Origin of the sequence: Streptomyces sp. NPDC001852 (assembly GCF_042891825.1) — a bacterium.
Classification (GTDB): Bacteria; Actinomycetota; Actinomycetes; order Streptomycetales; family Streptomycetaceae; genus Streptomyces.
This window is the reverse complement of record NZ_JBIATN010000004.1, coordinates 1-112924: the sequence shown is the minus strand read 5'-3', so window position 1 is coordinate 112924 and position 112924 is coordinate 1. Positions and strand designations below refer to the sequence as shown.

99 protein-coding genes, 1 rRNA gene and 3 pseudogenes are annotated in these 112924 nt (G+C 72.2%); 38 read left to right on the top strand and 65 right to left on the bottom strand.

The features are described from left to right. Positions 1-128: 128 nt before the first annotated feature. The 7 genes from ACFYZB_RS08445 to ACFYZB_RS08415 form a co-directional block, all read right to left on the bottom strand. Entirely contained in the window at positions 129-806 is a 678-nt protein-coding gene (locus ACFYZB_RS08445) for a class F sortase (RefSeq protein WP_388755879.1), read from the bottom strand. Beyond that, complete coding sequence (locus ACFYZB_RS08440; RefSeq protein ID WP_388755877.1) at positions 793-1485, bottom strand: hypothetical protein; 693 nt, start codon at positions 1483-1485, stop codon at positions 793-795. Before ACFYZB_RS08440 ends, ACFYZB_RS08445 begins: the two co-directional genes overlap by 14 nt. A gap of 101 nt (positions 1486-1586) precedes the next feature. After that, positions 1587-2822, bottom strand: coding sequence for an MFS transporter (locus ACFYZB_RS08435; RefSeq protein WP_388755874.1), 1236 nt, complete (start codon positions 2820-2822; stop codon positions 1587-1589). A gap of 23 nt (positions 2823-2845) precedes the next feature. Continuing rightward, positions 2846-4246, bottom strand: coding sequence for a CitMHS family transporter (locus ACFYZB_RS08430; protein WP_388755870.1), 1401 nt, complete (start codon positions 4244-4246; stop codon positions 2846-2848). A gap of 126 nt (positions 4247-4372) precedes the next feature. Beyond that, positions 4373-6604, bottom strand: a complete 2232-nt coding sequence (locus ACFYZB_RS08425) for a molybdopterin oxidoreductase family protein (protein WP_388755868.1) — start codon at positions 6602-6604, stop codon at positions 4373-4375. Between the two features lie 640 nt (positions 6605-7244). Continuing rightward, the gene (locus ACFYZB_RS08420; protein WP_388755866.1) at positions 7245-7862 is read right to left on the bottom strand and encodes a TetR family transcriptional regulator; all 618 of its coding nucleotides are present in this window, start codon (positions 7860-7862) and stop codon (positions 7245-7247) included. 85 nt (positions 7863-7947) lie between these two features. Continuing rightward, positions 7948-8481, bottom strand: coding sequence for a hypothetical protein (locus tag ACFYZB_RS08415; protein WP_388755863.1), 534 nt, complete (start codon positions 8479-8481; stop codon positions 7948-7950). A gap of 212 nt (positions 8482-8693) precedes the next feature. Between ACFYZB_RS08415 and hmgA the strand changes: the two genes are divergently transcribed. The 3 genes from hmgA to ACFYZB_RS08400 are packed head-to-tail and all read left to right on the top strand — an operon-like array spanning position 8694 to position 11979. Beyond that, on the top strand, positions 8694-10004 hold the full coding sequence (gene hmgA / locus ACFYZB_RS08410) for a homogentisate 1,2-dioxygenase (protein ID WP_388755860.1): 1311 nt from the start codon (positions 8694-8696) through the stop codon (positions 10002-10004). Between the two features lie 45 nt (positions 10005-10049). Further along, the gene (locus tag ACFYZB_RS08405; protein ID WP_388755857.1) at positions 10050-10799 is read left to right on the top strand and encodes a GntR family transcriptional regulator; all 750 of its coding nucleotides are present in this window, start codon (positions 10050-10052) and stop codon (positions 10797-10799) included. Between the two features lie 25 nt (positions 10800-10824). Continuing rightward, positions 10825-11979 (top strand): type ISP restriction/modification enzyme, encoded by a 1155-nt coding sequence (locus ACFYZB_RS08400; protein WP_351206772.1) that lies wholly within the window; start codon positions 10825-10827, stop codon positions 11977-11979. Positions 11980-12082: 103 nt separating this feature from the next. Here ACFYZB_RS08400 and ACFYZB_RS08395 read toward each other — a convergent pair whose 3' ends face one another. Next, on the bottom strand, positions 12083-12610 hold the full coding sequence (locus ACFYZB_RS08395) for a nucleotidyltransferase domain-containing protein (protein WP_388755853.1): 528 nt from the start codon (positions 12608-12610) through the stop codon (positions 12083-12085). Beyond that, the gene (locus ACFYZB_RS08390) at positions 12607-13329 is read right to left on the bottom strand and encodes a TetR/AcrR family transcriptional regulator C-terminal domain-containing protein (protein ID WP_388755850.1); all 723 of its coding nucleotides are present in this window, start codon (positions 13327-13329) and stop codon (positions 12607-12609) included. The genes ACFYZB_RS08395 and ACFYZB_RS08390 overlap by 4 nt, the downstream gene beginning before the upstream one ends. A gap of 63 nt (positions 13330-13392) precedes the next feature. Here ACFYZB_RS08390 and ACFYZB_RS08385 point away from each other — a divergent pair, with 63 nt between their 5' ends. The 4 genes from ACFYZB_RS08385 to ACFYZB_RS08370 all read left to right on the top strand — a co-directional run bounded on the left by ACFYZB_RS08385 (position 13393) and on the right by ACFYZB_RS08370 (position 16728). Beyond that, complete coding sequence (locus ACFYZB_RS08385; RefSeq protein WP_388755848.1) at positions 13393-14361, top strand: ATP-binding cassette domain-containing protein; 969 nt, start codon at positions 13393-13395, stop codon at positions 14359-14361. Further along, a complete protein-coding gene (locus ACFYZB_RS08380; protein WP_388755846.1) occupies positions 14358-15140 on the top strand; it encodes an ABC transporter permease in 783 nt (260 codons plus the stop codon). The genes ACFYZB_RS08385 and ACFYZB_RS08380 overlap by 4 nt, the downstream gene beginning before the upstream one ends. A 43-nt stretch (positions 15141-15183) precedes the next feature. Next, on the top strand, positions 15184-16392 hold the full coding sequence (locus ACFYZB_RS08375) for a CaiB/BaiF CoA transferase family protein (RefSeq protein WP_388755844.1): 1209 nt from the start codon (positions 15184-15186) through the stop codon (positions 16390-16392). Positions 16393-16593: 201 nt separating this feature from the next. After that, the gene (locus ACFYZB_RS08370; RefSeq protein ID WP_351206784.1) at positions 16594-16728 is read left to right on the top strand and encodes a hypothetical protein; all 135 of its coding nucleotides are present in this window, start codon (positions 16594-16596) and stop codon (positions 16726-16728) included. Between the two features lie 169 nt (positions 16729-16897). Here ACFYZB_RS08370 and ACFYZB_RS08365 read toward each other — a convergent pair whose 3' ends face one another. After that, positions 16898-17716: an anti-sigma factor domain-containing protein gene (locus tag ACFYZB_RS08365; RefSeq protein WP_388755840.1), complete on the bottom strand. Its 819-nt coding sequence runs from the start codon at positions 17714-17716 to the stop codon at positions 16898-16900. Next, entirely contained in the window at positions 17713-18255 is a 543-nt protein-coding gene (locus ACFYZB_RS08360; RefSeq protein WP_351206788.1) for a sigma-70 family RNA polymerase sigma factor, read from the bottom strand. The genes ACFYZB_RS08365 and ACFYZB_RS08360 overlap by 4 nt, the downstream gene beginning before the upstream one ends. Before the next feature lie 219 nt (positions 18256-18474). On the opposite strand from ACFYZB_RS08360, the gene ACFYZB_RS08355 reads away from it, so the two are divergent. The 4 genes from ACFYZB_RS08355 to ACFYZB_RS08340 all read left to right on the top strand — a co-directional run bounded on the left by ACFYZB_RS08355 (position 18475) and on the right by ACFYZB_RS08340 (position 24866). Further along, positions 18475-20034 carry a DUF4331 domain-containing protein gene (locus ACFYZB_RS08355; protein WP_388755838.1) on the top strand — a complete coding sequence of 520 codons (1560 nt, stop codon included), beginning with the start codon at positions 18475-18477 and terminating at the stop codon, positions 20032-20034. Positions 20035-20127: 93 nt separating this feature from the next. Beyond that, a complete protein-coding gene (locus tag ACFYZB_RS08350; RefSeq protein WP_388755835.1) occupies positions 20128-21651 on the top strand; it encodes a tetratricopeptide repeat protein in 1524 nt (507 codons plus the stop codon). Then, the gene (locus tag ACFYZB_RS08345) at positions 21648-23183 is read left to right on the top strand and encodes a nickel transporter (protein WP_388755833.1); all 1536 of its coding nucleotides are present in this window, start codon (positions 21648-21650) and stop codon (positions 23181-23183) included. The genes ACFYZB_RS08350 and ACFYZB_RS08345 overlap by 4 nt, the downstream gene beginning before the upstream one ends. Before the next feature lie 60 nt (positions 23184-23243). Further along, entirely contained in the window at positions 23244-24866 is a 1623-nt protein-coding gene (locus ACFYZB_RS08340) for a serine/threonine-protein kinase (RefSeq protein WP_388755831.1), read from the top strand. 18 nt (positions 24867-24884) lie between these two features. On the opposite strand, the gene ACFYZB_RS08335 is transcribed toward ACFYZB_RS08340, so the two are convergent. Beyond that, positions 24885-25679: an SGNH/GDSL hydrolase family protein gene (locus ACFYZB_RS08335; protein WP_351206796.1), complete on the bottom strand. Its 795-nt coding sequence runs from the start codon at positions 25677-25679 to the stop codon at positions 24885-24887. Positions 25680-25918: 239 nt separating this feature from the next. On the opposite strand from ACFYZB_RS08335, the gene ACFYZB_RS08330 reads away from it, so the two are divergent. The 5 genes and pseudogenes from ACFYZB_RS08330 to ACFYZB_RS08310 all read left to right on the top strand — a co-directional run bounded on the left by ACFYZB_RS08330 (position 25919) and on the right by ACFYZB_RS08310 (position 33304). Continuing rightward, positions 25919-26317 (top strand): hypothetical protein, encoded by a 399-nt coding sequence (locus ACFYZB_RS08330; protein ID WP_351206798.1) that lies wholly within the window; start codon positions 25919-25921, stop codon positions 26315-26317. 368 nt (positions 26318-26685) lie between these two features. Next, entirely contained in the window at positions 26686-27507 is an 822-nt protein-coding gene (locus tag ACFYZB_RS08325; RefSeq protein ID WP_351206799.1) for a glycosyltransferase family 2 protein, read from the top strand. Continuing rightward, positions 27504-28475, top strand: a pseudogene (locus tag ACFYZB_RS08320) (glycosyltransferase); the annotation flags it as partial. The gene ACFYZB_RS08325 and the pseudogene ACFYZB_RS08320, both read left to right, overlap by 4 nt. Before the next feature lie 193 nt (positions 28476-28668). Continuing rightward, the gene (locus ACFYZB_RS08315) at positions 28669-29469 is read left to right on the top strand and encodes a polysaccharide deacetylase family protein (protein ID WP_388755826.1); all 801 of its coding nucleotides are present in this window, start codon (positions 28669-28671) and stop codon (positions 29467-29469) included. Further along, positions 29462-33304 carry a polysaccharide biosynthesis C-terminal domain-containing protein gene (locus ACFYZB_RS08310; protein ID WP_388755824.1) on the top strand — a complete coding sequence of 1281 codons (3843 nt, stop codon included), beginning with the start codon at positions 29462-29464 and terminating at the stop codon, positions 33302-33304. The genes ACFYZB_RS08315 and ACFYZB_RS08310 overlap by 8 nt, the downstream gene beginning before the upstream one ends. A 16-nt stretch (positions 33305-33320) precedes the next feature. On the opposite strand, the gene ACFYZB_RS08305 is transcribed toward ACFYZB_RS08310, so the two are convergent. Beyond that, positions 33321-34739 carry a xylan 1,4-beta-xylosidase gene (locus tag ACFYZB_RS08305; protein ID WP_388755822.1) on the bottom strand — a complete coding sequence of 473 codons (1419 nt, stop codon included), beginning with the start codon at positions 34737-34739 and terminating at the stop codon, positions 33321-33323. 130 nt (positions 34740-34869) lie between these two features. On the opposite strand from ACFYZB_RS08305, the gene ACFYZB_RS08300 reads away from it, so the two are divergent. Together ACFYZB_RS08300 and ACFYZB_RS08295 are read left to right on the top strand one after the other, a co-directional pair. Then, positions 34870-35979 (top strand): DUF5925 domain-containing protein, encoded by a 1110-nt coding sequence (locus ACFYZB_RS08300; protein ID WP_388755820.1) that lies wholly within the window; start codon positions 34870-34872, stop codon positions 35977-35979. 15 nt (positions 35980-35994) lie between these two features. Beyond that, the gene (locus ACFYZB_RS08295) at positions 35995-36765 is read left to right on the top strand and encodes a DUF72 domain-containing protein (protein ID WP_388755817.1); all 771 of its coding nucleotides are present in this window, start codon (positions 35995-35997) and stop codon (positions 36763-36765) included. 21 nt (positions 36766-36786) lie between these two features. Here ACFYZB_RS08295 and ACFYZB_RS08290 read toward each other — a convergent pair whose 3' ends face one another. Then, positions 36787-37155: a GntR family transcriptional regulator gene (locus tag ACFYZB_RS08290; protein ID WP_388755814.1), complete on the bottom strand. Its 369-nt coding sequence runs from the start codon at positions 37153-37155 to the stop codon at positions 36787-36789. A gap of 71 nt (positions 37156-37226) precedes the next feature. Between ACFYZB_RS08290 and ACFYZB_RS08285 the strand changes: the two genes are divergently transcribed. Both ACFYZB_RS08285 and ACFYZB_RS08280 read left to right on the top strand, forming a co-directional pair. After that, positions 37227-38159, top strand: coding sequence for a GNAT family N-acetyltransferase (locus ACFYZB_RS08285; protein WP_388755811.1), 933 nt, complete (start codon positions 37227-37229; stop codon positions 38157-38159). Beyond that, positions 38140-38640, top strand: a complete 501-nt coding sequence (locus ACFYZB_RS08280) for a DUF402 domain-containing protein (protein ID WP_388755808.1) — start codon at positions 38140-38142, stop codon at positions 38638-38640. Before ACFYZB_RS08285 ends, ACFYZB_RS08280 begins: the two co-directional genes overlap by 20 nt. An 11-nt stretch (positions 38641-38651) precedes the next feature. On the opposite strand, the gene ACFYZB_RS08275 is transcribed toward ACFYZB_RS08280, so the two are convergent. Next, positions 38652-39266 (bottom strand): class I SAM-dependent methyltransferase, encoded by a 615-nt coding sequence (locus ACFYZB_RS08275; protein WP_388756511.1) that lies wholly within the window; start codon positions 39264-39266, stop codon positions 38652-38654. 121 nt (positions 39267-39387) lie between these two features. On the opposite strand from ACFYZB_RS08275, the gene ACFYZB_RS08270 reads away from it, so the two are divergent. Then, positions 39388-39522: a hypothetical protein gene (locus tag ACFYZB_RS08270; protein WP_351206817.1), complete on the top strand. Its 135-nt coding sequence runs from the start codon at positions 39388-39390 to the stop codon at positions 39520-39522. Between the two features lie 13 nt (positions 39523-39535). Here the strand turns inward: ACFYZB_RS08270 and ACFYZB_RS08265 are convergent, their stop codons facing one another. Next, positions 39536-39994, bottom strand: coding sequence for a GNAT family N-acetyltransferase (locus ACFYZB_RS08265; protein WP_351206819.1), 459 nt, complete (start codon positions 39992-39994; stop codon positions 39536-39538). After that, positions 39991-40452, bottom strand: a complete 462-nt coding sequence (locus ACFYZB_RS08260; RefSeq protein ID WP_388755805.1) for an SRPBCC family protein — start codon at positions 40450-40452, stop codon at positions 39991-39993. Before ACFYZB_RS08260 ends, ACFYZB_RS08265 begins: the two co-directional genes overlap by 4 nt. 46 nt (positions 40453-40498) lie before the next feature. Between ACFYZB_RS08260 and ACFYZB_RS08255 the strand changes: the two genes are divergently transcribed. Both ACFYZB_RS08255 and ACFYZB_RS08250 read left to right on the top strand, forming a co-directional pair. Continuing rightward, positions 40499-41107, top strand: a complete 609-nt coding sequence (locus ACFYZB_RS08255; RefSeq protein ID WP_388755803.1) for a TetR family transcriptional regulator — start codon at positions 40499-40501, stop codon at positions 41105-41107. Between the two features lie 215 nt (positions 41108-41322). Continuing rightward, positions 41323-42264, top strand: coding sequence for a lytic polysaccharide monooxygenase (locus tag ACFYZB_RS08250; protein WP_388755800.1), 942 nt, complete (start codon positions 41323-41325; stop codon positions 42262-42264). Between the two features lie 50 nt (positions 42265-42314). Here the strand turns inward: ACFYZB_RS08250 and ACFYZB_RS08245 are convergent, their stop codons facing one another. Both ACFYZB_RS08245 and ACFYZB_RS08240 read right to left on the bottom strand, forming a co-directional pair. Further along, positions 42315-43175 (bottom strand): esterase/lipase family protein, encoded by an 861-nt coding sequence (locus ACFYZB_RS08245; RefSeq protein WP_388755797.1) that lies wholly within the window; start codon positions 43173-43175, stop codon positions 42315-42317. A gap of 168 nt (positions 43176-43343) precedes the next feature. Next, complete coding sequence (locus tag ACFYZB_RS08240; protein ID WP_388755794.1) at positions 43344-43790, bottom strand: MarR family winged helix-turn-helix transcriptional regulator; 447 nt, start codon at positions 43788-43790, stop codon at positions 43344-43346. Between the two features lie 103 nt (positions 43791-43893). On the opposite strand from ACFYZB_RS08240, the gene ACFYZB_RS08235 reads away from it, so the two are divergent. After that, complete coding sequence (locus ACFYZB_RS08235) at positions 43894-44268, top strand: cupin domain-containing protein (protein ID WP_388755791.1); 375 nt, start codon at positions 43894-43896, stop codon at positions 44266-44268. Here ACFYZB_RS08235 and ACFYZB_RS08230 read toward each other — a convergent pair. The 10 genes from ACFYZB_RS08230 to ACFYZB_RS08185 all read right to left on the bottom strand — a co-directional run bounded on the left by ACFYZB_RS08230 (position 44246) and on the right by ACFYZB_RS08185 (position 58005). Next, positions 44246-45253 carry a hypothetical protein gene (locus ACFYZB_RS08230; protein WP_388755788.1) on the bottom strand — a complete coding sequence of 336 codons (1008 nt, stop codon included), beginning with the start codon at positions 45251-45253 and terminating at the stop codon, positions 44246-44248. The two genes, ACFYZB_RS08235 and ACFYZB_RS08230, sit on opposite strands and share 23 nt — an antisense overlap. Continuing rightward, positions 45250-48675 carry a DNA polymerase III subunit alpha gene (locus ACFYZB_RS08225; protein ID WP_388755785.1) on the bottom strand — a complete coding sequence of 1142 codons (3426 nt, stop codon included), beginning with the start codon at positions 48673-48675 and terminating at the stop codon, positions 45250-45252. The genes ACFYZB_RS08230 and ACFYZB_RS08225 overlap by 4 nt, the downstream gene beginning before the upstream one ends. Before the next feature lie 195 nt (positions 48676-48870). Further along, a complete protein-coding gene (locus ACFYZB_RS08220; protein WP_388755782.1) occupies positions 48871-49953 on the bottom strand; it encodes a S1 family peptidase in 1083 nt (360 codons plus the stop codon). Between the two features lie 326 nt (positions 49954-50279). Next, entirely contained in the window at positions 50280-51179 is a 900-nt protein-coding gene (locus ACFYZB_RS08215) for a S1 family peptidase (protein WP_388755779.1), read from the bottom strand. A gap of 223 nt (positions 51180-51402) precedes the next feature. Further along, the gene (locus tag ACFYZB_RS08210; protein WP_388755776.1) at positions 51403-52185 is read right to left on the bottom strand and encodes a DUF1684 domain-containing protein; all 783 of its coding nucleotides are present in this window, start codon (positions 52183-52185) and stop codon (positions 51403-51405) included. Beyond that, a complete protein-coding gene (locus ACFYZB_RS08205) occupies positions 52182-53507 on the bottom strand; it encodes an NtaA/DmoA family FMN-dependent monooxygenase (protein ID WP_388755773.1) in 1326 nt (441 codons plus the stop codon). Before ACFYZB_RS08205 ends, ACFYZB_RS08210 begins: the two co-directional genes overlap by 4 nt. Then, positions 53504-54619 carry an LLM class flavin-dependent oxidoreductase gene (locus ACFYZB_RS08200; protein WP_388755770.1) on the bottom strand — a complete coding sequence of 372 codons (1116 nt, stop codon included), beginning with the start codon at positions 54617-54619 and terminating at the stop codon, positions 53504-53506. Before ACFYZB_RS08200 ends, ACFYZB_RS08205 begins: the two co-directional genes overlap by 4 nt. Positions 54620-54632: 13 nt before the next feature. Next, positions 54633-55394 carry an amino acid ABC transporter ATP-binding protein gene (locus ACFYZB_RS08195; RefSeq protein WP_351206847.1) on the bottom strand — a complete coding sequence of 254 codons (762 nt, stop codon included), beginning with the start codon at positions 55392-55394 and terminating at the stop codon, positions 54633-54635. Next, complete coding sequence (locus ACFYZB_RS08190; protein ID WP_388755767.1) at positions 55391-57151, bottom strand: FAD/NAD(P)-binding protein; 1761 nt, start codon at positions 57149-57151, stop codon at positions 55391-55393. Before ACFYZB_RS08190 ends, ACFYZB_RS08195 begins: the two co-directional genes overlap by 4 nt. Further along, on the bottom strand, positions 57148-58005 hold the full coding sequence (locus tag ACFYZB_RS08185) for an amino acid ABC transporter permease (RefSeq protein WP_351206851.1): 858 nt from the start codon (positions 58003-58005) through the stop codon (positions 57148-57150). Before ACFYZB_RS08185 ends, ACFYZB_RS08190 begins: the two co-directional genes overlap by 4 nt. Before the next feature lie 379 nt (positions 58006-58384). Between ACFYZB_RS08185 and ACFYZB_RS08180 the strand changes: the two genes are divergently transcribed. Further along, positions 58385-59308, top strand: coding sequence for a transporter substrate-binding domain-containing protein (locus ACFYZB_RS08180; RefSeq protein ID WP_388755764.1), 924 nt, complete (start codon positions 58385-58387; stop codon positions 59306-59308). Between the two features lie 44 nt (positions 59309-59352). Here ACFYZB_RS08180 and ACFYZB_RS08175 read toward each other — a convergent pair whose 3' ends face one another. Beyond that, positions 59353-60552, bottom strand: coding sequence for a DUF5685 family protein (locus ACFYZB_RS08175; RefSeq protein WP_388755761.1), 1200 nt, complete (start codon positions 60550-60552; stop codon positions 59353-59355). Between the two features lie 268 nt (positions 60553-60820). On the opposite strand from ACFYZB_RS08175, the gene ACFYZB_RS08170 reads away from it, so the two are divergent. Beyond that, the gene (locus ACFYZB_RS08170) at positions 60821-61258 is read left to right on the top strand and encodes a cell division protein SepF (RefSeq protein WP_055710258.1); all 438 of its coding nucleotides are present in this window, start codon (positions 60821-60823) and stop codon (positions 61256-61258) included. Positions 61259-61295: 37 nt separating this feature from the next. Here the strand turns inward: ACFYZB_RS08170 and ACFYZB_RS08165 are convergent, their stop codons facing one another. Then, positions 61296-62486: an acyl-CoA dehydrogenase family protein gene (locus ACFYZB_RS08165; RefSeq protein WP_388755757.1), complete on the bottom strand. Its 1191-nt coding sequence runs from the start codon at positions 62484-62486 to the stop codon at positions 61296-61298. A 98-nt stretch (positions 62487-62584) separates the two neighbouring features. Next, positions 62585-64201, bottom strand: coding sequence for an MFS transporter (locus ACFYZB_RS08160; protein ID WP_388755755.1), 1617 nt, complete (start codon positions 64199-64201; stop codon positions 62585-62587). A 259-nt stretch (positions 64202-64460) separates the two neighbouring features. Here ACFYZB_RS08160 and ACFYZB_RS08155 point away from each other — a divergent pair, with 259 nt between their 5' ends. Together ACFYZB_RS08155 and ACFYZB_RS08150 are read left to right on the top strand one after the other, a co-directional pair. Then, positions 64461-65777, top strand: coding sequence for a glycosyltransferase family 39 protein (locus tag ACFYZB_RS08155; protein ID WP_388755753.1), 1317 nt, complete (start codon positions 64461-64463; stop codon positions 65775-65777). A gap of 237 nt (positions 65778-66014) precedes the next feature. Next, complete coding sequence (locus ACFYZB_RS08150) at positions 66015-67043, top strand: phosphatase PAP2 family protein (protein ID WP_388755750.1); 1029 nt, start codon at positions 66015-66017, stop codon at positions 67041-67043. 108 nt (positions 67044-67151) lie between these two features. Here ACFYZB_RS08150 and ACFYZB_RS08145 read toward each other — a convergent pair whose 3' ends face one another. Next, positions 67152-67367 carry an I78 family peptidase inhibitor gene (locus tag ACFYZB_RS08145; protein ID WP_388755748.1) on the bottom strand — a complete coding sequence of 72 codons (216 nt, stop codon included), beginning with the start codon at positions 67365-67367 and terminating at the stop codon, positions 67152-67154. Between the two features lie 430 nt (positions 67368-67797). On the opposite strand from ACFYZB_RS08145, the pseudogene ctaD reads away from it, so the two are divergent. After that, positions 67798-69468 (top strand): annotated as a pseudogene (gene ctaD / locus ACFYZB_RS08140) (cytochrome c oxidase subunit I); the annotation flags it as partial. Here the strand turns inward: ctaD and ACFYZB_RS08135 are convergent. Further along, complete coding sequence (locus tag ACFYZB_RS08135; protein ID WP_388755745.1) at positions 69371-70420, bottom strand: helix-turn-helix transcriptional regulator; 1050 nt, start codon at positions 70418-70420, stop codon at positions 69371-69373. The pseudogene ctaD and the gene ACFYZB_RS08135 sit on opposite strands and share 98 nt — an antisense overlap. Positions 70421-70497: 77 nt before the next feature. Then, a complete protein-coding gene (locus ACFYZB_RS08130; RefSeq protein ID WP_388755742.1) occupies positions 70498-71169 on the bottom strand; it encodes a transglycosylase family protein in 672 nt (223 codons plus the stop codon). Positions 71170-71708: 539 nt separating this feature from the next. Here ACFYZB_RS08130 and ACFYZB_RS08125 point away from each other — a divergent pair. Together ACFYZB_RS08125 and ACFYZB_RS08120 are read left to right on the top strand one after the other, a co-directional pair. Beyond that, positions 71709-72494, top strand: coding sequence for a hypothetical protein (locus tag ACFYZB_RS08125; RefSeq protein WP_388755739.1), 786 nt, complete (start codon positions 71709-71711; stop codon positions 72492-72494). 72 nt (positions 72495-72566) lie between these two features. Continuing rightward, positions 72567-72965, top strand: coding sequence for a hypothetical protein (locus tag ACFYZB_RS08120; protein WP_351206873.1), 399 nt, complete (start codon positions 72567-72569; stop codon positions 72963-72965). Between the two features lie 62 nt (positions 72966-73027). On the opposite strand, the gene der is transcribed toward ACFYZB_RS08120, so the two are convergent. The 5 genes from der to aroH form a co-directional block, all read right to left on the bottom strand. Continuing rightward, a complete protein-coding gene (gene der, locus ACFYZB_RS08115; RefSeq protein WP_356314180.1) occupies positions 73028-74512 on the bottom strand; it encodes a ribosome biogenesis GTPase Der in 1485 nt (494 codons plus the stop codon). Positions 74513-74604: 92 nt separating this feature from the next. Continuing rightward, positions 74605-75192 (bottom strand): lysophospholipid acyltransferase family protein, encoded by a 588-nt coding sequence (locus ACFYZB_RS08110; protein ID WP_388756509.1) that lies wholly within the window; start codon positions 75190-75192, stop codon positions 74605-74607. 53 nt (positions 75193-75245) lie between these two features. Further along, entirely contained in the window at positions 75246-75941 is a 696-nt protein-coding gene (gene cmk / locus ACFYZB_RS08105; protein ID WP_351206877.1) for a (d)CMP kinase, read from the bottom strand. A gap of 105 nt (positions 75942-76046) precedes the next feature. Beyond that, the gene (locus ACFYZB_RS08100; protein ID WP_351206879.1) at positions 76047-77132 is read right to left on the bottom strand and encodes a prephenate dehydrogenase; all 1086 of its coding nucleotides are present in this window, start codon (positions 77130-77132) and stop codon (positions 76047-76049) included. Next, a complete protein-coding gene (aroH, locus tag ACFYZB_RS08095) occupies positions 77129-77491 on the bottom strand; it encodes a chorismate mutase (protein ID WP_351206881.1) in 363 nt (120 codons plus the stop codon). Before aroH ends, ACFYZB_RS08100 begins: the two co-directional genes overlap by 4 nt. Positions 77492-77638: 147 nt before the next feature. On the opposite strand from aroH, the gene ACFYZB_RS08090 reads away from it, so the two are divergent. Continuing rightward, the gene (locus ACFYZB_RS08090; protein ID WP_388755734.1) at positions 77639-78025 is read left to right on the top strand and encodes a Rieske (2Fe-2S) protein; all 387 of its coding nucleotides are present in this window, start codon (positions 77639-77641) and stop codon (positions 78023-78025) included. A 22-nt stretch (positions 78026-78047) separates the two neighbouring features. Next, entirely contained in the window at positions 78048-78761 is a 714-nt protein-coding gene (locus tag ACFYZB_RS08085; protein WP_388755731.1) for a DNA polymerase beta superfamily protein, read from the top strand. 91 nt (positions 78762-78852) lie between these two features. Here ACFYZB_RS08085 and ACFYZB_RS08080 read toward each other — a convergent pair whose 3' ends face one another. The 11 genes from ACFYZB_RS08080 to ACFYZB_RS08030 all read right to left on the bottom strand — a co-directional run bounded on the left by ACFYZB_RS08080 (position 78853) and on the right by ACFYZB_RS08030 (position 91437). Next, on the bottom strand, positions 78853-79602 hold the full coding sequence (locus tag ACFYZB_RS08080) for a DNA polymerase beta superfamily protein (protein ID WP_388755728.1): 750 nt from the start codon (positions 79600-79602) through the stop codon (positions 78853-78855). A gap of 4 nt (positions 79603-79606) precedes the next feature. Beyond that, positions 79607-80614, bottom strand: a complete 1008-nt coding sequence (locus ACFYZB_RS08075) for an ADP-ribosylglycohydrolase family protein (RefSeq protein ID WP_388755725.1) — start codon at positions 80612-80614, stop codon at positions 79607-79609. A gap of 78 nt (positions 80615-80692) precedes the next feature. Next, positions 80693-81754 (bottom strand): pseudouridine synthase, encoded by a 1062-nt coding sequence (locus ACFYZB_RS08070; protein WP_351206891.1) that lies wholly within the window; start codon positions 81752-81754, stop codon positions 80693-80695. 12 nt (positions 81755-81766) lie between these two features. After that, positions 81767-82414: an SMC-Scp complex subunit ScpB gene (scpB, locus tag ACFYZB_RS08065; RefSeq protein WP_388755722.1), complete on the bottom strand. Its 648-nt coding sequence runs from the start codon at positions 82412-82414 to the stop codon at positions 81767-81769. Next, positions 82411-83472: a segregation and condensation protein A gene (locus ACFYZB_RS08060; protein ID WP_388755719.1), complete on the bottom strand. Its 1062-nt coding sequence runs from the start codon at positions 83470-83472 to the stop codon at positions 82411-82413. Before ACFYZB_RS08060 ends, scpB begins: the two co-directional genes overlap by 4 nt. 18 nt (positions 83473-83490) lie before the next feature. Beyond that, on the bottom strand, positions 83491-84051 hold the full coding sequence (locus ACFYZB_RS08055; RefSeq protein WP_351206897.1) for a hypothetical protein: 561 nt from the start codon (positions 84049-84051) through the stop codon (positions 83491-83493). Then, on the bottom strand, positions 84036-85169 hold the full coding sequence (locus ACFYZB_RS08050) for a ParA family protein (RefSeq protein WP_388755715.1): 1134 nt from the start codon (positions 85167-85169) through the stop codon (positions 84036-84038). The genes ACFYZB_RS08055 and ACFYZB_RS08050 overlap by 16 nt, the downstream gene beginning before the upstream one ends. Positions 85170-85548: 379 nt before the next feature. After that, entirely contained in the window at positions 85549-86664 is a 1116-nt protein-coding gene (gene ald, locus ACFYZB_RS08045; protein ID WP_388756506.1) for an alanine dehydrogenase, read from the bottom strand. 148 nt (positions 86665-86812) lie between these two features. Further along, a complete protein-coding gene (locus ACFYZB_RS08040; protein WP_388755712.1) occupies positions 86813-88879 on the bottom strand; it encodes a tetratricopeptide repeat protein in 2067 nt (688 codons plus the stop codon). A gap of 180 nt (positions 88880-89059) precedes the next feature. After that, the gene (locus tag ACFYZB_RS08035; protein WP_388755709.1) at positions 89060-89686 is read right to left on the bottom strand and encodes an NUDIX domain-containing protein; all 627 of its coding nucleotides are present in this window, start codon (positions 89684-89686) and stop codon (positions 89060-89062) included. 83 nt (positions 89687-89769) lie between these two features. Then, positions 89770-91437 carry a CTP synthase gene (locus ACFYZB_RS08030; protein WP_388756503.1) on the bottom strand — a complete coding sequence of 556 codons (1668 nt, stop codon included), beginning with the start codon at positions 91435-91437 and terminating at the stop codon, positions 89770-89772. Positions 91438-92018: 581 nt separating this feature from the next. On the opposite strand from ACFYZB_RS08030, the gene ACFYZB_RS08025 reads away from it, so the two are divergent. The 3 genes from ACFYZB_RS08025 to ACFYZB_RS08015 are packed head-to-tail and all read left to right on the top strand — an operon-like array spanning position 92019 to position 96893. After that, positions 92019-93821, top strand: coding sequence for a glycoside hydrolase family 15 protein (locus tag ACFYZB_RS08025; RefSeq protein WP_351206955.1), 1803 nt, complete (start codon positions 92019-92021; stop codon positions 93819-93821). Between the two features lie 48 nt (positions 93822-93869). Beyond that, positions 93870-95201 carry an FAD-binding oxidoreductase gene (locus ACFYZB_RS08020; RefSeq protein ID WP_388755707.1) on the top strand — a complete coding sequence of 444 codons (1332 nt, stop codon included), beginning with the start codon at positions 93870-93872 and terminating at the stop codon, positions 95199-95201. Positions 95202-95246: 45 nt separating this feature from the next. Then, positions 95247-96893: a PucR family transcriptional regulator gene (locus ACFYZB_RS08015; RefSeq protein ID WP_351206911.1), complete on the top strand. Its 1647-nt coding sequence runs from the start codon at positions 95247-95249 to the stop codon at positions 96891-96893. A gap of 219 nt (positions 96894-97112) precedes the next feature. Here the strand turns inward: ACFYZB_RS08015 and ACFYZB_RS08010 are convergent, their stop codons facing one another. The 7 genes from ACFYZB_RS08010 to ACFYZB_RS07980 all read right to left on the bottom strand — a co-directional run bounded on the left by ACFYZB_RS08010 (position 97113) and on the right by ACFYZB_RS07980 (position 104861). After that, positions 97113-98249: a glycosyltransferase family 4 protein gene (locus tag ACFYZB_RS08010; RefSeq protein WP_388755704.1), complete on the bottom strand. Its 1137-nt coding sequence runs from the start codon at positions 98247-98249 to the stop codon at positions 97113-97115. 261 nt (positions 98250-98510) lie between these two features. Then, the gene (locus ACFYZB_RS08005; protein WP_388755701.1) at positions 98511-99263 is read right to left on the bottom strand and encodes a hypothetical protein; all 753 of its coding nucleotides are present in this window, start codon (positions 99261-99263) and stop codon (positions 98511-98513) included. Positions 99264-99288: 25 nt separating this feature from the next. Further along, complete coding sequence (recN, locus tag ACFYZB_RS08000) at positions 99289-101007, bottom strand: DNA repair protein RecN (RefSeq protein WP_351206957.1); 1719 nt, start codon at positions 101005-101007, stop codon at positions 99289-99291. 131 nt (positions 101008-101138) lie between these two features. Next, entirely contained in the window at positions 101139-102695 is a 1557-nt protein-coding gene (locus ACFYZB_RS07995) for a S8 family serine peptidase (protein WP_388755698.1), read from the bottom strand. A gap of 138 nt (positions 102696-102833) precedes the next feature. After that, entirely contained in the window at positions 102834-103739 is a 906-nt protein-coding gene (locus tag ACFYZB_RS07990) for an NAD kinase (protein WP_388755696.1), read from the bottom strand. Continuing rightward, a complete protein-coding gene (locus ACFYZB_RS07985; RefSeq protein WP_388755693.1) occupies positions 103736-104551 on the bottom strand; it encodes a TlyA family RNA methyltransferase in 816 nt (271 codons plus the stop codon). Before ACFYZB_RS07985 ends, ACFYZB_RS07990 begins: the two co-directional genes overlap by 4 nt. A 7-nt stretch (positions 104552-104558) precedes the next feature. Next, positions 104559-104861, bottom strand: a complete 303-nt coding sequence (locus tag ACFYZB_RS07980; protein ID WP_388755690.1) for a hypothetical protein — start codon at positions 104859-104861, stop codon at positions 104559-104561. A gap of 42 nt (positions 104862-104903) precedes the next feature. On the opposite strand from ACFYZB_RS07980, the gene ACFYZB_RS07975 reads away from it, so the two are divergent. Continuing rightward, positions 104904-105251 (top strand): sterol-binding protein, encoded by a 348-nt coding sequence (locus tag ACFYZB_RS07975; protein ID WP_351206925.1) that lies wholly within the window; start codon positions 104904-104906, stop codon positions 105249-105251. Here the strand turns inward: ACFYZB_RS07975 and ACFYZB_RS07970 are convergent. From ACFYZB_RS07970 to ACFYZB_RS07955, 4 genes are all read right to left on the bottom strand, one after another. After that, positions 105235-106086, bottom strand: a complete 852-nt coding sequence (locus tag ACFYZB_RS07970; RefSeq protein WP_388755688.1) for an ABC transporter ATP-binding protein — start codon at positions 106084-106086, stop codon at positions 105235-105237. The genes ACFYZB_RS07975 and ACFYZB_RS07970 overlap by 17 nt on opposite strands. Further along, entirely contained in the window at positions 106083-107114 is a 1032-nt protein-coding gene (locus ACFYZB_RS07965) for a FecCD family ABC transporter permease (RefSeq protein ID WP_388755686.1), read from the bottom strand. The genes ACFYZB_RS07970 and ACFYZB_RS07965 overlap by 4 nt, the downstream gene beginning before the upstream one ends. An 11-nt stretch (positions 107115-107125) precedes the next feature. Then, the gene (locus ACFYZB_RS07960) at positions 107126-108169 is read right to left on the bottom strand and encodes a FecCD family ABC transporter permease (protein WP_388755684.1); all 1044 of its coding nucleotides are present in this window, start codon (positions 108167-108169) and stop codon (positions 107126-107128) included. Positions 108170-108247: 78 nt separating this feature from the next. Beyond that, positions 108248-109276, bottom strand: a complete 1029-nt coding sequence (locus ACFYZB_RS07955; RefSeq protein ID WP_388755682.1) for an HAD-IIA family hydrolase — start codon at positions 109274-109276, stop codon at positions 108248-108250. Positions 109277-109369: 93 nt separating this feature from the next. Here ACFYZB_RS07955 and ACFYZB_RS07950 point away from each other — a divergent pair, with 93 nt between their 5' ends. Continuing rightward, positions 109370-110653: a DUF1015 domain-containing protein gene (locus ACFYZB_RS07950; protein ID WP_388755679.1), complete on the top strand. Its 1284-nt coding sequence runs from the start codon at positions 109370-109372 to the stop codon at positions 110651-110653. Between the two features lie 64 nt (positions 110654-110717). Here ACFYZB_RS07950 and ACFYZB_RS07945 read toward each other — a convergent pair whose 3' ends face one another. The 3 genes and pseudogenes from ACFYZB_RS07945 to rrf all read right to left on the bottom strand — a co-directional run bounded on the left by ACFYZB_RS07945 (position 110718) and on the right by rrf (position 112746). Continuing rightward, positions 110718-111449 (bottom strand): hypothetical protein, encoded by a 732-nt coding sequence (locus ACFYZB_RS07945; RefSeq protein WP_388756500.1) that lies wholly within the window; start codon positions 111447-111449, stop codon positions 110718-110720. 165 nt (positions 111450-111614) lie between these two features. Further along, a pseudogene (locus ACFYZB_RS07940) lies at positions 111615-112535 on the bottom strand (tetratricopeptide repeat protein); the annotation flags it as partial. 94 nt (positions 112536-112629) lie between these two features. Further along, positions 112630-112746 (bottom strand): 5S ribosomal RNA (gene rrf / locus ACFYZB_RS07935). Between the last annotated feature and the right edge of the window lie 178 nt (positions 112747-112924).

Below are 112924 nucleotides of genomic sequence, written 5' to 3'. Positions count from 1 at the left end.
CTGCTCCGTGGTCCGAAGGCCCCGCGGGTCGAACGGGGCCTGTGCGTCACGGAAGTTAACGGAATGTGGCGGGCCGGGGGAAGGCTGCGCGCGGCCCGTCCCACTACGTGGTCGCGGTCGGGTGCGCGCTACTTGGTCGCGGTCAGGTGCGCGAAGACCACGACGTTGCTGGTGTAGCCCGTCCGGCGGTTGTAGAAGCCGCCGCAGGTCAGCACGCGCAGTTCCGGTCGCCCGGCCGGGGCGTAGACCTCCTTGTCCGGGAAGCCCGCCTTGTCGAAGACCTTCATCCGGTCCACGGTGTAGACGGCGGTACGGCCGTCGGCGCGTTTGACCTCGATGAGCTTGCACGGTTTGACCTGGGCGAGCGCGGCGAAGACGGCCGGTCCGGTCATGGTGTCCCGGTGGCCGACGGCGATCGCGGTGCCGTACTCGCCCGGCGTGGGGCCGCCCTCGTACCAGCCGACCAGCTTGGGCTTGTCCACGGGCGGAGTCTCCAGCTGCCGGTCCTTGTCGAGCCGGATGGCCGTGATCGGTGCGTCGATGCCCAGGAAGGGGATGCGGAACGACGTCGGCCGGGAACGGGGCAGCGGGTCCGGCGGGGGCTCGGCAGGGGGCGGACAGGACTCCTCCCCGCTCGCGCCCGCTCCGCCGGCGGCCAGCGCGTCCGGGTCACCCGCCCGGCCGGGCCCGGGGTGCCCGCCCCCGCACCGGCTCCCGACCGTCACCAGGACGGTCACCAGCAGGGCCGTCCTGGCGAGGCGGTAGGCGCGGGTCCGGTACCAGGGCCTGCGCCTACGCGGCGCCATCGAGCCGCCGGCGGTTCCGCCGGAAGTACACGGCACCGCCGACCGCCGTCAGACCCACGGCACCCGCCGCTGCCACCGGCGAGTACGCCGCGGCGGTGTCGACGAGGCCGCCGCCGCCCGCGTGCACACCACCGCGCGGCGGATCGTCGTCCTTCCCACCCCAGCCCGGGCCGTCATGGTCTCTGTGGTCGTGGTCGTGGTCGTGGTCGTGGTCGCCGCGGTGGTCCTCGATCTGCCCGTTCGGACCGTGTTCGTCGTGCCGGTCGTGGCAGTTGACGCGGAAGAGCTTCTCCTTGACGGCACCCGCCGCAACCCAGGTGAGCTTGTACTGCCCGTCGGTCAGGCCGATCACATCGGTGTGCCCGGCACCGCCGGCGAGCGTGATGACGCCGGTGACGGTGGCCGCGCTGGGCAGCGGGGGCTGCGCCTGGATGATGTAGGGGATGTTGGGCAGGATGTCGAAGTTGACGGCGTCCAGGTAGAACTTGCAGACCACTGGCTCATCCTTCGTGACACCGTAGGGCACGCCCACGCTGTGCACTCTGATGTCGCCGTTCTCTCCTTGGGCAACCGCGTTCGGTGCCGCCACCCACGACGAACCCACCGCGGCGAGGGCGGCGAGGACGACAGTGGCGCCCGCACGGGAACCGAAGGCACGTGGTGAGGTCTGAGTGGGCATGCACATTCCTCCGAGTCAGACGATTTTCATACAAATCGCTCTTTCGCCTGGACTCTGCGCGATGGACGCCTCGACACGCGGCACCGACGCACGACGCGCCGTCAGAGATCGCTCGTGCGGCGCAATCCCGAGCGCCCCGCCCGCTCCCCCGCCACCCGTCCGGCCCCCTCGGGCCGCCCCGGCGAGCGCATTCCCACCGCCGACGACAGCAGCAGCAACGCCCCCAGCATCACGAACGGCGCAGCGACCCCCGCCAGGCCGGCGACCAGGCCCGCCGCGGCCGGCGCGGCGACCTGGCCCAGCCGGTTGCCGGTCAGGCGCAGTGCGAGCGCCGTGGAGCGGGCCTCCTCCGGCGCCGCCTGCACCACCGTCGTCATCGACAGCGGCTGGCCCACGCCCAGGCAGAAACCCAGCACCGTGAGCATGAGACCGAGCGCCCACACCGGCACCGGCAGCGCGACTCCCGCGCACAGCAGCGCCGCCAGGAAGCAGGTCAGCGCGAGCAGCGCGGGACGACCGAGCAGCCGGAGCAGCGGGGTGAGGACCAGGCGGCAGGCGATCGTGGCGCCCGCGCGGAGGCTCAGCAGGACGCCGATGACCGAGGGGGCGATGGCCCGGTGTTCGCCGACCACCGGGAGGTAGGCGGTGAGGACGTCGGTGGCGGACAGGACGGACAGGCTGATGAGCATGCCCGCGGGCACCCCACGGGCGCCGAGGATGCGGCCCACCGGCACCCGGTCGCCCTGCGAGGCAGGGGAGTTGACGGCCGTACGGTCCTCGATGCGCCACAGCGAGGTGAAGGCGGCCGCCGCGCCGGCGCCCGCCACCACGAGGGCGAGCGCGCTGCTGCGGGCCATGTCGGGGCCGCCGATCAGGGCGCCCGCGGCGACGGGGCCGACGAGCTGGCCGAGCGAGGCGCCGATGGTGAAGTGCCCGAAGTTGCGGTCCTGTTCGTGCGGCGCGGACTGGCGGGCGACGAGTGACTGGGCGCCGATGACGAAGCAGAGGTGACCGAGGCCCATCACCCCGCTCCACAGGGCCATCGTCCAGAGGGAGCCGGCCAGTCCGCTCAGCGCACAGCCGCCGGAGATCAGGACCACGCCCGCCGGGAGCAGGGGCGCGCAGCGGCCGTGGTCGGTGCGCCGGCCGAGCGGCACCGCGGCGAAGAGCGGGAGCAGGGCGTAGACGCCGGCGATGACGCCGACGGCGCGTTCGTCGGCACCCAGCGCGAGCGCCCGGTAGGAGACGGCGGGCCGGGCCATCGACACAGCCCCCTGCGCGAAGCCGAAGGCGAGGACGAGGCGGAGCAGCCAGCCGCGGTTCCCGCCGGGCGCCATGGATCGATCCCTCCCTGGAGATGTCAGATGATGCCGAAGAGGATCCCTGCCCCGAGCACCACCAGGGATGTCAGGGCGGCCCACTTGACCACGAACCGGGTGTGGTCGCCGAACTCCACCCTGGCCGTGCCGACCAGGACGTAGACGGCGGGGACGAGCGGGCTGGACATGTGCAGGGGCTGGCCGACGATCGAGGCGCGGGCGATCTCGAGGGAGGAGACGCCGTGCGCGTGACCCGCCTCGGCGAGCACCGGCAGGATGCCGAAGTAGAAGCCGTCGTTGGACATGAAGTACGTCAGCGGGATGCTCAGCACGCCGGTGACCAGGGCCATGTGCGGGCCCATGCCGTCGGGGACGTTGTGCACCAGCCACTTCGCCATCTGGTCCACCATGCCGGTGCCCTGCAGGACGCCGGTGAAGACGGCGGCGGCGAAGACCATGCCGGAGACGTTCAGGACGTTCTCGGCGTGGGCGGCGATCCGGGCCCTCTGGTCCGGCATGTGCGGGAAGTTGACGGTCAGCACGAGCGCCGCGCCGAGCAGGAACAGCACCGGGATCGGCAGCCACTCCATGACCATGGCGGTGAGCAGGGCGATGGTGAGCAGCGCGTTGAACCAGTACAGCCCGGGGCGCAGGGTGGGACGGCTCGGGTCGAGGCCCTGGAAGCCCTCGTCCCCGGGGCGGTCCGCGTCGGTGTCCGGGCCCGAACCTCCCCCGTGCGCCGGGGACTTGCCGGCGCAACCGGCGCCCACGAGCACGGTCTCCCTGGCCGTGGCGCCCTCCTCCACCAGCACCTCGTCCAGCGTGAGCACGCCGAGCCGCCTGCGTTCGCGTCGGCCGAGGACGTGGGCGAGGGAGAACACGAACAGCAGGCCGACGGCCAGCGCCGGGATCATCGGCACGAAGATGTCGCTCGCGTCGACCTTCAGCGCGGTGGCGGCACGGGCGGTCGGACCGCCCCACGGCAGCGTGTTCATCACGCCGTTGGCCATGGCGGCCACGCCGGTCATCACGACCAGGGACATCTTCAGGCGCTTGTACAGCGGGTACATGGCCGAGACGGTGATCATGAAGGTGGTGGAGCCGTCGCCGTCGAGGGAGACGATCGCCGCGAGGACCGCCGTGCCGAGGACGATGCGCAGCGGGTCGGCCTTGCAGAACCTGAGGATGCCCCGCACGACCGGGTCGAAGAGGCCGACGTCGATCATCACACCGAAGTAGACGATCGCGAACATGAGCATCGCCGCGGTGGGCGCGAGGCCGGTGACGCCGTCGATGACATAGTCGCCGAGCTCGGCGCCCTTGCCCACGAACACGCAGAACAGCGCGGGTATGAGCACGAGCGCCGCGATCGGCGACATCTTCTTCAGCATGATCAGGACCAGGAAGGTCGCGATCATGGCGAAGCCGAGGATGATCAGCATATGAGTGGATACCTAACGTTCGCCCTTGAACATCCCACCTGGGGGTCGGCGGTGCGATGACGTTAGGTCCCGTCGACTGGCGTTAACAAGATGTTGACGCGTGAGCAATAAGCGCGAAAGTCCAGGTCACAGGCTTGCGGTGAGCTGAACGGGGACTCCGTTCAGGACAGCGTTGCCGGAGAGCGGGTCGAGGAGGCTGCCGTCGAGGAGCTGGTTGACATTGACACCGGGGCTCTTCACGGCGTGGCCCATCCGGATTCCGGCGCGGTGGTGGCCCCAGCCGTGCGGCAGGCTCACGACGCCGGGGCGTACGGCGTCGGTGACCTCGGCCGGGGCCACCACCTCTCCCCCGGCGCCCTTCACCCGTACGTCCGTCCCGTCCCGGACGCCGAGCCGGGCCGCGTCCTCGGGGTGGATGTGCAGGGTGCAGCGGTTGGAGCCGCCGGTGAGGGCGGGCACGTTGTGCATCCAGCTGTTGTTGGAGCGAAGGTGGCGGCGGCCGACGAGGACGAGCCCCTCGGGCCGCTCGCGCAGCGCCTGACGCAGCCGGGGCAGGTCGGCGGCGATCGGCTCGGGCAGCAGCTCGACCTTGCCGCTCACGGTCTTCAGCGGCTGCGGCAGGCGCGGGCGCAGCGGGCCGAGGTCGATGCCGTGCGGGTGGGCCAGCAGCTTGGCGAGGGTCAGCCCGTCGGGCCGTACGCCGAAGCCGTCGCCGTACGGGCCGAGGCGGAGCATCATGTCCAGGCGCCGCTCGGGGCCGCTCTCGCCGGTGAGCTGCGCGGCGAGTTCCTTGGGATCACGGCCGTACACGGGCGAGTGCTCCTCCTGTACGGCCTTGCCGAGGGTCTGGTCGACGACCAGCGCGTCGACGGCGGCCGGGTCGGCGCCGTGCATGCCGGTGGCCGCGAGGATCAGCCGGGCGAGGATCTCGCTCTCGGCCATGCGGCCGGGCTCCAGCGGGACGGCGGGGCGGCTGTATCGGACCTGGTTGCGCACGGCGAGGGTGTTGAAGGCGAAGTCGTGGTGCGGGCTCTGGGAGGGCGGCGGCGGGGGCAGTACGACGTCGGCGTGGCGGGAGGTCTCGTTCAGGTACGGGTCGACGCTGACCATGAAGTCCAGGGAGTCCAGGGCCTTGTCGAGGCGGTCGCCGTCGGGGGCGGAGAGCACCGGGTTGGCGGCGACGACGATCAGCGCGCGGACCGGCTCGCCCTCGTCCGTCGCGGTGTCGATCTCCTCGGCGAGCGCGGAGAGCGGCAACTCGCCCTTGGCCTCGGGAAGTTGCCGCACCCGGGAGTGCCAGCGGCCGAGCGCGAAGCCGCGGCCGGGGCCCGCCGGGCGGGGCGTCCGGTCGGTGGCGGCCTGCGGGAAGAGGGCGCCGCCGGGCCGGTCCAGGTTGCCGGTGAGGACGTTGAGGACGTCCACCAGCCAGCTGGCCAGGGTGCCGTGCGGGACGGTGCAACTGCCGATGCGGGCGTAGACGGCGGCGGTGGGGGCGGCGGCGAGTTCGCGGGCGAGGGTGCGGATGGTCTGCGCGTCGATGTCACAGGCCTCCGCTACGGCGTCCGGGGTGAAGTCGCCTATCGCTTCCCGGAGTTCGTTGAGTCCCTGGACGTGGGGAGCGAGGTGGGCGAGGTCGACCAGGTCCTCCGCGAAGAGGGTGTGTGCCATCGCGGCGAGCAGCAGGGCGTCGGCGCCGGGGCGGATCGCCAGATGCCGGTCGGCGAGCTTCGCGGTGCGGGTGCGGCGCGGGTCCACCACGGTCAGGTGTCCGCCGCGGGCCCTGAGCGCCTTGAGCTTGCCGGGGAAGTCGGGGGCGGTGCACAGACTGCCGTTGGACTCCAGCGGGTTGGCCCCGATGAGCAGCAGGTGGTCGGTGTGGTCCAGATCCGGTACGGGGATGGCGTTCGCGTCGCCGAAGAGCAGCCCGCTGGAGACGTGCTTGGGCATCTGGTCGACCGTGGAGGCGGTGAACAGGCTGCGGGTGCGCAGGCCGGCGAGGAGGACCGGCGGGTAGAGGGCGCCGGCCACGGTGTGCACGTTGGGGTTGCCGAGGACCACACCGACGGAGTCCGGCCCGTACCCCTCCACGACCGGGCGCAGTCCGGCCGCGACCGCGTCGAAGGCCTCTTCCCAGGTGGCCTCGCGCAACTCGCCGTCGCGGCGGACGAGCGGGGTGCGCAGCCGGTCGGGGTCGGAGTCGACGGCCCCGAAGGAGGCGCCCTTGGGGCAGATGAACCCCTTGCTGAAGACGTCCTCGCGGTCACCGCGGGCGCCGGTGACACGGGTGCCCTCGATGGTGAGGGTCAGCCCGCAGGTGGCCTCGCACAGGGGGCAGATTCGCAGGGCGGTGCGGGACACGGGTCCTCCCGGTGGGTCGGCGACGGTGCCGGACGAGCACGGACGGCCACGCCAGGCTCGACGAGAGCATACCGACCGGTATGCACGGAGGGGAGCCCTGCTGGGTGTCCATTCGGCATCGCGCGATCGAGCTGCTCGCCCGCGCGCGGCGGGGGGCGGAGGGTACGGCCGGGGCTGAGGGCGCGGAAGGTACGGCGGGGGCGGGACCGAGGGCGCGTCTCGGGCGGCGCACGGCGCCACTCGGGCGGCGCACGGCGCGACTCGGGCGTGGGACAGGCGCAGGAGGGGGCGCGTCTCGGGCGTAGACGCAGGGCGCGTCTCGGGCGTAGACGCACCGCACGGCGTGGGCGTGGGCGTAGACGCACCGCACGGCGTGGGCGTAGGCGGAGGGTGCGGCGCGAAGGTGTCACGCGGGGCCACGCGCGCCGGGGTCCCGGAGCCTCGGCGGAGGGCTCAGCGCAGATGCGCCGCGCAGGCACACGCCCTGCAGAGGCGTCAGGCAGGCGCCCGCGACCATGCCGGGCCGGCGCGAACCACACCACGCGGTCGGGCCCCACGCACACCACCCCGAACCCGTCGCAGGTCAGACCGGCGCCCGCCATCCCATCCGGGGCCATGTAGGCACGCGGGGCCCGGTGGGTCAGTCGAGTACGCGGCCCAGGTATGCGCGCAGCAGCTCCCGGGTTTCGGTGATGATCGCCTCGTCGCCGGCCGGGTCGGTGCGGAACGCCAGTTGGACGAGGGTGTCCGCGCTCTCCACGGCGACCAGGAAGACCCGGCGCAGTTCGTCGTCGGGGGTGCGGCCGAGGTAGCCGGAGAGGAGGTCGGTGAGGCGGTCGGCGACGCGGGTATTGGGCTCGGCCTGCCGGACACCGACGGGTATCTGATTGCCGAAGTCGACCAGGGAGAAGCCGGGCGCGGTGCGCTTCATGGCCAGGTACTCGTCCAGGACGGCGTCCATCGCGGCCCGCCAGTCCCCCGTGCGCGCCTTCTTCAGCCGCTCGGTGACCCGCTCGGTGTACCGCTCCAGGTTGCGCTGCGCCAGGGCGTCGGCCATCTGCCGCTTGTTGCCGAAGAACCGGTAGACGGACCCGATGGGCACACCGGCGCGCAGGGCGACCGCGCGGGTGCTCAGGGCGTCGTAGCCGACCTCGTCGAGGAGTTCGGCGCAGGCGTCGAGGATCCTGGTCAGCCGTTCGGCACTGCGCCGCTGGACGGGCGCGCGGCGGAGCGATGTCGCGTGGGGCACGGACTTCATGATGCCTCTCCGCCGGGGCCGGGTGAACCTCGCCCTCCTGTACGGAGAAGAGTGGCCGGTGCACTCATTTCCCGGGCGACCGGGCTCACCGTGCGGTCGGGGACGCACCCGGCGCCGTCTCCGCATCGGACACCGTTATGTCGGCGGTGCTCTGCACCGGCTTGCCGTGCACGGCCCACACGGTGCCGTCGTCGGCGTACAGACGGGCGGTGACGTGGTGGGTGCCGTGCGGGACGAGACCGTCGGGCAGGTGGTACTCGTGGGAGCGCAGCCGGGTGATCCGGCGGCCGTCGACGAAGAGGTACACGAGCCCGCGTCCGGTGACCGCCGTGGACCCTGCACCGGGTGCGGAGCAGCGGAAGTGGCGGAACGTCAGCCGGACGTGCCAGCCGCCGGAGTCCGGGGTCACCTCGACACCGACCTCCGGCGCGTTCTTCCTGCCGACCTCGCGCAGATGCCGGCCGGTCTCGTCGGTGTCGTCCAGGACCTTGCCGACCGGCGAGGACGCGACCGTGCCCCCGCGGGCGTGCCCGGTCGAGCAGGCCGCCGCGCCGAGCGGCAGCAGGACGCCCGCCGCGAGCGCGGCGAGCGTCCTGCGGGTCCACGACGTCCTCGGCATGCCCGGAGACTAGAACAACCCTCCGGTCCCCCGAATCCGCCTGAAGTCTGGTTCTGCCCACCCCGCGGGGTCCTGCTGGCGGAGTACCCGTGGCCCTCTCTCCGGCGGAGTACCCCGGCCCTCTTGCGCCCGCCCCCGGCGATTCCTACGGTGATACATAGGAATTAGGGGAGCGCGATCAACAGCGCGATCAGGAGCGCAAGGGAGCGATCATGAGCGGGGACGCGCGGAAGACTGCCGCGGGACTGTCGTACCTGTCCGGATTCGGCAACGAACACGCCTCCGAGGCGGTGCCGGGCGCGCTGCCCGAGGGCCGCAACTCGCCGCAGCGTGCACCGCTCGGGCTGTACGCGGAGCAGCTGAGCGGTACGGCGTTCACCGAGCCGCGGGCGCACAACCGCCGCTCCTGGCTCTACCGCATCCGGCCCTCGGCCGCGCACCCGGCGTTCACCCGCACCGACAACGGTGCGCTCCGCACGGCCCCCTTCACCGAGACCGTTCCCGACCCCAACCGGCTGCGCTGGAACCCGCTGCCCGAGCCACCGGCCGGCACCGACTTCCTCGCCGGTCTGTGGACGCTCGGCGGCAACGGCGACGCCGGCCAGCGCACCGGCATGGCCGTGCACCTGTACCACGCGAACACCTCGATGGAGCGCGTCTTCTCCGACGCCGACGGCGAGTTGCTGATCGTGCCGGAGCACGGCGGACTGCTGCTGCACACGGAGTTCGGCCGACTCTCTGTGGATCCGGCACATGTGGCCCTGATTCCTCGTGGGGTGCGCTTCCGTGTGGAGTTGATGGATGACTCAGCGCGGGGTTATGTGTGCGAGAACTATGGGGCGCCCTTCCAGCTGCCCGACCTCGGTCCGATCGGCGCCAACGGCCTCGCCAACGCCCGGGACTTCCGGGCGCCGGTCGCCGCGTACGAGGAGGTGGAGGGGCCGGTGGAGGTGGTGAACAAGTTCTGCGGCAACCTCTGGACGGCCACCTACGACCACTCCCCGCTCGATGTGGTCGCCTGGCACGGCAACCATGTGCCGTACGTCTATGACCTTCGCCGTTTCAATGTGATCGGCACCATCTCCTACGACCACCCGGACCCGTCCATCTTCACGGTCCTGACCTCCCCCTCGGACACCCCGGGCCTGGCCGGCGTCGACTTCGTCGTCTTCGCGCCGCGCTGGCTGGTGGGCGAGGACACCTTCCGGCCGCCGTACTTCCACCGGAACGTGATGAGCGAGTACATGGGCCTCATCGAGGGCGCGTACGACGCCAAGGCGGAGGGCTTCGTGCCCGGGGGCGGCTCGCTGCACAACATGATGTCGGCGCACGGCCCGGACCGGGAGACCTTCGACCGGGCGAGCGCGGCCGAGCTCACGCCGCAGAAGATCGACGACGGACTGGCGTTCATGTTCGAGACCCGCTGGCCGGTGGCCCTCACCCCGCACGCGGCCGGCGCCGACCACCTCCAGCAGCGCTACGACGACGTGTGGCAGGGGCTCGAGCGCCATTTCCGCGCATGACGCCTCTGTTGCGCCTGACGTTCACCGACAGGTACGGATAACCGCGTGACCTCCTTCGCTCCGGATTCGATCGTCCTGAACCGCAAGCTGCCGCTGTGGTACCAGGTGTCACAGTCGCTGCGCGCCTCGATACTCGGCCGCTCCCCCGAGGACCCGCTGCGGCTGCCCACGGAGGAGCAGCTGGCGGAGCACTACGGCGTGAGCGTGCTGACCATGCGGCAGGCGCTGAAGGAACTGGAGGACGAGGGGCTGATCAGCCGCCACCGGCGGCGCGGCACGTTCATCGAGCCCGACGTCCGGCGGGGCGCGCCCGTCCGGCTGCTGGGCTCGGTGGACGCGATCGTGGCCCAGCAGTCCGGGATGACGACGGAGCTGCTGGACCACGGCATGACACCGGTGCCGGCCGGGGTGACCGAGTACTTCCCGGACCTCGCGGAGGTGATGACGTACCACCGCCTGCGCAGCGACGAGAAGACCGGCGAGCCGACCAATCACGCGGTCAACCACATCCGCCCCGAACTCGCCGCGCGCATCGACCTGGACGACCTCGTCCGCTGGCCCATGACCAAGGTCCTGCGCGATGTCGTCAAGGCGGACATCAGCCGCATCACGGACACCGTGGAGGCCAGGCTCGCCGACCCGGAGACCGCCCGGCTGCTCCAAGTCCCGCTGCTCAGCCCGATCCTGCACTACACGGGGGTGACGTATGACAGCGCGGGGCGGGTGCTGGACGTGGCGGTGATCCAGTACCGGGGGGACCGGTTCTCGTTCACGGTCACCCTGGAGGCGACCTGATACCGGGTCGCGGACAGGTCGTACCATGCCCTGCGTGACGTACGACGACGCTCCGCTGCTGGCGGACCTCATGCCGTGGTCCGTCGCACCGCTGCGGCCGGGCCGTGCCTGGCCGGCGGCACCCGACCCCGGCGTTCTGAAGGCCCGCTGGGAGGCCCTGCTGAAGGCCGAAGGGGCGGACCGGGAGGCCCTCTTCGAGCCGAGCCGCGCCCGCACCATCGGCTCCGCGGTGGGCCAACTCCCCGGCCAGTCCACCGGTACCGAGCGGCTGGCCCGCGCCGAGGGCCCCTGCGCCGAGCCGGTCCGCGTCCTGGCGGCGCCCTTCGACGAGCAGTGGCTGATCCCGGACCACCGGCTGATCGACACCGCGCGCCCGGAGCTGTGGCGGGTGGCGGACGTGCACCAGGTCTTCACCGTGGAGACGGGAGACGGGGACGACCCGATCCTGGCGACCTCGCTGCCGCCCACCCTCCGCACCGGCCGCATCCGCCCGCTCTACCGCCGCCCCGGCGGCAGCGAACCGAACCTCGCGCCGGGCCTGACGGCCCACCTCGCCGACCGCCTGGGCGCATGCCCCACCCCGGTCGACGTCCTCTCCTGGATCCTCGCGGCCACCGGCCCCGACCTGACCGTCCCGCTCACGGACGATCCCGGTCTCTGGTCGGCCGGCGTCGGACTGGGCCGCCGCATGCTGTGGTTGATGCGCCGCGACGGCGAACGGCCCAAGCTGCCGGGCGGCCGCCGCCCCTACGTCCGCGCACCCCTGCCGGCCCGGCCCGTCACCGTTCACTACGACCCGGACGAGGAGACGCTCCACCTCGACGAGGGCCGCGTCTCCCCCGTGCCGCCGGAGGCCTGGGACTACGAGGTGGCCGGAGTCCGGGTCCTGGAGTCCTGGTTCACCGTCCGCACGACCCCGGCCGAGCCGGGCACCCTGGCCGCGATCCGCCCGGCCACCTGGCCGCAGGCCTGGACCTCGGAACTGCTGGAAACGATCACGGTGCTGGCCCTGCTCGCGGAACTGCGGCCGCAGCGAGCCGAGTTGAAGGTGACCTCCCCGATCACGGCGGCCGACCTGCGCGCGGCCGGCGTCCTCCCGGTGCCGGAGGCCTCCCGCCGCCCCGCCTCGGTCCTGGACCACCACGAGGAGGGCCCGGAGGGGCAGTTCGCGCTGATCTAGGTGCTGTCGTCACCTTCCCGTCGTCCGCCCGGAGGGCGGGCGCCTAGGGCCTGTCTGACAATTCCCGTCTGCCACGCGAATTGTCAGACAGGCCCTAGCGGCGTCACGTGCGCCTCAGGGCGGCCTCCAGCCGTGCGACGTCCTCGATGTCCTTCGCCCGTCGGGGCCGCGCAGGGTCCCAGACGGGCATCATGCGCTTGATCTCGATCTGGGCGGGGGCGCTGACGATCGGCGCCTCGAGCCCTCCGATGCGGCCCGGCTCCGCGTCCAGCAGCCCGTCCGGCCAGGGGGTTCCGGCCCAGGGGCCGCCCGCGACGACCACGCGTCCCGCGGCGTCCCGCTCCACCAGGGTGAAGCTGCTGTCCAGCCCGTCCTTGACGAAGTCGAGCTGGAGGCCGGGCGGGGGCCCGGGGACCGGGGTGTGACCGAGCCGGACCAGCATCTCTGCGAGGTCCGCCGCGTCCTCGGCCCGGGCGAACCAGTCGATGTCCTCGTGTTCCCGGGTGACCTCACCGAGGAAGAAGTCCATGGCCCAGCCGCCGCGCAGCCAGATCGGGACGCCGTGCCGGCGAGCGGCCGTCAATGTCTGATCGATGAGCGTGAGCTGACGCTCGGCGCGCTGCCGGTTCAACGGTCGCCGCGGCGTGGGTCGAAACCGTCGAGCACCCGCACCAACGCCCGCTCGAAAACCGCCTCGAGGTCGATCGGCCCCGCATCCTCCGCGAACGCCGCCGCCATCCTCGGATACGCGCCGGAGGCGACCTGCCGCCCGAGATACGCGGCCCGGACCGCGTTCTCCTCGTCCTCCGACCACGGCAGCGCCCGCACCCGCTCCGCCGTGTCGAGCTCATTGCGGACGTACGTCGTCACCACGCCGTTCAGCATCGCGACGAGCTCCAGCTTGGTGCCGTACGACCCCTCCAGCGGGTCCAGACAGGCCAGGCAGTGCTCCAGATACCGCAGAGCGTGCGGGCTCACGCCGTACACCGGGGACATCAGCCGCGGAACCCAGGGGTGCCGGTGCATCAGCGACCGCGTCTCGCGGGCCACCCGGAGCATGTCGGCCCGCCAGTCCCCGCTCGGCTCCCACGGCACCTGCTCCGCACTGACCGCGTCCACCATGAGCTCGTACAGGTCCTCCTTGCGGGGGACGTAGTTGTACAGCGACATGGTGCCGCAGCCCAGCTCCGCAGCGACGTGCCGCATGGACACCGCGTCGAGCCCCCGCGCGTCGGCGATCCGCACGGCGGCCGCCGCGATGTCGTCGCGGGTGTACGCCGGCTTCGGCCCCCGGCCGGTGCGCTCGGGGCGCGCCCAGATCACCTCGGGAACGGCCCCTCGGACTGCCATCGGTCATCACCTCGGCCACCATCCTAGTTACGTACATCGTACGTAGTGCGATATGGTCGCGACATGACTACTACGTACGCTGTACTTAGCGAGGGCCTGGAGAAGCGCTTCGGCGCCGTACATGCCCTGCGCGGTCTCGACCTGGCCGTGGCCGAGGGATCGGTCTGCGGGCTGCTCGGGCCGAACGGAGCGGGCAAGACGACGGCCGTACGGCTGCTGACCACGCTGCTGCGACCGGATGCCGGCTCGGCGCGGGTCGCCGGACACGATCTCGTCCGGGACCCGGACGCGGTGCGCCGCCGCATCGCCGTGACCGGGCAGTACGCCTCGGTCGACGGCGACCTCACCGGCCGGGAGAACCTGCGCCTGTTCGCCCGGCTGCACCGGGTGCGCGGGCCGGCCGGGCGAGCGGACCAGCTGCTGGAGCGCTTCGGGCTGACCGAGGCCGCCGACCGCAGGGCCTCGACGTACTCCGGCGGCATGCGGCGCCGGCTGGACCTCGCCGCGAGTCTCGTCCGCCGCCCCGACGTGCTGTTCCTCGACGAGCCGACCACGGGACTCGACCCGGCCGGCCGGGCGCGCATCTGGCAGGCGGTGCGCGATCTGCGGGCGGACGGTACGACCGTGCTGCTGACCACCCAGTACCTGTGGGAGGCGGACCACCTCGCGGACGACATCGCCCTGGTGGACCGGGGCCGGGTCGCGCACACCGGCTCGCCCGCCGAGCTCAAGGCGCTCATCGGGTCCCGCGCGGAGGCCGTGGTCTCAAGCCCGGAGGCGCTCGCGGTGGCAGCGGGTGTGCTCGATCAACTCACTGGCAGCGAGCCCGTGTTCGACCGCGAACGCAACGCCGTCGGCGCCGTCAGCACCGACCCGACCCTCACCCTGCCGCGCCTGGTGCGCGCCCTCGACGCGGCGGGCGTGCCCTTGCTGGACGCGAGCCTGCGCCCGCCCGCCCTCGACGACGTCTTCCTGCGGCTGACCGGTGGGTCCGGCCAGGGATCCCCCGACAGCAAGGAGCTTGCGGCATGAGCGCGTTGGCGTACGACGGACTGGCGATGACCGGCCGGCAGCTGCGCCGGGTCCGCAACACTCCGGGGCTGGCGCTCCTCACCCAGATGATGCCGGTCAGCATGCTGCTCTTCTTCGGCTATGTGTTCGGCAGCGCGCTGACCATGCCCGGCCGCGAGTACCGGTCCTTCCTGGTGCCGGGGCTGCTGGTCGCGACCGCGGCGGGCGGGCTGATGACCGGCATGTTCCAGGCCGCCGCGGACACCCACCGGGGCGTGATGGACCGGTTCCGCGCGATGCCGGTGAGCCGGTCCGCCGTACCGCTGGGACAGGCGGTCGCGGACCTCGTCGTCACCGGCATCGGGACCGTGCCGCTGCTGCTGGTGGGGCTCGCGGTGGGCTGGCGCATCCAGGGGTCCGTGCTCGACGCGGCCGGTGCGGTGGGGCTGCTGCTGCTCTTCCGGTTCGCCTGCACCTGCGCCGGGATCTTCCTGGGGCTGCTCACCCGCAGCGAGGACGCGGCCGGGCAGCTCGGGGCCTCGTCCTTCGTGCTGCCGCTGCTGTCGAACGCCTACATCCCCACGGACCATCTGCCGGGCCGGCTGCGCACCCTCGCCGAGTGGAACCCGATCAGCGCGGTGACGACCGCCCTGCGGGACCTGTTCGGCAACGCCACGGTCCCGCCGGACTCCGCCTGGCCGGTGGCCCACCCGGTCACCGGGGCGCTCGCCTGGAGCCTGGTCCTGACCGCGGTGTTCCTGCCGCTCGCCGTGCGCCGGTACGCCCGCGGGGGCCGATGACGGGCTACTGACAAACCCGCCGGTCACAGGCCATGATCCGGTCATGGAACAGCGCTCGGATCAGCAGCCCCTGCCCCTCGCGGGCATCACCGTCGTCGCCGTCGAACAGGCCGTGTCCGCGCCCTTCGCGACCCGGCAGCTCGCCGACCTGGGAGCCAGGGTCATCAAGGTGGAGCGGGTCGACGGCGGCGACTTCGCGCGCGGCTACGACACGGCGGCCCGTGGTCTCGCCTCGCACTTCGTGTGGTGCAACCGCGGCAAGGAGTCCCTCGCGCTGGACCTGAAGGACCCGCGCGGCCTGGCGGTCGTGCGGCGGCTGATCGCGGACGCGGACGTGTTCGTGCAGAACCTCGCCCACGGGGCGGCGGCCCGCCTCGGCCTCGACGCGGCCACGCTGTGCGCGGCTCATCCACGGCTGATCGCGGTGGACATCTCCGGTTACGGCTCCTCGGGGCCGTACGCGGACAAGCGGGCGTACGACATGCTCGTGCAGTGCGAGGCGGGGCTGGTGTCGGTGACCGGGACGCCGGAGCAGCCGGTGAAGGCGGGCGTCCCGGCGGCGGACATCGCGGCGGCCATGTACGCGTTCTCGGGCGTCCTGGCGGCCCTCGTCCGGCGCGGGACGACCGGGCGGGGCGGGCCGGTGGAGGTGTCGATGCTGGAGGCGCTCGCCGAGTGGCTGGGGCATCCGCTGCACCATGCGATGCACGGGGGTGAGCCGCCGGCGCGCACCGGTCTCGCGCACGCCGTCATCGCGCCGTACGACGCCTATCCCACGGCGGACGGCGGACGGGTGCTGCTCTCCGTGCAGAACGACCGGGAGTGGCGGCGGCTGGCCGAACAGGTCATGGGCCGCCCGGAACTGGGAACGGACCCGGCATATGCGACGAACGCCTCACGGGTCGCGAACCGGGAGAAGACGGACGAGCTGGTGGCGCGGGCGCTCGGCGTGCTGGACGCCGAGGAGGCGCTGGCCCGGCTGGAGAAGGCCGGCATCGCCTGTGCGCGGCTGCGTGACCTGCACGAACTCGCTGCGCATCCACAGCTGGCCGCCCGGGAGCGGTGGCGTGAGGTGGGGTCGCCGGTCGGGCCGCTGAAGGCGCTGCTGCCTCCCATCACTCTGCCGGGCGGGGACGAGGCGCGGATGGGTGAGGTGCCCGCGCTCGGGCAGCACACCGGGGCGCTGCTGCGTGCCGCGGGGATGACGGACGACGAGATCGCAGCGATGCGCCGGGACGGTGTGGCGGCCTGAGCGCCGACGGCCCGGAGGGGCTCCGGGGGGCCGCCCGGCCGGGTCGGCGGCGGCTCGGTGGTGGCTCGACGGCGGCTCAGCGGCCCCTCAGTGGCCGCTCAAGGGGTGCTCAGTGGCCGCCGAACAGCGAGCGACGCAGCCGGCGCAGCGGTGCGAAGAGGGAGACGCGGCTGACCCGCCGGCCCCGGTCGCTGCGCTGCTGTGCGGTGTCACGCGCCGTCAGCTCGCGCATCAGCGAGGTCGCCTCGACCGTCTCCCGCTGCGGTATGGCGGGACCCGCCAGCACCGACAGATGGCGGTCGAGGCGCGAACTGGTCGCGCTGCTGCCGCAGGTGATCGCAGGGACCCTGGCCCTGCTGCGCACTGTTATCTGCTCCATGTCACTCCCCACCCGTACGAGTCCACCCGGCCCGGGCAGAGTAACCCTATCGCCCCAGGGGGGCACGCGTGTATCGCGTCCACAGGATTCACCTTCCCTGCAAGGCGGTTGACGATTCTTCTCTGACTACTCTCCGAATCCGACCGGTCTCAGGGCGAGTTGGACAACGGGCTGGCCGGTGGGCTGGGCTGAGCCGCCATCAGGCTCGACGGTTACGGCGAGTGACGTCGAGGAGGAGTCGAGACCCTTGGCAACCAAGGGCGTGTCGCCCGCGAGGAGCCCGAGGGAGCGCGGCTGTGCGCGGGGGCGCATGAGCCAGAGCTGACGGACGCGCCCGGCGGGCGGGGTGCCGTATCCGCTCAGGGTGACTACGGCCTCCCGCTCCGAGGCGGAAGCGATCACTCCGATTGCGCGGCCCTGTGCGTCCTTGCTGGTGGTGGCGCGTGCGTCGGGAGCGGCCAGAACGTGGGCGATCTCACGTCCCCGGGCCTGCTCCGCGGTGAGCCGGTGCTGGGTGCGCTGCGCCTGTACCGCGAAGAGCGAGGCGACGACCAGGGCCGCCGCCGCGGTGGCCGTGGCGAACGGCACGAACAGGGGTCGCGTGCGGGGCGTACGGGTGCGTCCCGGCGGGGGCTGGGTGCCCCAGACGTGCGGCGGCAGCTGTGGTGCGCGCTCCGGGGCCGGTGCCTGGGCCTGCTCCTGCGGAAGGGTGCGCACGGCGGCCAGCACCCGTTCGCGCAGGGCGGGGGGCGCGTGGGCCGCCGTGGACCACGCGAGGCGCACCGCGTCCTCGGCCAGCTCCCGCACCTCGGCGGCGCAGCGGTCGCAGCCCTGCAGATGTTTCCGGAACCGGCGCCGCTCGCCCGGTTCGAGGGCGTCGAGGGCGTAGGGCGCGGCGAGGGAGTGCAGGTCCTCGCGGCGCAGCAGCTTGCCGAGGATGCTCATGCGGCGCCTCCCAGGCACTCGCGGAGCCGGGTGAGCCCGTCGCGCATCCGCGTCTTGACCGTGCCGAGCGGCAGTGAGAGCCGCTCGGCCACCTCACGGTAGGTGTAGCCGTCGTAGTAGGCGAGGGTCACGGACTGGCGTTGCAGGTCCGTGAGCCGGCGCAGGCAGCGGCGTACCCACTCGCGCTCCATGCCGGCCTCGACCTCCTCGGCGACCTGGTCGAAGGCGGGCTCCCCGGCCCGAACGGCCTCCCGCTGCTCGCGTTCGCCGGCCGCGCGGGCGCTGCGCACCCGGTCGACGGCGCGGCGGTGGGCGAGGGTGAGGATCCAGGACAGCGCGCTGCCCCGGCCGGGGTCGTACCGGGTGGCCGAGCGCCATGTCTCCAGCAGCACCTCCTGGGCCACCTCCTCGGACTGTGCGGGATCGCGCACCACGCGTCGTACGAGCCCGTAGACCGGCCCGGACACCAGTGCGTACAGATCCTCGAACGCCCGCTGGTCGCCGTCCGCGACGAGCACCAGCAGCTCGTCCGCCCGCATGCGGGCCGCCTCTCCGTGGCCGCAGCCGGCCCTTCCGCGCACTCCACGCATCCGCACCACCGCACACCTCCCGCGGGAGATACGGATCAGCGGGCCGAAAACGCGGGTCGGGAGGTGCCCAAAGTTTTTCGGTGGTTTTTCTCCGTCCGACCAATCCGCTCGGCCGGCCCGCTCCGAAGACCCATGCGTCAACGGCAAGTCGGCACTGAGGACGGACGCATGACACCTCTCTTCTCCAGAGGCCCCTTCTCCAGGAGCGGCACGGTACGCAGGGGCCTGGTCCCGCTCCTCTGCGGTGCGCTGGCGGCCGGAGGGCTCGCGGCCGCCGGCGTCGCCACGCTGGCACCCGGGACGGCCTCCGCCTCCTCCCACCGGGAGGCCCCGCTGATCTCGGGGACCCCGCAGTACGACAACACCGACCTGTACGCGTTCGTCAGCCCGGACAAGCCCGACACGACGACGATCGTGGCGAACTGGATCCCGTTCGAGGAGCCGGCGGGCGGACCGAACTTCTACACGTTCGCCGACGACGCCCAGTACGACATCCACATCGACAACAACGGTGACGCGCAGGACGACCTGCTGTTCCGCTACACCTTCAAGACGCACACCAGGAACGGCAACACGTTCCTGTACAACACGGGTGCCGTGAAGAGCCTGGACGACCCGAACCTCAACGTCACGCAGACGTACGACATCGATCTGGTCCGGCTGAAGCACGGGCGCGAGGTGTACAGGACCAGGATCGCGGACAAGGTGCCGGTCGCGCCCTCGGACGTCGGCAAGGCGTCCATGCCGGACTACGGCAAGCTGCGCGCGCAGGCCGTGTACAGGACCGCGGGCGGCGCCGCGACCTTCGCCGGGCAGGCGGACGACCCGTTCTTCGCCGATCTGCGCGTCTTCGACCTGCTGTACGGCGGCAACCTCAGCGAGGTCGGCCGGGACACCCTGAAGGGCTACAACGTCAACACCATCGCCCTGCAGGTGCCGAACGACCTGATCCGCGAGTCGGCCGGACAGCCGATCGTCGGCGTCTGGTCCACCACCCAGCGCCGCAACGCGCAGGGCTACTACACCCAGGTCTCGCGCCTGGGCAACCCGCTGGTCAACGAGGTCGTCAACCCGCAGAAGGACAAGGACAGGTTCAACGCCTCGCAGCCCGCGTACGACGCCCAGTTCCTGAAGAACGTCACCAATCCCGAGCTGCCCAAGCTCATCGAGTCGATCTACAAGATCAAGGCGCCGGCCGAACCGCGCAACGACCTGGTCGACGTCTTCCTGAAGGGCGTCAAGGGCCTCAACCAGCCCCCGAACGTGCGTCCTTCGGAGGAACTGCGCCTGAACACCTCCATCAAGCCGGCCATGCACCCCAAGCGTCTCGGCGTGCTCGACGGCGACAACGCGGGCTTCCCGAACGGGCGCCGGCTCACCGACGACGTGATCGACGAGGCGCTGCAGGTCGTCGAGGGCGAACTGGTGGGCTCGAAGAACGACTTGGGCGACGGCGTGGACAAGAACGACAAGGGCTTCGAGAAGTCCTTCCCGTACGTCGCCGAGCCCACCTCGGGTTCCCGCGGCCCCCTCGCCAAGGGCACGACGGCGGGCACGGACGTCCGCAGCCAGCTGGGCGACGCCCTGCAGCCGGCCGGGTCCTCCGGCGGCTCCGGTTCCGGCAACACGGTGCTGATCGCCGCGTCGGCGGCCTCGGGCGCGGCCGGGATCCTGCTCCTCGGCACCGCGGTCGGCTGGTGGCGCCGGCGCATCCGCCGCCCGTACTGACCCCCGCCCCCACCGAGACCGGCGCGGCCCGTACCTTCCCCTCCCCCACGGCGGGCCGCGCCTCCCACACGACCGACGGACGCAGGAGAGGGCATGGGCCCGCGCAGACAGGACGACGACGACATGGACGGGCAGAAGGACAGCGGTGGGCAGGCGGACAGCGGCGAGCCGACCGACAGCGGTGGGCAGAAGGACGGCGGCGAGCCGACGGTGAGCATGGGACCGACTGCGGCGGAGACACCCTCGGCCGTCGGCCCCGACCAGCGCGTGGCCGCCGTTCGGCGCTTCGCCGCTGCCGGGCGCCGCTGGCGGGCTGCGCAACTCGTGGGCTGTGCCGCCCTGTTGGCCATCGCGCTGACCGGCGGGGCCATCGCCGTCGGGGCCGGTCGGGCGCCCGTCACCGTGCCGGCCGCCTCCACCGCCGTGGACCCCGGCGCGCTCGGCGGCGACCTGGACGCCGGTATCGCCGCGCTCCAGGCGCATCTGCGGACCCAGCCCAAGGACTCCGCCGCCTGGGCCACACTGGGCCTGGCCTACGTCGAGCAGGCGCGGACCAAGGGTGACCCCTCCCGGTACCCGCAGGCGGACAAGGCACTGCTGCGGTCCCTCGCGCTGGCCCCGGACAACGACGGGGCGCTGGCCGGCCGCGCGGCCCTCGCCGCCGCCCGGCACGACTTCGAGGACGCCCTGACCTACGCGGACCAGGCACTGCGGCAGAACCCCTACAGCGAGCGCGCGCTGTCCTCCCGTATCGACGGTCTGGTCGAACTCGGCCGGTACGCCGAGGCGTCGAAGGCCGCCGAGACCGCCGACGCACGCAAACCGGGGGTACCGGTGTTCACGCGGTACGCGTACGTCCATGAGCTGCAGGGTGATGTGACGACCGCACGCAGGGTACTGAAGCAGGCACTGACAGGTGCCACCACACGGGGCGACATCGCGTACGTGTCCGCCCAGCTCGGCCAACTCGCCTGGAACCAGGGCGACTACAGGACAGCCCTCGCCGACTACGCCCGTGCTCTCGCCGCCGACGACACCTACCTGCCGGCGCTGGAGGGCCGGGCTCGGGCGCAGGCGGCGAGCGGGGACCGCGCGGCGGCGATCAAGGGGCTGGAGACGGTGGTGTCGAGGTACCCGCTGCCGGGACCGCTGGTCGAACTGGGCGAGCTGTACGAGGCGCGGGGCGCGGCCGGCGACCGGGTCCGGGCGCAACGGCAGTACGCGCTGGTGAACGCGTGGATCGCGCTGGCCCGGGCCAACGGAGTCAACGCCGACCTCGACACCGCCCTGGCCGCCGCCGACCACGGCGACAAGGCGGCCGCCCTGCGCGCGGCCCGCGCCGAATGGGCCCGCCGGCACACCGTGCACACCGCGGACGCGCTGGCCTGGGCGCTGCACGTGAACGGCCGGGACACCGAGGCCCTGCCGTACGCCCGCCGGGCCACCGCCACCGGTTACCGCAACGCCGCCTTCCTGTACCACCGCGGCATGATCGAGCTGGCCACGGGCCACCGCACGGACGGCCGCGCCTGCCTCACCTCGGCCCTGCGCCTGAACCCCGGCTTCTCCCCGCTCGGCGCGGCCGGGGCCCGCAAGGCCCTGGAGGCGACGCAGTGAAGCCACGCCTCGCGTTCCTGCTGCTCGCCACCGGCGTACTGGTTCTCCTTCCCGGCGGCACGGCGAGCGCCCATCCGCTCGGGAACTTCACCGTCAACCGCTACGACGGCCTGGTCGCCGCTCCCGGACAGCTGCGCGTCGACCACGTGGAGGACCTCGCCGAGATCCCGGCGACCCAGGCCGGGCCCGACCTCGAGCGGCTGGGCATGACCGAGTGGGCCCGGCAGCGGTGTGCGCGGGCCGCCGGGGGCAGCAGGCTCACGGTGGACGGCCGTACGGCCACGCTGACCGCCGTCGGCGCCACGGCGCGGCTGCGTCCCGGTCAGGCCGGGCTGCACACCCTGCGGGTGGAGTGCCGGCTGACCGCACCGCTCCCCCGCGGCGCCACCGTGACCCTCGGCTTCCACAGCGCGGGGGCCACCGGCGGCCCCGGATGGCGGGAGATCACCGCGCGCGGCGACCGTACGACACTCACCGCGACGGACGTCCCGCAAACGTCGGTCTCGCACGAACTGACCGTGTATCCGAAGGACTTGTTGTCCTCCCCGGCCGACACCACCGCCGCCTCCGTGCGCCTGCGCCCCGGCGGCCCGGCCCTCGCCGAGGAGCGGCAGGCGGAACCGGGGGCCGCGGTCCTGCCGCGGGGCGCCGACCGCTGGACCCGCGCGCTGGACGAGCTCGTGGCCCGCCACGACCTCACCGTCGGCTTCGCCGCGCTCGCGCTGCTCGTCTCGATCGTCCTGGGCGCGCTGCACGCGCTCGCGCCGGGCCACGGCAAGACCCTGATGGCCGCCGCGGCGGCGGCCCGCGGGGGCCGGGCGAGGCTGCGGGACGTGCTGCCGCTGGCCGCCTCGGTCACCGTGACCCACACCCTCGGCGTGATCGCCCTGGGCCTGCTCGTCACGGCCGGTTCGGCCGCCACGCCCTCGGTGATCGCCTGGCTGGGCATCGCGGGCGGTGCGCTGGTCCTCGCGGCGGGCGCCAACCTCGTACGGAGGGTGTGGCCAGCCCGCCACCATCACCCCCCGAACGATGTGGGGCACACCCATGGGGAGCACACCCATGGGGGACACGCCCACGGCCACGCCCACAGCCACAGCCACAGCCACAGCCACGCCAGTGACGCCCACGCTCATGGCGGCCACACCCACACCCACGGGGGGCACACCCATACCCACCCCACCGCCCCCACCCTCCGCGGCACCCTCCTGCTCGGCTTCGCCGGAGGGCTCGTGCCCAGTCCCTCCGCCGTGGTGGTGCTCGTCGGTGCCGCGGCGCTGGGGAAGGCCTGGTTCGGGCTGCTGCTCGTCGTGGCCTACGGCGCCGGGCTCGCGCTGACGCTCACCGCGGCCGGGTTCGCCGTGGTGCGGCTGGGTTCGGGGCTGAGCCGGGTGCTGGATCGGCGTCCGGGCTGGACCGCCCACCCGGTGGCCGCGCTGGTGCGCCGCTGCGTGCCGCTCGCCTCCGCGCTGGTCGTCATGGCCCTGGGCGCCGGATTGGTGCTCAAAGGGGCCGCATCGGCGCTTGGCTGAGCTAACTTGGGGTGACATATCGCTACGGGGAGACATCACGCGACTGCCTTGGGGGCGCCCGTGTCCGAAGAGCCGGGCCGCGAACGTGTGATCGCGGGCCGCTACCGTCTGCTGTCCCCGCTGGGCGAGGGCGGCATGGGCACCGTGTGGCGCGCCCGGGACGAGGTGCTGCACCGCGAGGTGGCCGTCAAGGAGGTGCGGGCCCCGGCCGGGCTGCCGGCCTCCGACGTGGAGCGGATGTACGCGCGCCTGGAGCGGGAGGCGTGGGCGGCGGCCCGGGTGGCCAACCGCAACGTGGTCACGGTGTACGACGTGGCGCTGGAAGGCGGCCGGCCGTGGATCGTGATGGAGTTGGTGCGCGGGCTGTCGCTCGCCGACCAGTTGGAGGCGGAGGGTCCGCTGTCGCCGCAGCGGGCGGCGCACGTCGGTGCCGAGGTGCTGTCCGCGCTGCGCGCCGCGCACGCCGCCGGGGTGCTGCACCGGGACGTGAAACCGGCCAATGTGCTGCTCGCCAACGACGGCCGGGTGGTGCTGACAGATTTCGGAATCGCCTCGGTCGAGGGCAGCTCCGCGCTGACCATGACCGGCGAGGTGGTCGGCTCGCCCGAATTCCTCGCCCCCGAGCGGGCGTTGGGCCGGACACCGGGGCCCGAGTCGGACCTGTGGTCGCTGGGGGTGCTGCTGTACGCGGCGGTGGAGGGCGTCTCACCGTTCCGGTACGACACCCCCATCAGCACCCTGCGTGCCGTGGTGGACGAGGAGTTGCCGCCGCCGCACCGGGCCGGTCCGCTCACCCCGGTCATCGAGGGACTGCTGCGCAAGGACCCCGCCGAGCGGCTGGACGCCGGGCGGGCGGAACACGAGCTGCGGATCGTCGCGGCCGGGGGTGCCCCCGCCGGGGGAGGAGCACCTCGGGCGGCCACGATGCCCGTGCCGCCGTACACCGCTCCGACGGTCCCTGTCCCGCCCCGGCAGCCCTCCCCCACCCCGCCGCCGCCCGTGTCCGGCGCCACGACGTCCACGACGTCCGACGCGCCGCGGCACAACCGGCGGGCGGGCGCGGTGCTGGTGGCCGGCCTGCTCGTCGTCGCGCTCGCGCTGGCGGGTCTGGCGTACGCGCTGCTGAACCGTGACCACGGCGCCGGGCAGAACGCGGGCGGCGGCACCCGGACGAGCGGCGGCGCGCGGACGCCGACCGGGCACGGCAGCACGGACCCGGGCACGACAGCGCCGCCCTCGCCGAGCGGCAGCACGTCTTCGGGCACACAGCCGGCGCAGTCCGTGGAGGTCACCGTCGCGGGCGCGCACACGACGTACTCCGGGAGCTGTCCGCCGCCGGCCGCGCAGACGCCCTCTTTCACGGCGACGTTCACGGTGGGACGGCTGCCCGCGCAGGTGGAGTACCGGTGGGTGACGACGCGCGGATCGGTGTCCGATCCCGGGTGGCACACGCTGTCGTTCCCGGACGGCGGCGGGAGGTCCCGGCAGGTGCAGGTGACGCTGACGGTGTACCGCGGCGGCGGGACGACCGAGGACCGGATCGGTGTGAAGGTGCGCGCTCCCGTGCGGACCACGTCGAACGCGGTCCCGTTCTCGGTGAGCTGTACGACGGCCACGGCGACGGAGACCCCGTCGGGCGGGGCCTCCGCATCGGCATCGGGCTCGCCGTCGAGTTCACCCTGAGGGGCGAGCCCGTTCGGGTCACGCGTTGTTGGTGAACACCGGCAGGTAGCCGCCGGAGTGGCCGGCCGCGGTGGGGTGGTACGACTCGCTGATGTCGAGCCAGTTGACGCTGTGCAGCCACGAGTCGCCGGAGCAGATCTCGTGGGTGGAGAAGGCGGAGCGGACGTCGCCGAAGACGAAGCCGTGGGCCTGGGCGCGCTTCTGGATGGCGGCGTCGATGTAGTCGGCCGCGCCGTTGATCGCGGACCGCTTGGTGTCGGAGAGTCCGAGGCAGGTCTGGCCGAGCAGGTAGAAGCGGGGGTAGCTGAGCACGACCACCCGGGCGCCGGGGGCCTTGGCGCTGATGGCGTTGTAGACGGTGTCCAGCTTGCCGGGGAGCGTGGAGTCGACGTACGCCTTGGCCGTGTTGATCCGGTCGATGCAGGCGCTGTCGGACTGGATCACACAGGTCGTCATGACGTCGGAGAAGCCGGCGTCGTTGCCGCCGATGGTGATGGACACCAGTGAGGTCGAGGAGTTCAGCGAGCCGAGCTGGTTCGCCATGACGTCGTCGGTCGTGGCGCCCGAGCAGGCGTCGAAGGCGAACGAGGACGGGCTGTGGGCGGCGTTCCACAGGTACGGGTAGGCCTTGGTGCTGCGGTCGCAGGAACCACTGGAGCTGATGTAGCTGCCCGCGCCGACTCCGGAGGAGTAGGAGTCACCGAGTGCCACATAGCCCCCGGTCGCGGCTGTCGCGTGGCCGGCTCCCGTGAGACCGAGGCCGGCGGCGAGGAGGAGCGAGGCAACGAATCCGGAAAGTCGGGAACGTCTCATGGAACCTCCTTTAGCAGGATCTCTGCCACAACTGTCGTAGCAACTACGCGTGTTGACGGGAAGTGTCCATGCCAAGACTTTTGTGCTCTCAACAGGATCAACGCGAAATATTCACCGCTCGCCTATTGCGTGGACATGCCAGATCTGTTGACGGTTCGACAATCGCCGTCTTGACGACCCCACATGAACTGCGCCACATTGAAGCCCGGCATCCGGCACGTCGGGGGGCAAAGTCGGCCATGCAGACCATACCCATCAAGACATCTTCATTGCCGCTGCTCGCGGGTGCCGCGACCGCCGTGGCACTGACCGGCGGGCTGCTCGCTCTCGTCGATTCCACCTCGCCGCTGCGCGGCCCGTGTGCCCTGCTCTTCCTGCTCGCGGCGCCGGCCGTGGCACTCGCCGCGGCACTGCGCGGGCTGGATCCCTTCGGCCGGGCGCTCTGCGCGCTTGCGGGCTCGGTCGTCGTCAACATGCTGGTTGCCCAAGGCATGCTCGCGGTTCACCGCTGGTCGGTCCGCGGCGGGGTGGTCGCGGTGACCGCGCTGAGCCTGCTGCTCCTGCTCCTGGTGCTGATCCGGGAACGGATTTCCGGAAAACGTACACAAGAGCGAGCAACGCGGGCCAAAGTTGTGTAACGGCCAAACCAACAAAACCGTGAGGCAGTCCCCCAGGGGTTGCCTTTCGGGTTCAATCGTCAATACCGTCGTACATCTCACCCGCACCGGCACGTCGGCACACGGCTCCAGGGGAGGGCTCAGGGCCGCGGCGTCCACCGGCGCGGGGCGCGGTAGGGGGGTGCCGTGCTCGGTGACCGCAACTGTGACCGAGCCGTGCCGCGCGACCGGCTGCCGTTCTTCTCCGGCGGGCCGGCCAGCTTTGCCAGCTCATCTGCGTGCACGGAGACCAGTTCGCCGCGCCGAAGATGAGAACCCCCCTTTCGAACCGGACACAGAGCCGGGCCGCCCGGGGGTGGGCGGTCCACCGGACGAGAGGGAAAAGACTCATGAGTTCCGTCCTGCGCCCGCCGAGTTCAGGGCAAGATCCTTTAATCGCCGCGCACTACCGGCCGATCTCCTCTCACCTCGCGATCACTCCGCCGGTGAGCGTGGTGATTCCCGCCATGAATGAGGCGGAGAATCTGCCCTACGTCTTCAAGACGCTTCCGGACTGGATACACGAAGTCGTCCTGGTGGACGGCAATTCCACGGACGACACCGTCGACGTGGCCCGTTCCCTGTGGCCGGACGTCAAGGTCGTCGAACAGCACGGCAAGGGCAAGGGGGATGCCCTGATCACCGGGTTCGAGGCCTGCAGCGGCGACATCATCGTGATGGTGGACGCGGACGGCTCGGCCGACGGCAACGAGATCGTGTCGTACGTCTCCGCCCTGGTCTCCGGCGCCGACTTCGCCAAGGGCTCGCGGTTCGCCAACGGCGGCGGCACGGACGACATGACCTTCATCCGCAAGCTCGGCAACCGGGCCCTGTGCGCAGTCGTCAACCGCAAGTTCGGAGCGCGCTACACCGATCTGTGCTACGGCTACAACGCGTTCTGGCGGCACTGCCTCGACAAGATCGACCTCGACTGCACCGGCTTCGAGGTCGAGACGCTGATGAACATCAGAGTGGTCAAGGCCGGCCTGAAGGTCCAGGAGATCCCGAGCCACGAGTACCTGCGCATCCACGGCACGAGCAATCTGCGGGCCGTGCGCGACGGGTTCCGGGTGCTCAAGGTCATCCTCAAGGAGCGCTCCAACCGGCGGGAACTGCGCCGGCAGGAACACCACTCGCCGATGCTCGACACGGTCCGGGGAGAGGTGTCTTGAGAGATCCCGGCATCTCCGTCGTGATCTGCGTGTACACCGAGGACCGCTGGGAGGACATCCTCGCGGCGGTCTCCTCGGTGCGTGCGCAGTCGTACCCCGCGCTGGAGACGCTCCTGGTCGTGGACCACAACCCGGCCCTGAAGGACCGGCTGGCCCGCGAGTACAAGGAGACCGAGGGCGTCCGGGTGCTGGCCAACGCGGGTCCGCGCGGCCTGTCCGCCGGCCGCAACACCGGCATCGCCGCCTCCCACGGCGAGGTCATCGCCTTCCTGGACGACGACGCCGTGGCCGAACGCGACTGGCTGCGCCGCTTCGCGGAGGGCTACGCCGACCCGCGCGTCATGGCGGTCGGCGGCCGTACGCTGCCCGTCTGGGCGTCGGGACGGCGGCCGGCCTGGTTCCCGGAGGAGTTCGACTGGGTGGTGGGCTGCACCTACAAGGGCCTGCCGCCGGGCCGGGTCCGGGTGCGCAACGTGCTGGGAGGAAACGCTTCCTTCCGGCGTACGGCGTTCCAGGCGGCGGGCGGCTTCGCGACCGGGATCGGCCGCGACGGGGACCGCCGCCCGCTGGGCTGCGAGGAGACGGAACTGTGCATCCGCCTCACCCGGGCACGCCCCGACGCCGTCCTGCTCATCGACGACCGCGCGATCATCCACCACCGGGTGCCCGAACCGCGCGAGCACTTCGCCTACTTCCGCACCCGCACCTACGCCGAGGGCCTGTCCAAGGCACTGGTCGCCCGGAGCGTCGGCGCGGACAAGGGGCTGGAGTCCGAACGCCGGTACACCACCAGGGTGCTGCCCGCGGGGGTCGCTCGTGGCCTGCGGGACGCCCTGCTCGCCCGGCCGGGCGGCGCGGGACGCGCGGGCGCGATCGTCGCCGGCGTACTGAGCGCCGCCGGCGGTTACGCCGTGGGGACCCTGCGCGCGCGCCGAAACGGTACGGCCTTCGCGTCGTCACCGCTCCAGGAAAGCGAGGAACGACCCACAGGCAACGCCGGACCAACCCCGCTCGCCGGCGAACGGACCGCACGCAGCGCCGAGGCAGCCCCGGACGGCGACGAACGGGCCGCACGCAGCGTCGACGGCGAACCGACTCGCCGCCGGGGCGCAGCGGCCGGCGCCGGTGAGCGCGGCGACGAGCGGGACCAAGGGGGGACCGATGACTGACGCTCCCGTACCGATCCTCATGTACCACTCCGTCGCCACCTCGCCGAACGACGCCACCCGGGCCCTGTCGGTCGCGCCGGAGGCGTTCGTGGAGCAGATGGCGCTCATCGGCGACCTGGGGCTGACCCCGCTCACCACCGCCGACCTCGCGGCACGCTGGCGCGCCGGCCGCCCGCTGCCCGCCCGGCCGGTGCTGATCACCTTCGACGACGGCTACGAGGGCGTGCACCGGCACGCGCTGCCCGCCCTCGCCAAGCACGGCTTCCCGGCCACCCTGTTCGTCTCCACCGGCTGGATCAGGGGCGCGTACGACACCGGGGGCGGCCTGGACGCCATGCTCGACTGGCGGCAGGTGCGCGAACTGGCCGCCGCGGGCGTCGAGATCGGCGGGCACAGCCACACCCACCCGCAGCTCGACCAGCTCGGCGACGAAGCCCTGCGCACGGAACTGAGCCGCTGCACGGAGATCGTCGGGGACGAACTCGGCGCCCGGCCGGTGTCGTTCGCCTACCCCTACGGCTACTCCGACCGCCGGGTCCGCCGGGCCGTGCGCGAGGACGGGTACGTCCAGGCCCTCGCCGTCGGCAACGCCCTCGCGCGCCGACGTCAGGGACCGTACGCGCTCCAGCGGGTCACGGTCCGGCGCTCCACCGGCGTGGAGGAGTTCGAGCGGCTCCTCCACGGCCGGGCCCTGGCCCGCACCTTCGCCAGGGACCGCGCCCTCACCAAGGGCTACGCCCTCGTCCGCAGAGCACGCCAGGTTCGCCGGAAGGCCATCCGTTCCCGTGTCTGACACGACGACCACGACCGAGTCCACGACGACCGACGCCCAGACGCCCGAGAAGTCCGGGCGCCGCCTGCGGCTGCCCGGTACCGGCCGGTCCACCGACGGCAGCCCGCTGTTCCGCAACGCCTACGCGCTGATGCTCAACACCGGCATCTCCGCCGTCCTCGGGCTCGGCTTCTGGCTGGCCGCGGCACGCTACTACTCCGAGTCGGCGGTCGGGCAGGGCTCGGCCGCCATCGCCGCGATGAAGTTCCTGGCCGGGCTGACCGCGGTGACCCTGACCGGCGCCCTGGCCCGCTTCATCCCGGTGGCCGGGAAACATACCGGCCGGCTGATCTTCCGTACCTACGCGGGCAGTTCCCTGCTGGTGGCGTTCGCGGCGGGCGTCTTCCTGCTGACCCTGGACACCTGGGGGCCGTCGTACCGCTTCCTGCACGGGACCGTCAACGGGCTCGGTTTCCTCGCGGCCGTCGCCGCCTGGAACCTGCTCACGCTGCAGGACGGGGTGCTGACCGGGCTGCGCAGCGCGACCTGGGTGCCGGTCGGCAACACCGTGTTCTCGGCCGTGAAGCTGGCCCTGCTCGTCGCGTTCGCCGCCGCCGTCCCGACCACCGGTGTCTTCGTCTCCTGGGTGGCCGCGATCGCCACCTCGGTGGTGCCGCTGGGCTGGCTGGTCTTCCGCCGTCTCGTGCCCCGGCACATCAAGGCGACCGAGGGCCGCGCCGAGCCGCCGACACTGCACCAGGTCGGCCGGTTCCTGGCCGGGGACTACACCGGTTCGCTGTTCTCGCTCGCGGTGATCTACCTGGTGCCGGTGCTCGTCGCCTCGCAGGTCAGCTCCGCGGAGAACGCGTACTTCTACATCGCCACCACCATCGGCGGCACGACCGACCTGCTCGCCATCAACATGGGCGCGTCCCTCACGGTCGAGGGCTCCCACGACCCGGGACGGCTGGCCGCCAACACCCGGGCCGCGCTGCAGCGGATGGCGCGGATCATGCTGCCGATCGCGGGCCTGCTGTTCGTCGGCGCACCCTGGATCCTCGGCGTGTTCGGGGCGGGATACGCGCACGCGGCGACCCCGCTGCTGCGCTGGCTCGCGGTCGGCTCGGTGCTGCGGGTCGTGATCGAGACCTACTTCGCGGTGCTGCGCGCACGCAGTCGCACCGGCGGACTCGCCTGGCTGCAGGGCCTGTTGTGCGTGCTGACGCTCGGTCTGACGCTGCTGCTCCTGCCCCGGATGGGGCTGACCGGTGCGGGCCTCGCCGAGGCCGGCAGCCTCGCGGTGATCGCCGCGATCGCCGCGCCGAAGCTCTGGAAGACCGTCCGGAGCGCGGCCGACGCCGTGCCCGACACGGCGGCGCCCGACGGGGACCTCGCCGACCTGGGGGCACCGGAGGTCCCGGTCGCCTCGCCGGCGCGCCGCCACAGCCCGGCCTGGGCGCTGGACTCCGACACCCTCGCCCTCGGCATCCACGTCGATTTCGACCACGTGGAACGCCGGCCGGACGTCCGCCCGGGCCCCGGCACCCCGCCCGCCGGTACGCCGGTGCCATCGCCGGCGCTTCCGGTCGGGCTCCCGGTGGAGGAGAGGGAGCCCGGCAGCGAGGCCTCGCTGGGCCCGGCCGAGGTGGAACTGCTGCGGGAGGCGGAGGCGGCGGAGGTGGACGCACCGTTCACCGAGGAGGAGCTGGGCGCGTCCGTGGGGAGGATCGACCCCGTGATGGAGAGCGACGCGCCCCTCGCGCAGGAGCCGGCGGACACCGCCGTACCGGAGCAGGCCGTGCCCGACGAACCGCCGGCCCCCGCCTCGCTCCGGCAGCGGCTGCTGCCCACCCGCACCGGTGTCGTCCTCGGCTGTCTGCTGACCGCCGCGCTGCTGCTGTACTGGGTGCCCGCGCTCCGGCTCGGCGAGGCCGACCTGGCCCGGATGGGCGGACTCGGGCTGATCTCGGTGCTGCCTCTGCCGACGCTGGTCGGAGCGGCCCTGCTGGTCGTCGTCTTCGCCGCGCTGCTCTGGCTGCGCCGCGAGCACCGGGCGCTGCTGCTGCTCACCCTGGTGGCGACGGTCGTCTCGCTGCACGCGCTGCCCGCCGTGATCGAGAGCGAGCCGCGGTTCCCGACGGCCTGGCAGCACCTCGGGTTCATCGACTACATCGACCGCACCGGGTCCGCCGTACCGGACCTGGACGCCCGCTGGAGCTGGCCCGGCTTCTTCGCGGTGGCCGCGTTCGTCGGCCGGGCCTGCGGGGTCACGGACTTCACCGAGGTCATCCGCTGGTGGCCGACGGCGATCCAACTCGCCTATCTGGCACCGATGTTCCTGCTCACCAGGTCCCTGCGGGCGAGCTGGCGGGCGAAGTGGACCGGCATCTGGCTGTTCGTGCTGTGCGGCTGGGTCGGCCAGGACTACTTCTCACCGCAGGGCTTCACCTATCTGCTGTACCTGGTGTTCGTGGCGATCCTGCTGGTCTGGTTCCGCCCGCCGCGCGTGATCTGGACGACGTTCCGTCCGGGCGAGGCCGAGGTGGAGCCGGCGGACCGCCGCCGGCGGGCGGTCCTGCTGCTGGTGCTGATCGGCCTGTACGCGGCGAGTGTGCCCGCGCACCAGCTCACCCCGTTCGTCATGCTCGGCGTGCTCGCCGCCCTCGTCCTGCTCGGCCGGTCCGAACTGCGCGGGCTGCCGCTGCTCTTCGCGGTGCTGGTCGCGGTCTGGGTGGGCTTCATGGCCGAGCCGTACTGGTCCGGGCACTTCAACGACCTGTTCGGCGGGGTCGGCGGGGTCGGCAGCAATGTCTCGACCTCCGTCTCCGGACGGATCCAGGGCGGCAGTTCCACCCACAAGCTGGTGCTGTACACCCGGGTGCTGCTGGCCGGCTCGGTCATGGCCTTCGCCTGCTGGGGCTGGTGGCGCCGGCGCTTCCACCGCTACCGCGAACGCTCCCTGCTGGTTTTGACCTTCGTGCCGTTCCTGGGCTTCGGCATGCAGTCGTACGGCGGTGAGATGGCACTGCGTGTCTTCATGTTCGCGGTGCCGGGTGCGGCCCTGCTCGGCGCGCTCGCCCTCTTCCCGCGCACGGGTGTCACCGCGAAGGAGCGCGAGAAGGACCGGGTGAGCCTCGCCCCGCTGGCCGCGCTCCTGGCCGGGCTGCTGCTGATGGGCGGCTTCCTGGTGGCCCGCTGGGGCAACGAGCCGTTCGAGCGCACCCGGCCCGGCGAGGTCGCGGCCATGAACTGGGTGTATGCCCACGACAAGCCGACCCTGCGGCTGCTGTGGCTGACCCAGGACACGGTCAACGACGTGACCCCGGCGATGCCGTGGGGGTCGAAGGACATGGAGCGGGTGAACTACGTGCCCACTCTGGCCCCGACCGACCCGGTGCTGGTGTCGGGCCTGGTCAAGGCGCTCAAGGATGCCGGCCCGAACTCGTATCTGATGATCAACAAGAGTCAGGTGACCTATCTGCAGCTGGACGCGGGCTACTCCGCGACCTGGGAGCCCCGGCTGGTCGAGAACCTGGACAACCGGCAGGAGCTGACGAAGGTCCTGGTCAACGGCGACGTCACCGTGTTCGCGCTGCGCAGGCAGCCCGCGGGTGCGGTGCCGCAGCCGAAGCCCGGGCCCATCGGCCCCCTGGTGACCTGGACCTCCTGGTCGGTGGTCGGCGCCCTGTCCGCCGTCGTCCTGATCCTGCTGCTGGCCGCGCGGGAGGTCCTACGGGTCGCGCTCCGGCCGGGCGTGCGTCAGCTGCGGCTGCTCCAGGGCACCTTCTGGTTCGCGCTGCCGCTGCTGGCGGTGGTGCTGGCCTCGCTGCTGCAGCGGTTCCTGACCATGAAGTGAGGGGCGCTCGGCCGGATCACCGGTCGAGCCACTTCACCTCGTACGGCCGCATGTCGAACCGCTTGCCGTCGACCTGGGCGCTGATCTGCCGGTTCTGCGTGTTGACCACGAGGACGGTCCGGGCCGTGGCCAGGACCCGGACCTCGGGCACGTCGTCCGCCGCGACCTGGACCGTCTCGTACCGGCTGCCGGGCGGGAACGCCTTGGCGAACCGGGACACCAGGTCGTACATGGGACGTGCCTGTCCCCCGCCGGCGCTGTCGGTGGGCGTCCACAGACAGCCGGCGCAGTCGGTGCCCGTCTTGTCCTCCGGGTTCCAGTAGAAGCCCGACTCGGCGCCGCCCTTGACCATGGCGATCATCCCGGTGGCCTGGACGGCGACCCGGTGCGGCTCGGACCAGCCCTTGCGGTCGTCGTTGCCGTCGCCGGGCTCCACGTAGTACTCGGCCCACCACAGGGGCAGGCCGTGGGTCTGCCGCCGTACCCACTCACTGACCGCCGTCAGCTTGTCGGTGGCCGCGAACTCGTTCGGCAGCAGGTCGTCGTCGCGGGTGTAGCTGGAGCCGTCGACCACGGCGAAGTCGGCGCCGGCCTTGTGGGTGTTCCAGTAGGAGAAGGCGTCGAGCACCCGCTGGTCCATGGCGCCCCAGGGCCCCTTCAGCGTGCGGGAGGCGTTCTGGTCGCGCGGGTCGACACTGTCCATCACCAGGTACGGCCCACCGACCATGATGTCTTTGTCGACCCTTTTCAGTGCCTGGTACACGAGGTTGTACATCTTCGTGTAGCCCTCGTAGTCCCAGCGGGACGCCGCGTCGTTCCAGAAGCCCTTGAACTCGTTCCAGACGATGAAGTGCTTCACGTCCGGGTAGCGCCGGGCGACGGTGGCGGCGAGGTCGGCGAAGTCCTGGTAGTGGTCGGGGGTGGGGGCCGTCTCCAGGGCGGCCTGGCTCCAGTTCGTGTTGCCGACGCCGGGCCTGCCGCCCTTCATCCAGTCCGGCGAGCAGCACAGGGTGATCACCGGGGTGCCGCCGGAGGCCCGTACGAAGTCGACACGGCGGTCGAGGGCACCGAAGTCGTAATGCCCCCGGACCGGTTCGGGATTGTCCGCGCCCCACCCCATGATGTGCTGGTTCTGCGCCAGCCCGGCGTCCTGTCCGAGCAGTTTCTCCACGCGGGCGGTCGCCGCGCCGGCGCCCTCGTCGGCGCTGTACTGGGTGTGGGTGAAGCCCCAGCCGACGTACGGCTCCGGTTTCGCTCCGGGAGCGGCGGGGGTGCCGTGCACCGTGTCGCCGTCGCGTGTGGTGCCAGCCGTGCTGGGCCCGCCGGACAGCGTGCCGACCAGGGTCACCACCAGGGCCAGCGCGACGGCGCCCACACCGAGCAGGGCGGTGAGCCGCCACCGCCGAGTATCCGAATCCCACCCATGACGTCCCATCGGGGACAACAGTAACGGCGGAACCCGAGCCTCGGGCAGGTCTTGGGAACACCCGGAACCGTCCTGGAACACCCAGACAAGCGGCCGGAAATGCCGTGCGCACAGCACACCCGTGCCGGATCATGGCCCCATGTCTGCGAACCCACACGACGCTCTGCCGATCCGGCTCCACGTCGACGACTCCGACTCGCCGTCCGACGTCGTCGACGCGCTGTTCCTCGGCCGCTTCGCGACGGGCGAGCAGCCGTACTCGCACGCGGCGAACATCGACCGTGTCCGCTCCGGCGCGACCCTGCTGCCCGACGGCGCCCGGGTCCTGCGGGTCGCCCGGGACGACGACCGCAGCGCCACCCTCGCCGAGGGCGACGGCTGGACGCTGCTCGTCTCCCGCTGGAACCGCGGTGCGGACGTCACGGTGACCGCGACCAGCGCCGAACTGGCCAAGAAGGTCCTCGACCAGGCCACGGACGGCGCCGCCGACGAGCCCGAGCCCCAGCCCGAGAACGTGACGATGGGCTTCTGGTACGTCTCCCCCAGGCGCGGCCCGCACCGCACCACCCGGCAGATCTCCGCGGGCACCTGGGACGAGGTCCGGCCCAACTACACGGCACCGGTGGCGGAGGCCATGGACGGCCTGATGCGGACGACCCCGGAGGACATCGCGGGCCGCCTGCTCCTCCTGCACGGTCCTCCGGGCACCGGCAAGACCTCCGCGCTGCGCACCCTGGCCCGCTCCTGGCGCGACTGGTGCCAGGTGGACTGCGTCCTGGACCCCGAGCGCCTCTTCTCCGACGTCGGCTATCTGATGGACATCGCGATCGGCGAGGAGGACGGCGCCGGCAAGGGCCGCTGGCGGCTCCTGCTGCTGGAGGACTGCGACGAACTGATCCGCGGCGAGGCCAAGCACACGGCCGGCCAGGCCCTGTCCCGGCTGCTGAACCTCACCGACGGCCTGCTCGGCCAGGGCCGCAACGTCCTGGTCGGCGTCACCACCAACGAGGACCTGGAGCGCCTGCACCCGGCCGTGGTCCGCCCCGGCCGCTGTCTGGCCCGCATCGAGGTGGGCAAGCTGACCCACCGGGAAGCGGTGAACTGGCTCGGCAGCGAGGGCCAGGACCGGGAGGACGCCGTGGGACGGGACGGGGCGACGCTGGCCGAGCTGTACGCCCTGCGCCGGGGCACGGCACCGACCTCAGTGCCGGGGGCGCGGGACGGCGCGGACGCGGGCCTGTACCTGTAGTGCTTTGATGGTGCTGTGACCTTGTTCGTCGGCACCTCCGGGTGGCAGTACAAGGACTGGCGGGACCTCGTCTATCCGGCCGGGGTCCCGGCGCGGCTGTGGCTGGAGGAGTACACGCGCCTGTTCGCGACGGTGGAGATCAACAACGCCTTCTACCGTCTTCCCTCCCGTGAGAACTTCGAGGCGTGGCGGGACCGGGTTCCGGAGGACTTCGTGGTCGCGGTCAAGGCCAGCCGCTATCTGACCCACATCAAGCGCCTGAAGGAACCCGAGGAACCGGTCCACCGCCTGATGAGCCATGCGGCGGGCCTCGGCGACCGCCTGGGCCCGGTCCTCCTCCAGCTCCCCCCGACGCTGCGCGCCGACCCCGCGCTCCTGGACGCCTGCCTGGCCTGCTTCCCGTCCGGTGCGCGGGTCGCGGTCGAGCCGCGCCACGACTCCTGGTGGACACCCGAGGTGCGGGAGGTGCTGTCGGCCCGGGAAGCGGCCCTGTGCTGGGCGGACGTCCTGGCCCGCCCGGTCACCCCGCTGTGGCGCACCACCGACTGGGGCTACGTGCGCTTCCACCAGGGCCGCGCCCACCCCTGGCCCCGCTACGGCAAGCGGTCCCTGGAGACGTGGGTCGACCGCATCGCGACGACGTGGGAGCAGGGGGAGGACGTGTACGCGTACTTCAACAACGATCCGGGCGGGGCGGCGGTGCGGGACGCGGTGACGTTCGGGAGGGCGGCGGGGCGGGCGGGGCTGCCGGTGACCCGGATCCCGGAGCTCGCGACACGCCAGTAGTCACCGAACCTCCACAACCCCCTACTCCCCGTACGCCGCCCGCAGCGCATCCCGTACCGCGGCCAGCGCCTCCGGCTCCCCCAGCCCCAGCCGCCGCACCCGCTCCGCGTACGCCTGCGCGGCCAGGGAGGCCTCGCGTTCCGCGGCCGAGCCGGCGGCAGCCACGAACGTTCCGTTGCGCCCCCGCGTCTCGATCACCCCGTCGCTCTCCAGCGCCCGGTAGGCCTTGGCGACCGTGTTCACCGCGAGGCCCAGGGACTCGGCCAGCCCCCGCACGGTCGGCAGCCGGTATCCCACCGGCACTGCTCCGGACCGCGCCTGCTCGGAAATCTGCGCCCGCACCTGCTCGTACGGGGGCGCGCTGTCATCGATGCGGATCTTCAGGCTCACGGGCCGATTGTCCCGTACCCGGCGGAAAATGAGAGGCATCCCCGGCCCCCGGCCCCGTACGGTGCCTCACCATGACAGTGATCGTGCGGGATCTCCGCCCCGACGTCCCGGCCGACACCGAGGGTTTCGCCCGGGTCCGCCATCTCGCCCTGCCGTTCATCCTGTTCACCCCGGACTCGGTCCGCCACAACGCCGCACACATGCCGCCTGAGGCCCGCTACCGCCCGCTGGTCGCGGAGGAGGACGGCGAGGTGATCGGCACGGCCCAGGTCCACCTGGCCCACGACAGCACCGAGCCGGGCCAGGGCCTGCTGAACATCCACGTCCGGCCGGACCGGACCGGCCGCGGCGCCGGCGGGCTGCTGCTGCGGGCGGGCGAGGAGCACCTCGCCGCGCAGGGCGCGACCAGGCTGCTCAGCTGGGTCCTCGACGAGCCGGCGAGCCGTGCCTTCGCGCAGCGGCATGGCTACCGCGGGAGCCGGCCGGCCCTTTTCCTCCGCCTCGATCTGGCGGGCACCGCTCTCCCGCCGCTGCCTCGGACCCCGCCGGACGTCGAACTGTGCACGGCCGCGGACTTCGCGGACGACCCGCGCCCGCTGTTCGAGCTGGACGCGGAGACGATGCTGGACGAACCGGGCGACGTCGATTTCGAGTACACGGACTACGACGCCTGGGTCGAGCAGTACTGGAAGCATCCGCTGCTGGACCGCGACCTGACGGTGGCCGCGTGTGTCGACGGCCGTCCCGTCGCCTTCAGCGTGGCCTACACCGACGGCGCCACCGGCCGCTACTCCACCGCGATGACCGGTACCGCGCGCGCCCACCGTGGCCGTGGCCTGGCCAAGCTCGCCAAGATCCACTCCCTGTACCGGGCCCGCGCCGCCGGTCTCACCGAGGCCTTCACGGGCAACGACGCCGGCAACGAGCCCATGATCGCGATCAACAGATGGCTCGGATACGAGGTCTGCGCCACGGAGGTGCGCTATGTCCGCGAACTCGGCTGAAACCACGGCCCGGTTGGAGATCGTGCTGGTCAAGGCGGGCCGCACGAAGATCCGTTACCCGGCCGAGCTGCTCGCCGACGACGGCACCCGCATCGCCGTACGCGCGCCCTGGGCGGGCGCCGGCGTCCGCGACTTCGGCTTCGTCCGCTTCGAGGCGGGCGACGTCTTCACCGAGTACTACTGGCGCAACCGCTGGTACTCGGTGAAGGAGGTGCGGGCCGCCGACGGCACCGTGAAGGGCTGGTACTGCGACATCACCCGGCCGGCGGTCCGCACCGCCGGTGAACTGGTCGTGGAGGACCTCGACCTGGACCTGTGGCGCTCCGCCGACGGCAGCGACGTACGGCGTCTGGACGAGGACGAGTTCGCCGAGAGCGGCCTGACGGAGACGGACCCCGAGGCCGCGTCCGCCGCCGTGGCCACCCTCGACGAACTCGAGTCACTGGCCCACACCGACGACTTCGAGAAGCTGCTGACCTGACGTCCTCGCTCTCACACCATGGCCACCACCGCGTACCGCTCGTCCTCCACCGGCTTGCCCCACAGCACGGAGTCGCCGGACAGTCGCTCGACGCGCACGTCCGAGGTCAGCGGTGCCAGCAGCGTGGCGAGTCGGCCGGCGGGGATGCCCACGGGGTGCACCGTGCCCCAGACGCCCTCGACGAGCACGAAACGGCCCCCGGGGCGCAACAGGTCCCGCCAGTGCCGCAGGGCACGGGCGGGCTCGGGCAGGGTCCAGAGGACATGCCGTACGAGGACGACGTCGAAGCGCTGCTCCCCCACCGGCGGCGTCGCGGCCTGCCCGCGCAGGATCACCGCGTCGCGCCCGGCGAGCTTGGCGCGGGCCCGCTCGACCATGGCCGGGGACGAGTCGACGCCCGTCACCCTGTGTCCCTGCTCCGCCGCGAGGAGCGACAGGCTGCCGGTGCCGCAGCCGAGGTCGAGGACGTCGGCGGGGCGCTCGGGCAGCCAGGAGCGGAGCCGGTCCTCCCAGGCCGCGCGGATGCCGGGGTCGCGCAGCCCGTGGTCCGGCTCGTCGTCGAAGGCGTCGGCCTCGGCGTCCCAGTCGACTCCGGGGACACCCGCCGCAACCGTGTCGTCACTCATGTTCGTCATACCCGAAGAGTGACAGCCGCCACTGACAACCCGGCTCCGATGAGGAACTCTCGCCAAAAGCGTCTACCACCGTGCCGACACGGAAACCCGGTAGGCACTGAAGGAGGCAGCCATGCGCCGCGTCACCGTGCAGAAGCCCCTGAAGAAGACGGACAGCCGCCGGACCCGCGACGAGGCGGAGGACCGCCCCGCGGGACGATCCGAGGTGCGCAAGGACATCGCGCGCACCTGGTGGCCCGACGGTTGACCCGCCGCGGCCGTCAGTCCAGCCGCTTGCGGTAGTGGATCCGGTCGTAGGGCCCGTCGACGCGGCGTTCCACGACCTCGTATCCGTACTTCGGATAGATCTTCTGGTTCTCCCACATCAACGCGTTCGTGTAGAGCCTGATCTCGCCGAGACCCAGCGCACGCGCGCGTGCGTCGACGAAGTGCAGCAGCCGTCGTCCGACGCCCGTGCCGTGGGCACCGGGGCGGACGGCGATGCTGTCCAGGAAGAGGTGGTCGGCGAAGGGCTCGACCACGACCAGACCGTCGACGGGTTCTCCGGTGACGAACACCTTGCCGGCGGCCACGTTCGCGGTGTGGTCCGCCTCCATGGGCTGCGGCACCACACCGATGCGCGCGATGTAGGGGTGGTAGGCCGCATCCGTCACCGCCTTGACGGCCGGCACGTCCTCGGCGACGGCCGGCCGCACCCGCTCGGGATCCTCTTCGATCATGGACGTACGCTGTCCGCCCGGGCCAACTCGGCGGCCAGGCGCCGCATGACCGTGCGGTTGGCGCGCTCCATCACGCTCCGCACGAGGGGGGCGAACAGCCGGTCGGCCAGCGGGGCGCGATCCCAGGCGTACGTGAACGAGACACGGCTCCCGCCGGCGGGCAGCGGGTAGATGCCGTAGGTGCCGTGGGCCAGGCGCCGGCCGGCCGCGCTGACGTTGCGTTCGACGATCCGCCGCGGCGCCTCGGCCTCGACGACCTCGATGGTGACGGCGGTCCGCACGCCGCCCAGTGCGGCAGTGACCCTGGCGCACGATCCGACGCCCCGGCGGGGGCCGCTGCAGTGCCAGTCGGTCAGGTAGTGGTCGGTGAACCGCTCGTGGTGAGCCATGACATCGAGGAAGTCGTAGACCTGCTCGGGCGTCTGTGCCACGTCGATCGACACGGTGACAGGCTTCATGTACCACACGGTACATGGGTCATGTACCCCTGGGTACACTCGCGTCGTGGTGAAGACGGGCGACTCGCATCCCTCCGGCGAGGCGGGGCACGGCGCGGACCGGGACCGGCGCGCACACCTGGTGGACGCGGCTGCCGACCACGTGGCGGCGCACGGCATCGCGGACCTGAGCCTGCGCCGCCTCGGCGCCGCGATCGGCGTCAGCCACCGCATGCTCGTCCACTACTTCGGTTCCAAGGAGCACCTGCTCGTCGAGATCGTCCGGACGTCGGAGCGGCGCCGGCGCGAGCTGCTGTCCCGGCTCCACCTGGAGCCCGGCCTGTCGCCGGCCGACGTCGCGCGGCTGCTCTGGCGGCAGTTGACGGACCCTCGGCTGGCCGGTCAGGAGCGGCTCTTCTTCGAGATCTGCGGGCACGCGCTGCGCGGCCGCCCGGAGGCCGTCCCGGTCCTCGAAGGGCTCGTGACGGACTGGCTGGAGCCGCTCGCGGCCGCCGAGACCGGCGCGGGGGCGGACCCCGTGACGGCCCGGAGCCGCGCCCGGCTGGGACTCGCCACCGTCCGCGGTCTGCTGCTCGACCTCCTCGCCACCGGTGACCGCGCCGGCGTCGACGCGGCGATGGAGGAGTTCCTGCGGCTGTTCTACGGCCCGGAGTGAGGCGGGCACCGCGGCCGGGAAGCCTGAGCCCCCGGTTAGTCCCGGCTTAACGGCACCATAAGGATCTCCTCCCTCCGCCTGCAGCAGGCGATTTCACGGCTTCCCGGGGCTAGCTTCGGAACACCCCCCACGGGGTCCCCCGGGTTCCCCCCCGGCTTCCGCCGGGCTCCCCCGGGTTCTGCCCCACCGAAGGACCGTCTTCCGAGGAGTTCCGCATGCCCGCTCGTGCCCGCCGCACGGCCGCCGTCGCCGCCGCGCTCGGTCTGCCGGCCGTCGCCCTGACCGTGCTCGCCGCCGCTCCGGCGTCCGCGCACGGTTCGATGGGCGACCCGGTCAGCCGTGTCTCGCAGTGCTACGCGGAGGGCCCGGAGAGCCCGAAGTCGGCGGCGTGCAGGGCGGCCGTGGCGGCCGGCGGCACCCAGGCGCTGTACGACTGGAACGGCATCCGGATCGGCGACGCCGCAGGACGGCACCGGAGGCTGATCCCGGACGGCAAGCTGTGCAGCGCGGACAACGAGGAGTTCAAGGGCCTCGACCTGGCCCGCGCCGACTGGCCGGCGACGCGCGTGCGCGGCGGGTCGTACACCTTCAAGTACCGGGTGACGGCGCCGCACAAGGGAACCTTCAAGGTCTATCTCACCAAGCCCGGTTACGACCCCGCCAAGCCGCCGGCCTGGTCCGGGCTGGATCTGGAGCACCCGGTGGCGACGGTCACCGACCCGGTCGCCTCGGGCGGCTTCTACACGTTCTCCGGCACGCTTCCCGAGCGGTCCGGCCGACAGCTGCTGTACGCGGTCTGGCAGCGCTCGGACAGCCCGGAGGCGTTCTACTCCTGCTCGGACGTGGACTTCGGCGGCGGCAGCACGGGGAGCACGGGCTCCACCCCCGCCCCGACCGCCTCCCCGCCCTCCGACCAGCAGATCGCGGCCGGTGCCGGCAAGTCGACGATGCGGCACCACGGTCACCGCGGCGAGGAAACGGCCGCCCCCGCACCACAGCCCTCCACCGCGCCCAACACGCCCGAGGCGGCCGGTACTTCGCGCGACCTCGCGGAGACGGGCGCCTCCTCCGGCACCTCCTGTGTCGCGATCGGCGGCGCGGCGGCGCTGTTCCTGTCGGTGCGGCGGCGCGCGGCGGGTGGCGCGCACCGCCGCTGAGGTTCCGGGGCCTGTCCGGCGGCTCAGGCCGGACAGGCCCCGGCGGCACGTCAGCTGAAGGCCGACGCGCAGGTGGTGGCCGTGGCGTGGGCCGGGTCGAGCGCGTCCGCCACCTCGTGGAAGGCGATGCGGTCGAACAGGCCGATGGCGACGTGCTCGGAGAGGTCGAGCGGGCAGAGGTCCTGGAGCAGGACGTTGTGGACGTCGGAGCCGCTCAGGTAGTCGCTCTGCCAGGGTGTGGCCACCTCGTCGTACTTGGTGGCGATGACCGTGTAGTGCACTCCGGGGACGGTGTCGCCGCCCGCGTTGAGCCTGGTGAGGAAGTCGGAGCCGGGGATCTGGTCGGCGAGGCCGGGGGTGGTGGCCTTGACGAGGTCCGAGGCGCCGGGGAAGTACGGCAGCAGGTTGGTGAGTCCGCTCAGCGAGGCACCGTGGTTGTCGGGGGCGAGGCCCACGAGGGCGTTCACCTTGGCGGCACCGCCGAGGAACTTCAGGTAGTAGCGGGGCATCACGCCGCCCTGGGAGTGGCCGACCAGGTCGGCCTTGGCGGCTCCGGTCGCGGCGAGCACCTTGTCCACGAAGGCCGACAACTGCTCGGCCGACTTGTCGACGGGGCCGAGGCCGTAGAAGAGGGGGACGCCGGTCAGCCGGCCGTAGTCCAGGGAGTAGACGCAGTATCCACGGTCCTCCAGGTAGGGGGCGAGGGAGAGCCAGTTGTCGACCGAGTTGCCCAGGGTGCCGTGCACCAGGACGACCGGGCGGGGATGTTCGGCGGAGGGCTTGCAGGACCAGTCGTTCCAGCCACTGCTGGGCGCCGTGTCGGCGGCGGCCGTCGCGGCGGGAACGGTGGCGACGGCGGCGGTGAGGAGCAGCGCGGCGAGGGGTCTGAGCGCACGTTTCCAAGGCAGCATCGGGTGATCTCCTTGCGGCTCAAGGGAGGTGGGGGCCTTACCCTGTGATCCGGATCACGAGGATGCTGTTCACCCATCAAGTTACGGGCGAGTAGCACTGGCGTGAAGTTACGCGTCAGTAAAAACTTCCAGCGATAACCGGAGCGCCGCTCGAACCCTGGCGGATCATCACCAGGCAGGCCGGATCGGACCATCGGGCGCGATCCGCGCCAAACGCTCCCCCAGCGCGCGCACTTCACCCTCCCCCAGCAGCTCGGCCCATCCCCCCACGACCTCGGCCGCCGCCGCTTCCGCCGCCCGGGTGCAGGCCCAGCCGCGCTCGGTCAGCACGATCAGCCGGGCCCGCGCATCCTGCGGATGCGGCCGCCGCTCGGCGTACCCCTTGCATACGATCTCGTCCACGAGCTGACTCGCGGCCTGCTTGGTCACCCCGAGGTGCGTCGCGAGATCGGTGACGGTGGCGCCGTCCGGCGCGAGCCGCGCGAAGGCGAAGCCGTGCGCCGGCCGCAGATCGGTGAACCCGCGCGCCACGACCCCGTCGTGGATGCGTTGCGTGAGGTTGCCGGAGACGGCGAGCAGGGCGGCGGACAGGGCCATGGCTTCGGAGTTCTGCACGGAGGCATTGAAACACCCTTGACAGATTGGTCAAGCAGCTTGACCTTGTAGACAAGTCACTTGACCACTTGCCCGCTTGTCCCACCTGAACGGAGATCACCGCATGCCCGTCGTCCGCTCGTCCGAGGCCACGACCCATGAGATCCACGGCGCCCGCTTCGTCTCGTACGCCACCCCGCTGACCGGAAGCAAGGAGCTGTGCGCCTGGCGCGGGGAGATCCCGGCGGGCACCAAGGCGCCCGCCCACACCGTCAGCCGCGGGGAGATCTTCCATCTGCTCGTGGGCGAGCTGCTGGTCACCCTCGACGGGCGCACCGACCGCATCGGCGCGGGGGACACGGTGATCGTCAACCCCGGCGCCACCCTCGCCGTGGAGAACCCGACCGATCACACCGCGCTCTCCTGGGTCACCACCTCCGTCGGCCTGGAGGCGGAACTGGCCGACGGCACCCGTATCACGCCGCCCTGGGCCAACTGACGCCCGTGGAGCCGCCGCTGCGCCCCAGCGCCCCCGGCATCACGGCGCGGGGCCCGAACTTCGCCCGCGCGCGGTCTGCGACCTCCTCGATGCGGCGGACCTTCTCGTCCACGGGGTCGAAGGTGAGCTGGTAGGAGGCCTGGTCGGCGGGGGCCAGACCCTCGGCGCGCAGGGTGAGCGCGCGGACCCGGGCGCGCTGCAGGCCGAGCGCGTCGTACATGCCGTAGGCCGCCCTGGTCAGCGCCGTCGAGTGCGCGGTCGGCTCCTTCAGGGTGCGGCTGCGGGTGGTGGAGGAGCGGTCGGCGTAGCGCACGGTGAGGGTCAGGGTGCGGCAGACCTTCTGCACCGCGCGCAGCCGGGCACCGAGTTCCCCGGCGGCGGACAGCAGCGCCCTGCGGTGCAGGTCGGGGTTCAACTCGTCGAGGTCGAAGGCCCGTTCCGTGGCCAGCGACCGCGAGACGGCGTTCGGCACGACCCGCCCCCGGTCGATGCCGCTCGCCTGCTCGCGCAGCTCGCGGCCGGCCTTCGCGCCGATCAGCCGCTGGAGCGTGGACAGCGGCGCGGCGGCGACCAGGCCCAGGGTGTCCAGGCCGTACTCGCTCAGGGTGCGGGCGGTCGCCGCGCCGACGCCGGGCAGCGCGGACACGGGTTTGCCGGCGAGGAACTCGGCGACGGCGTCCTCCGGCACGGCGCAGGTCACCCCGGGCCGGGCATCCTGCAGCGCCACGCGGGCCAGCATCGGCCCCGGACCGGCGCCGATCGTACAGTCGACGCCGTACAGCGCGAGGGCCCGCACCCGGATCACCGAGGCCAGCTCCACCGCGCTGCGCCCGAAGTACCGCTCGGCGCCCCGCAGATCGGCCAGCACCCCGTCCGGCGGCAGCGCCTGAACGACCGGAGTGAAGTCCTCCAGCAACCCGAGCAGTCCCGGCAGGGCCGCCTCGTGCATCGGCGGCAGCTGGAAACGTACGCAGAGAATGGTCATCCCGCACTCCCCGGACTCTGGTGCCACAACTTCCGTACGGCAGCAGGCCCTTGAGAGGCCTCCTGCCCCGCGGGCCGCAGATCGGCCCACGGATGCATCTCGTATCCGGTCGGCAGCTGGATCCGCCGCCCGCCGGTCGGATCGCCGCCGGCGTCCTTGGCCACCGGCTCCGCGAGTCGTGCCGCCACCTCGTCGAGCCCGCCCTCGGCACGCAGTTCCACCAGCTCGGCGAGGTTCCAGGCGGCGGAGCCCACCACACTCAGACTGCGCGGGCCGCGCCGCTGCACCACTCCCCGCACCAGCAGCAGCCACGAGTGGAAGACGGTGTGGGCGCAGGCGTCGTGGGAATCGTCGAAGAACGCCAGGTCGACCAGTCCCGTGCCGTCGTCCAGCGTGGAGAAGATGACCCGCTTGCCGGAGCGGATCGGCGGGGTCTGGGTGGCCGCCTTGGCGCCGGCGACCAGCACGGTCTCGCCGTGCCGCGCCTCGCGCAGCCGGCGTGCGCAGACCACGCCCAGCTCGTCCAGGAACGTGCGGTAGTCGTCCATCAGGTTGCGCGAGGCGTCCATGGACAGCACACCCAGCTCGGCGCTGAGCTTCTCCGCCGAGGTCAGGTCGGGCAGCCCGGCCGAGGCGGTCTTCCGCCCGCCCGCCAGCGGCAACTGCCCGCCACCACCGCCCCGGGCACCCCGGTGCAGCTCGGTCAGGTGCAGCTGCAGATCCCGCCGGTTGGCGCCGAAGGCGTCCAACGCCCCCACCTGGGCGAGCCTTTGGGCGAGCGGCCGGCTCGGTCGCGCCCGCTCCCAGAAGTCCACCAGGGAGGAGTACGGCTGCCCGTCCGCGATCCTCTTCGCCTCGGCCTCGCTGATGCCGTGCACATCGGAGAGGGCGAGCCGCAGCCCCCACACCCCGGACTCGGACACCAGTTCGATCCGATGGGCGACCCCGGACACGTTCACGTCCAACGGCAGGATCGGCACCCCACGCCGCCGCGCGTCGGCCAGCAGCAGCCGCTTGGGGTACATGCCCGGGTCGTGCGTGAGCAGCCCGGCGTAGAAGGCGGCCGGGTGATGGGCCTTCAGCCAGGCCGACTGATACGTCGGCACGGCGAAGGCGACCGCATGCGCCTTGCAGAACCCGTACGACCCGAAGGCCGCCACGATCTCCCAGGTGCGCCGAATCGTTTCCGCGCCGTACCCGTTCGCTGCCGCCTGCTGCGCGAACCACACCTTGATCCGCCCCTGCGACTCCGGGTCGGAGAGCCCCCGCCGCACCCGGTCGGCCTCGCCGCGCCCGCACCCGGTCATGAGGGCGACGATGTCGATGACCTGCTCGTGGAAGACCACGACCCCGTACGTCCCCTCCAGCGGCCGCTCCAGATCGGGATGCGGGTAACGCACCGGCGCCCGCCCGTGCCGCGCCTCGATGAACGGCCGCACCATGTCGGCGGCGACGGGACCGGGCCGGAACAGCGAGATGTCGACGACCAGATCATGGAAGGTGCTCGGCTGCAGCCGCCCCACCAGGTCCCGCTGCCCCGGCGACTCGATCTGGAAGCAGCCCAGCGTCTCGGTGGACCGGATCAACCGGTACGTCTCCGGATCCCCGGCCGGCAGCGCGTCCAGGTCGACCCGCTCGCCCGTCACCCGCTCCACCTCGGCGACCGCGTGCGCCATGGCCGACTGCATCCGCACGCCCAGCACATCGAGCTTGAGCAGCCCGAGGTCCTCCACGTCCTCCTTGTCGAACTGCGACATGGGCAGCCCCTCACCGCTGGTGGGCACCACCGGCGTACGGGCGAGGAGCGAGGCGTCGGACAGCAGCACCCCGCACGGGTGCATGGCGACCCCGCGCGGCAGGGCGTCGAGCGCCTCGACGAGCTCCCACAGCCTGCCGTACCGCTGCTTCTCCCCCGCGAGCCGCCTCAGCTCGGGCAACTCCTCCAGCGCGGCGCGCGCGTCCCGGGCCCGGATGTGCGGAAAGGACTTGGCCACCCGGTCGATCTCGGCCGGGTCCATGGAAAGGGCGGCGCCCACGTCCCGGATGGCGTGCCGCACCCGGTAGGTCTCCGGCATGGAAACGGTCGCGACCCGCTCGGTGCCGAACCGGCCGATGATCGCCCGGTAGACCTCCAGCCGCCGGGCGGACTCCACGTCGATGTCGATATCGGGCAGCACCACCCGCTCCTTGGAGAGGAAGCGCTCCATCAGCAACCCGTGCTCGACCGGATCGGCGTGCGCGATGCCCAGCAGATGGTTGACGAGGGAGCCCGCCCCGGAACCACGAGCGGCCACCCGGATCCCCATCGTCCGTACGTCGTCGACCACTTGGGCGACCGTCAGGAAATAGGAGGCGAAGCCGTGATGGGCGATGATGTCCAGCTCGTGGTGCATCCGCTCCCAGTACTCGCGCCGCCCGCCGTACCCGAGCCGCACCATCCCGGCCACCGCGCGCGAGGCGAGGGCCCGCTGGGCGGTGCGCCGCCCGGCACCCACCAGATGCGCCTCGGGAAAGTGCACGGTCCCGATGCCGAGATCCCCCTCGGGGTCGACCCGGCACCCGGCGGCCGTGGCCAGGGTCTGCTCCAGCAGCCGGTGGGCGGTGTCCCGCCGGTACCCGGCGGCCTCCACGACCCGCTCGGCGACCTGCAGCATGCCCTGCGCGTCCTTCAGCCAGGCCTCGCCGGAGTCCAGCTCCCCGCGCGGGTCGATCGGGACCAGCCGTCGCGCGGCATCCAGCACGTCGGCGACGGGCCCCGCCCCGGGATCGGCATACCGGACGGCGTTGCTGAGCACCGGCCGGACCCCCTGCCCGGCGGCGAAGCCGACGGTGCGGGCGGCCAGCCGCAGCGAGCCGGGCCCCGTACCGTCACGACCGTGCCAGACGGCCTCCAGGCGCAGCGCGTCGCCGTAGACCTCGCGCCAGGGGACGAGCAGCTTCGCGGCCCGGTCGGGACGCCCCGCGGCAAGGGCACGGCCCACGTCCGACCCCGGGCCGAGCAGCACAGCCAGGCCGTCGCCGTGATTGTCCGGCCAGGGCAGCAGGGGCACGCCCTCTCCCGCGTGCGCCGCCGTGACGATCCGGCACAGGTCGGCCCACCCGCGGGCCCCGTCCCGGGCGAGAAAGGTCACACGGGGAGCCGACTCGTCCACGAAGGCCCCGCCCCGCACCGGCACCTTCCTCTTCTCGCGGCGTACGGCCTCGGCCGCACCCACCGCCAGATCCACCCCGAAGACCGGCCGCACCCCCACCCCGGCACAGGCCTTGGCGAAGCGCACCGCCCCCGCGACGGTGTCCCGGTCGGTGAGAGCGAGCGCGTCCATCCCCCGCTCCGAGGCACGCTCCGCCAGCCGCTCCGGATGGGATGCCCCGTACCTCAGGGAGAACCCGGAGACGGTGTGCAGATGCGCGAAGCCCGGCACACGCACCTCCCGCACTCGTGAGCCCCGAACGGCTCTCGAACATCAGTTCCCTACTTCCACCCCCACCATACCCCCATTCTCGAACGTGTGTACGACATCCGTTCGACCGCTTCCCACCTGCGCAAACACGGCACGGAGCCCCGCCCCCCACCGCACCCGGGGGACGGGACTCCGCGGAACGCACACCTGACGGCGTCAGCCGATCTGCGCCCCCGTGGCGGACAGCGCGGCGGTGACCGGCTGGAAGAACGTCTCCCCACCGGAGGTGCAGTCGCCGCTGCCCCCGGACGTCAGCCCGACGGCGCTGCTCCCCGAGAACAGCGACCCACCGCTGTCACCGGGCTCGGCGCACACATCGGTCTGGATGAGACCGCTGACGGAGCCCTCCTGGTAGTTCACGGTGGCGTTCAGCCCGGTGACCGTCCCGTCGTGCACATGGGTCGTCGACCCGCTGCGCGTCACCTTCATCCCCACCGTCGCCTCGGCGGCCCCGGTGATCTTCTGGGTGGACCCGTTGTACAGGTCGACCTCGCTCGGGTGGTCGACCTGCGCCGTGTACTTCACGAGCCCGAAGTCGGTCCCCGGGAAGTGGGACTCCGCGTTCTGCCCGATCTCCTTGCCGCTGGAGTCCGACCAGGTGGTGATGGCCGCGGTGCAGTGCCCGGCGGTCAGGAAGTACGGCTGCCCGTCCTTGACCACGTTGAAGCCGAGCGAGCAGCGCCCGCCGGACCCGCTGATCGCGTCACCCCCGGCGATGAAGGGCTTGAACTCCCCCTTCGACCGCTTCAGTTCCGCCTTGCCGCCGAGCCCCTCGACCACCTTGCTCAGCTTGGCCCACCGGGCGCCGGAGACCGTCCTGTCGGCGGTGACGACGACCTTGTTGCTCACCGGGTCGGCTGCCCAGGACGTCCCCGGTATGGTCGCGTCCTTCTTCAGCGTCGTCCGCGCGCCGTCGAGCGCGGCCAGCGAGTTGGCGACGAGTCTCGCCTTGGCCCCGGCCGCCTCGACGGCGTTCACCGCGTCCTGGTCGACCACGTTGACGACGAGCCTCCTGGCCGAGGCGTCGTAGTAGCTGCCCGCGGCCTGGGATCCGAGGCGGTTCAGCAGAGTCGAGGCGAGGTTTCCGGCCGCCGGAGCGGACAGAACCTTCGGCTGCGAAGCCGGCTTCGCGGGCTCGCTGGCGTTCGCATTCTGCAAGGTGACACCCGCGGCGACCAGTGCGGCGATTCCCGCGCCGGCCACGGCGATCCGCCGCCGGGGTATGCGTCGGTGCTTCAACTCACGTCCTCCTGTGGGGGGATGGCCCGCGAGGTGTGGGGACCTGTCGGACCGGAAGGCTGGTTGACGAGCGACCACTCTTCCGAACGACACGGGGAGCGCACAAGGTTGACTTCAGGACGCGCGTAGAGAGGGTGCGCACACCCTGCGCCATTTTGACTGAGCACGGTCATGCAGGGAATTCGCACAGCAAACACGACACGCAAGTGACCCACGCCGGACGGTGACGACACCGACTGGCCGAAACCGCATGCACCGCAGCCACCAGGAAACCCCCGCACACCACAGGGCGTGCGGGGGTTCCGAGGAAGCCGGGGCCGGACTCGCTACGGCAGCGTGACCCCGTAGTAGCTCAACGCCTCGGTCACCGGCTGGAAGAACGTCGTACCGCCGGAGGTGCAGTCACCGCTGCCGCCGGAGGTCAGCCCGTAGGCCACGGAACCCGCGTACAGCGGACCACCGCTGTCGCCGCCCTCGGCGCACACCGTGGTCTGGATCAGCCCGTAGACGATGTCACCGCTGCCGTAGTTGACCGTGGCGTTCAGCGCGGTGACCCGGCCGCTGTGCGTACCGGTGGTGGAACCGCGCCGGTAGACGGTCGCGCCCACGGACGGCGTGGCCGCGCTCGTGATGGACTGGCCGCCCACGGCACTCGGGTGCGAGACCGACGAGTTGGTGTACCGGACCAGGGCGAAGTCGTTGCCCGGGAAGCTGTAGCCGACGTTGGTGCCGAGCACGGTGGTGTGGCTGGAGTTGCTGTACCAGGTGGAGGCCACCTGGCCGCAGTGACCGGCAGTGAGGAAGTAGTACGTACTGCCGCTGTGCACGTTGAAGCCGAGCGAGCACCGGTACTGGCCGCCGTAGATGGCGTCGCCGCCGCTGATCAGCTTGTTGAACGTGCCTGGGGTGTGCTTGATGGTGAGCGCGTCCGCGTTGGTGCCGGCCTGCCGCTTGATCCTGGCGATCTCTGCCTTGGACACGGTGCTGTCGACGGTGAGGAGGACGCGGTCGGTCTTGTTGTCCACCGCCCAGGCCGTACCGGGTACGTCGGCCTTGAGGACGGCGTCGTTGGCCCTGCTGAGCTGGGCTGCGCTGAACGTGTGGTCGTCGCTGGCGTTCGCGGTGGGGGCGGCGAACGCGGCCGCGGCCAGGAGTCCGGTGGCCATCGCGATCAGCCGGGTCCGTCTCGCGGTGCCGATGTGGGGAGTGTTGCGCTTGATCCTCACTTTTCGTTCCCTCCCAGGGGAAGTCGGGGGCCCGCGTGGGGGTCGGGGCCCGTGAGGCGCAGCCAGGGGGGCGCGCCGGGTTGCGAAGATGCATGCCCCCTGACAAGCGCTGAGGGGGAGTATTCGGCCGAATGACCGGTCGGCACAAGAGTGCCTTTCGGCCGTTGGCCTTTAAACCACCTTTACGTGGCGTCCCCTGACACCGGATCAGCGCAGGACGGGGTCAGCTCATCGCGCGCTCCCCCGCCTCGATCGCCACGTCCAGTGTGTTGCCGGGCGGCGGGAACGGGCAGAGGAAGTGGTCGGCGAAGGCGCACGGTGGGAGCTGGGCGCGGTTGAAGTCGACGGTGGTGCGCCCCTCGGCGTCCGGCGCGGCCGGGTGGAGGAAGCGGAACCGGAAGCTGGTGTCGCCGCTGGTGGCGTCGGCGAACACCGCCCACAGCGGCCCGTCGCCCTGCTGCGCGACCTGCAGCGTCAGCTGCTGCCCGGCCAGAGCGAAGGCGAGTTCCCCGGCGAGGGCGAGCCCGCGCTCGCGCCCGTCCGCGTTGCCGACCCGCACGGTGCGGGTGCCGTCGTACGGCGTGAACCGGCCCGGCACCGACCAGCGGGCGTCGTACGGGGTGGCCTCGATGCCCCGGAAGGCGCGCCGGGCCGCGGAGGCGGGGTCGTAGACCCGCACTCCCCAGACCCCCTCGCGCACCAGCACGACCAGCCGCTTGTCCCCCAGCGCGACCCGCGCCTCCGCCTCCGGGCCGCGGTCGGCGGCGAGCCGGACCTCACCCGCGAACGGCCGTCCGTCCACGCTCAGGCCGTCGGCCTCGCCGGCGGTGAGCACCACGCCCTCTCCCGCGGCCGCCCAGGTCCCGGGGATGTCCGGGAGTCGCCCGTCCGGACAGTCCTCGACCCAGTGCGTTCCGGTCAGCGCCAGCGGCCCGAAGGGCGCCGAGACCCTCTCGACCCGCGTCTCGTGCCACTGCTTCCACGCATCGGCTGCGTCCGTCGTCATGCCGACTTTCCTTTCATCCGTGCTCGGCCCTTCACCTGTGCCCGGCCTTCCTCTGCCGGGTGCTCCAGCTCGAGATGGGAGCGAAGCGTGGCGCCCCGGTATTCCGCGCGGAACGCGCCGCGTTCCTGGAGCAGCGGCACCACCCGGTCCACGAACTCCTCCAGCCCGTCGGCCGCGAGCAGGAAACCGTCGGCCGCTTGCTGGCGGACGTGGGCGTCGAGGTCGGCGGCGACCGAGTCGGGCGTGCCGACGAAGGACTGCCTGCCGCTCGCCTCGATCACGGTCTCCCGGCTGGAGAGCCCCTTCTCCTCCGCCAGCGCCCGCCATCTCCCGACGCGTGCCAGGGTTTCGGCGTCCCTGAAGCGAGGCGCGATCCCGGGCAGGGGGCCGTCGGGGTCGTGGCCGGCGAGGTCCACGCCCCAGAGCCGCTCCAGCTCGTACAGCGCGTACTGCGGGGTGACCCGCTGTCGTCTGAGGCCGGCGGCCCGCTCCTGCGCCTCGGCGGCGGTGTCCCCGAGGACGACGGTGACGGCGGGCATGACCTTCAGGTCCCGCGGCGCACGGCCGTGTGCCGCGAGCCGCCGCTTGACGTCGGCGTACCGCACGCGCGCCGTCTCCGGCGAGCCGTGCCGGACGAGGTGCACGTCGGCCGAGGCAGCGGCCGACTCCCGTGCCTCCTCGGACTCCCCCGACTGGATGATCACGGGATGCCCCTGCGGAGAGCGGGGCAGCCCGAACTCGCCCTCGATGTCGAAGCACCGACCGCGGCACGCGAACGGCCGCGGCTCCCCGTCGGGCGTCCAGGACCGCCACAACTCGCGTACCACCGAAAGGAGTTCGCCGGACCGGGCGACGACGGCCTCGGCAGGATCGGTACGGCCGCCGTCCCGGAAGTGAGCACCGGCGCGGAAGTTCGCCCCGGCGCGGGCGTCCGTCGCGGTCACCGCGTGCCAGGCCGCCCGCCCGGAGCTGAGCTGGTCCAGGGTGGCGAGCCGACGGGCGAGTTCGTACGGCTCACCGAAGGCGGTGTTCACGGTGGCGGCGAGCCCGAGCCGGGCGGTGACCCCCGCGAGCGCGTTCAGCATGGCGACCGGTTCGGCCCATCCCACCGGGTCCAGGTCGTGCAGCCGCCCCCGGTGCTCGGGCAGCCGCAGCCCCTCGTCGAGCAGCAGGAAGTCGAACCGCCCGCGCTCGGCGGTGCGGGCGAGGCGTTCGCAGGCGGGGAAGGCGATCCGCGGACCGGTGCGCGGAGGTGTCCACACCGCGGTGTCACCGGTCGACGGGAGGCGGACCGCCAGGTGCATCCGCGGTCGTACGGTCATGACGTTCCCCCGGTCATGACGTTCCTCCCGGTCCCGGCGTACCGGTTGGCGGGCCGGGCCAGGCCCAGGTGCTCGCGCAGGGTGCCGCCCGGGTAGAAGGTGCGGAACAGGCCGCGGTGCTGGAGCAGCGCCACCGTGCCGTTGACCAGCCGCTCCAGGTCACGGCGCGGCTCGACGGGCACGAGGTGGAAGCCGTCGGTGACACCGTCGGCGTACCAGCCGGCGACCAGTTCGGCCAGGTCGACGGGGCCGCCCCGGTACAGCGGCCCCCGCACGGTCGCCCGCGGGCCCCCGCCCCCGTGTCCGGGCTCGGCGGCGTGCTCGCCGTCACCGAGGTCGACCAGCAGGCTCACCAGGACGCGCAGGGTGTCCGGGTTCCGCCCGAACCCGGCGGCACCGGCGCGCAGTTCCTGGCGTACGGCGGCGGCCTGCGACGGGGTCGCGGCGCGCACCAGGGCGACGTCGGCGTACCGGGCGGCGACGGTACGGGCCTCGCGCTCGGTGGCGTCGACCAGACGGACGGGGTGGCCCTGCGGCGGCCGGGGCACGGTCGAGGGGCCCCGGACCGAGAAGGCGGTGCCGGTGAAGTCGACGTGGTGCAGCTTGTCCCGGTCCAGGAAGCGGCCGGTCGGCGCGTCCCGGATCTCGGCGCCGTCCTCCCAGCTGTCCCACAACCTGGCCGCCACGTCGGCGACTTCGCCCGCCTCGTCCCACAGCTGCCGGACCGGCGCCGCAGGCCGGCGGCCGAAGAGCCGGGCCTCGCCCGCACCGGCCGACACCTCGATGCGCCAGCCGGCCCGCCCACCGCTGACCCAGTCCAGTGTCGCCACGGCCGCCTGCACCACAAAGGGCTCGGTGTGGGTGGTGGTCACGGTCGGGACCAGCCCGATGCGCCGGGTCGCGGGGGCAGCCCGGGACAGCACGGCGAGCGCGTCGGGCCCGGGCCGGGCGAAGGAGTCGTCCAGCGTCACGAAGTCCAGCCCACCGCGCTCGGCCAGCCGGACCAGCTCGACGTACGGTTCGGCACCGAAACACTCCGGCAGATCGACGGCGGCGGCGAGATGCGGCAGCCCACGGCCATAGCGCGCGCTCACCTCGGCGTCTCCTGCCATTTCGTGCCCACCCTCACAGCACCTTCGCCAGAAACGCCCGGGTCCGCTCGTGCCGCGGCCGGTCCAGCACCTCACCCGGCGGCCCCTGTTCGACGATTCTGCCGTCGGCCATGAACACCACCGTGTCGGCGACCTCACGGGCGAAGGCGATCTCGTGGGTGACGACGATCATCGTCGTGCCCTGGGCCGCCAGGCCCCGGATGACGTCGAGGACCTCGCCGACCAGTTCGGGATCGAGCGCCGAGGTCGGCTCGTCGAACAGCAGCAGCTTCGGCTCCAGCGCGAGCGCCCGCGCGATGGCGACCCGCTGCTGCTGGCCGCCGGACAGCTGCCGTGGATAGGCGTCGGCCCTGTCGCCGAGCCCCACCCGCTCCAGCAGCCGGCGTGCGCCCTCCACCGCCTCCTTCCGGGGCCGTTTCAGGGCGGACACCGGGGCCTCGACGACGTTGTCGAGGACCGTGAGGTGCGGAAAGAGATTGAAGTTCTGGAAGACGAACCCGATCCGGGTACGCTGCCGCAGCACCTCCCGCTCGGGCAGCTCGTACAGCTTGTCCCCGGCGCGCCGGTACCCCATCAGCGCGCCGTCGACGCTGATCTCGCCCCGGTCCACCTTCTCCAGGTGGTTGATGGTGCGCAGCAGCGTGGACTTGCCGGAGCCGGAGGGGCCGAGCACGACGGTCACCTCACCGGCGCGCACCTGGAGGTCGATGCCCTTGAGGACGTCGAGCGGGCCGAAGCTCTTGTGCACCGACCTGATGTCGACCATGACGCTCATCGCGTGAGTTCCCTTCTCAGTGAGGTGCTTAGGAAGGCCAGCGCCGCGCGGGCGGTGGCGTCGTTCTGCCGGAACGCGGCCCCTCCGGTGCGCGGCCGCGTGAAGGCGCCGGGGGTACGGGCGTCGGTGTACGGGCCGAGCGCGAAGCGCCGGGGATGCGGCCGCCCCGCGCCGTCGAGGATCCGGCCGTCGCCGGGGTCGACCCGGAGCAGTCCGTCGGGGGTCTCGGCGGCGCCGTCGGTGTGCAGTTCGCGCAGCAGGCGGTCACGGGCCCGGCCGACGGTGGGCTCGGGCAGCCGGGCCTCGACCAGGGCGCGGGCCTCGACGGAGAAGCCCGGCACGGTGCGGCTCGCGGCCCGGAACACCCCGTCCTCGGCGGTGACGGTCATGTCGGCGCCGACGAACCTGAGCAGGCCGGCCCGGGACAGCGCGAGCATCTGCCGCAGCCGGGGTCCGGGCGGCCCGGACGCCAGGTAGCTGAAGAAGCCGTGCCACCAGGGGCCGGTGTTCCCGAGGCGGACGAGCTGCCCGTAGACGGAGAGCAGCCCGAGGAAGACACCCAGGTCCGCACTGTGGGCCGGGTCATGACGTCGGCTCAGGTCGGCCTCCACATACCGCCGCATGCCCTCCTGGAAGTCCTCGTGGGAGGCGTACCGCACCCCGTCCAGCGGATGGTCGAGCGCGGTGAGGTCGAGGCGGTCGGCCGGATCCGGCACGGCGGCGGCGGCCAGGGCCTGCACCTCGGCGACGTCGCTCGCGGCCGCGTACTTCTCCTCGAAGTCGGCCCAGGCCATGGCCGTGCGCTCGGCGTGGGCGGTGAAGAGGCGGTGGTAGTGGGCGAAGCCCAGCTCCTTCTCCACCAGCGGCCACACATCGCGCCGGAAGTCGAGGCCCTCCGGTCCGGCCGGCAGGGCCTCGACCTCGGCCGGCCCCAGGAAGCGGGGCAGCGGGGGCCGGTCGCCGGTCCAGTCGTAGCCGATCTTCGCGTGGTACGGCACTCCGCGCCGCGAGCCCACGTAGAGCACCGGCTCCCGCCCCGAGGGAACGTAGGTGTCGCCCTCGTACCGCCCCCCGCGCCCCTCGGTGAGCAGCACCATCAGGTCGACGAAGGCCAGTCCGAAGCCGCGCACGAGGACGGGTTCACCGGGCCGCAGCGGGGACAGGTCACTGTCGGCCGTGAAGTCGGGCGGCAGGTGCACCAGGCCGTGCTCGCGGGCGTAGGCGGCCAACGCGCTCTGCTCGCCGTCGGGTTCGGCGTCCAGGTGGCCGATCGCGAGGACCACCAGATCGGCGGGGAGGGGACGTGGTCGGCCCTCCAGCCACACCTGCTGGCGGCCCTCGCGCGGGCCGCTGATCCGCAGGGCGCGCCGGGGATGGTGGTGGACGGTGACGCCCTCGGGCAGTTCGGCCCGTGCGCGCTCGTACACCCAGCGCAGATAGCGGCCCTGGAGCTGCCGGTCGGCGAAGGTGCCCCCGTCGAGGCCCGCCCACTCGTGCAGGGTGGGGCCCTCGCGCACCGGGCCGTCCATGGCCACCGTCTCGTCGGTGAACATGGTGACGTCCTCGGCGTGCGAGTTCATCCACAGCAGCGGTGACTGCGCCTGGCGCCAGATGCGTCCGCCGCCCGGCGGATACGGGTCGACCAGGTGGATGTCGAGGCCCGAACCGGCGTACAGCTCGGGGGCGTTGGCGGCGATGCGTTCCAGCAGACCGGTCCCCCGCGGCCCGGCTCCCACGATCACCAGCTGCGGCCTCATCGGGCGTTCTCCGTGCCGCGCGCGTAGTACTTCTCGATGTAGTGCTGGCCGAGGCCGAGAACCGAGGTGACGACCGCGTACCAGAGGGTCGCGACCATGAGCAGCGGGATCACCTGATAGGTCTGGTGGTAGATCAGCTGGGCGGAGAACAGCAGGTCGTTGACGGCGATGACGCTGACGATCGAGGTGCCCTTGAGGGTGCCGACGAGCATGTTGCCGGCGGGCGGCACGATGGAGCGCATGGCCTGTGGCAGCACGATCCGCCACCAGCGCCGCGACCGGCTCAGGCCGAGCGCCTGGGCGGCCTCGATCTGCCCGCGGTCGACGGAGAGGATGCCGGCCCGGACGACCTCGGCGGCGAAGGCGGCCTCGTGCAGGGTGAGTCCGACGATCGCGACGGCGACCGGGGTGAGCAGGTTGACGGTCCTCACGCCGAGCACCTGCGGGTACAGCGCCCCGATGTTGAACCACAGCAGCAGCTGCACCAGGATCGGGATCGACCGGAACAGCCACACATAGCCCCAACTGACCGCTCGCAGCACGGGGTTGGCGGAGAGCCGGAAGGCGGCGAGCAAGGTGCCGAGGGCGAAGCCGAGGACCATCACGACCGCGGTCAGCCACAGCGTGAGCCAGAGCCCGCGCAGGATGGATCCGGAGGTGACGTACTCGGCGACGACGTCCCACTGGAACGCCCTGTTGCGCAGGACGGAGGTGACGGCGAGCCCGAGCAGCACGAGCACGACGACGGCTGCCGTCCACTGGCCGTACCGGCGCTGCGGGACGATCCGCGGGACGTGGCCGGGCTCGGGTGTCCCGGCAGCGGTGGGGACTTTGGCGAGGGTGTCGGATGACATGCGAAGGCTCCGTGACACGAAAGAGTCAGGTGGCGCCTTCACACGGCCGAGCCCCTCAGCAGGGCCGTCCACCGAGAGTACGTGGGCGTTTCCCGCCGCTGTCAAGGCTGTCCGAACTGTGAGCCGTACGTCTCAAGTCAGTTGACGCGGAACCGGATGCCTGTTCCACTTGGCCCATGCATCCACAGCAGTGGCTGGTCACCCGCTCCCACATCGACTTCGGTCGCGTGTGGTCCTCCTCCTGTTGAGCTGACCCCCTGCAAGCGCCTGCCCTCCGGGCGGGCGCACTCGCGTTCTCCCTCTTCATCTCCCTCGCCTTCACGCGCACTCCCCTCCCCTCGCGCTCCGCCACCCTGTCTGCTCCCAGGAGACCGCCCCGATGCGTACGCGCCTCGTTGCACCTTTTGTCGGCATCACGGCCGCCACCCTGCTTCTCACCGCGTGCGGCTCGGACGGGACGGGCACGTCCGCGGTGGCCGCCAAGTCCGACCAGGTGCCCACCACCGATGTCGTCTCGGCCGAGAAGAAGGACGACGCGGCGGCGAAGCTGCTGCCCGCCGGCACCACCCGCCTCACCGTCGCTATCAGCGTCGGCGGCACGCCGCCCGGCACCACCTATCTGTCCGACGGAAGGACACTGACCGGCCAGGACGTCGACTTCACCAAGGCGGTCGCCAAGGTGCTCGGCATCAAGCTGAAGGTGGAGCAGGCGAGTTTCGAGGCGATCCTGCCCGCGCTGGACAGCGGCAAGTACGACTTCGGCGCGTCCAACTTCGGCGTCACCGACGAGCGCCGCAGGACCATCGACTTCGTCACCTACGTCAACGACGGCCAGGGCTTCGCCGCCCGCACGGACAGCAAGCTGACGAAGATCACCGATCTGAAGCAGCTCTGCGGGCTGAACGTGGCGACCGGCGCCGGCACGACCTTCGAGGCCACGCTGGCGGAGAACAAGCACGTCTGCACCGACGCCGGCAAGAAGCCGTACCAGGTGCAGACGTACTCCGAGCCGAGCGCGATCTGGTCCTCCGTCCAGCAGGGCCGCAGCGATGTGGTGATGTCCACCATCAACGGCCTGCGCTACGCCGTGGCCCACCAGCAGGGCCTGAAGTTCCTCAACGAGTACCACCGCCTGGACGTGGGCTTCGCCTTCAAGAAGGGCACGAAGTGGGCGCCCGCCTTCCAGGCGGCGGTGAACAGGCTGCTGGCCGACGGCACGTACGAGAAGATCCTCAGGAAGTGGGGCACGACGGGCTCGGCCATCACCACGTCGCGGATCAGCCCGCCGGAACAGAAGAACTGAGCGGGACGGTTCGGGCGGTCACAACCAGCGGACACAACCCGCAGTCACACCCCGCAGTCACAGCCCGAGCAGCACTCGCAGCACTCGCAGCACTCGCAGCACTCGCAGCACTGGCAGGCCTCGCAGCACGAGAGGTCGCAGTCACAGTCGCAGTCGGTGCAGCAGCCCTCGCGCCTCTTCCGCGACCAAGGGCCCTCGAACTCGTCGGCGCAGCACACCTTGCAGGTGCAGCACAGGCCGAGGGCCGCCGCGCACCCGGCCCAGAAGCCGCGCTTGTCCGGGTGCGGCGGCTGCCCGCCGAAGGGGTTGCCGTACGGGTGGCCCGGCGTGTTCGGCGCGTGGTGACCGGGCGGCGGTCCGAACGAGGCCTCGGGCGCGTGTCCGCACGAGCGGGTGCCGAACGCACGCTCCACGGAGCGCTCCAGCTCGTGCACGAGCAGCCGATGGACCAGCCTGCCGTCGGCGAACTCGGCCTCCCGCAAGGCGAGCCGGATGCCGTGCACGGCGTCGTCGGCGAGCCGGCGGGCCTCGGCCCGGGAGGTGCCCGTGGCGGTGAGCGGGTTCCAGGCGCCCGACGCGGCGTCGGCCTCCTGGTCCTCCACCGCGTCCAGCAGATGCGCGAGCCGGCCGAAGAGCCGGCCCGCCTCGGCGAGAGGAGTCGCGTTGCCCGGCCGTCCGGCCAGCACCGCGGTGTGGGCGAAGGCGGCGGCGGTCGCGCTCTCGGTCGGCTCGGTGACGGTCAGGACCGGGGTGCCGTACCCGGCGAGGGTCTCCAGGCCCAGCTGCCGGTCGACGGCCTCGACAAGGACGCCGGTGTCGAAGCCGACCGCGGCGCCGCTGTGGGCACCGGCCCGGCCCCAGCCCGCGGCGACCCGGCGCGCGGCGGCGGCCATGGGGCGGCGGGCCAGCAGCCCGTCCCGGTCGGCGACATGATCGCGCACCTTCGCCGCGGCGAGCACCAGCGAGACGGCGGCGGCGAGCCGGGCGCCCTCGCCCCGGGCGACGGACGCGGTGCGCATCCCGCGCAGCGCGCACGGCCCGGCCGTGCGGCGGCCGTCGGCGGTCCGTCCCGTCTGAGCCTCCGTCAGGACCGATATGAGAAGCCCGTCATAGTTCGTCACGATGCGCGCGAGTTGCCCGTGATCGCGGCGCAGTGCGAGGCAGAGCCCGCACAAGTGCGCCATCCACTCGGCCTTGAGACGTTCACCGAGCCGATGAGAGCACGGTCTGACGATTCCGAACACGACGATCCCCCGTGATGTGGTACGACGTTGACGTTCACCCGGACGCACCGATCATCACCCATCCGCCGACGACTATCATATTTCACTCTCAGTCAGCAGCCGTATGAGTAACGACCCTTGGGGCACAAGGACTCTCGACGGATCGGCTGTGCACCAGTACCGTCACAAACCCCCCGCGCGGCGTCTATCCACTTGGCGCGCCGTCCGCATCATGGATGACCATAGGGACGCGGAAAGCAGAAAAAGACCGCTGTGAGAGGAGGCGTCCATGGGATCGGTACGCAAGGCGAGTGCGTGGCTCGGCCTCGTCGACGACAACGATGACGAGCGTTACTACGACGACGAGTACTCCGAGGGCACCGAGTCCGAGGGCGCCTGGGTCACCGACCCCCGCGTGAAGGTGGCCTCGGACACGGCCGAGGAGAAGGGGCGCCGGATCGGCACGGTCACCCCGGACAGCTTCCGGGACGCCCGCGCCATCGGTGAGCTGTTCCGGGACGGGGTCCCGGTCATCATGAACCTCACCAACATGGAGCCGGGCGACGCCAAGCGGGTCGTGGACTTCGCGGCGGGGCTCATCTTCGGTCTGCGCGGCTCGATCGACCGCGTGTCCAACCGGGTGTTCCTGCTCACGCCGGCCGACACCCAGATCATCAGCGGCGAGGCGTCCGCCCACCGCGAGGACGGCTTCTTCAACCAGAGCTGAGGCAGGGCCGCTCACCGGCCCTGCCTGCTGACGGGGATCAGCGGAAGGCGTCGAGCCCGGTGAGCGCCTTGCCCAGCACGAGCTGGTGCATCTCGACGGTGCCCTCGTAGGTGAGCACCGACTCGAGGTTGGTCGCGTGCCGCATCACGGGGTATTCCAGGGAGATCCCGTTGGCACCGAGGATCGTCCGCGCCGTACGGCAGATCTCGATGGCCTCGCGGACGTTGTTGAGCTTGCCGAAGCTGACCTGCTCGGGGCGCAGGCGGCCGGCGTCCATCCGCCGCCCCAGATGGTGGGCGAGCAGGATCCCCTTGTGCAGTTCCACCGCCATGTCGGCGAGCTTGGCCTGGGTGAGCTGGAAGCCGCCGATGGGCCGCCCGAACTGCTCCCGCGTCTTCGCGTAGTCGACCGCCGCCTCGAAGCTGCTGCGCGCCGCGCCCATCGCACCCCAGACGATGCCGTACCGGGCGTGGGACAGACAGCTGAGCGGTCCGCGCAGTCCGGTGACCTCCGGGAGTACGGCGTCCGCGGGCAGCCGTACGTCGTCCATCACCAGTTCGCTGGTGACGGAGGCGCGCAGGGACCACTTGTGCTTGATCTCCGGCGCCGAGAAGCCGGGGGTGTCGGTGGGGACCACGAAACCGCGGATGCCGTCCTCGGTCTGCGCCCAGACGACGGCCACCCCGGCGACCGACCCGTTGGTGATCCACATCTTGCGGCCGCTCAGCACCCAGTCGTCGCCGTCGCGCTTGGCGTGGGTGCGCATGGAGGCGGGGTCGGAGCCGTGGTCGGGCTCGGTCAGCCCGAAGCAGCCGATCACCTCGCCGGCCGCCATGCGGGGCAGCCACTGCTGCTTCTGCTCCTCGCTGCCGAACCGGTGGATCGCGTACATGGCGAGCGAGCCCTGCACGGAGACGAGGGACCGGATGCCGGAGTCGGCGGCCTCCAGCTCCAGGCAGGCCAGGCCGTACTGCACGGCCGTCGCCCCCGCGCAGCCATATCCGGTCAGGGACATGCCCAGGGCACCGAGGGAGCCGAGTTCGCGCGCGAGTTCACGGATGCCGGGCAGCTCGCCCTTCTCGTACCACTCGGCGACGTACGGCAGCACCCGGTCCGCCGCCCAGGCCCGCACGGTGTCCCGCACGGCCAGGTCCTCCGGTTCCAGCAGGTCGTCGATCCCGAGCGGGTCGGCGGGATCGAAAGGGGGCAACTTCGCGGACGCGGACATGGGACACCCTCCGGCACACAGAAAACTAGCAGCGCTAATCAGGCAGGTGCCGCCGACGTTACGGCGCGGTGTCCTGCACGTCCAGTACGCCGGGCAGCTCAGGCCGAGACGCGGGACTCCACCACGTCCCGCGGCGCCGGCAGCTCCACCGCCTCCACCGCCGCCGTCGGTTCCGCGCACTGCATGACCCGCGGCAGCCGCAGCGCCATCACCGCGCCCAGCAGCAACAGGCCGGCGCTCACCAGCAGCGTCACATGCAGCCCGTGCACGAAGGACTCCCGTGCGACCCGGCGCAGCGCCGCCCCGGTGGGGCCGCCCAGCCGTCCGGCGACCTCGTAGGCCTCGCCGAGCGAGTGGCCCGCCCGCGCCGACGCGTGGTGCGGAACGCCCGGCACCGAGCGCAGATGCGGGGCGTAGGCCGCGTTCATCACGCTGCCCAGCAGGGCGATGCCGATGCCGGCGCCGAGCTGGTACGACGTCTCGCCGATCGCGGCCGCCCCGCCGGCCTGGTCCGCCTGGGCCTCGCTGAGCATCGACTCGTACGCCCCGAAGAGCGTGGTCTCCAGACCGAAGCCGAGCAGCACGAAACCGGAGAGCAGCAGCGGTGCGTTGTCGGTGCCGCCCATCGCGGTGAGCGTCAGGACCGCGGCGGTGGTGAGGCAGAAGCCGAAGCAGACCATCCGGCGCGGCCCGAAGCGGCGCAGCATCCGCGCGCCCGCCAGTCCGGCCGCCATCGCCGCGACGGTCAGGGGCAGCAGCCTCAGGCCGGTCTGCAGCGGGGAGAGCCCGAGCACCAGTTGCAGGTACTGGGCGGCGATCAGCTCCAGGCCGACCAGCGCGAGCATCGCCAGCACGATGCAGCCCACCGAGGTGCTGAACGCGGGCCGGCGGAACATCCGCAGATCCACCAGCGGATGCGCAAGCCTGCGCTGCCGCCGCACGAAGAGGACGAGGAGGGCCGCGCCGACCAGCAGCGGCAGCACGGTGAAGGGACTCGCCGACGCCTCTCCCCCGCCCAGCCGCTTCACGCCGAGGACGACGCCGAAGAGACCGCCGGCCGCCATCAGGGCGCCGACGACGTCCCACGGGCCGCTGCGGTCACCGCGGGACTCGGGCAGCAGGATCCGGCCGACCGGAAGGCTGACCAGCATCAGCGGGATGTTGACGAGGAAGACCGCGCCCCACCAGAAGTGCTCCAGCAGGAAGCCGCCGAGCAGCGGGCCGACGGCCGCGCCGACGGCGGCCACCGCGCTCCAGATGCCGATCGCGAGCGCGCGTTCGCGCCGGTCGGGGAAGACCTGACGCAGGATCGACAGGGTCGCCGGCATGATCATGGCGCCGCCGACGCCGAGCAGTGCGCGGGCCAGGATCAGCATCTCCGCCGTCTGTGCGAGGGCGGCCACGGCGGAGGCGACGCCGAACAGGCCGTAGCCGAGCAGCAGGACGCGCCTGCGGCCGACCCGGTCGCCGAGGGTGCCGAAGAGGATCAGCAGCGAGGCGCAGACCAGCGGATAGACGTCGACGATCCAGAGCAGTTCTATGGCACTGGGCCTGAGGTCCTCGGTGACGGCGGGGACCGCCACGTGCAGCACGGTCGCGTCGAGGGCGACGAGCAGCAGGCTGACACAGAGGACGACGAGGACGACCCAGCGGCTCGCACCGGCCCCGGCCGGCCGACGGCTCGGGGCCACGGCAGCCGTGGTCGTCCCGGACATGTACGTACCTCCCAGATATGCCGCGCGCGGGGCGGACCGACGGGGTGGGGACTCCCTGTCGTACGGCCGGAGAGGAGCGGGGTCTCCGGCCCGCGCAAACCCACGCGGGTGACTCGTCAGCGTACGCGAGTTCGCCACGGGGACACATGGCGGACCTCTCACACGCGCGAAGGAACCCGTGTGGCGTACGCCACGTCGCCCCTTCCTGACCACGCCCCGGAGGCCGGTGCGGTTCCGCCGCCCGTCGATAATCGGGTCCGTGACCGATCTTGACACGCGCGTGGACCCCCTCCACGCCCCACTCCTGCGCCGGGCGGTACCGGCCCTCCTGGGCTATGCGGCGGTGCGCGCCCTGGGGCTGGTGGTGCTGGCCGTGTGGAGCGCCGCGCGCGGCAAGAGTGCGTACACGCTGCTGACGGCACGCTGGGACGCGCTGTGGTACACCCGGGTCGCCGAGCTGGGGTACGGCTACGAGGTGCGGCTGCCGAACGGCGACGTGCACTCCAACCTGGCGTTCTTCCCGCTGCTGCCGTGGCTGGAGCGGCTGGGGCACGCGGCCCTGCCGCTGTCGTACGCGGACGCCGGTTTCGTCGTCAGCCTGCTCGCCTCGCTCGCCGCGGCCTGCGGGATCTTCGCCGTCGCCGAGCGGGTGTACGGCTCGCGGGCGGGCGTCTGCGCCGTGCTGCTGTGGGCGGTGCTGCCGGTCGGGATCGTGCAGTCGATGGCGTACAGCGAGTCGCTGTTCACGGCGCTGGCGGCCTGGTCGCTGTACGCGCTGCTGACCGGACGGTGGATCACCGCGGGCACGCTGGCGGGTCTTGCGGGGCTGACCCGGCCGGTGGGGGCCGCGGTGGTCGCGGCGGTGTGGGTGGCGGGCGTGATCTCGTTCGTGCGGGAGCGGAGCGTGATGCGCACGCCCGGCGCGTACGACAACGAGCACGCCCCGGCGCACACATCCGGCGTGTCTGGCGTCACACAAGCCCCAGCTCGCACACCGGGCACACACACCACCTCGCGCAACCCACGAAGACCTGAGCTCCCGCTTGTCACTCATGCCTCCGGCACCCCGCGCGCCCCGCTGTGGCGTCGCGTGCTCGGCATGGTGATCGCTCCGCTCGGCGCCGCCGGATACGTGCTCTGGGTCGGGCAGCGGACCGGGAAGGGAGTGTTCGGATATCTGGACGTCCAGGCCGGATGGCGCAACGGGTTCGACGGCGGCTATGCCTTCGCGCGCTTCGTGGCCGACAAGTTCACGTCATTTCCGACCGCGTTCGCGGGCGCCGGTCTGATCATCGGGGTGGCCCTGCTGCTCTGGCTGTACGCGACCGGCGTCCGAAGGCGTCAGCCGGTCGGACTGCTGGTGTACACGGGTGTCGTGCTCGCCCTCGCCCTGTGCGCGTCGAGCTACTTCGGCTCCAAGCCGCGGCTGCTGATGCCCGCCTTCCCCGTGCTGCTGCCGCTCGCCTGCGCCCTCGCCCGGCTGCGCACCTCCCGATCCGCGCTGGTCACGACCGGGTTGGCCCTCGCCACGGCGGTCTACGGGGCGTTCTGGCTGAACGGCTCCGGGCCCCCGTGATCGACTTCTCCCACCGGTGACGCTCCGGAAAATTCCGCGCCAGGGCCGGGTTAACGCATTCATAAGTGCCATATAAACAACGCCCGGCATGATCAAAGGAATTGCAGGAAAGGGCCCCACAGGATTGCGGAATACCTGGAATTCTGGCCGCCCTTGAGAGGTTTCCCACATCACATCGTCATCACAAACCCGCTGTTTCGACCGGGAACACAGCTCACTCGCTGTAACGTCGATTGGGTGCGTACCGAACGAAACCTCACCCGGCGTCTGGACCGGGTGTTCGCCAGACTCGACCGTGAGCCGGAACGACCGGCCCACATCGATGTGCCAAGGATGAGCCGGCACCGGGTCGTTCTGTTCACCGCGACCCTGGCTTTCTACCTGGCCATCGTGTGGGCCGTGGTGATCACGTCCTGGCTGGTCCGGCTCGACTGGCAGGTCATGTTCTTCCGGCCGTACCAGCAGTGGCCGCAGATCCACGCCTTCCTCGACTACTACGTGGTGCTCGGCCAGCGCGGCCCCACCGCGGTGATGGTCGCGGCCTGGCTCGGCTGGCGCTCCTGGCGGCAGCACACCCTCCGCCCACTGCTCACCCTCGCCACCTCGCTGCTGCTGCTGAACATCACGGTCGGCGCCGCCAAGTACGGCATGGGGCGCCTCGGTCCGCACTACGCGACCGTGATCGGCTCGAACGAGATGATGCGGGGCGGCGATATATTTCCCAGCGGCCACACCGCCAACGCGGTCGTCACCTGGGGCATCCTGGCCTATCTGGCCTCCACCCCGAGGGCGCGCCGCTGGCTGTCGGCACTGTCCGCGATCACCTCGCTGGGCGTCGGCCTCACCACCGTCTACCTCGGTACGCACTGGCTGAGCGACGTCCTGCTGGGCTGGGCCGCGGGCCTGCTGATCCTGCTCGCCCTGCCGTGGTTCGAGCCCCTGATCGCCAAGTCCGAGACCGCGCTGTTCGACCTGCGCGACCGCTGGCGCGTCCGCCGCGGCCGGCCCGTGCCGGAACCGCTCGTCCCGGTCACGCCGGTGGTGCTCAGGCCGCGCGGCGCACCGGTCGAGCAGTCGGCCCCGGCGCGCGAGCCGGTCGCCTCGACCCGTGCCTCCAGAGGGCCGGCGCATCTGGCCCCGGGACCGCACACGGCCCGGTCGGAACGCACTCCGGTCACCCCGGTGGGCAGCCGCCGCCCGCCGCACGCCGACCACCGCCTCCCGCGCGGCACCACCCAGCCGGCCCGCCCGCTGACGGGCGGCTGACGACGGGGCCCGGTACGCACAACGGCCCCGCGCACACGCAGAAGGCCCCGCTTCCCTGAGGAGGGAGACGGGGCCTTCGTCGCGCATGTGCACCCAGGGGGGCGGTCCTCAGCCCTTCCAGGCGCGGGCCACCCGCCCGTCCCGCACCTCGAAGTTCAGCCGGCCCACCCGGTACTCCATGGTGATGACCGCGTCCGGCGGCAGCGACCGCACGGTCGACCACCCCCGCTCCCGAGCGAGCCGCTCGGCGTCGGCGGCATCGAGGCCGACGTACTCTTCGGGACTGTCCTGGGGCTCCGCCGGCGGAGAGGGATTCGGTGCCATGCCGCCACGCTACCGCGCAGCGCAGGGTAAGAGTTGCATCAGGCTCCCGTCACACTTCTGTCACAGCCGCAGGGTCGCGTATCCCTCGCCGCGTCATTAGCCGCTGCCGCAGCGGGCGTCACACGTACGAGGGTTTCCGCGGGGCCCGCCGGGGCAATCGAACAGAATTCACGCGCCCCTGATCACCGCGTCGAATTACCCGGTGGAAAGTTCCCCCGCCGAGATCCCGGCAGCGTCCGGAGATGTCATTCCCCGGGCAATCGGGCAGCGATGCCACGGCAGCTGACGCCGCATAGGAATTTCACGACTTCAGCACATAACCATCGCACGCACCCTGTCGGAGCGGGCGGCACCGCGAGCATCATGGCGCCGGTCCGTGGGTACGCGGACCGCGGGCCCGGGCGCGGCGATGCGAAGGGGCGGGCGAGCGATGGAGACAGAGACCGCAGGGACGACGGCAAGGCCGGTGCGCGGCAGGAGCCGGGCCGGCCGGGTGGTGGTCGACTGGCTCACCACCACCGACCACAAGAAGATCGGGCATCTGTACCTGATCACGGCGTTCGGCTTCTTCCTGGCCGGCGGGGTCATGGCGCTGCTGATGCGCGCCGAACTGGCCCGGCCGGGACTGCAGATCATGAGCAGCGAGGAGTACAACCAGCTCTTCACGCTGCACGGCACGATCATGCTGCTGCTCTTCGCGACCCCGAGCTTCGCGGGCTTCGCCAACGAGCTGATGCCGTTGCAGATAGGCGCTCCGGACGTGGCGTTCCCGCGGCTGAACATGCTGTCGTACTGGCTGTTCACGTTCGGCGGGCTGATCGTGCTGGGCTCGCTGCTCACCCCGGACGGCCCGGCCGACTTCGGCTGGTTCGCCTACGCGCCCCTCAACAACTCCCTGCACTCGCCCGGCGTCGGCCCCGACCTGTGGATCATGGGGCTGGCACTGTCCGGCTTCGGGACGATCCTCGGCGCGGTCAACTTCATCACCACGATCGTCGGGATGCGCGCGCCGGGCATGACGATGTTCCGGATGCCGATCTTCACCTGGAACACGCTGTTCACGTCGATCCTGATCCTGCTGGCGTTCCCGGTGCTGGCGGCGGCGCTGCTGGTGCTGGAGGCGGACCGGCGGTTCGGCTCGCAGGTGTTCGAGGCCGCGAACGGCGGGGCGCTGCTGTGGCAGCACCTGTTCTGGTTCTTCGGGCACCCCGAGGTGTACATCATCGCGCTGCCGTTCTTCGGGATCATCACGGAGATCATCCCGGTGTTCAGCCGCAAGCCGGTCTTCGGCTACCTGACGCTGGTCGCCGCGACGATGGCGATCACCGGGCTGTCGGTCGTGGTGTGGGCGCACCATATGTTCGCCACGGGTGCGGTGTTGCTGCCGTTCTTCTCCTTCATGTCGTTCCTGATCGCGGTGCCGACCGGCGTGAAGTTCTTCAACTGGACCGGGACGATGCTGGGCGGCTCGCTGTCCTTCGAGACGCCGATGCTGTGGGCGACGGGATTCCTGGTGACGTTCCTGTTCGGCGGCCTGACCGGGGTGATCCTGGCGTCCCCGCCGCTGGACTTCCACGTCACGGACTCGTACTTCGTCGTCGCGCACTTCCACTACGTCGTGTTCGGCACGGTCGTCTTCGCGGTGTTCGGCGGCTTCTACTTCTGGTGGCCCAAGTTCACCGGGAAGATGCTGGACGAGAGGCTCGGCAAGATCCAGTTCTGGACCTTGTTCGTCGGCTTCCACACCACCTTCTTGGTGCAGCACTGGCTGGGCGCCGAGGGCATGCCGCGCCGGTACGCCGACTATCTGGCGGCCGACGGCTTCACCGCGCTCAACACCGTCTCGTCGATCGGCTCGTTCCTGCTGGGCCTGTCGACGCTGCCGTTCCTCTACAACGTCTGGAAGACCGCCAGGTACGGCGAGAAGGTCGAGGCCGACGACCCCTGGGGCTACGGCCGCTCGCTGGAGTGGGCGACCTCCTGCCCGCCGCCCCGGCACAACTTCAACGCGCTGCCCCGGATCCGCTCGGAGTCCCCGGCGTTCGACCTGCATCACCCGGAGTACGCGCAGAAGGAGCCGGAGCCGCACCCCGCGCCAGAGCCGCATCGAGCCGGTCCCGGAGCCTGACGATCTCCTCGGTCAGCTCGGCGGGCTCGAGCACCTCGAAGGGGAAGCCGGTCATCAGGATGTGAATGACCATCACCTCCAGGTTCGGCGCTCCGCTGCGCAGGATGCAGGCGTCCTCCCCGTCGGCCTCCAGCGTCCCCGCCGACGGCGAGATCCGCTCGGCGGCCTCGTGCAGCGGAACCAGCAGCCGTACGGCGGAGTGCGTGGCGTACGCGCGCGTGGAGACCCCCTTCGAGACATAGTCGGCCAGGTCCTCGGCGGGCGGCTCGCGCGGGGTGAACCGGGGCCCGTGCGGTGGCCTGGGGGTGATGCGGTCGACGCGGAAGGTCCGCCAGTCCGCCCGGTCGACGTCCCAGGCGACCAGGTACCAGCGGCGCTCGGTGCACACCAGCCGGTGCGGCTCCACGGTACGGCGGCCGGCCGCGCCGTCGTGCGTGCGGTACTCGAACCGCAGCCGCTCGGCGTCCCGGCACAGGTGCGCGAGTTCGGTGAGCAGCGCGGGGTCGACCGGCGACACCGGCGGGCCGCTTCTCATCATGGGCACGGTGAAGGCGCCCAGGGCGCTCACCCGGTGGCGCAGCCGGCCCGGCAGCACCTGCTCCAGCTTGGCGAGGGCGCGTACGGAGGTCTCGCCGATGCCCTCGATGCCCTGCCCGGCGGCGGTCCGCAGACCGACGGCCACGGCCACGGCCTCGTCGTCGTCCAGCAGCAGCGGCGGGAGCTGGGCGCCCGCACCCAGCTGGTAGCCGCCGCCGGTGCCGGGGCTGGCGTTGACCGGGTAGCCCAGCTCGCGCAGCCGGTCCACGTCGCGGCGGACCGTGCGCGTCGTGACGCCGAGCCGGTCGGCGAGCTCGGCGCCAGACCACTCGCGGTGGGCCTGGAGCAGCGAGAGCAGGCGCAGCAGACGTGCCGAGGTCTCCAACATGGGGCCGAGTCTGTCAGGGAACGCGGACAGCCGCTGTCCTCGACGGGCAGCGGCTGTTCTGCGCGGGTGCGCGGTGCTCAGAGCGCGAGGCGCTGGCCGGGCACGATCAGGTTGGGGTCGTCGCCGATGACCTTCTTGTTGGCGGCGTAGACCCGCTGCCAGGTGGTCCCGTGCCGCTCGGCGATGGCGCTCAGGGTGTCGCCCTCGCGGACGGTGTAGTCACCCGTGCCGCGGGACTCACTGCGGTTGGTGTGGCCGCTCGGGCGCTCCGGCGTCTTCGCCGGGGCGGACTTCGTCGTCACGCTGCTCTCCGGGGCCGCCGTACCGGAGGAGCCGGTGTGTGCCGCCGCGGGAGCGGCGCCAAAGGCTCCGGCGCGGCCGGAGCAGACCGGCCAGGCGCCCCAGCCCTGGGCCTGCTGGACCTTGGTGGCGACGGCGATCTGGGCGCTCCTGGAGGCCTGGTCGGCCGTCGGGGCGTAGGCGGTGCCGCCGTACGCGCGCCAGGTGCCGGCGGAGAACTGCAGCCCGCCGTAGTAGCCGTTGCCGGTGTTGATGTGCCAGTTGCCGCCGCTCTCGCACTGGGCGATGCGGTCCCACACTCCGTCGTCCGCCGCGGCGGCGTTGCCGGTGGCGGCCAGCAGTCCCAGCGGGGCCAGCAGCGCGGCTCCGGCCAGCGCTGCCGCCGTACGGCCCTTGCGGGCACCCTCGGGACGGGCGGTGTTGCGGGTGGTATCGGCACACTCGGACATGTAATTCCCTCTCCACGAACCCGGGCTCCCCCGGGCGGAGCACGCCTCGCCGCGCAGGACCGCGGTTGCTCGTGCCCGCCCCGTCCGGGCGACCGGTGCCGGCGTTCGTGCTCTGCCGGTGCCGGGCGTCGGACGTACCCGAGCGGTGCTCGTTGCACACGGCGGAGGAATGTAGGGAGGACGAGCCGTCGGAATCAACCAACTCCCCGTCATGCGAGGCCAGTTGCGGGTTACCGCGAGTATCGGCGATTTTCGGACACCCACTACATTCGCTGATTTCCTGATTTGTCGACCAGTGACCGAAGCGATCTGTGACCCACTTCACCCCTTCAAGTTCCTTGACTTGGCGACGAGTTGACCGGGAGTAGCGCATTCCGGACGGTTGGTGACCGTGTGCGCCGGTTGGTTCGAACCGGTTGTCGCCGGGGCGTGACTCCCACCACAGGACGTCCGTTGTCTTCTTCATGAGCCCGGAACCCCGGAACTCAGCGGCCGGGAGCCACCCGGCCGACCCCAGCACGCATCCCGAGGGAGCCACCGTGCCGCGCATGCTCGACGTCAGTGACGCCGTACGCGCCGAGATCGGCGACGAAGAAGCCGACCGGCTGCTCGCCGGAGAGAACGCCCCGGGCAGTTACGACTGCACGTCCTGCCGCACCCCGGGCGACTCCGAGCAGGAGCGCACCAGCACCGTTCTGTTCGTCGGCGACGAGACCGCCGTCCTCGCCTTCGCCCACGCCAGCTGTCTGCCCTCGCAGGTCGTCCAGGTCACCGAGGAGCAGCTGCAGGGCGCGGTCCGGTCCATCGGTGGCATCGCCGCCGGGGCGGGCGAGCCGCAGCAGGCCGTGCCCGAGCAGGCGGTCCTCGGCGTGACCAGCGGACTCGTCCTGATCGAGGGCGAACTGCACCCCGCGCTCGTGGTCGAGCCGACCTCGCCGATCGTGCGTCCGGGCTCCACCGGGGCCGGTGACGACTTCCTTCCGCTGCTCATCGAGCAGGGGTTCATGCCGCTGACCGAGCTGGCGTCCGTGCCGCCGGTGCTGCACGGCTGGTCGGTGCTGCTCGCCGTGGGCCAGCTGCACGCGGTGCTGCAGCCCTCGGCGCACGGCGGGCAGCCGGTCGCCTGGTGGCAGGCGCATCAGCCGCTGCAGGTGACGGACAGCTGGCGGGCCGCCGCCAACAAGCACCAGCAGGTGCTGATGTTCGCGGCGCCGGTGGGGTCCATCGGCCGGCAGCCGCGGGAGGACCTGCTGCGTGAGTCCCTCGACAAGGCGGCGGCGCAGGGGAAGCTGGTCGCCGCGGCGCTTCCTCTCGCGGGTACGTGATGAGGTGCCCCGTGCCCCCAAAGGCATGCCGCACAACCGCATCTCTTTAGGGATGCGGTCGTTTGGACATACGTGCACGCATACGACACTCCCCCTCCCCGCCGGTCCGCCTTCGTCTCTGTTCCGTCTGCCCGGTTGGCGCAGGACGGGGGCGGTGGTGCCTCGGCCACGCCGATCTACGACTCGCTCTACGCGGAGTGGGTGAAGACCTTCCGTACGCTGCCGGGCGACCGGAGCGGGGAGGAAGGGCTGAGGTTCTGCCCCTTCGGGAGCCTGCCGGACCGTACTGGCTCCTACGGGGGTCACCGGGCCGGGTCGTTCAGCAGCTCGTACAGCGCCTACAGCGCGGGTGCGTACAGCGCGCGGCAGCAGTCGCAGTGGCAGCGGGTGAGCTCGCTGGGGCGGCAGCAGGACACCGGGATGCAGCACGTTCCGGCGGCCCTGCCGCCGGGGCCGCGCCGGGGCATGTGAGCGGCGTACGGTGAAGGGCGGCCCCTGGATCTCCAGGAGCCGCCCTTCGTGTCGTACCGCCGTTACTTCTTCTTCGCGCCGCGCTTCTCGCGCACCCGCACCGAGATGTGGATCGGGGTGCCCTCGAAGCCGAACTCCTCGCGCAGGCGGCGCTCGATGAAGCGCCGGTAGCCCGCCTCGATGAAGCCGGAGGCGAAGAGGACGAACCGCGGGGGCTTGGTGCCGGCCTGGGTGCCGAAGAGGATGCGCGGCTGCTTGCCGCCCCGGATCGGGTGCGGGTGGGCCGAGACCAGCTCGCCCAGGAAGGCGTTCAGGCGGCCGGTGGGGACCCTGGTCTCCCAGCCGGCCAGGGCGGTCTCGATGGCCGGGACCAGCTTCTCCATGTGGCGTCCGGTGCGGGCCGAGACGTTCACGCGCGGGGCCCAGGCGACCTGGCCCAGCTCGGTCTCGATCTCGCGCTCCAGGTAGTAGCGGCGCTCCTCGTCGAGGGTGTCCCACTTGTTGTAGGCGATGACCACCGCGCGGCCCGCCTCGACGGCCATGGTGACGATCCGCTGGTCCTGCACGGAGATGTTCTCGGAGGCGTCGATCAGGATGACGGCGACCTCCGCCTTCTCCACCGCGGCCGCCGTACGCAGGGACGCGTAGTAGTCGGCGCCCTGCTGGAGGTGGACGCGCTTGCGGATGCCCGCCGTGTCGACGAACTTCCAGGTCACGCCGCCCAGTTCGATCAGCTCGTCGACCGGGTCGCGGGTGGTGCCCGCCAGTTCGTTGACGACGACGCGCTCCTCCCCCGCCACCTTGTTCAGCAGGGAGGACTTGCCGACGTTCGGGCGGCCGATCAGGGCGATCCGGCGCGGGCCGCCGATGCCGGCCCCGCCGAAGGTCTCGCGCGGAGCGTCCGGCAGCACCTCGAGCACGGCGTCCAGCATGTCGCCGGTGCCGCGGCCGTGCAGTGCGGAGACCGGGTGCGGCTCGCCGAGGCCGAGGCTCCACAGGTAGGCCGCGTCCGCTTCACCGCTCGGGCCGTCGACCTTGTTGGCGCACAGCACGACGGGCTTGCCGGCCTTGCGCAGCAGCCGGACCACGGCCTCGTCGGTGTCGGTCGCGCCGACCTTGGCGTCCACGACGAAGACGACCGCGTCGGCCGCCTCGATCGCGTACTCGGCCTGGGCGGCCACGGAGGCGTCGATGCCGAGGACGTCCTGCTCCCAGCCGCCGGTGTCGACGACCTTGAAGCGGCGGCCGGCCCATTCGGCCTCGTAGGTGACGCGGTCGCGGGTGACGCCCGGCTTGTCCTCGACGACCGCCTCGCGGCGGCCGATGATCCGGTTGACCAGGGTCGACTTGCCGACATTGGGGCGGCCGACGACGGCGAGCACGGGCAGCGGACCGTGGCCCGCCGCCTCGATGGCGCCCTCGACGTCCTCGATGTCGAAGCCCTCTTCCGCGGCGAGCTCCATGAACTCCGCGTACTCGGCGTCGCCGAGAGCCCCGTGGTCGTACTCGTGCTCAGCCGAGTCGCCGGGCTGGATGTCGTCGTTCATGTAGTCCGTACCTCGTCGTTCATCGTGGTGATCGGTGGAGCAGGTCCCGACGGGGTGCACCCTCGTGGGCTGATCCACTACTCAAGTGTCGCCTAGCGCCCGGTCAGGCGCCTGGCGTTTTCCAGGTGGCTGGTGAGCTGCTTCTGGATGCGCTCGGTCGCCTCGTCCAGCGCCCTGCGCGTACGCCGCCCGCTGCCGTCGCCCGCGTCGAAGGGGTCGCCGAAGACGACGTCGATGCGGGAACGCAGGGGCGGGAGTCCCTTTATCAACCGTCCGCGCTTGCCGGAACTTCCCAGTACGGCGACGGGCACGATCGGCGCCCCGCTGCGTACGGCGAAGTAGGCGAGCCCGGCGCGCAGCGAGGCGAAGTCGCCCTCGCCCCGGGTGCCCTCCGGGAAGATGCCCAGCACTCCCCCGGCCTCCAGCACGCCGAGGGCCTGGGTGATCGCGGTGCGGTCGGCGGCGGCGCGGTCCACCTTCAGCTGGCCGATGCCGGTCAGGAAGGGGTCCAGCGGGCCGATGAACGCCTCCTTCTTGATCAGGAAGTGCGTCGGCCGGGGTGCCACGCCCATGACCATGGGGCCGTCGACGTTGTGGGAGTGGTTCACGGCGAAGATCACCGGGCCGCTCGCGGGCACCTTCCAGGCGCCGAGCACGCGCGGCCTGAACAGCCCGTGCATCAGGCCGACGCCGATGCGCCGGCCGACCTCGGCGCCCCTCTCGGAAGGCAGGTTCACTTGCCGGCCCGCTTCTCCTCGACCAGGGTGACGACGCACTCGATGACCTGGGCGAGGGTGAGCTCGGTGGTGTCCACCTCGACCGCGTCATCGGCCTTGGCGAGGGGCGAGGTCTTGCGGGAGGAGTCGGCCGCGTCCCGCTTGATCAGGGCCTCGCGGGTGGCGTGGATGTCGGCGCCCTTCAGCTCGCCGCTGCGGCGGGCCGCGCGGGCCTCCGGGGAGGCGGTGAGGAAGATCTTCAGGCCGGCGTCCGGGAGGACGGTCGTACCGATGTCACGGCCCTCGACCACGATGCCGTTCTCCGCGCCCGAGGCGATCGAGCGCTGCAGCTCGGTGATCCGGGAGCGCACCTCGGGCACCGCGCTGACCGCGCTGACCTTGGAGGTGACCTCCTGGGTGCGGATCGGTCCGGCCACGTCGACGCCGTCGACCGTGATGGTCGGGGCGGCCGGGTCGGTGCCGGAGACGATCTCCGGCTTGCCCGCGACGGCGGCGATGGCGGTGGGGTCCTCCAGGTCGATGCCGTTGTTCACCATCCACCAGGTGATCGCCCGGTACTGGGCGCCGGTGTCCAGGTAGCTCAGGCCGAGCTGTGCGGCGACGGCCTTCGACGTGCTCGACTTGCCCGTGCCGGAGGGGCCGTCGATCGCGACGATCACGGGCTTGGCGGTCGGGGCGGCGCCGTTTTCCACGGAGGGACACCTTCCTGGTGCGGTGTGGGCGGGGTGCGGGGAGCGAGAGCGCCCTGCACAAGGTTACCGGGCGCGGGTCACTCGTCCGGACGCCTGTGGACCGCCCTACTGCCGCAGCGCCCAGCCCCGCTCCCGCAGCGCCTCCTTCAGCACCGCCACGGCCTTCGGCTCGACCATGAGCTGCACCAGACCCGCCTGCTGTCCGGTCGCGTGCTCGATCCGTACGTCCTCGATGTTGACCCCGGCCCGTCCCGCGTCGGCGAAGATGCGGGCCAGCTGCCCGGGCTGGTCGTCGATGAGCACGGCCACGACCTCGTAGACCCGCGGCGCGGACCCGTGCTTGCCGGGCACCCGCACCTGACCCGCGTTCCCGCGGCGCAGCACGTCCTCGATGCCGGCGGTGCCCTCGCGCCGCTTGGCCTCGTCGGAGGACTGCAGGGCGCGCAGCGCCTCGACGGTCTCGCCCAGGTCGGCGGCGACGTCGGAGAGCAGGTCGGCGACCGGGCCCGGGTTCGCGGACAGGATGTCGATCCACATGCGGGGGTCGGAGGCGGCGATCCGGGTCACGTCCCGGATGCCCTGCCCGCACAGCCGTACGGCGGCCTCCTCGGCGTTCTCCAGGCGCGCGGCGACCATGCTGGACACCAGGTGGGGCATGTGGGAGACGAGGGCCACGGCGCGGTCGTGGGCGTCGGCGTCCATGACGACCGGGACCGCCCGGCAGTGCGAGACCAGCTCCAGGGCGAGGTTCAGCACCTCGGTGTCGGTGTCCCGGGTCGGGGTGAGCACCCAGGGCCGGCCCTCGAAGAGGTCGCCGGTCGCGGCCAGCGGGCCGGACTTCTCCCGGCCGGACATGGGGTGGCTGCCCAGGTACGCCGACAGGTCCAGGCCGAGCGCCTGAAGCTCGCGGCGCGGGCCGCCCTTGACGCTGGCCACGTCGACGTAGCCGCGGGCCACCCCGCGGCGCATGGCGTCGGCGAGGACACCGGCCACATGGGCGGGCGGGGCGGCGACGATCGCCAGGTCGACCGGGCCCTCGGGGGCCTCGTCGGTGCCGGCGCCCAGCGCGGCGGCCGTACGGGCCTGTTCGGGGTCGTGGTCGGCGAGGTGGACGGTGACGCCGCGCTGGACCAGGGCCAGGGCGGCGGAGGTGCCGATGAGGCCGGTGCCGATGACGAGTGCGGTTCTCACTGGGCGATGTCCTTGCGCAGGGCGGCCGCGGCGCCGAGGTAGACGTGGTTGATCTCGGAGCGGTGCTTGTCCGACTCGATGTGCGCGAGCAGTCGTACGACCCGGGGCATGGCGCCCTCGATGGCCAGTTCCTGGGCGCAGATCAGCGGTACGTCGACGATGCCGAGCTTGCGGGCCGCGGCGGCCGGGAAGTCGCTGTGCAGGTCGGGCGTGGCCGTGAACCAGATGCTGATCAGGTCGTCGGCGGTCAGCCCGTTCCGCTCCAGGACCGCGGTGAGCAGGGCTCCGACCTGCTCGTCCATGTGCCCGGCCTCGTCCCGCTCGAGTTGGACGGCCCCCCGGACCGCTCGTACCGCCACGGCGCTGCTCCCTGCTGACATGCGGATCTTTTCTTGGTCCGTCCAGCGTAGTCAGCACGCGCGGACCAAGCGCACGGCGCCCGACCGCTGAGACGATGCGGTGCATCCGGTATTCACCGATTTCGACGTGTTGTACGGAGGAACGGCATGGCTGAGGGCGCGACGCGGCGCACGGTTCTGGCGACGGGCGCGGCGGCGGTCGTCGCACCCGTCGCGGCATGCGGCGGCAACGCCGACGGAAGCAGTGGCGGGGGTCTGGGCAAGACCAGTGACATCCCGGAGGGCGGCGGCAAGATCTTCAAGGACCAGAAGGTGGTGGTCACCCAGCCGAAGAAGGGCGACTTCAAGGCCTTCTCGGCGATCTGCACGCACCTGGGCTGCACGGTGAGCAGGGTCGCGAACGGCACGATCGACTGTCCCTGTCACGGCAGCAAGTTCCACATCGCCGACGGCTCGGTGGCCCACGGCCCGGCGAAGAGGCCACTGCCACCGAAGTCGATCAAGGTGCAGGGAAATTCGATCAAACTGGCGTGAGGGGTCGGCGTACGCTCCGGGCATGCAGCCCGAGACCCTGGTCCGCGACCACACCGTCTACGCCTGTGTCATGGGTTCCCGGGCCTTCGGTCTGGCGACGGACACGAGCGACACCGACCGGCGGGGTGTGTTCCTCGCCCCCACCCCCTTGTTCTGGCGGTTCGAGAAGCCGCCGACGCATGTGGAGGGGCCGGGCGAGGAACAGTTCTCCTGGGAGCTGGAGCGGTTCTGCGAGCTGGCGCTGCGCGGCAACCCGAACATCCTGGAGTGCCTGCACTCGCCGCTGGTGGAGCAGGTGGACGACACCGGACGGGAGCTGCTGTCGCTGCGCGGGGCCTTCCTCTCCCGCCGGGCCTACGACACCTTCACCCGCTACGCCCTCGGCCAGCGCAGGAAGCTCGACGCCGACGTCCGCATGACGGGCGCCCCGCGCTGGAAGCACGCCATGCACCTGCTGCGCCTGCTGATGAGCGCCCGGGACCTGCTGCGCACCGGCGAGCTGCGGATCGACGTCGGCGACCAGCGGGAGCCGCTCCTCGCGGTGAAGCGGGGCGAGGTCCCCTGGGCCGAGGCCGAGAGGTGGATGACCCGCCTGGGCGCGGAGACGGAACAGGCCCTGCACCACACCCCGCTGCCGCCGGAGCCGGACCAGGCACGCGTGGCCGACTTCCTGTTCCGCACCCGCCGGGCCTCCGCACAGGCCTCGCACGGCACCACGGCGCCCGCCCTGCGCTGACCGCAACTCCCGGCGCGTACGGCGGCCCCCGCGGCAGCGGACCGGAGGGGCGGCCGGCACCGGCCCGGAACCGGACGGCCCGCGCCCCGTCTCACCCCGCCAGGCGGACGCGGACCACGAAGTCGTGGAGGGCGTCGTACGCGCCGGGCGCGTCGGGCAGGGCCGAGGTGGCCTGGGCCTCGTCGAGGACGGCGTGCAACCGCTCCACGTCGGCCTCCACGCGGGCGTGCTCGACGGCGGCCGCCCCGTGCTCGCGCTCGCTCTTGGCCGCTATCAGCTCGGGCAGATAGCCGGGGGCGCCGGGCTGCTCCAGGAGCGTGGGCAGGTGGGCCTGCACCTCTCCGCTGCGCATGAGGTGGATGCCGGTGAGCAGTACCCGGAACGTGTAGAGCAGCGGCTTGAGTTCGCCGGTCTTCTCGAACAGCCGCCACTGGGTCACCGCGAACCCCCGGTAGTGGTGGGCGTGGTGGCTGGTGAGGACGCCGGGGGCGAGCGCGGCCAGCTCGCGGTGCGCGTCCCCGGTGTGCACGACCAGCGGCGAGAGCAGCTGTTCCAGCACATAGCCGTTGCGGCGCAGCATCAGCCGTACGAACTTGCGCAGATCGTGGGTGACGAGGTCCAGTTCGACGCCGTAGCGCACCCAGGCCCGGGAGCGGGTCTCCTCCGGCTCGCGCAGCCCGACCAGGTCGGCCGCCGGGAGCAGATGGACGCCCCGCAGGTCCACGTCCGAGTCCTGCGAGGGGAAGCCGTACAGATGGGCTCCGGAGACGGTCGCGAACAGCAGGGGGTCGGGCTGTTCCGCGACCACGGGTTTCAGGTCGATGTCGAGGTCGTCGATCATGGGCCTAAGCGTCCCAGAGTGCTCCCAGGGCCAACAGGTCGCCCCGGTACTCGATCCGCTCGGCCCAGTCGGCCGGCCAGGCCTCCGCGCCGAGCCAGGCGCCCGCGAAGGCGCCGGTGAGGCAGGCGATGGAGTCGGAGTCGCCCGAGGTGCAGGCGGCCCGGCGCAGGGCGGTGACGGGCTCGTCGGGGAAGAGCAGGAAGCACAGCAGCCCGGTGGCGAGGGCCTCCTCGGCGATCCAGCCCTCGCCGGTGGCCAGGCACGGGTCGGTCTCCGGGGAGACGGTCCGCACGGCCTCCTGGAGCCGGTCGAGGATCGCCAGGCACTCGTCCCAGCCGCGCGCGATGAAGTGCTCGGGGGTGGGGTCCTGGGAGCGGGTCCACAGGTCGCCGAGCCAGGTGTGGTCGTAGTGGGTGCGGTGGTCGAGGGCGTACGAGCGCAGTTGTCCGACCAGTCCGGTCGGGTCGGTGCCCCGGGCGAGCAGGTGGACGGCCCGGGCGGTGAGGTCGGAGGCGGCGAGCGCGGTGGGGTGGCCGTGGGTGAGCGCGGACTGCAACTGGGCGGCGCCGGCGCGCTGTTCGTCGCTCAGACCGGGGGCGAGGCCGACGGGGGCGACCCGCATGTTGGCGCCGCAGCCCTTGGAGTCGATCTGGCTGGCGTGCTGCCAGGCGCGGCCCTCCTCCTTCAGCAGGCCACAAGCGGTCAGGCAGGTGTGGCCCGGGGCGCGGTTGTTCTCCGGCGAGTGGTACCAGTCCACGAACTCCTCGCGCAGCGGCCGCTCCAGCCGCAGCGGGGCGAGGTACCCGCGCTCCATGGCCGTCCTGAGCCCGCGCCCGACGGCCAGGGTCATCTGGGTGTCGTCGGACACCCGGGCGCGCTGCGGCAGCTCCATCCGGCGCCAAGGCCCGAACATCGTGTGGATCAGCGGCACGGTCTTGAACTCGGTCGGGAACCCCAGGGCGTCCCCGAGGGCGAGGCCCAGGAGTGCCCCGGTGGCGGCGCGCTTGGACATAGGATCACCATCCCCCTTTATCGTCACCCTGACAATAAAGGGAGACGGTGATCACCGCAAGCCGTTCGGGCGATCGACTCAGAGGTCGACTTCCTTCATCAGCATTCCGACCTCGGTGTTCGACAGGCGGCGCAGCCAGCCCGACTTCTGGTCGCCGAGGGTGATCGGGCCGAAGGAGGTGCGCACCAGCTTCTCCACGGGGAAGCCGGCCTCGGCCAGCATGCGCCGCACGATGTGCTTGCGGCCCTCGTGCAGGGTCACCTCGACCAGGTAGTTCTTGCCGGTCTGCTCCACGACCCGGAAGTGGTCCGCGCGGGCGTAGCCGTCCTCCAGCTGGATGCCGTCCTTCAGGCGCTTGCCCAGGTCGCGCGGGATCGGGCCGACGATCGCCGCGAGGTAGGTCTTCTTCACGCCGTACTTGGGGTGGGTCAGCCGGTGCGCCAGCTCACCGTGGTTGGTGAGCAGGATGACGCCCTCGGTCTCGGTGTCCAGCCGGCCGACGTGGAACAGCCGCGTCTCGCGGTTGGTGACGTAGTCCCCGAGGCACTGCCGCCCCTCCGGGTCCTCCATGGTGGACACCACGCCCGCCGGCTTGTTCAGCGAGAAGAACTGGTACGACTGCGTCGCGACGGTCAGGCCGTCGACCTTGACCTCGTCCTTCTCCGGGTCGACCCGGCGGCCCTGCTCCAGGACGATCTCGCCGTTGACCTCCACCCGCGCCTGCTCGATCAGCTCCTCGCAGGCCCGCCGCGAGCCGTAGCCGGCGCGCGCGAGGACCTTCTGCAGCCGCTCGCCCTCCTGCTCGGCGCCCGGGAAGGTCTTGGGCAGCTTGATGTCCTTCTTCCCGGCGTAGCGCTCCCGGTTGCGCTCCTCGACCCGCGTCTCGTACTCACGCGAGCGCGCGGGGGCCGTACGGCCGCCCTGCTGGGGCTTCTTCGGGCCGCCCTTGGCTCCCCCGCGGGCGGCACCGCCGCGTCCGGACTTCGGGCCGTCCTGGGAGGCGCCGGGACCCACGTCGTAGCGGCGCTCCTCGGGGCGGGGCTTGCGGGGACGGCCCTGCCCCTGCTTCTGGTCCCTGTCGTTGCCGGCGCCGCGGTAGTTACCGCGCCCGCCGCTCTTGCCGCTGCCGCTGCTTCGCATCAAAGTTCCGTCTTAGTCGTCTGCGTCCTGACCGCCGGGCGCGTCGGGCGCGTCCGGGTCGAACGACGGGACCCCCTCCTGGGTCTCGGCCTCGATCGCCTCCGCCTCCGGGAGGAAGGGCGCGAGTTCCGGAAGCTCGTCCAGGCCACGCAGGCCCATCCGCTCCAGGAAGTAGTTCGTCGTCCTGTACAGGATCGCACCTGTTTCGGGTTCCGTGCCCGCCTCCTCGACCAGACCGCGCTGCAGGAGGGTGCGCATCACACCGTCACAGTTGACTCCGCGTACGGCGGAGACGCGGCTGCGGCTGACCGGCTGGCGGTAGGCGACGACCGCGAGGGTCTCCAGGGCGGCCTGGGTGAGCCGGGCGGTCTGGCCGTCCAGGACGAGCCGCTCGACGGCCGGGGCGTAGTCGGCGCGGGTGTAGAAGCGCCAGCCGCCCGCGACGAACCGCAGCTCGAAGCCGCGGCCCTGCACGGTGTACTCGTCGGCCAGCTCCCGCAGCGCGTCCGAGACCTGCCGTTTCGGCCGCTCCAGCAGCTTGGCCAGGTGCTCCTCGGTAGCGGGCTCGTCCACGACCATGAGCATCGCCTCCAGGGCGGGCTTGAGGTCGAGGTCGGCTACGCCGCGCAGCCCCGGGGGGAGCTCGGTGGTCTCACTCATGCCTTCTTCTCCTCCTCGGGCTGCTCGGGCGGCCGGTCGAACTCGTCGGTGACCATGGGCGCCGTGTCGGTGTCTCCGCCGGTCCAGCGCACGAGCAGGTCCCCGAGCGCGGTCTCCTGCTCCAGGGCGACGGCCTTCTCGCGGTAGAGCTCCAGCAGGGCGAGGAACCGGGCCACGACGGTGAGCGTGTCGTCGGTGTCCTCGACCAGCGCCCGGAAGCTGGCCTCGCCCAGCTCCCTCAGCCGCGCGACCACGATTCCCGCCTGCTCCTGCACGCTGACGAGCGGGGCGTGGATGTGGTCGACGTACACCTGCGGTTTGGGCTTGGGCTGCATCGCCTTGACCGCGAGCCTGGCGAAGCCCTCGGGGCCGATGCTGATGACGACCTCGGGCAGCAGCTCGGCGTGGTGCGGCTCCAGGCCCACGGTACGGGGCCGGCACCGGGCCTCCTCGTCGAGCCGCTGGTTGAAGATGTCCGCGACCTGTTTGTACGCCCGGTACTGCAGCAGCCGTGCGAACAGCAGGTCCCGCGCCTCCAGCAGCGCCAGGTCGGCCTCGTCCTCGACCTCGGCGGCGGGCAGCAGCCGGGCCGCCTTCAGGTCGAGCAGCGTGGCGGCCACGACGAGGAACTCGGTCGTCTGGTCCAGGTCCCAGTCGGGGCCCATGGCCCGGATGTGCGCCATGAACTCGTCGGTGACCTTGGACAGGGCCACCTCGGTGACGTCCAGCTTGTGCTTGGAGATCAGCTGGAGGAGCAGGTCGAAGGGCCCTTCGAAGTTGGCGAGCCGGACCTTGAAGACGCCGTCGCGGGGCTCTTCGGGTGCGGGGGGCGCTTCAGGTTCCGGACGTGGCGCCGGGACGGCCTCGGGAACGGGCCCGGGTCCGGCAGCGGGCTCAGGCCCGGGAGCGGGCTCGGGTCCGGCAGCGGGCTCAGGCTCGGGAGCGGGCTCGGGTGGTTCGGGTTCCGCGGCAGGTACGACCCCCGGCCCCCGCCCCAGCGCACGCCGGCGGCCGGCAGCGGGGCCGGAGGCAGGGGCGGGAACGTCGGACGAGGTCATGGCCCCCGCAGGCTACCGCTACCGCCCCCGCAGCCGGCGTACGAGGATGCTCGCGTCCCCGCGGGACTCCAGGTCGGCCAGGACCACGGCCACCGCCTCGCGGACGATCCGCCCGCGGTCGACCGCGAGCCCGTGCTCACCGCGGAGCACCAGACGGGCGTGCTCGAGGTCCATCAGCTCCTCGGCCGACACATACACGGTGATCTTCTCGTCGTGGCGCTCGCGCCCACTGGGCCGCCGTGTCGCCGACCGGCCCCGCTTCCGCGGCTGCGCGGCCGCGGCGGGTCCGCCGGAGCCTTCCTGCGCCGCCTGGCGGCGCGGCGGGCGGCTGCGGGACTCGCCGGCCCCGTCCGGCTCGGCCTCCGCCGCGACATGCTCCGCGCCCTCGCCGTCACCGCCCTGGACCGGCACCGCCTGCGGTGCGTCCTCGGCGGCGGCCACGTCGTCGCTCTCCCCTGCGGGAGCCGGCACACGGGCCTCACCGTTGGCCGAGCGCCGGGGAGTCGACGGCTGAAGCGCCGTCCCCCCTGTCGTACGGAAGAGTTCGTCGGCCCCGGGCAGACTCACTCGGCGTGACACCGGGCGAGCACCTCCCTGGCGAGCTGGCGGTAGGCGGCGGCACCGACGGAGTTGGAGGCGTAGGTGGTGATGGGCTCACCGGCGACCGTGGTCTCCGGGAACCGGACCGTGCGTCCGATCACCGTGTGGTAGACGTGGTCGTCGAACGCCTCGACCACGCGGGCCAGGACCTCACGGCTGTGCACCGTGCGCGAGTCGTACATCGTGGCGAGGATGCCGTCCAGTTCGAGCTCGGGGTTGAGCCGCTCCTGGACCTTCTCGATGGTCTCGGTCAGCAGGGCCACACCGCGCAGGGCGAAGAACTCGCACTCCAGCGGCACGATCACCTTGTGAGCGGCCGTGAGGGCGTTGACGGTGAGCAGGCCGAGCGAGGGCTGACAGTCGATCACGATGTAGTCGTAGTCGGGCATCAGCGGCTTCAGGGCGCGCTGCAGGGTCGACTCGCGCGCCACCTCCGACACCAACTGGACCTCTGCCGCCGACAGGTCGATGTTGCTGGGCAGCAGGTCCATGTTGGGGACCGCCGTCTTCAGCAGGACCTCGTCCGCGGACATGCCCCGCTCCATGAGCAGGTTGTAGACCGTCAGGTCGAGTTCCATCGGGTTGACACCGAGACCCACCGACAGCGCGCCCTGCGGGTCGAAGTCCACGAGCAGCACGCGCCGGCCGTACTCCGCGAGCGCGGCACCCAGGTTGATGGTCGACGTGGTCTTGCCGACGCCGCCCTTCTGGTTGCACATCGCGATGATCTTCGCGGGGCCGTGGTCGGTCAGCGGGCCGGGGATCGGGAAGTACGGCAGCGGGCGTCCGGTCGGACCGACGCGCTCGCGGCGCTGGCGGGCCGCGTCGGGCGCGAGCGTGGCTGCGTACTCCGGATCGGGCTCGTACTCGGCGTCGGGGTCGTAGAAGTGCCCCTCGGGCAGTTCGTCGTAGTCGGCGAATTGGTTGTGGGGCGCGCCACTTCCGTCGCCGGCCATGGCGTTCACGTGATGGCCATCCATGCTCTGGTGTGCTGTCCCGGCCGCCTGCGGACCGGAACTCTGGTGGGCTGCGAAGGTGCGCACAGCTACGGAGCCGACAGCCTCGAATCCCGCGGGGCCCTGGCCCCGTGCAGGCATTCCTGGTTGACCACCCCCGGGAGAAAATGTCGACTCATTCACAAGTCGTCTTACCTCCTTGGTGACCAGGAAACTTCTAGACAAGGTCAGCGTGGCACCATGCCGACGGTTGGCGACTCTATGGCGTGTCGGCGGTCCGCAGCAACACAATCCGCCGGACCCGGCAGGATGTGTCGGCAATGAAACATCTCGCTGTCAAGGGCGTACGGCCGTCGCACAGCAGGTTTCACCGGTGTACGAATCGGTCGAAGGGTTGCGTTCGAGGCGAGTTGGCCAAGAGTCGCCAAGTGACCATACACACATCCGGCCGGACCTTGTCGGGCAAGGTCCGGCCGGGTGCGCGCTGTTGACGAGTCGTGTTGACGAATCGCCTTTTGGGTCAGCCGAGGAGCGTCTCGAGCTCCACGTGCTCCAGGCCGTGGGCCTCGGCGACCTCCTTGTAAACGACCTTGCCGTCATGGGTGTTGAGACCCTTGGCGAGCGATGCATCGCGGCGCAGCGCCTCGACCCAGCCGTTGTTGGCGAGGGAGACGATGTACGGAAGCGTCGCGTTGGTGAGGGCGTTGGTGGAGGTGTTGGGCACCGCGCCGGGCATGTTGGCGACGCAGTAGAAGACCGAGTTGTGCACCGGGAAGGTCGGCTCGGCGTGCGTCGTCGGGCGGGAGTCCTCGAAGCAGCCGCCCTGGTCGATCGCGATGTCGACAAGGACACTTCCGGGCTTCATGCGGGCCACCAGCTCGTTGGTGACCAGCTTCGGGGCCTTGGCGCCCGGGATGAGGACCGCGCCGATGACGAGGTCGGCGTCGAGGACGGCCTTCTCCAGCTCGAAGGAGTTGGACATGATCGCCTTGACCTTCGTGCCGAAGATCTTGTCGGCCTCGCGCAGCTTGTTGATGTCGCGGTCCAGCAGGGTCACGTCGAAGCCCATGCCGACGGCGACCTGGGTGGCGTTCCAGCCGGAGACACCGCCGCCGATGACGACGGCCTTGGCCGGGGTCACGCCCGGGACGCCGCCGGGCAGCACGCCGCGGCCGCCGGCCGCGCGCATCAGGTGGTAGGCGCCGACCTGCGGGGCCAGCCGGCCCGCGACCTCGGACATCGGGGCGAGCAGCGGCAGCGCGCGGTTCGGCAGCTCGACGGTCTCGTAGGCGATGGCCGTGGTGCCGGACTCGATGAGCGCGTCCGTGCACTCCTTGGAGGCGGCCAGGTGCAGGTAGGTGAAGAGGATCTGGTCCTTGCGGAGGCGGTGGTACTCCTCCGCGATGGGCTCCTTGACCTTCAGCAGCAGGTCGGCGGCGGCCCACACCTCGTCGGCGGTGTCGAGGATCGCGGCACCGGCGGAGACGTACTCCTCGTCCGTGATGGAGGAGCCGAGGCCGGCGCCCCGCTCGATGACGACCTGGTGCCCGTTGCGCACCAGCTCGTGCACACCGGCGGGGGTGATGGCCACCCGGAACTCGTTGTTCTTGACCTCGCGGGGGATGCCGACCTTCACGTCGATCACGGTCCTTGGCTCAGAGGGTATGGGGGGTGCATTACATGACATACCCGGGCACGCAAGGGCACACCGGGAGACACCGCAGGAGAACGTGCGGCAGAGCCAGTTTAATGAAGGTGTTCTGCCTGTCTAGCCTTTCATTGCATCAATCTTCGATGGATGCACTACGGATTTCGCAGGCATTCGTGGCCTGTTCCACCCTTGTCCCGCCCTCCTGGCCCTCATCGTCCAGCATGCGCGCGGCCGCCGTGCGGTGCAGACGGGCGGCGGCCGCGTCGCCCAGGCGCTCCAGCGTGTCGGCGAGCCGGAGCTGCAGGGCGGCCTGCAACCGGACGTCGTCGGCGCGCCGCGCCCACTCCACCGCCTCGTGGCAGGTGCGCAGGGACTCCTCGAACCGTCCCGCGTACTCCTGCACCCGGGCCACCTCGCTCAACGCCCGCGCGTGGGCGGCGACATCGCCGGCCTTGCGGTAGCCGGCGACGGCGGCCCGCCAGTTCCGCAGGGCCTCGCCGTAGCGGCCCGCGTAGGTGTGGGCGGTGGCGATCCGGCCGTACAGCCGGGCGGCGTGCTCACGCTCGCCGCGGGCTTGCCGCTCGGCCAGGGCACGGCCGAACCAGTCCGCGGCCCGGTCGTGGTCCGCGAGCTCCTGGTAGGCACCACCTACGGATTCCATTGCGCGACCGGTCGCGTACGGGTCATTTGCTCTGCGTCCTGCGTCCAAAGCCGACCGATAGCGTGCCAGCGCGTCCCGGGTACGGCCGGTCTGCGCGTCCACGTCACCGAGGTTCAGCAGGGCCGCGGCCTGCTCCCGGGCCAGCCCGCGCCGCTCGGCGACATCGAGGACCAGGCTGTGCATCTCGTACAGGTCGGCAGCGGCGGCCCGGGTGCCGACGTGCGCCACCAAGGCCCTGACCAGCTGGGACGTCAGTCGCCGGGCGAGGGTGTCCAGCTCGCCGTCGGCCACCGCCAGACGCGCGCACGCCAGCAGCGCGGGGCGCCGGATGCGCAGCCAGTCGGCGGCCGCCCTGGGGTTCGGGAAACGCACCTCCGGAGCCATCGCGTTCAGCTTCTCCCGGGCCTGCGGGCTGTCCGTCTCGGTGATCGCCCGGCACGACTGCAGCAGCCGTACGGTCCGCTCCAGCATCCGGGCCCGGGCCAGCTGCAGCTCCGCGGGCCGCTCCTGGCCCTGGGCGCAGGCGTGCAGCAGGGGGTGCAGGCAGCCGGGGACCTCGTACTGGGGCAGGGGGGAGTCCACCGGGCGCAGCAGGCCGAGGGCGACGAGGTCGTCCAGGGTGGCGCGGGCGGCACTCACCGAGCAGCCGGCCAGGGCCGAGGCGGTGTGCGGGTCGATCAGCCCGGTCGGGGCGAGGGAGAGCAGGCGCAGTATCCGGGCGGCCGGGCCCGGCAACTCGCCGAGGACATGGCGGAAGACACGGGCCAGTGGGGAGACGTCCGGGCCGTCGTCCGCGGCCGTGTGCAGCCGTTTGGCGAGGTCGGAGACGGCGGCCTTGGGGCGGGCGGCGAGCCAGCCGCCCGCCAGGACCAGCGCGGCGGGGTGGCCCTGGCAGGCCTCGACCAGGCTCTCGGCGGAGCGCGGGTCGACCGTGATGCGGACCGTGCCGGCGTAGCGGGTGAGGAGTTCCACCGCCGACTTGGTGTCCAGGCCGCCCAGGGTGCAGGGGCGGACGTCCGCGATGCCGGTCAGCGGGCCGGAGGAGACGGCCACCACCAGGCAGTCCGGGGCCTCGGGGAGCAGTGCGTCGACCTGCTCGGCGCCGGCCGCGTCGTCCAGGAGCAGCAGGGCGCGCCGGCCGGCGAGGGCGGTGCGCAGCGCCTCGGTGAGGTCGTCCTCGGCGGCACCGGCCGGGGCGGGCAGCTCCAGCGCGGCGAGCAGGTCGCGGGCGGCGCGCCCGACGGGGACGGGGGTGCCGTCGGGCTCGCTGAGCCGGGCCCGCAGCACCCCGTCGGGGTAGCGGTCGGCAACCTGGCGTACGAGTTCCCCGGCGAGGGCGGTGCGGCCGGAGCCGGGGCGGCCCGCGATCAGGAGCACGCGCGCGCGTGGCGCCTTGCGGCCGGAGAGGGTGTCCAGACCCGCACGCTCGATGTCGGCGCGCAGCTCCTTCAACTCCCGTGTACGGCCCAGGAAATGGCTCTCCGCGCCCTCGTGACCCGAGAGCCGCACGCCGCCTGTGTCCACGACCTGATCCGTCACGGGCCACACTCCCGTCCCACCGCACGCGCAAGCCCGCCGGATGGTCCACTGCGGGCGTGAAGAGCCTAGTTCACGCTCTTGCAGGTGCCGTGAGGAGCGCGACGGGCAGGTCCCCCGATCGGATCAGGCGATCGTCACACCACTGCGCCGGACGAGTGGGCACGGGGCGGCGGGTGCGGCTCAGGACTGGAAGGGGCGGGCCGGCCACGGGGCGTCGGCGGGGCGGAGCGCGTCGAGGCCGTCGCCGCCACGCGCGGCCACCAGGGAGAGGACACCTACGACCAGGCAGTTGTTGTGCACATCGCCGGCCAGCACGCGGCGCACCAGCTCCTCGACCGGCACGCGCGCGTGCTCCATGTCGGTCTCCTCGTGCTCCGCCGCGAACCGCTCGCCCTCGGCCTCGGACAGATTCCGGGCGAGGAAGATCCGTACGGCCTCGTCGCAGCCGCCGGGCGTGGTGTAGACGTCGGTCAGCACCCGCCAGTCCTCGGCCTTGACGTGCGCCTCCTCGTACAGCTCGCGCTGGGCGGCGTGCAGCGGGTTCTCGCCGGGCACGTCGAGCAGGCCGGCCGGGATCTCCCACAGCTTGTGCCGCACCGGGTGGCGGTACTGGTTGATCAGCAGCACCCGGTCCTCCTCGTCGAGTGCGAGGACGGCGACCGAGCCGGGGTGGACCTGGTAGTCGCGGCGGGCCACCGAGCCGTCGGGCATGACCACGTCGTCCGTGCGGACGGAGGTCTTGTTGCCCGTGAAGGGGGTCTCCGTCGCCCGGATCTCCCACTCCTCGGCGGTGTCCTTGATCGTCATGCCCTGTCCTTCCCCACGTGCGCGAGCGGCCGGGACGCGATCGTTTTGAGTGCGCGCGCCCCGGCCACCGTACAACCCTTGTGTTACTTCGAGATCTTCCGCTCGACCGCGGCCTTCACCAGCCCGGCGAACAGCGGGTGCGGACGCGTCGGCCGCGAGCGCAGCTCGGGGTGCGCCTGCGTGGCGACGAGGTAGGGGTGGACGTCACGCGGGTACTCCACGTACTCCACGAGCTTGCCGTCCGGCGAGGTGCCCGAGAAGAGGATGCCGGCCTTCTTCTCCAGCTCCGCGCGGTAGGCGTTGTTGACCTCGTAGCGGTGGCGGTGCCGCTCCTCCACGTACTCCTTGCCGTCGTACACCTCGCGCACGATCGAGCCCTCGGCGAGCTTCGCCGGGTACATGCCGAGCCGCATGGTGCCGCCCATGTCGCCCTCACCGGCGACGATGTCCAGCTGCTCGGCCATGGTGGAGATGACCGGGTGGCCGGTGGCCGGGTCGAACTCGGTGGAGTTGGCGTCCGGGATGTCGGCGAGGCTGCGGGCGGCCTCGATCACGATGCACTGCAGGCCCAGGCAGAGGCCGAGCAGCGGGATCTTGTTCTCGCGGGCGAAGCGGATCGCGCCGACCTTGCCGAGCACACCGCGGTCGCCGAAGCCGCCCGGGATGCAGATGCCGTCGACGTCGCCGAGCTGGGCCTTGGCGCCGGCCGGGGTCTTGCAGTCGTCCGAGGTGACCCACTTGATCTTCACGCGGGCGCGGTTGGCGAAGCCGCCGGCCCGCAGCGCCTCGGTGACCGACAGGTAGGCGTCGGGCAGGTCGATGTACTTGCCGACCAGCGCGAGAGTGATCTCGTGGTCGGGGTTGTGGACGCGGTCCAGCAGGTCGTCCCAGGTGGTCCAGTCGACGTCACGGAACGGCAGGTCGAGCTTGCGCACGACGTAGGCGTCCAGGCCCTCGGAGTGCACGACCTTCGGGATGTCGTAGATCGAGCGGGCGTCGGGGCAGGCGACCACGGCGGCCTCGTCGACGTCGCACATCAGCGAGATCTTGCGCTTGATGGCGGTCGGCACCTCGCGGTCGCAGCGCAGCACGATCGCGTCGGGCTGGATGCCGATGTTGCGCAGCGCGGCGACGGAGTGCTGGGTCGGCTTGGTCTTCAGCTCGCCGGAGGGGCCGATGTACGGCAGCAGGGAGATGTGCACGACGAAGACGTTGTCCCGGCCGACCTCGTGGCGGACCTGGCGGACGGTCTCCAGGAACGGCAGCGACTCGATGTCGCCGACGGTGCCGCCGACCTCGGTGATGACGACGTCCACCTCGTCGGTGGCCATGCGCCGGATGCGGTGCTTGATCTCGTTGGTGATGTGCGGGATGACCTGCACCGTGTCGCCGAGGTACTCGCCGCGCCGCTCCTTGGCGATCACGGTCGAGTACACCTGGCCTGTAGTGACATTGGCGGTGCCGTCCAGGTCACGGTCGAGGAAGCGCTCGTAGTGTCCGATGTCCAGGTCGGTCTCGGCACCGTCGTTGGTGACGAACACCTCACCGTGCTGGAAGGGGTTCATCGTGCCCGGGTCCACGTTCAGGTACGGGTCGAGCTTCTGCATCACGACGCGCAGGCCGCGGGCCTTGAGCAGCATGCCCAGGCTGGAGGCGGTGAGGCCCTTGCCGAGCGAGGAGGCGACACCCCCGGTGACGAAGATGTGCTTGGTCGTCGTGGCTGTGCTCGATCGAAAAGAGGGCGGCGGCATGGCCAAGAGGGGGCTCCCGTGGTCGCTGTCTGTGAGGCGGTGCGGCTGCCGTCCCGGAGCCTTCCGGGGGTGCCGTCGCTGCGGTTCGGGGGACCCCTCTCTTCTGCTCTGGGGCCCACCGGTCCACGGGCTACCAGGGTATCAGCGCCTGGGACGGATGGCTTCCGGCCACGCTCCGCGCCCGCCCGGGTACGGGCGGCTCGCTCAGCCGGTGCCGGGCCGCGGGGACAGTGCAGGTCGCCACACATGTCAGCACAGGCACGCACAGGTCACACGGCTATCACCCGCTGCTCACCCATTCGGCCCACACGGGTTGCCCGGAGCGGGACGCAGATCATCTACGTGCGTCGTATCCTGCTCGGACACTCGCTGCCGAGCCCGGCCGGAACGACGGCACACCCCCGCCGGCATCACCCGGAAGACCTTGAGCGCGGCAGCTCGTTGAGCAAAGACTGTCGTATTGCCTCAGGGCTCGGCGGGCTGCTTTGCTTCACCGCTCAACGACGCATAACAACGACCCCTTGACCGCACTAGCGACAGCCCCCTGCGGGGGCGACGTGGCCGTTCGACTGGAGTTGCACGTGGCCGGGCGCATCGAAGACTACGCACTCATCGGAGACATGCAGACCGCTGCCCTGGTCTGCCGGGATGGCACGGTGGACTGGCTGTGCCTGCCCCGCTTCGACTCGCATGCCATCTTCGCCGGCCTGCTGGGCACCGAGGAGCACGGCTTCTGGCGGCTCGGCCCGGCCCACGCCGCCGACGCCGAGCCGCCCACGGCCGCCCGGCGGAGCTACCGCGGCGACTCGCTGATCCTGGAGTCGGAGTGGGACACCCCGCGCGGCACGGTGCGGGTGACCGACTTCATGCCCCCGCGTGAGGGCGCGCCCCAGCTGATCCGGATCGTGGAGGGCGTCACCGGCCGGGTGCCGATGCGCTCGGCGCTGCGGATGCGGTTCTCCTACGGCCGGGTCATCCCCTGGGTGCACAAGCACGAGGGACGTACGGTGGCGGTCGCCGGGCCGGACTCGGTGTGGTTCGACACGGAGGCCGAGACCTACGGGAAGTCGCTGACGACGTACGCCGACTTCACGGTCGCCCCGGGTGACCGGATCGCGTTCACCATCTCGTGGCAGCCCTCGCACAAGGAGCCGCCGCCGCTGCCGGAGCCGGAGGCCTCGCTGGTGGCGACCGAGGAGTTCTGGCGCGAGTGGGTCGAGCACTGCACGTACCACGGGCCGTACCGCGAGGCGGTGGTCCGCTCCCTGATCACCCTCAAGGCCCTGACGTACGCCCCCACGGGCGGCATCGTCGCGGCCCCGACGACCTCGCTGCCGGAGGACATCGGCGGGGTCCGCAACTGGGACTACCGCTACACCTGGCTGCGCGACGCGGCGATCACCCTGTCCTCCCTGCTGCGCACCGGCTACCGCGAGGAGGCCCGCGCCTGGCGCGAGTGGCTGCTGCGGGCGGTCGCCGGCGACCCGGACAACCTGCAGATCATGTACGGCATCGCCGGCGAGCGCGAACTGGGCGAGGCCGAGCTGGACTGGCTGCCGGGCTACGAGGCCTCGGCCCCGGTCCGGGTGGGCAACGGCGCCGCGCACCAGCTCCAGCTGGACGTGTACGGCGAGGTCACCGAGGCCCTGCACCTGGCGCACATGACGGGCCTGGCCCGCAACGACTACGCCTCCCTGCTCCAGCTGAAGCTGATCCGCTACCTCGAGGACCACTGGCAGGAGCCGGACGAGGGCATCTGGGAGGTGCGCGGCCCGCGCCGGCACTTCGTGCACTCCAAGGTGATGGCCTGGGTCGCGGTGGACCGCACCATCAAGCTGATCGAGTCCGGGGACGCGGACGGCCCGCTGGAGCGCTGGAAGGAACTGCGCGACGACATCCACCGGGACGTGTGCGAGAAGGGCTACGACAAGGAGCGCAACACCTTCACGCAGTCCTACGGCTCCCAGGAGCTGGACGCCTCGCTGCTGCTGATCCCGCAGATGGGCTTCCTGCCGCCGGACGACAAGCGGGTGATCGGCACGATCGAGGCGATCCAGCGCGAGCTGTCCACCCCGGACGGGTTCATCCTGCGCTACCCGACGGAGGGCGCCCACGCGGGCGTCGACGGCCTGCCCGGTGACGAGGGCGCCTTCCTGGCCTGCTCGTTCTGGATGGCGGACGACCTGGCGATGATCGGCCGGGTGGACGAGGCCCGCAAGCTGTTCGAGAGGCTCCTCGCGCTGCGCAACGACCTCGGCCTGCTGGCGGAGGAGTGGGACCCGCGCCTGCAGCGGCAGGTGGGCAACTTCCCGCAGGCGTTCAGCCACGTGCCGCTGATCGACACGGCACTGCGGCTGACGGCGTCCGGGGCGTACGGCGGTTAGCGGGCCCCTAGGCTGGAAGGTGACCCCTCCTGGAAGGGGGTCCCGGCCATGGCCACCCGTTCCAAGGCGCACACGGCCCTCGGCGCGCTCCGTGAGGATCTGACGGGCGAGGTCTTCGCCCCGGGAGAGCCGGGCTACGAAGAGGCCCGGCTCGTCTTCAACGCGATGATCGACCGGCGCCCGGCCGTCATCGCCCGGTGCGCGCACCCGGCCGACGTGGCGCGGGCCGTCCGTTTCGCGCGCGAGCTGGACCTGCACATCGCGGTGCGTGGCGGCGGGCAGGGCCTGGCGGGGGCCCGGGTCGACGGCGCGCTCGTGGTGGACCTGCGCCGGATGCACGGGGTCACCGTCGACCCGGCGGCGGAGGCGGTCCGGGTCGAGGGCGGCGCCACGATGGGCGACCTGGACCGGGCGACCCGGCCGTACGGCCTCGCGACCGCCGGCGCCCGTGCTCCGGCCACCGGTGTCGCCGGCTTCGTGCTCGGCGGCGGCACCGGCCGGCTGGACCGTGCCTTCGGTCTCGCCGTGGACGATCTCATCGGGGTCGAGCTGGTGACCGCCGACGCCGAGCGGGTGCACGCGAACGCCGACGAGAACCCCGAGCTGTTCTGGGCGCTGCACGGCGGGGGCGGCAACTTCGGCATCGCGACGGCGCTCACCCTGGAGCTGCACGAGCTGCCGGAGTTCTCCGAGGTGCTGCTGCTGTGCCTGCCGGAGTCCGGCCCGGACGTGGTCCGCACCTTCCGCGAGCTCGTCCGTACCGGTCCGGACGAGGTGGGCGGCGCCGTGATGTATCTGGGCCCGGACAGGGTGCTGTGCGGCGCGCTGCTGACCTACGCGGGTGGCGAGGCGGGGCTGCGTGAACTCGCCGAACCGCTGCTGGCGCTGCCGCACACTGCGGAGCTGACCGGTGCCGAGGCCGGGCGCCTGCTGTGTTCCCCGGGCGGGCGGGCGCACTGGTCGGCGGAGTGCCTGACGGGCCTGCCGGACGAGCTGGTGGACGTCTTCTGTGACCGGGCGCAGGCCGTACCGGCGCCGGGCGGCTTCCGGCCCGTGCTCCTCCCACTGGGCGGTGCGGTCGTCACCGGCCCGGCCGGGTACCCGGTGCCGTACCGGGACGCGCCCTGGCTGCTGCACCCCTTCGCCCGCTGGACGGACCCGGCCGATGACGAGCGTGCCCTCGCCTGGGTGCGGGACACGTGCGCCGACGTCCGGCCGTGGCGCACCGGTGCCGTCCCGCTCGACCTCATCGGCGACGAGGGGCCCGAGCGGGTGCGGGCGGGCCTGGGCGCCGGGAACCTGCTGCGTCTGGAGAAGGTCAAGCGGCGCTGGGACCCCGACAACGTCTTCCGGTTCAACCACAACATCGCGCCCGTGTAGCCCGGAGCTGTCCTGAAGGGCGTTTACGCAGGTAGCGTCCGCTGCATGGACAGCCGTACGGACAACCGATTCGACACCCAGGGCGCCGGGATCACCGTTCAGCGGGCGCTGGAACTGCCCGGTCTGCGCAGCGGGCTGCCGGAGATCCTGGCGGGTGCCGACCGGCTGGGGCGCACGGTGCGCTGGGTGCACGCGGGCGAGGTGCCCAACATCGCCTCGCTGCTCAAGGGCGGCGAGCTGCTCCTGACCACCGGCTACGGCCTCGGCACCCGCCCGGCCGAACAGCGGGCGTTCGTGCGCACCCTCGCCGAGCGCGGGATCGCCGCCCTCGTGGTGGAGCTGGGCCCGCGCTTCAGCCGGCTGCCCTCGGCCCTGGTGGACACCGCCCGCGCCGCCGGACTGCCGTTGGTCCAGCTGCACCGCGAGGTGCCGTTCGTGACGGTGACCGAGGAGATCCACACCGAGATCGTCAACGGCCACTACGCCCTGCTGCAGCGCGCGGAGGAGGTGCACCGGCGGTGCACCGAGGCGCTGCTGGGCGGGGGCGGGGTGCCACAGGTGCTGGGCATCCTGGCGGACTTCAGCGGCAACCCGGTGTTCCTGGAGACGGCCGACGGCCGCCTGCTGTACGCCGCCGGGGAGGGGCCCGAGGGCGCGGACCCGCTGCAGGTGTGGGAGGGGCTGCGCGGCCCGCACAAGGACGCGCCGCCGCCCGCGGGTTCGGTGCTGGTGGACGTGCCCGGCGGCGGGCCCGGTACGGCCGGTTCCGTGCGCGCCCGTCTGGTCCTGCTCCCGGTCCGCGCCCCGCTGGCCCCGGTGCACCGGATCGCCGCCGAGCGGGCCGCGGGCATCCTGGCCGTGGTGCTGATGCAGGCCCGGCAGGAGGAGGAGCTGGCGGCGCGGGGGCGCGGTGACTTCCTCACGGATCTCGCCGAGGGCCGGATCACCGCGGAGGACGCCCCGGCGCAGGCCCGGGTCCTCGGCTTCAAGCCGGGCGACAGCCCGCTGCTGCCGGTGGTGATGCGGATCGGTGACTCCCTTGCGCCCGGCGGGGGTTGGGCGGTGCTGGCGCGGGCGGTCTCCGAGGAGCTGGCCGCCGTGGGCATGCCGGTGCTGCTGGGCGTGCGGCCGGTGGAGGGCCGGGTGCTGGTGCTGCTGGGCCTGCGTGCGGAGGCGGAGCGCGCGGCGGTCGCCGACCGGGTGGCGGCGGCGCTCAGGGCGGGCGTGGAGCGGGCCGGGATGCGCCGGCCCGGCTCGCCGCCGCCGGTCGTGGTGGTCGGTGTGGCGGGCGGCTGGGCGGCCGCCTCCGCGGGGCTGCGGCACGCGGCGGAGACGGCGACGGCCGCGCAGGGCCTGACCGACCGGCCCTGGTACGACGCCCGCCGCCTCGACATCGACCTGCTGCTGTGGCGGCTGCGCGACCATCCGGACCTCGCCGCGTTCGTGGACCGGGCGATCGGCCCGCTGCGCGATCACGACAACCGGTCCAAGCCGCCGCTGCTGCCGACCCTGCAGACCTATCTGGCGCACGCCGGCCGCAAGGCGGAGACGGCCCGCGAACTCCACCTCAACCGGCAGACCCTGTACAACCGGCTCGCCCGCATCGGGGAGTTGCTGGGCACCGACCTCGACGACCCGCAGACGGTCCTGGCGTTGAGCCTGGCCCTGCGGGCCCGCAGACACGTGCCCTAGTGCCCCAACAGGCAACGTTCGCCCCGTCGCGACGCCCGGCACGCTCCCCCACTGCCTTAAGGGCGTGGGAGGTGCCCCCACTCGCCGCACCGGGCACAAGCCCAAGTACATCCAGTACGAGGACTTGCACCCGGCACTCCCCCAGCCTTCGGCCGGGGGGACCCCCAGAGCACGCACCGGACGCCGCTCCTTGACGGGCAAACGTTGCCTGCCGGGGCACTAGGCCAGCGGTCGCGGCTGTGTCAACTCGTCGTAGACGCTGAGCACTTGGGCGACCGTCTCGTCCTCGGTCGGCCAGCCGGCGGCCTGCCGCACCCCGCGCTCGCGCAGCTCCTCCCGGCGCTCCGGGTCCGCGAGGAGCCGGACGACGGTGGCCGCGAGCGCCTCCGGATCGCCGTACGGGACGAGTTCGGCCGCGTCGCCGACGAGGTCGGGGATGCCGCCGACCCGGGTCGCGACGAGCGGCACGCGCGCGTAGAGGGCCTCCTGGGCGAGGACGGACCTCGACTCCCAACTGCTCGTGAGCAGCGCGAGATCGGCGGCGGCGAGCAGATCGGGCACGTCCTCGCGGCGCCCGACGAGCCGCACCGGCAGCTCCTCGTCCTCGATCCGCCGCTGCAGCGCCGCCCGCAGCGGTCCCTCTCCGGCGATGACGACCAGCGGCACCGGGTCCAGGTCCCGCCAGGCGCGGGCCGCGTCGAGCAGGTGGTCGTAGCCGCGCTGCCGGTCGAGGGAGCCGACCGCGATGAGCAACGGGCGGTCGATGGCGCCGAGTTCCGCCCGGACCTTGGGGCGCAGCGGGTCGGGTTCGTCGAGGATGACGGGCCGCCGCTGCCCCGGCAGGCCGACGGCGGCGAGCCGGGCGTCCCGCGCCCCCGTGTCCCGGGCCCGGTCCACCAGGTCGGAGCTGGTGCCGAGGACCACGGCCGCCGTCCGCACCACCCGCCGCTCCAGCAGCCGCAGCAGATGCGCCCGCGGGCCCTCCGCCTGGGCCCGGTCGTGCCAGGTGACCACCAGCGGGGTGCTCCGGCCGCCGAGTGCGAGGACGGCCCGGAAGGAGGCGTGCAGTCCGTGCGCGTGCACCAGGTCGGCGTGGGCGCAGGCCGTGCGCAGCGCGGCCACGGAGACGGGGTCGCTGCTGCGCGGCACGTGCACGTGGTCGGCACCGGTGCCGGTGAAGTCGTAGGCGCGGTCGGCCTCGACGGGGGCGCACACCGTGACCCGCACGCCCCTCGCCACGAGCCCCTCGGCCAGCGAGCGCACGTGCGCGCTGCTGCCGGCGTTGCCCCCGCCCAGCACCTGCACGGTGCGCAGCGGCGACTGGCCGTGCGGTGCGTTGCTGCTCAGGGGGCTCACGGGGCCGGGGCTCCTGGTTCGGCGTGGGCGGTCACGAGGAAACGTACAGAAGGTAGCGGGCTCAAGGGGGCGGAAGGACGTACCCCGCGCGCCCTCCCGCGCGGACCGTGTGCCTTCAAGCATGCCAGGGGACACGGCCGTTACGGGAAATCCGGAGGGCGCACTGTGCGGCGGGCCGGGGCAATGCGCCGGAGCACGTCACCCACACGGGTGAACAAAGGTCCGGCGCGGGCGAACGCTGTGCGATCGCGTCCGGCGAGGTCACACGCTCACAGCGCCCGCCCAGGCACTCACCCGGTCCCCGTGGACGGCGGCGGCCACGACCGCGACGGCGTGTACGAACAGTCCCGCGCGCCGGTTGCCCGCCACGACGGCCGCCCCCAGCGCGGCACCGAGCGCGTGCGCCCCCGTGTCCCCGATCATCACGCGCTCCCCGAGGTCGTCGGGCAGGACGGCCGCGGCGCCGCCCATCGCGACGGCCGACAGTTCGCTCCCCCGCCCCTTGCGCAGCAGCCCCGGCGCCCCGAGCGCGAGCACCGCGCCCGCGGCCCGCCCGGGCCGTACGTCGACGAGGTTCACGAAGTGCGCGGTACCGGCGATCACGATCCCGGCGAGCAGCTTGTCCAGCGGCCGCTCCTTCATCAGCGCCCCCGCGACCAGCCCGGCGGCCGAGATCCCGAACAACTTCACGGCCCCGCTGGTGACTTCGCCGTCCCGCAAGGCCCGCAGATGCGCCCGGAACCCCCGCCGGTCGTCCCCGGCGACATCGTCGTACGCCCCGCAGACCCCGGCGGCGAGCACGGCGAGCCCGGCCGCGGGACGCACCCGCGCGGCGGCCACGGCCGCACCGAGCGCCGAGGCGGGCCCGGCGTAGAGCTCGACCGTGCGCCCGGCGTGGTTCTTCCGTTCCCAGCGCTCCCGTCCGCCGGGCGGATCGCTGCGGAGCAGGGCCTGGCCGGCCCGGGTGACCGCGGCGGACAGCAGGAAGGAACGGAACTCACGCTTGCCGATCATCCCGCCACCCTAGAAGCCCAGCCGCCTACAGGTCCGCCCGGGCCGTCGCCAGCAGTTCCTCCGCGTGGGCGCGGGCCGTCTCGGAGTCCTCCTGGCCGGCCAGCATCCGGGACAGCTCGCGGATGCGCTCCTCGCCCTCCAGGACCTTCACGCCGGAGCGGGTGACCGAACCGTCGTTGGTCTTCTCGACCAGCAACTGCCGGTCGGCGAAGGCGGCGACCTGGGGCAGGTGGGTGACGACGACGACCTGTGCGGTCCTGGCGAGCTTCGCCAGCCGGCGCCCGATCTCGACCGCTGCCTTGCCGCCGACACCGGCGTCGACCTCGTCGAAGAGGTACGTCGGCACGGGGTCGGTGCCCGCGAACACGACCTCCACGGCGAGCATCACCCGGGACAGCTCACCGCCGGACGCGCCCTTGGCGATGGGCCGCGGCGGGGCACCAGGGTGCGGGGCGAGCAGCAGCTCGACCTCGTCCACGCCCGAGGGCCCGTAGGCGACCGTACGCCCCCCGACCTCGACGCCCTCCGGGTCCTCGGTCTGCCGGATGTCGAACGACACGCGCGCGTGGGGCATCGCCAGCGAGGCCAGCTCGGCCGTCACGGCGGCGGCGAACCGCTCGGCGGCATCGGCCCGCGCGTCCGTCAACGCCTGGGCCAGACCGCCCAGTTCGACACGGAGCGCATCCCGTTCGGCGGTCAGCTCCCCGATCCGTTCGTCGTCGCCGTCCAGCTCGGTGAGCCGGGCGGCGCTCTGCTCGGCCCAGGCGAGGACGGCGTTCACGTCCTCGCCGTACTTCCGCGTCAACGCGGTCAGCGCCGCCCGCCGCTCCTCCACCGCGGCCAGCCGCAGCGGATCGGCGTCCAGGTCGTCGGCGTACCCCGCCAGCTCCCCGGCGACATCGCCGAGCAGGATGCCGATCTCCCCGATCCGGTCGGCGAGGGAGGCCAGCGCCGGGTCGTGCGAGCGCACGGCCTCCAGCGCGCGGTGGGCGCCCGCGACGAGGGCCTGGGCGTCGATCCCCTCGGGGTCCTCGGGATTGCCCGCGAGAGCGGCGTGCGCGGCCGTCGCGGCGGACGACAGCGCCTCGGCGTGCCCCAGCCGCTCGGCCTCCTCGGACAGCTCGGCGTCCTCCCCGGCGCGCGGCTCCACGGCGGCGATCTCCTCGAGGCCGTACCGCAGCATGTCGGCTTCCTGCGCCCGCTCACGCGCGCGCGTGGTGATCTCCTCCAGCTCGGTGGCGACGGACCGCAGCCGCCGGTAGGCCTCGGTGTACTTGGCGAGCGGTACGGCGACGGCGTCGCCCGCGTACCGGTCCAGGGCCTGCCGCTGCCGGGACAGCTTCAGCAGCCCCTGCTGGTCGGTCTGCCCGTGCACGGCCACCAGGTCGTCGGCCAGGTCGGCGAGCAGCCCCACGGGCACGCTGCGCCCGCCCAGATGGGCCCGGGAACGGCCCTCGGCGGAAACGGTACGGCTGATCAGCAGGGCCCCGTCGTCCAGCTCGGCCCCGGCCTCCTCCGCGCGTACGACGGCGGCGGCGTCGGCGGGGACGGTGACCCGCCCCTCCACGACCGCCTTCTCCGCCCCGATCCGCACCAGCGCCGGGTCCGCCCGCCCACCGAGCAGCAGCCCCAGGCTGGTGACCACCATGGTCTTGCCCGCACCCGTCTCACCGGTGACGGCGGTGAACCCGGGCGACAGCTCGACGACGGCATCGTCGATGACCCCGAGCGACCGTATCCGCATCTCCTCCAACACGGACAAGACCTTACGAGGTGAGGGGCCGGGATTGCGACGGACCCCGGCCCGGTTGTGTGAAGGTGCAGGTGACGAATGCGGATCGGGCTCACATTGTCACCCGGGCGAGTGCAGCGCCCTCAGTGCAGTCCCTTGAGGAGGGCGACTCCGTCGGGCACGCCCCAGCCGGTGACGGCGTCGTACCCCTCCTGCACCGGGTAGCCCACCGCGGGCGGGTTGGAGGCGTTGTCGTGGCCGGCGGCGATGTCCCGGCAGGCGGCCCGGCCGAGCGGTGTGCCGTTGGCTCCGCCCTGGTAGAGCAGCGGCGTGAGGAAGCGCTGCTGCTTCTCCGGGGGCAGCAGGGCGTTGATGCGGGCGATGAGGGACGCCCACAGCGGGGTGGAGGCGCTGGTGCCGCCGTTGGGCCTCAGCTCGCCGAGGAACGTCAGGTCGTACAGCGGGCGGCCGGCGAGCGCCGCGACGTCCGGCACCACTCGCCCCCTGATGCCGTCCGGGTTCAGGGAGTCCACCTTGATGTGCTGCTGGTAGTCCGGACGCGCGAAGTGCACGGAGACACCGCCCCCGCTCGAGCCGCCGCCGTGATCGGTCCGCCGGCCGGGCGCCTCCCACCAGGCGACCTCCTGTCCGGACGCGTCGATCATCGTGCCGCCGACGCTCAGCACGTACGGACTGGCGCTCGGGAAGCCGACATGTGCGCGTCCGTCCGCGCTCTGGTGCCCCGCACCGTCGTCACCGGAGGAGACGCAGACCGTGACGCCCTTCTTCGTCGCACCCTCGAGGCGCTTGCTGATCTCGTCGATCGCGTTGCCCGACCAGCCGGGGTTGTCCTCGGCACGGCTCCAGCTGATGGACACCGCCACCGGCCTGTCCGCGACCACCCGGTCGATCATCTCGATCCAGCCCTGCTGGTCGAACGTGGCGAAGTAGACCGAGATCTGTGCCGCCTGACAGAGACCGGCGACGATCTGCACGTCCATCATCACCTCGCCCGCCGCGTCGATCTCGTCCTGCTGCTGCTGCGGTGACAGCTGCTGGAACTCCTGCGCCGACAGCGGCTCCAGGTTCAGGGGCACCACCTCGACCTGCGGCACCTGCAGACCGTGCCGGTCGCAGAAGGACTGCAGATCATCGGCGGTGAAAAAGCCCTCGAACTCGGCGATGCCGATCCGCTGCCCCTCTGCCTGGCCTGCCGGGAAGTTGTACATCTTCGCCAGGTCGTCCGGCGTGAACGAGCCGTGGAAACCCGATCCCTTGACGGCCGAGCGCTGGGCCATCCGCCGCTGGTCCAGCCCGAAGACACCGGTCACGATTCCGTCGAGTTCGGCCGGGATCCTCAGCTCGCCCTCGCGTCCGCGGAACTCGCCCTGATCGGGGCTCTCGTAGATGCCGAGGTTCGCCGCGAAGGCGGCGTTCATGGCGGAGACGGGGCCACTCGCCACGATGCTGCCCGGTTCGAGCCGGACCTCGTCGACGGTGAGGCCGCACCGTTCGAGCACGGCCTTCGTCTTCTCCGCGTCCTGGCTTCGCTCGACCGGGATCCGGTCGCCGGTGACCACCGGCCCGCGCAAGGTGAGGGTCACCCTCACCTGGTCCTGCGGGGCCGCGTCCCGCAGCCGGGTCGCGCCGGCCTTGGCCGGCCGTGCGCTCCCCGCCAGCACCACGTGCTGCTTGCTCATCGTCGTCGTCTCCTCGCCTCTGAACCGCCTGACACAGGGAGACATATCCGGAAATTGCCGACAACATATGCCGACGGTGGCCCGTGCCACCCGGACAGGCCACCGCCTGCCCGGCATGGAGTACGCGCGAACGAGCCGCTAGTGCGGCGCCCCCCGCCACCCCGTGGTCGGCAGCGCGAACTTCGCCACAATGCGATCGGTGAAGGACGAATGGTGCAGCCGGGCCAAACGCACCGGCACGGCCCCCCGCCGCACCTCCACCCGCGCCCCCGGCGGCAACTCGACCGTCCGCCGCCCGTCGCACCACAGCACCCCCGACGGGACGTGCGGCAGCACCTCCACCGCGAGCACCGAATCCGGCGAGGTCACCAGCGGCTTCGCGAACAGCGCGTGCGCGCTGATCGGCACCATCAGCAGCGCCTCCACCTCGGGCCACACCACGGGCCCGCCCGCGGAGAAGGCGTACGCCGTGGAGCCGGTCGGCGTGGAGAGCACGACGCCGTCGCACCCGAACCCCGTCACCGGGCGCCCGTCGATCTCCAGCACGACTTCCAGCAGCTTCTCGGCGCCGGCCTTCTGCACGGCCGCCTCGTTCAGCGCCCAGTCCGTGTGCACGATGTCCCCGTTGCGGTGCACGACGACGTCGACGGTCATCCGCTCCTCGACCTCGTACGACCGCGCCACCACCCGGTCGACCACCCGATCGAGGTCGTCCCGCTCGGCCTCCGCGAGGAACCCCACCCGCCCGAGGTTGACGCCGAGCATCGGCACCCCGGAGGCGCGGGCGAACTCGGCGCCCCTCAGCAGTGTGCCGTCGCCGCCGAGCACGATCAGCAGCTCGCACCCGTCGAGGCACTGCGGAGTGGCCTCCTTGACCAGCTGCACCTCGTCCGGCAGCGGCAGGTCGCGCGCCTCCTCCTCCAGCACCCGCACCCCGATGCCGTGCCGCAGCAGGCCCTTGACGACGAGTTCCGCACTGCGGATCGCCGCGGGCCGCCCGGTGTGGGCGAGCAGGAAAACAGTACGCACCAGGTTCTGTGTCAACGCGGCCCCTCCGCCACTGCACGGTCGACGTCGGCCGGGTCCACCTCGGGTGCCCCCGCCCGCAGCCAGAGAAAGTACTCGACGTTCCCCGAGGGGCCGGGCAGCGGACTCGCGGTGACGCCCTGCACCCCGAGCCCCAGCTCCCAGGCCTTCCCGGCCACTCCCCGCACGGCCTCCGCCCGCAACTGCGGACTCCGTACGACACCCCCGCTGCCGAGCCGCTCCTTGCCGACCTCGAACTGCGGCTTGACCATCATCACCAGGTCGGCGTCCGGCTTCACACACCGCTTCAGGGCCGGCAGCACCAGCCCGAGCGGGATGAAGGACAGATCGCCCACGACAAGATCCACAGGTTCCCCATCGATCGCCTCGAGCGTCAACTCGCGTACGTTCGTACGGTCCTTGACGGTGACGCGTTCATCGTTCCGGAGAGACCAGGCGAGCTGCCCGTAGCCGACGTCCACGGCGACGACGTGCGCGGCGCCCGCGCGCAGCAGGACGTCGGTGAAGCCGCCGGTGGACGCGCCGGCGTCCAGCGCGCGCCGGCCCTCGACCACGAGGCCCTGCGGCACGAAGACCTCCAGCGCGCCGGCGAGCTTGTGCCCGCCGCGGGAGACGTACTCGGGGTCGCTGTCGTCGGCCTGGACCACGATGGCCGCGGCGGTCTCCACCTGGGTGGCCGGCTTGGTCGCCACGGTCCTGCCGACGGTGACCCGCCCGGCGGCGATCAGCTGGCCGGCGTGCTCGCGCGAGCGCGCGAGCTTCCGGCGGACCAGCTCCGCGTCCAGACGGCGGCGTGCGACTCCTGCCACGTTCGGTTCAGCTCCTGCTCTGGTGGTACGAGGGTGACGGGGGGGCCGGAGGCCCCGGGCGGGCGTCGAGCGCGGTGAGCGCGTCGCGCAACCCCCCGTGTACATCCTCGTACACCTCGATGTGGCCGTCGGTGGCGAGGTGGTCGGCGTCGGCCAGCCGCTCCAGCCGGTCGTCGACCTCGGCATGGCCGGTGGGGGTGCGCGGGACGTTCAGGGGGGCGGGCGCGGCGGGGTCGTACGCCTGAAGTGCCTCCGCCGCCTCCCGCACCGAATCCTGCGGGTTCTCCGTCTCCGGAACCGAGTCGCTCATGCCCCGACGCTACCGCGAACCGCTGGGGTACCGTCGTGGGCGATGGCCACGATCGAGGAGTGCCGCGCCGCACTGGGAAAGCTTTCGGACAACATGCAGGGCGCCGAGGGCGACGTCGGAGCGGCCGCCGCCCTGGACCGCTCGGTGAGCTGTCACATCACCGACCTGGACGTCACCTTCGCCGGCCGGATGACGGGCGGGCGGATCGAGGTGGACGAGACCCACCCCGGCCCGCCGCGGGAGAAGGCGCAGCTCAGGCTCGCCATGGCCGGGGACGACCTGGTGGCCCTGGTGGACGGCGAGCTGAACTTCGCGACCGCCTGGGGCAGGGGCCGGGTGCGGCTGGAGGCGAACCTGCTGGATCTGTTCCGGCTCAGGAAGCTGCTGTGACCTTCTCCGAGCGTGCCGTGCGCGCCGCCGGCACCACCAGCGGCGTCCCGGTCTCCGGGTCGTCGATGACCTGACAGCGCAGCCCGAACACCCGCTCCACCAGCTCGGCCGTGACGATGTCGTTCGGGGCGCCCTCGGCGATCACCTCGCCGTCGCGCAGGGCGATGAGGTGGGTGGCGTAGCGGGCCGCGTGGTTCAGGTCGTGCAGGACGGCGACGAGGGTGCGGCCCTGGGTCTCGTGCAGCTCGGCGCACAGGTCGAGGACGTCGATCTGGTACTGGATGTCCAGGTAGGTGGTCGGCTCGTCCAGGAGCAGCAGCGGGGTCTGCTGGGCGAGCGCCATGGCGATCCACACCCGCTGCCGCTGTCCGCCGGACAGTTCGTCGACGTACCGGTCGGCCAGTTCGGCGACCCCCGTCTGCCGCATCGACTCCTGCACGACCCGCTCGTCCTCCGCCGACCACTGGCGCAGCAGGCCCTGGTGCGGGTAGCGGCCCCGGCCGACCAGGTCGGCGACGGTGATGCCGTCGGGCGCGATGGACGACTGGGGCAGCAGGCCGAGGGTGCGGGCGACCTTCTTGGCGGGCATCGACTGGATGACCTGCCCGTCGAGCAGCACCCGGCCCTGGCTGGGCCTGAGCATCCGCGACAGCGCCCGCAGCAGCGTCGACTTGCCGCACGCGTTCGGGCCGACGATCACCGTGAAGGAGTTGTCCGGGATCTCCACGGACAGCCGCTCGGCGATGACGCGCTGGTCGTAGGCGAGGGTGACGTTCTCGGCGGACAGGCGGTTCACAGTGCTCCTCGGGTTGTTCGGCGCGCCGGTGGCGGTCATATCCGGCCCGCCCTGCGCTCGGTGACCAGCAGCCACAGCAGATAGGCGCCGCCGAGGACGCCGGTGACCACGCCGACGGGCAGCTGGTCGGCACCGAAGGCGCGCTGGGAGGCCCAGTCGGCGGCGACCAGCAGGGCGGCGCCCATGCAGAGGGAGGGCACGAGGTTCGGGCCCGGCGAGCGGGTCAGGCAGCGGGCCAGCTGGGGGGCGGTGAGCGCGACGAAGCTGACCGGTCCGGCGGCGGCGGTGGCGGCCGCGGTGAGCAGTACGGCGGAGACCATCAGCACCAGCCGGACGCGCTGCACGCGCACGCCGAGGGCGTTCGCGACGTCGTCGCCCATCTCCAGCATCCGCAGGCCGCGCGCGTTGGCGAGGACCAGCGGGACCAGGACGGCACACAGCGCGAGCAGCGGCCAGACCTGGTCCCAGTCACGGCCGTTGAGAGAGCCGGTCATCCACACCACCGCGCGGGCCGCGTCGACCAGGTCGGCCTTGGTGAGCAGATAGCCGTTGACCGCGGTGGCGATCGCGGAGACACCGATGCCGACCAGGACGAGCCGGTATCCGTGCACGCCCTGCTTCCAGGCGAGCAGATAGATGGCGAGTCCGGTGACCAGGCCGCCGATCAGCGCGCCGGCGGTGACCTGGGTGGTGCTGCCGGACAGCAGCACGATGACGACCAGCGCGCCGGCCGTCGAGCCCTGGGAGAGGCCCAGCACGTCCGGGCTGCCGAGCGGGTTGCGGGAGACGGACTGGAACAGCGCGCCGCCGAGGCCCAGCGAGGCGCCCACCAGCAGCCCGACGAGGACGCGCGGCAGTCGCAGCTCGTTCACGATGAAGTCCTGGTAGGCGTTGCCGTTCCCGGCGAGGGTCCTGAGCACGTCGGCCGCCGGGATCTTCGCGTCCCCGGTGCCGATCAGCGCGATGCCGGCGGCACCGGCGGCGGCCGACAGCAGGACGACGACGAGCAGGACCCGCAGGTCCAGGCGCAGGGACAGCCCGCCGGGAGTGCGGACGGCCCGGGTCATGGTTCGGCTCTTCACAGCTGGGCCGTCCTCCGCCGTCGTACGAGAAAGATGAAGACCGGGCCGCCGATGATCGCGGTGACGATGCCGACCTGGAGTTCCGAGGGGCGGGCCACGACCCGGCCGACGACGTCGGCGCCGAGCAGCAGCACGGGCGACAGGACCGCGGCGTACGGCAGGATCCAGCGCAGGTCCGGGCCGGTGAAGGAGCGCACGACGTGCGGCACCATCAGGCCGACGAAGACGATCGGGCCGCAGGCGGCGGTCGCGGCACCGCACAGGACGGTGGCGGCGAGCATGGCCAGGGCGCGGGTGCGGCCCAGGTGGGCACCGAGGGCGCGGGCGGTGTCGTCACCCATCGCCACGGCGTTCAGCGGCCGGGCCAGCGCGAGCGCGAGGACCATGCCGGCCGCGAGGAACGGCAGCACCTGCACGATGGTCGAGTGCGTGGCCGAGGCGAGCGAACCCACCGTCCAGAAGCGCATCCTGGCCAGCGCCGCGTCGTCCAGGATCATCGCGGCCTGGAGATAGCCGTACAGCGCGGCGCTGATCGCCGTACCGGCGAGCGCGAGCCGCACCGGGGTGGCGCCGCGGCTGCCGCCGAGGAACCACACCAGCGCGCCGACCGCCGCCGCCCCGAGGAAGGCGAACCACACATAGCCGGTGAGGCTGGTGACGCCGAAGTACGTGATGGCCGTGACGACGGCGGCCGAGGCACCGGCGTTGATCCCGAGCAGTCCGGGGTCGGCCAGCGGATTGCGGGTGAGCGCCTGCAGCACGGCGCCCGCGAGGCCGAGCGCGGCACCGGCGAGCAGCCCCAGGACCGTACGCGCGAGCCGCTCGTCCACGACGACGTCGCCGTACGTCCCCGTGTCGTGGAACAGGCCGTGCCAGACCTGGTCCACCGACAGCGATTTCGCCCCGATCGCGATGCTCGCCAGGGCGACGAGCACCAGGATCGCGGCGGAGACCAGGAGCCCAAGGGCCCTTGCCGCCCGGCGGGTTGGGGGCGCGGGGGCGGTTTCCGCGCGCGGTTCCGGAGGACTGTCGACCAACACGAGGTTAGGTTAGCCTACCCTCGCTATCGGTCTCGAGCCCCGGGGTGCGCAGGCGTCACGATCCGCCCCGCACCCTGCTCACAGTCCGAGCCGCGCCAGCGCCTTCCCCCCGTCCAGCCCGCAGGAGCCCTCGCCGGCCGCCGTCCAGGCCGCCGCGCACAGCGCACGCAGCCCGTCCAGCGGCTCCCCGTCGCCCTCCAGCTCCAGCCGGTCCGCCCCGGCCGTCGCCGTCCAGCCACCGCACCGGAAGCCCTCCGTGAGCGGGGTGACCTCCGGCTGCCCGGTGAGCATCCCGCGCAGATCGGCGTCCACATACGTCGGACGGTGCTGCGGCGGCGCCGCGAGCAGCTGGGCGCCGTCGGTGACACCGGTCAGCACCAGCAGCGAGTCCACCCCGCCGTTGAACGCGCCCTCGATGTCCGTGTCCAGCCGGTCCCCGACCACCAGCGGCCGCTTCGCGCCGGTCCGGATGATCGTCTCCCGGTGCATCGGCGGCAGCGGCTTGCCCGCCACCTGCGGCTCCTTGCCCGTCGCGATCCGTACGACCTCCACCGCCGCCCCGTTGCCCGGCGCGATGCCCCGCCCGCTCGGGATCGTCAGGTCGGTGTTGGACGCGAACCACGGCACCCCGCGCGCGACGGCGTACGACGCCTCCGCGAACCGGCCCCAGGTCAGCTCCGGCCCGCCGTAACCCTGCACGACCGCCGCCGGATCGTCGTCCGCCGACTCCACCGGCGTCAGGCCCCGCTCGCGCAGCGCCACCCGCAGCCCCTCGCCGCCGATCACCAGCACCCGCGCCCCGGCCGGCACCTGCTCGCCGATCAGCCGCGCGACCGCCTGCGCGGAGGTGATGACGTCATCGGCACCCGCCGGTATGCCCAGCTCCGTCAGGTGCTCGGCCACCGCGTCCGGCGTCCGCAGCGCGTTGTTCGTGACGTACGCCAGATGCATACCGCCCGAGCGCGCCACCGCCAGCGAGTCGACCGCGTGTGCGATCGCGCTCCCGCCGGCGTACACCACCCCGTCCAGATCGAGCAGCGCCGTGTCGTACGCCTCGCTCAGGGGCTGCCCACTGCCCTCGGGCCTCGTCCTGACCGCCTGGCTCATTCCACATCGCTCCTCGTTCACCGACGTCCGAAGGCTGTCCATCGCCTTTCCCCCGATCATCCCGCACGCCACTGACACACGTACGATGCCGGGATGAACACTGCAGGTCACTCGGAAGCAACGGCGCGCCAGGGCCTGGAACTCACGCCGTTCCGCGGCCTTCGCTACGACCCCGACCGGGTCGGCAGCCTCGCCTCCGTCACCTCCCCGCCGTACGACGTCGTCGTACGCCCCGACGGGGTGCACCACCTCCAGTCCGCCGACCCGTACAACATCGTCCGGCTGATCCTGCCGCAGGCCGGCACCCCGAGCGCCCGCACCGAGCAGGCGGCCGACACCCTGCGCCGCTGGCTGGACGAGGGCGTCCTCACCGCGGACCCCGAACCCGGCCTGTACGTCTACGAGCAGCGCGACGAGAGCGGCATGCTCCAGCGCGGTGTGATCGGCGCCCTGCGGGTCTCGGCGCCAGCCGAGGGCGTGGTGCTGCCGCACGAGGACGTCATGCCGCCCGTGGTCGCCGACCGCGCGGCCCTGATGCGGGCCACGCGCGCGAACCTGGAACCGCTGCTGCTGACCTACCGCGGCGACGGCAGGGCGGCCGAGGTCGTCGAGCGCACGGCGGAGAAGCCCCCGCTGCTGGACACGACCACCGAGGACGGCTACCACCACCGCCTGTGGTCCGTCACCGACCCCGCCGACCTGGCCCGCATCCGCTCCGACCTCGCCCACCAGCAGGCCCTGATCGCCGACGGCCACCACCGCTGGGCCACCTACCTGCGGCTGCGCGCCGAGCACCCCTCCCCCAGCCCCTGGGACCACGGCCTGGTCCTGCTCGTCGACACCGCCCGCTATCCGTTGCGCGTCCGCGCCATCCACCGCCTGCTGCACGGCCTGCCGGTCGCGGACGCGCTCGCGGCGGTCCAGGGGCTGTTCCGGGTACGGCGCCTCGACACACCGCTCACCGAGGCCCTGGAGACCCTCGCGGACGCCTCCTGCGCGGGCAACGCCTTCCTGCTGGCCGGCGACGGCGCCTTCCACCTCCTCGACCGCCCGGACCCGGACCTGCTGGCACGGACGATCCCGGCCGACCGCCCGGCCGCCTGGCGCTCCCTGGACGCCACGGTCCTGCACGCCACGCTCCTCGACCACGTCTGGCACATCCCCGAGGACTCCCCGGCCCACATCGCGTACATCCACGACACCGCCGCGACGGTCGCCAAGGCGGAACGCGACGGCGGTACGGCCGTCCTGATGCACCCGGTCCGCGAGGAGGTCGTACGCGACCTGGCCCGCCAGGGCGTCACGATGCCCCGCAAGTCGACGTCGTTCGGCCCGAAGCCGGCGTCGGGGCTGGTGCTGCGGGCACTGGACATCTGAGGGCCCGGAACGGCGAAGAGGGCGGGCTCCCTCGGGGAACCCGCCCTCTTCTCAGTGGCTTTCGTCAGTCCTCGTCGCCCTCTTCCTCCGAGGGCTCGACGGACTCGGCCTCACCCTCGTCCAGGGCGTCGACGAACTCCACGCCGTCCAGCTCGGCGAGCCGGTCGGAGGCGTCCGTGCTGCCGTCCCGGTCGGCCTCCACGGCCTTCGCGAACCACTCCCGCGCCTCCGCTTCCCGGCCGACGGCCAGCAGGGCGTCGGCGTAGGCGTACCGCAGGCGCGCGGTCCACGGCTGAACCGAGTTGGAGGCGAGCTCCGGGCTCTGCAGGGTCACGATGGCCGCGTCCAGCTGGCCCATGTCACGCCGGGCACCGGCCGCGACGAGCCGCATCTCGACCTGACCGGCCTTGTCCAGCTTGTGCACCTCCGGCGCACCGGCCATGTCCAGCGCCTTCTCCGGCCGCCCGAGCCCGCGCTCGCAGTCGGCCATCACCGGCCACAGCTCCACGGATCCCGTCATCCGCCGCGCGGCCCGGAACTCGGCGAGGGCCTCGCCGTACTTCTGGTTGGCATACGCCGCGAATCCGCCGGCCTCGCGTACGGCGGCCACGCGGGACGCCAGCCGCAGGGCCACCTTGGAGTAGCCGTAGGCGCCCTCGGGGTCCTCGTCGATGAGCCGTGCGACCATCACCAGGTTCTTGGCGACGTCGTCCGCGAGCGTCTTGGGCAGGCTCTGGAGCTCCTGCCGGACGTCCTTGTCGATCTCGTCGCCCGTGACGTCCTCCGGGATCGGCAGCCGCTTGATCGGCTCGCGGTCCCGGTCGCGGTCACGCTCGTCGCGGAACCGGCCACCGCCCCGCCGGTCGTCACGCCGGTCGTCACGTCCTCGGAAGCCACCGGGCCGCCCACCACGGTCGTCCCGACGGGGCCCACGGTCACCACGGTCGTCCCGGCCACGGAAGCCTCCGCGGTCGCCCCGGCTGTCGTCACGGCGGTCGTCGCGGCGGAAGCCTCCGCGGTCGCCGCGGTGGTCGTCGCGCCGGCCGTAGCCGCCACGGTCGTCGTCACGGCGGAAGGACGGACGGTCGCCACCCCGGTCGTCACGACGCTCGTCACGCCGGTCGTCACGGCGGAAGCCACGGTCGTCGCGGCGGTCGTCCCGACGCGGACCACGGTCACGGTCGTCCCGCTGGAACGCCGGACGCGCGCCCCGATCCCCCTCACGACGATCGTCCCTACGGCCATAACCACCACGGTCGTCACGCCGGAACCCACCCCGGTCATCACGACGCTCATCACGCCGGTCACCACGGTGGTCATCACGCCGGTCGTCGCGGCGGTCGTCGCGGCGGAAGCCTCCGCGGTCGCCGCGGTGGTCGTCGCGCCGGCCGTAGCCGCCACGGTCGTCGTCACGGCGGAAGGACGGACGGTCGTCACGCCGGTCGTCACGCCGGTCGTCACGGCGGAAGCCACGGTCGTCGCGGCGGTCGTCCCGACGCGGACCACGGTCACGGTCGTCCCGCTGGAACGCCGGACGCGCACCCCGATCCCCCTCACGACGATCGTCCCTACGGCCATAACCACCACGGTCGTCACGCCGGAACCCACCCCGGTCATCACGACGCTCATCACGCCGGTCACCACGGTGGTCATCACGCCGGTCACCACGGTGGTCATCGCGGCGGTCGTCACGCCGGTCGTCGCGGCGGAAGCCTCCGCGGTCGCCGCGGTGGTCATCGCGCCGACTGCCGTAAGCGCCACGTTCGTTGTCGCGGCGGAAGCCGCCACGGTCGCCGCGGTAGCCGCCGCGGTCACCGCGGTCACCACTGTCCCGTCGCCGCTGGTCGCGCTCCGGTCGGTCGTCGGGAGAGTTGGTGGACATGGTGACTCCTGTCTTCGGTACCGCAAGCATTGTAAAAACGAAAGGACCCCTGGTCCCAGCTGAACGCTGGTGACCAGGGGTCCCCCCAAAGATTGTTCGGCGGCGTCCTACTCTCCCACAGGGTCCCCCCTGCAGTACCATCGGCGCTGTGAGGCTTAGCTTCCGGGTTCGAAATGTAACCGGGCGTTTCCCTCACGCTATGACCACCGAAACCCTAATGGTTTCGAGCGAACAAGCACACTCTGTAGTTATGCGTTCTGCTCTGAAGCCGGCAACAGTCGTTGCCTCAGAACTAACACAGTGGACGCGAGCAACTGAGGACAAGCCCTCGGCCTATTAGTACCGGTCACCTCCACCAGTTACCTGGCTTCCAGATCCGGCCTATCAAC

What these genes read in the sequence shown, in the direction of transcription:
- ACFYZB_RS08445 (WP_388755879.1), bottom strand. Translation starts at nt 806, where the DNA reads ATGGCGCCGCGTAGGCGCAGGCCCTGGTACCGGACCCGCGCCTACCGC.
- ACFYZB_RS08440 (WP_388755877.1), bottom strand. Translation starts at nt 1,485, where the DNA reads ATGCCCACTCAGACCTCACCACGTGCCTTCGGTTCCCGTGCGGGCGCC.
- ACFYZB_RS08435 (WP_388755874.1), bottom strand. Translation starts at nt 2,822, where the DNA reads ATGGCGCCCGGCGGGAACCGCGGCTGGCTGCTCCGCCTCGTCCTCGCC.
- ACFYZB_RS08430 (WP_388755870.1), bottom strand. Translation starts at nt 4,246, where the DNA reads ATGCTGATCATCCTCGGCTTCGCCATGATCGCGACCTTCCTGGTCCTG.
- ACFYZB_RS08420 (WP_388755866.1), bottom strand. Translation starts at nt 7,862, where the DNA reads ATGAAGTCCGTGCCCCACGCGACATCGCTCCGCCGCGCGCCCGTCCAG.
- ACFYZB_RS08415 (WP_388755863.1), bottom strand. Translation starts at nt 8,481, where the DNA reads ATGCCGAGGACGTCGTGGACCCGCAGGACGCTCGCCGCGCTCGCGGCG.
- hmgA (WP_388755860.1), top strand. Translation starts at nt 8,694, where the DNA reads ATGAGCGGGGACGCGCGGAAGACTGCCGCGGGACTGTCGTACCTGTCC.
- ACFYZB_RS08400 (WP_351206772.1), top strand. Translation starts at nt 10,825, where the DNA reads ATGCCCTGCGTGACGTACGACGACGCTCCGCTGCTGGCGGACCTCATG.
- ACFYZB_RS08390 (WP_388755850.1), bottom strand. Translation starts at nt 13,329, where the DNA reads ATGGCAGTCCGAGGGGCCGTTCCCGAGGTGATCTGGGCGCGCCCCGAG.
- ACFYZB_RS08385 (WP_388755848.1), top strand. Translation starts at nt 13,393, where the DNA reads ATGACTACTACGTACGCTGTACTTAGCGAGGGCCTGGAGAAGCGCTTC.
- ACFYZB_RS08380 (WP_388755846.1), top strand. Translation starts at nt 14,358, where the DNA reads ATGAGCGCGTTGGCGTACGACGGACTGGCGATGACCGGCCGGCAGCTG.
- ACFYZB_RS08375 (WP_388755844.1), top strand. Translation starts at nt 15,184, where the DNA reads ATGGAACAGCGCTCGGATCAGCAGCCCCTGCCCCTCGCGGGCATCACC.
- ACFYZB_RS08365 (WP_388755840.1), bottom strand. Translation starts at nt 17,716, where the DNA reads ATGAGCATCCTCGGCAAGCTGCTGCGCCGCGAGGACCTGCACTCCCTC.
- ACFYZB_RS08360 (WP_351206788.1), bottom strand. Translation starts at nt 18,255, where the DNA reads ATGCGGGCGGACGAGCTGCTGGTGCTCGTCGCGGACGGCGACCAGCGG.
- ACFYZB_RS08355 (WP_388755838.1), top strand. Translation starts at nt 18,475, where the DNA reads ATGACACCTCTCTTCTCCAGAGGCCCCTTCTCCAGGAGCGGCACGGTA.
- ACFYZB_RS08350 (WP_388755835.1), top strand. Translation starts at nt 20,128, where the DNA reads ATGGGCCCGCGCAGACAGGACGACGACGACATGGACGGGCAGAAGGAC.
- ACFYZB_RS08335 (WP_351206796.1), bottom strand. Translation starts at nt 25,679, where the DNA reads ATGAGACGTTCCCGACTTTCCGGATTCGTTGCCTCGCTCCTCCTCGCC.
- ACFYZB_RS08330 (WP_351206798.1), top strand. Translation starts at nt 25,919, where the DNA reads ATGCAGACCATACCCATCAAGACATCTTCATTGCCGCTGCTCGCGGGT.
- ACFYZB_RS08325 (WP_351206799.1), top strand. Translation starts at nt 26,686, where the DNA reads ATGAGTTCCGTCCTGCGCCCGCCGAGTTCAGGGCAAGATCCTTTAATC.
- ACFYZB_RS08315 (WP_388755826.1), top strand. Translation starts at nt 28,669, where the DNA reads ATGACTGACGCTCCCGTACCGATCCTCATGTACCACTCCGTCGCCACC.
- ACFYZB_RS08305 (WP_388755822.1), bottom strand. Translation starts at nt 34,739, where the DNA reads ATGGGACGTCATGGGTGGGATTCGGATACTCGGCGGTGGCGGCTCACC.
- ACFYZB_RS08300 (WP_388755820.1), top strand. Translation starts at nt 34,870, where the DNA reads ATGTCTGCGAACCCACACGACGCTCTGCCGATCCGGCTCCACGTCGAC.
- ACFYZB_RS08285 (WP_388755811.1), top strand. Translation starts at nt 37,227, where the DNA reads ATGACAGTGATCGTGCGGGATCTCCGCCCCGACGTCCCGGCCGACACC.
- ACFYZB_RS08280 (WP_388755808.1), top strand. Translation starts at nt 38,140, where the DNA reads ATGTCCGCGAACTCGGCTGAAACCACGGCCCGGTTGGAGATCGTGCTG.
- ACFYZB_RS08275 (WP_388756511.1), bottom strand. Translation starts at nt 39,266, where the DNA reads ATGAGTGACGACACGGTTGCGGCGGGTGTCCCCGGAGTCGACTGGGAC.
- ACFYZB_RS08270 (WP_351206817.1), top strand. Translation starts at nt 39,388, where the DNA reads ATGCGCCGCGTCACCGTGCAGAAGCCCCTGAAGAAGACGGACAGCCGC.
- ACFYZB_RS08265 (WP_351206819.1), bottom strand. Translation starts at nt 39,994, where the DNA reads ATGATCGAAGAGGATCCCGAGCGGGTGCGGCCGGCCGTCGCCGAGGAC.
- ACFYZB_RS08260 (WP_388755805.1), bottom strand. Translation starts at nt 40,452, where the DNA reads ATGAAGCCTGTCACCGTGTCGATCGACGTGGCACAGACGCCCGAGCAG.
- ACFYZB_RS08250 (WP_388755800.1), top strand. Translation starts at nt 41,323, where the DNA reads ATGCCCGCTCGTGCCCGCCGCACGGCCGCCGTCGCCGCCGCGCTCGGT.
- ACFYZB_RS08245 (WP_388755797.1), bottom strand. Translation starts at nt 43,175, where the DNA reads ATGCTGCCTTGGAAACGTGCGCTCAGACCCCTCGCCGCGCTGCTCCTC.
- ACFYZB_RS08235 (WP_388755791.1), top strand. Translation starts at nt 43,894, where the DNA reads ATGCCCGTCGTCCGCTCGTCCGAGGCCACGACCCATGAGATCCACGGC.
- ACFYZB_RS08230 (WP_388755788.1), bottom strand. Translation starts at nt 45,253, where the DNA reads ATGACCATTCTCTGCGTACGTTTCCAGCTGCCGCCGATGCACGAGGCG.
- ACFYZB_RS08210 (WP_388755776.1), bottom strand. Translation starts at nt 52,185, where the DNA reads ATGACGACGGACGCAGCCGATGCGTGGAAGCAGTGGCACGAGACGCGG.
- ACFYZB_RS08205 (WP_388755773.1), bottom strand. Translation starts at nt 53,507, where the DNA reads ATGACCGTACGACCGCGGATGCACCTGGCGGTCCGCCTCCCGTCGACC.
- ACFYZB_RS08200 (WP_388755770.1), bottom strand. Translation starts at nt 54,619, where the DNA reads ATGGCAGGAGACGCCGAGGTGAGCGCGCGCTATGGCCGTGGGCTGCCG.
- ACFYZB_RS08195 (WP_351206847.1), bottom strand. Translation starts at nt 55,394, where the DNA reads ATGAGCGTCATGGTCGACATCAGGTCGGTGCACAAGAGCTTCGGCCCG.
- ACFYZB_RS08190 (WP_388755767.1), bottom strand. Translation starts at nt 57,151, where the DNA reads ATGAGGCCGCAGCTGGTGATCGTGGGAGCCGGGCCGCGGGGGACCGGT.
- ACFYZB_RS08185 (WP_351206851.1), bottom strand. Translation starts at nt 58,005, where the DNA reads ATGTCATCCGACACCCTCGCCAAAGTCCCCACCGCTGCCGGGACACCC.
- ACFYZB_RS08180 (WP_388755764.1), top strand. Translation starts at nt 58,385, where the DNA reads ATGCGTACGCGCCTCGTTGCACCTTTTGTCGGCATCACGGCCGCCACC.
- ACFYZB_RS08170 (WP_055710258.1), top strand. Translation starts at nt 60,821, where the DNA reads ATGGGATCGGTACGCAAGGCGAGTGCGTGGCTCGGCCTCGTCGACGAC.
- ACFYZB_RS08165 (WP_388755757.1), bottom strand. Translation starts at nt 62,486, where the DNA reads ATGTCCGCGTCCGCGAAGTTGCCCCCTTTCGATCCCGCCGACCCGCTC.
- ACFYZB_RS08160 (WP_388755755.1), bottom strand. Translation starts at nt 64,201, where the DNA reads ATGTCCGGGACGACCACGGCTGCCGTGGCCCCGAGCCGTCGGCCGGCC.
- ACFYZB_RS08145 (WP_388755748.1), bottom strand. Translation starts at nt 67,367, where the DNA reads ATGGCACCGAATCCCTCTCCGCCGGCGGAGCCCCAGGACAGTCCCGAA.
- ACFYZB_RS08135 (WP_388755745.1), bottom strand. Translation starts at nt 70,420, where the DNA reads ATGTTGGAGACCTCGGCACGTCTGCTGCGCCTGCTCTCGCTGCTCCAG.
- ACFYZB_RS08130 (WP_388755742.1), bottom strand. Translation starts at nt 71,169, where the DNA reads ATGTCCGAGTGTGCCGATACCACCCGCAACACCGCCCGTCCCGAGGGT.
- der (WP_356314180.1), bottom strand. Translation starts at nt 74,512, where the DNA reads ATGAACGACGACATCCAGCCCGGCGACTCGGCTGAGCACGAGTACGAC.
- ACFYZB_RS08110 (WP_388756509.1), bottom strand. Translation starts at nt 75,192, where the DNA reads ATGCACGGGCTGTTCAGGCCGCGCGTGCTCGGCGCCTGGAAGGTGCCC.
- ACFYZB_RS08090 (WP_388755734.1), top strand. Translation starts at nt 77,639, where the DNA reads ATGGCTGAGGGCGCGACGCGGCGCACGGTTCTGGCGACGGGCGCGGCG.
- ACFYZB_RS08085 (WP_388755731.1), top strand. Translation starts at nt 78,048, where the DNA reads ATGCAGCCCGAGACCCTGGTCCGCGACCACACCGTCTACGCCTGTGTC.
- ACFYZB_RS08080 (WP_388755728.1), bottom strand. Translation starts at nt 79,602, where the DNA reads ATGATCGACGACCTCGACATCGACCTGAAACCCGTGGTCGCGGAACAG.
- ACFYZB_RS08075 (WP_388755725.1), bottom strand. Translation starts at nt 80,614, where the DNA reads ATGTCCAAGCGCGCCGCCACCGGGGCACTCCTGGGCCTCGCCCTCGGG.
- ACFYZB_RS08070 (WP_351206891.1), bottom strand. Translation starts at nt 81,754, where the DNA reads ATGCGAAGCAGCGGCAGCGGCAAGAGCGGCGGGCGCGGTAACTACCGC.
- scpB (WP_388755722.1), bottom strand. Translation starts at nt 82,414, where the DNA reads ATGAGTGAGACCACCGAGCTCCCCCCGGGGCTGCGCGGCGTAGCCGAC.
- ACFYZB_RS08060 (WP_388755719.1), bottom strand. Translation starts at nt 83,472, where the DNA reads ATGACCTCGTCCGACGTTCCCGCCCCTGCCTCCGGCCCCGCTGCCGGC.
- ACFYZB_RS08050 (WP_388755715.1), bottom strand. Translation starts at nt 85,169, where the DNA reads ATGCCTGCACGGGGCCAGGGCCCCGCGGGATTCGAGGCTGTCGGCTCC.
- ACFYZB_RS08035 (WP_388755709.1), bottom strand. Translation starts at nt 89,686, where the DNA reads ATGACGATCAAGGACACCGCCGAGGAGTGGGAGATCCGGGCGACGGAG.
- ACFYZB_RS08030 (WP_388756503.1), bottom strand. Translation starts at nt 91,437, where the DNA reads ATGCCGCCGCCCTCTTTTCGATCGAGCACAGCCACGACGACCAAGCAC.
- ACFYZB_RS08020 (WP_388755707.1), top strand. Translation starts at nt 93,870, where the DNA reads ATGGCCACCCGTTCCAAGGCGCACACGGCCCTCGGCGCGCTCCGTGAG.
- ACFYZB_RS08015 (WP_351206911.1), top strand. Translation starts at nt 95,247, where the DNA reads ATGGACAGCCGTACGGACAACCGATTCGACACCCAGGGCGCCGGGATC.
- ACFYZB_RS08005 (WP_388755701.1), bottom strand. Translation starts at nt 99,263, where the DNA reads ATGATCGGCAAGCGTGAGTTCCGTTCCTTCCTGCTGTCCGCCGCGGTC.
- recN (WP_351206957.1), bottom strand. Translation starts at nt 101,007, where the DNA reads ATGCGGATACGGTCGCTCGGGGTCATCGACGATGCCGTCGTCGAGCTG.
- ACFYZB_RS07995 (WP_388755698.1), bottom strand. Translation starts at nt 102,695, where the DNA reads ATGAGCAAGCAGCACGTGGTGCTGGCGGGGAGCGCACGGCCGGCCAAG.
- ACFYZB_RS07980 (WP_388755690.1), bottom strand. Translation starts at nt 104,861, where the DNA reads ATGAGCGACTCGGTTCCGGAGACGGAGAACCCGCAGGATTCGGTGCGG.
- ACFYZB_RS07975 (WP_351206925.1), top strand. Translation starts at nt 104,904, where the DNA reads ATGGCCACGATCGAGGAGTGCCGCGCCGCACTGGGAAAGCTTTCGGAC.
- ACFYZB_RS07970 (WP_388755688.1), bottom strand. Translation starts at nt 106,086, where the DNA reads ATGACCGCCACCGGCGCGCCGAACAACCCGAGGAGCACTGTGAACCGC.
- ACFYZB_RS07965 (WP_388755686.1), bottom strand. Translation starts at nt 107,114, where the DNA reads ATGACCCGGGCCGTCCGCACTCCCGGCGGGCTGTCCCTGCGCCTGGAC.
- ACFYZB_RS07955 (WP_388755682.1), bottom strand. Translation starts at nt 109,276, where the DNA reads ATGAGCCAGGCGGTCAGGACGAGGCCCGAGGGCAGTGGGCAGCCCCTG.
- ACFYZB_RS07950 (WP_388755679.1), top strand. Translation starts at nt 109,370, where the DNA reads ATGAACACTGCAGGTCACTCGGAAGCAACGGCGCGCCAGGGCCTGGAA.